This is a genomic window from Pseudomonas sp. Irchel 3E19, assembly GCF_900187585.1.
GTDB classification, from domain to species: Bacteria; Pseudomonadota; Gammaproteobacteria; order Pseudomonadales; family Pseudomonadaceae; genus Aquipseudomonas; species Aquipseudomonas baetica.
The window spans coordinates 1-101,256 of sequence record NZ_FYDT01000021.1; the positions used below are offsets into that span (position 1 = coordinate 1).

Here is a 101,256-nt window from a genome sequence, read left to right on the forward strand (position 1 = left end):
AGATGCATTCTTTATCGGCGCTTGGGTGAAAGGAGGAGGGGCGAAATCTCCCACGGTCTGTGCTGCGTCAACAGTCAGAATCGAGCCTTGTCCCTCCTCCTCCCTTCAAGTCCTACCATACAAGCGAGCCTGCTCGCGAAGAGTGTGTGTCAGCCACCATTAATGTTGGCTGACACAGCGCTTTCGCGAGCAGGCTCGCTCCCTCAGGGTTTTGTGTCGGCTCAGCTTTCCGGGGTTTGCTCGGCCAGGGCCACAGCGCGGAACATCGCGCGGCGCTTGTTCAGGGTTTCTTCCCATTCCAGCGCCGGCACCGAGTCGGCAACGATGCCGCCGCCGGCCTGCACGTGCAGTTCGCCGTTCTTGATCACTGCGGTACGAATGGCAATCGCGGTGTCCATGTTGCCGTTCCACGCGAAGTAACCGACCGCCCCGCCATACACGCCACGCTTGACCGGTTCCAGCTCATCGATGATTTCCATCGCACGAATCTTCGGCGCGCCGGACAAGGTGCCCGCCGGCAGAATCGCCCGCAGGGCGTCCATTGCTGTCAGCCCGGCTTTCAACTGGCCGGTGACGTTGGACACGATGTGCATCACGTTGGAATAGCGCTCGATAACCATTTTCTCGGTGAGTTTCACTGAACCGATTTCCGAGACGCGACCGGTATCGTTGCGACCGAGGTCAATCAGCATCAGGTGCTCGGCGATCTCTTTGTCGTCCGACAGCAGGTCTTCTTCCAGCGCCAGATCCGCCTCTTCGGTCGCACCCCGCGCACGCGTACCGGCAATCGGGCGCACGGTGATCAGGTTGTCTTCGACCCGCACCAGCACTTCCGGCGAACTGCCGACGACATGGAAGTCGCCGAAGTTGAAGAAGTACATGTACGGCGTCGGGTTGAAGCAACGCAATGCGCGGTACAAATCGATCGGCGCCGCCTTGAAGTCGATCGACATGCGCTGCGACGGCACGACCTGCATGCAGTCACCGGCAAGGATGTACTCCTTGATGGTGTCGACGGCTTTTTCGTAATCGTCCTGGGTGAAACTGGAGCGGAACACCGGATCGGCAGACTGCTGCTTGCTGAAGTCCAGCCCACGACGCGGGGTGATCGGCTGGCGCAGTTGCTCGAGCAAACCCTGTAAACGCGCCTGACCTTGCTCGAAGGCATCGGCCTGCGCAGGGTCGGCCAGCACGATCGCGTGCATCTTGCCGGCGAGGTTGTCGAACACCACAACGGCGTCGGAGACCATCAGCAGAATGTCCGGCACGCCCAACGGATCCGGGTTCGGGCATTTGCCCAGACGCTTTTCCACATAACGCACGCAGTCGTAACCGAAGTAACCGACCAGGCCTCCGTTGAAACGCGGCAGACCGGCGATGGTCGGCACGTTGTAGCGGGCCTTGAAGGTTTCGACGAAGGCCAACGGGTCTTCAACATCGTGACTTTCAGTCTCGACGCCATCGACGGTGATGCTGACGTGATGGTCGTGAACCCGCAGCACGGTGCGGCACGGCAGACCGATAATCGAGTAACGGCCCCATTTCTCGCCGCCCTGCACCGATTCGAGCAGGTAGGAGTTGGGCTGGTCAGCCAGTTTCAGGTAGATCGACAGCGGCGTGTCGAAGTCGGCCAGGGTTTCGCAGGCCAACGGGATGCGGTTGTAGCCATCAGCGGCCAAGCGCAGGAATTCTTCGCGGATCATGAGGTGCCTCGTGGTGTGAGGTGCTAATCAGTCAGGTAGGCAAACGTGCCGGCAGGCCGGCCAGGAACAAGTCAGGCGCGCCAACGCCAGCGGGCCAGGGCCTTGATGACTTTCATCCAGAGTTTGCGAGTGACCACCACGATGGCGTTTCCAGCAGGGGGTTGAACAGCGTCGGGCAACGTTATCCCACCGGCCAGATCCAGGCAACCGGGAATTAGCTTGCGCAGATCGTCGATCACCAGCGCCGGGGATTCTTCGGCAATCGGTCGGCCATGGTTATAGCCGTAACTCAGGGCAACACATTTGACCCCCGCTGCTTTCGCCGCCAGCACATCGCTGCGCGAGTCGCCGACGAACAGCGATTGCGAGGCCGGGATGCTAGCCATTTTCATCACGAAGAACAGCGCAGCCGGATCAGGTTTCTGCTGCGGCAGGGTATCGCCGCCGATGATCCACTTGAAGTAGCGGCCGATCTTCATCTGATCCAGCAACGGCGCGACGAAGCGCTCCGGCTTGTTGGTGATCAGCGCCATGGCCACGCCCTGCTTGTGCAGCCATTTCAGGGTGTCGCGCACACCGGGATAGACCACGGTCAGCTCATGGCTGGCACTGTAGGCTTGCATGAACACTTCCAGCGCCTGTTCGGCCTCGACGTCATCCACCGCCGAATGATCAATGCCACCGGCCAAAGCACGGCGCACCAGCACTGGCGCGCCGTTGCCCACCCACTCGCGCACCGCTTCGATGCCCGCAGGCTGGCGGCCGAGGGAGAGCAGCATGGTGTCCACCGCCGCTGCCAGGTCTGGAACCGAGTCGATCAGCGTGCCATCCAGATCGAACATCACCAGCCGTGGCAGTTTTCCCGGGAACAGCTGCTCAAAACCGCTCATGGGCGCGCCAGTGCCAGTTCGGAACGCATCTTGTCGATGACTTCCTGGTAGTTCGGCGCATTGAAGATCGCCGAGCCAGCAACAAAAGTGTCAGCGCCAGCCGCCGCGATTTCACGGATGTTGTTGACGTTGACGCCGCCGTCGATTTCCAGACGGATGTCACGGCCCGAGGCATCAATGATCGCCCGCGCTTCACGCAGTTTGTCGAGGGTGCCGGGAATGAACTTCTGCCCGCCGAAGCCTGGGTTGACGCTCATCAGCAAGACCATGTCGACCTTGTCGATCACATACTTGAGCACGTCCAGCGGGGTCGCCGGGTTGAACACCATACCGGATTTACAGCCGCCTTCGCGGATCAGTTGCAGCGAACGGTCGACGTGCAGCGTGGCTTCCGGGTGGAAGGTGATGTAGGTGGCGCCGGCCTCGATGAAGTCGCCAACGATGCGATCCACCGGGCTGACCATCAAGTGCGCGTCGATTGGCGCGGTAACGCCATACTTGCGCAGTGCCGCGCACACCATCGGGCCGATGGTCAGGTTCGGCACGTAGTGGTTGTCCATGACATCGAAGTGGACGAAGTCGGCACCAGCGGCGAGGACGTTGTCCACTTCTTCGCCGAGGCGGGCGAAGTCGGCGGAGAGAATCGACGGAGCAATTACGAAGGGCTGCATGACGCACCTTTTCTGAGCTAAATCACGATGGCGCGCATTGTATACCTCAAGTTTCCAAGCGCGCACCGTGACCGCGATGATTGGGTTGTGCCATGACGGATGACCGGCGCTGACTCAATACGCCGCGCGATAGATCTTCTCGATGTCCACAGCGCTGAGTTTGCGCGGGTTGTTGCGCATCAGCCGTTCAATGCCTGCGGCCTCCACGGCCATCGCCGGGATCGCCTCTTCCGGCACGCCGAAACTGCGCAGCCCGGCAGGAATTTCCACGGCCGCGCACAAATCGGTCATCGCCTGAACGGCCTTGTCCGCCGCCTCGGCGGCACTCAGATGAGCGGTCTTCACCCCCATGGCTTCGGCAATATCCTGCATGCGCTCGACACAGGCCATCTTGTTCCAGGTCATGACATACGGCAGCAGCAAGGCATTGCTGACGCCATGGGCGATGTTGAATCGCCCGCCCAGTGGATACGCCAGCGCATGCACCGCGCCGACCCCGGCATTACCAAACGCCATGCCGGCCATCAGGCTGGCGGTGGCCATGTCTTCGCGGGCTTGCAGGTTGGCGCCGTTGGCGTAGGCCTTGGGCAAGGCCTTGGCGATCAGCTTGATGGCGCCGATGGCGAGGGAATCGGTAATCGGCGAAGCGTTGACCGACAGATAGGATTCGATGGCATGCACCAGCGCATCGACGCCACTGGCAGCAGTGACACTGCGCGGGCAGGTGAGGGTCATTTGCGGGCTGACCAGCGCCACGTCCGGTAACAGATAGTCGCTGACGATGCCCTTCTTCAGTTGCGCGACCTTGTCGGAGAGAATCGCAACATTAGTCACTTCCGAGCCGGTGCCGGCGGTGGTCGGGATGGCGATCAGCGGCGGGCCTTTGCGGGGCACCTGTTCGACACCGAACAGATCCTCCAGCGCGCCGTGATAACCGGCATACGCGGCAACGCTTTTGGCGATGTCGATGGCACTGCCGCCGCCGAGACCAATCAAGCCGTCATGCCCGCCTTCGCGGTACGCACGCATGCAGTCTTCAACAATGGCGATTTCCGGATCAGGCAGTACGCGGTCGAAAATCTCGTATTCGCGCCCGCCCAGTTGGCACAGCGCCAGCTCCACGGTGCCAGACTTGACCAGCGCGGCGTCGGTGACGATCAGTGGGTTGTCGATGTCGAGACGGGTGAGTTCGGCCGCCAGTTGCTCGATGGCCCCGGCGCCGGTGATCAATTTGTGAGCGATTTTGAACTGGGAAAGACTCATCGTGCGCAGCCTCTTATAGATGTGGGAGCTGGGCACAAGATTAGCTGGGGATTTGGGGTTGTCTGCTATTCAGGTGGTGAATGACCCAAGACTTCGCACCCAACACAAATCCCTTGTGGGAGGGGGCTTGCTCCCGAAAGCGGTGGATCAGTTGAAATAGATGTCGACTGACCCACCGCTTTCGGGAGCAAGCCCCCTCCCACAGTTTTCACCGAGCTGGGCTTTAGATTTGGGCGGTGCGCAGTTTTTCGCTGCGGCCGCGTAACCATTCCAGGGTCAGCAACAGGATGACGGAGAACGCGATGAGCAACGTAGCGGCGGCTGCGATAGTCGGGCTGAGGTTCTCACGAATCCCGCTGAACATCTGCCGAGGCAAAGTCGCTTGCTCAGGCCCCGCCAGAAACAACGTCACCACCACCTCATCAAACGACGTCGCAAAGGCAAACAACGCCCCGGAGATGACTCCCGGCGCAATCAGCGGCAAGGTCACCCGACGGAACGCGGTCAATGGCGATGCACCGAGACTCGCCGCAGCGCGCACCAGATTGTGGTTGAACCCCTGCAACGTTGCCGACACGGTGATGATCACAAACGGCACACCCAGCACCGCATGCACCACGATCAACGAGAAGAAGCTGTTGCCCAGGCCCAACGGTGCGAAGAACAGATAGCTCGCCACACCGATGATCACCACCGGCACCACCATCGGCGAAATCACCAGCGCCATCACCAGTGCTTTGCCGGGGAAGTCGCCGCGAGTCAGGCCGATCGCCGCCAGCGTGCCGAAGATCATCGCCAGCACGGTCGCGGCCGGGGCGACGATGATGCTGTTCTTCAGCGCGCGCATCCACTCGGCCGAAGCGAAGAAGTCCTGATACCACTGTAGCGAGAAGCCCTGCAGCGGGTACACGAGGAAACTGCCCGAGTTGAACGACAGCGGCACGATCACCAGCACCGGCAGAATCAGAAACAGCAGGATCAAGCCGCAGAGGATCCGCAAGCTGTAGAACCACACCCGTTCGATGGGCGACATGTAAGGACTCAGCATTTCAAATTTCCCCTTAGCTCAGGCGCAGGCGACTGGCGCCCACCAGCCAGCTGTAAATCAGATAAAGCACCACGGTCGCCAGCAGCAACAGCCCGCCCAGCGCGGTGGCCATGCCCCAGTTGATGCTGGTGTTGGTGTAGAACGCGACGAAGTAGCTGACCATCTGATCGTTCGGGCTGCCGAGCAGCGCCGGGGTGATGTAGTAGCCGATGGCGAGGATGAACACCAACAGACAACCGGCACCGACACCGGCATAGGTCTGCGGGAAATACACGCGCCAGAAACTGGCGAACGGATGACAGCCCAGCGATATCGCGGCGCGCATGTAGGTCGGCGAGATGCCTTTCATCACGCTGTAGATCGGCAGGATCATGAACGGCAACAGGATGTGCACCATCGAGATGTACACGCCGGTGCGGTTGAACACCAGTTCCAGCGGCTTATCGATGATGCCCACGGCCAGCAGCACACTGTTGATCAGCCCGCCCGATTGCAGCAGCACGATCCACGCCGCCACCCGCACCAGGATCGAGGTCCAGAACGGCAACAGCACCAGAATCATCAGCAGGTTGCTTTGGCGCGATGGCAGATTCGCCAGCAGGTACGCCAGTGGATAGGCGAGCAGCAGGCAGATCACCGTGATGACCAGGCCCATCCAGAACGTGCGGGCGAAGATGTCGAGGTAGATCGCCTGATCCGGGGTGGCCGGGGCGACCTCGCCGAGGTCGTCGATGCGGTGATCGACCGCTGCCAGCAAGTAATACGGGGTGATGCTGCTGGTGTTGCGTTTTACCGCTTGCCAGTAGGCCGGGTCGCCCCAACGTTCGTCGAGTGCTTCCAGTGCTTCTTTATAAGAGGCCGGTTCGCTGGCAAAGGGCAGCGCCCGGGCGGTTTTGGTCAGCAGGCTGCGATAGCCGGCCAACTCCATGTTCAAGCGCTTGGACAGATCACCCAGCGTCTGGTTTTTGCGCGCTTCGGCGAGGTCTTCGCCGGCCGCTTTGTACACCGGTTCAGCGGGCAGGCCACGGCCGTCCCAACTGGCGATGGCCGCCACGGTACGCGGCATGCCGCCGACCACTTCCGGGTTGCCGACGCTTTTGTAGAGCAGCGCCACGATCGGCACCAGGAACACCAGCAACAGAAACAACACCAACGGCGCAATCAGCGCCTGGGCTTTCCAGCGGTTGACCCGCTCGGCGCGCTTGAGCTTCTGCTTCAAGGTGGGGCTGGCGCCCTCGTTCAGGGGAACGGCGATGGCCATGACGTACTCCGCAAATCTTTGATCGTTACAGAGGTGGCGAACCACCTCTGTTGTGTTGGAACACAGCTACCTGTGGGAGCGAGCCTGCTCGCGAAGAGGCCAGCACATTCCACATCTATGCTGGCTGATCTACTGCTTTCGCGAGCAGGCTCGCTCCCACAGGGGTGGGCAAGCCCACCCTCACCAGGTTCTGCTTATTTCGCAGCCCAGGAGTTGAAACGCTGCTCAAGCTGCTCGCCGTTGTCAGCCCAGAAGCTGACGTCGATCTGCACCTGGTTGGCGATGTTTTCCGGAGTGGTCGGCATGTCTTTCAGGACGTCCTTGGCCAGCAGCGGCACGGCTTGAGTGTTGGCCGGGCCGTAGGCGATGTTTTCCGAGTAGGTCTTCTGCTGTTGCGGTTGTACCGAGAAGGCGATGAATTTCTTCGCCGCTTCCGCACGCTTGGCGTCCAGACCTTTCGGGATAGCCCATGCGTCGAAGTCGTAGATACCGCCGTTCCACACCACTTTCAGGTTGGATTCTTTCTGCACCGCCGCGATGCGGCCGTTGTAGGCCGAGCTCATCACCACGTCACCGGAAGCGAGGTACTGCGGCGGTTGCGCGCCGGCTTCCCACCACTGAATGCTTGGTTTCAGCTCGTCGAGTTTCTTGAACGCGCGATCCTGACCACCCTTGCTCGCCAGTTCCTTGTAGACGTCTTTCGGCGCCACACCATCGGCCATCAGAGCGAATTCGAGGGTGTACTTGGCACCTTTGCGCAGGCCACGTTTGCCCGGGAATTTCTTGGTATCCCAGAAATCGGCCCAGCTGGTTGGCGCGGTTTTCAGCTTGTCGGCGTTGTACGCGAGCACGGTCGACCAGACGAAGAAGCCCACGCCGCACGGCTGAATCGCGCCTTTGACGTAGTCTGCGGATTTGCCGAACAGTGCCGGGTCGAGTTGCTCGAACATGTCTTCGTCGCAGCCACGGGACAGTTCTGGCGACTCAACTTCCACCAGATCCCACGACACGCTCTTGGTGTCGACCATGGCTTTGACCTTGGCCATCTCGCCGTTGTACTCACCGGCAACGATCTTGCCGTTGCCCGCCGCTTCCCACGGTGCATAGAAGGCTTTGACTTGCGCCGCCTTGTTCGCCCCGCCAAACGACACCACGGTCAAATCCGGGCCAGCGGCCATTGCGCTGGCCGCACCCATCAGGCCCAGGGTCAGGGCGGTGAACTTCAGGGATCTCAACATTTATTGTTCTCTCCACGTGCAGGGTTGGTGTTGGTATTGCCGGGGCGATTAATGCGCCTCTAGAAGTGGGTCGAGCGCGCGAACGTGCTCGACCTGCCAGCCAAGCGGAACCACGTCACCGACAGCGAGCGCAGGATCAAGCTCGGCAATCGGCTGTTTCACAAAGAAGTCGGTCTTGCCGCAGACTTCCAGGCGTACGCGGACGTGGTCGCCCAGATAGATGAATTCCGCCACCCTCCCTGAGAAGCGGTTGACGCATTGATCGCTGGAACCGTTGAGGCTGACGCGCTCCGGGCGAATCGACAGGGTCACCGGCTCGCCGGTCTGGCCGACGTTGACCGCCAGCGCCTCGACCTTCTCGCCACGGCCCAACTCGACCACGCAGCGCTCACCGTTCTGGCTGAACAGGCGGCCGTTGAGACGGTTGTTCTCGCCGATGAAGTTGGCGACGAAGGTGTTCTTCGGCTCTTCGTAGAGAGAGCGCGGCGGGGCGATCTGCTGGATCTCGCCTTGGTGGAACACCGCGACCCGATCTGACATGGTCAGTGCTTCGCCCTGATCGTGAGTCACGTAGACCACGGTGACGCCGAGGCGCTGGTGCAGGTGTTTGATCTCCATCTGCATATGTTCACGCAGTTGTTTGTCGAGGGCGCCGAGGGGTTCATCCATCAGCACCAGTTGCGGTTCGAACACCAGCGCACGGGCCAGGGCCACACGTTGTTGCTGACCGCCAGACAATTGCGCCGGGTAGCGCGAAGCGAACGCGTCGAGCTGAACCATGCTCAGGACTTTCTTGACCTTGTCGCTGACGTCGCTCTTGTTCAGGCCGCGCACGGTCAGCGGGAACGCGAGGTTTTCCGCGACGGTCATGTGTGGAAACAGTGCGTAGTTCTGGAACACCATGCCGATGTCGCGTTTGTGCGGCGGCACGTTGTTGATCGCGCGCCCGGCCAAGAGGATTTCGCCAGCGGTCGGCGTCTCGAAACCGGCGAGCATCATCAGGCTGGTGGTCTTGCCGGAACCGGACGGGCCGAGCAGGGTGAGGAATTCGCCTTTGCGAATGTCCAGGTTGAGGTCTTTGACGATCAGGTTCTCGCCGTCGTAGCTCTTCTGCACTCCACGAAAGCTGACCAGCACGTCACTGGCCCCTGCGTTTGTATCGACCTGGCTCATACCCACACCTTTGTTGTTGATGACTGCTTGTGTACCAAGCCTAGTGGCTGGCGGCAGGCACGCAAATCGGGGTGCAGGAGAGAATCGCCTCAGCGGGATGGAAGGTTGGGGGTAGGGATTGCCCTACAAGGATGGCGCTAATGGATAAGGCAGTGGCGAGGGTTGAGCTGCAAGCCACAAGCAAGGGCAAAAGCACTTGTCGCTAATGGATATGCCCAAGATGCCAGCCTCAAAGCACATCCCTTGTGGGAGCGGGCTTGCTCGCGAATGCGGTGGGTCATTCAACTCATTCGGCGACTGATACGCCGCCTTCGGGAGCAAGCCCCCTCCCACAGTTTTTGATGGCGGTGATCTTTAGAGAAGTTTGTGTTCCATCGCGTACTTCACCAGTTCCGCGAGCGAGGTGATGTTGAGCTTCTGCATCAACCGCGCCTTGTGGGTGCTGATAGTCTTGCTGCTCAGGGCCAGTTGCTGGGCGATGTCGTTGACGTTGGCGCCTTGGGCCAGGCGTTCAAACACCGAAAACTCGCGCTCGGACAACAACGAGTGCAACGGCCGCGTGTCGGTGAGGCCGACCTCGAAGACCATGCGGTCGGCCAGATCCGGATCGATGTAGCGCCCACCCGCCGCGACTTTGCGGATCGCCGTCAGCAACAGGGCCGGATCGCTGTCCTTGGTCGCATAACCCGCGGCGCCAACCTTCAAGGCACGCGCGGCCATTTGCGCCTCGTCGTGCATCGACAACACCAGAATCGCCGGTGGATTGTTCAGGGCGCGGATTCGCGGAATCGCTTCCAGACCGTTGACCCCAGGCATGGAAATATCGAGCAGCACCACTTCGCACGGCACATGGCGCAAGGTTTCAAGCAGTTGTTCACCATTGCTCGCCTCACCCACGACTTGCAGGTCCTTGGCCAGGCCAATCAATTGCTTGATGCCTTCACGGACAATGGTGTGGTCTTCGGCTACCAGTACACGGATCACGTTCTTCTCCATTGTTCTTATTCAGCGCCAGGGTCATTCGCGAGCAGGCTCGCTCCCACAAGGAAATGCATTCCAATGTGGGCGCGAGCCTGCTCGCGAAAGCGTCAACTCAAACAACACATAACCATCAGACCTCACTCACCGGCACCCAGACATTCAGACTGGTGCCCTCCCCCGGCTCACTCTCAAGCTCCAGCCGCCCGCCCATGATCAGCACCCGCTCACGCATGCCGACCAGACCAAACGAGGTTGGCCGACCGGCAGTGGTGACGAATCCTACGCCATCGTCACTCACCGTCAGACACAATTCATCGCCTTCCAGCGCCAGCGTCAGTTCCACAGTATGCGCCTGGGCATGGCGCATGACGTTGGTCAGCGCCTCCTGAAGAATGCGAAACAGACCAATCGCCTTGGCGTCGCTGAGCGGCGGCAGATTGTCCGGCACCTGCACCAGACACGGAATCTGCGTGCGCGCCTCGAACCGCCGCGCCTGCCATTCAATTGCCGAGGCAATCCCGGCATCGAGAATCGGCGGGCGCAACGCGGTCGCCACATCACGCACCAACTGGAACAACTGGGCGATCAGGCGCTTCATGCTGTTCAACCTGTCGTGCAGACCGGGGTCGAGCTGTGCGTAGGCCAATTCGCACATCGACGTCTCCAGTTTCAGCACCGTCAGCATCTGCCCCAGCTCATCGTGAACCTCGCGGGCGATCCGCGCCTTCTCTTCCTCGCGCACGCTCTCAAGGTGCGCCGACAACTCACGCAACTGCTCGCGCGACGCCGCCAGCTCCAGCTCGATACGCTTGCTCTCGGTAATGTCCCAGACGATGCCGTCCCAGACATAAGTGCCATCTTCAAGCTGCCGGGTGATGGCCTTGATCTCGGCCCAACGCTGCTCGCCCTGACGCGTGAGGATTCGCCCCTGCCACGACCAGTCGCTGTCGGTGTCCAGCGCCTGATCCTGGGTGCGGTGATAACTGGCCTTGTCGTCCGGATGCACCAGACTGCGCAGGCCCATGTCGCGGTGGGCAATAGCGGCCGGCGCGTAGCCGACCAGGCTTTCGCTGCCCTCAGAGATGTAGGCAAAGTCGATCTGTCCGGTCACCGGCGCCCGCTCCAAGCGAAACACCAGCCCCGGCACGTTGGCGGCGATGCCTTGCAGTCGCGCCTCGCTTTCCTGCAAAGCCGCGAGTGCGCGGCGGCGGTCGGTGACGTCAGTGAGATAGACCACCAGATATTCACTGTCGCGAAAACGCAGAAAGCTCAGCGACACATCCGCCGGCAAAATACTGCCATCGGCGCGCACACAACTGGTTTCGAAACTCAGCGGCCCTTCTTCACTGGCCCGCGCGCGTTTCCACAGGTTGAGCCAGCGATCCATATGCAGCCCCGGTTCGAAGTCGATCAGCGGTCGCTCGATCAACCCACCCGACGGATAACCGAGCATGTTTTCCGCCGCCCGATTGGCGTAGCGCACATGGCTGTCCCAGTTGACCCAAAGAATGCCGACGGTGCTTTGATCGATGGAAAACTGCGTCAGCCGCAGCGCTTCTTCGCTGGCGGCGCGCAGGGCGATGTCTTCGCGTGCGGCGAGCAGGCGCTGTTCGAGGCTGAGCTGTTGGCGGCGCTGCCAGAATACGATCGCCACACAACTGAGCAGCATTACCGCGAACAACAGGCTGAGGTTCTGCCAGAACCCCGGCGATTCCGACAACCGTGGATATTTGGGTTGCAGCCATTGACTGTGCAGGCGCTCCAGATCCTTGGCGGGGATCGCACGCAGCGCGCTCTGGACGATGCCGGCCAGCTCAGGCCAGTCCCGGCGCGAAGCGACTCGCAACAATTGCGGCAGGCCGATATCGCCGACCACTACCAGTTCAGCGAACTCCGGCTCGGCCGACAGCCGTCCGAGTTGCGCCTCATCGACCACCGCATAAGACGCCTGCTGACTCAACAGCAATTGCAATGCCTGACGCTCCAGCGGCACGCCTTGCAGATTCAGGTGTGGATAATTGCCGCGCAGATAGTCAGCGGTGGTGCTCGGCATGCGCACGGCGACACGGGTCTGGCTGTCGAGTTTTTCCAGATCCACCCCACCGCTGGCCTTCTGGTCGCTGACCACCAGTTGCGGCACGCGCATGTAGGGGTCGGAAAACTGCCACAGGCGCAGCGCGCTCGGTGTCTGGGTCAGACCGGGAGCAATATCGATCTCCCCTTCCCGCGCAGCCGCTTCCAATTGCGCCAGATCCTGAAAGTTGCGCCAGCTCAGCTCGACATTGAGCGCCTTGGCCAACAACTTCATCAGCTCAACGTTGGCCCCGGACAACCGTTGCAAACGCCGATCGTATTGCGCATACGGCGTCTGCAACACCAATCCGACGCGCAACTCGTTGTGCTGCGCCAACCATCGCTGCTCACTCACGGACAACTGCGCAACGTGCGCCGGTGGCGCAGGCGCCGTCCAGCCCATCAAGGGAAGCCACAAACAGCCGATAACCCACAGGCAGCAAAATCGCTTCATTGAAGTCTCATACACTGACAAATTCTGACCAACCCATTAGGCTGGCGGAATACTATCTGGCCTGGAATAACCGATGCCTTCTGTTTACCGCCTGGCAATGCCAGCATTGTGCCTGTCGCTGATCCTGCCCTGTGCGTTTTCCGTCAACGCGGCTGATTCAGCACCTGCTGGCGCTGCGGAAAAATCCGCTGAAGAAAAACCGGCCGAACGCCAGCCACTGCTTGAGCGTAGTCAGGAAGAGGCTGCGGCACTGGAACGTAAAATCCCTGCGCAAGAACAGCAACAGTTACAGGCTGGCAGCGAAACGTTCCTCGCCCTGTGGAAACCGGCCAACACCGCCGAGCCCAAAGGCGCGGTGATCATCGTCCCGGGCGCCGGTGAAACGGCTGACTGGCCTCAGGCGATCGGCCCGTTGCGGCGCAAATTGCCGGACGCCGAATGGAGCAGCCTGAGTATCACCCTGCCCGATCTGCAGAGCGACACCATCGCACCGCGCGTGGTCGCAGCCGAGGCTGCGCCGAAAGCGCCCGAAAGTGGCAGCAAGGATTCCACGACCGCACAGCCGATCGAACAAGCCGCTGGCGGTGAAGCCGAAGTCGCCGATCAGGTGGTTGCCGAAACGACCGAGGAACAATCCAACGCCGATGCCGAGCGCATCTTCGCGCGGATCGATGCGGCTATTGCCTACGCCGAACAGCAAAGTGCGCGGCGCATCGTTGTGCTCGGTCACGGCACCGGCGCTTATTGGGCTGCGCGTTTTTTGAGCGAGCGACAAACGGCGCAGGTGGAGAAATTTGTCATGGTCGACGCGCAGGCTCCGGCCAAGGCCAAACCGCCACTGGCGGAGCTGACTCCGACGCTGAAGCTGCCGACGGCTGATATTTTCTACATGGACAAACCGCTGGACCGCAATGCAGCGCTGGAGCGTATGCAGGCGAGCAAGCGTTTGAAGACCTCGGCATTCAGCCAGGTGGCGCTCAATGCGTTGCCAGATAACAAGGCCGAGCAGGAACAACTGCTCCGTCGCGTGCGTGGCTGGTTGAATCCACAGAACACCGACTGATCGTCAGACCGATTCGCCCCCTTTCGCGAGCAAGCCCGCTTCCACAGTTGACCGCGTTCCTTCAGATGGAATGCGATCGAATGTGGGAGCGGGCTTGCTCGCGAAGAGGCCAGTGTCGACGACACAGAACTAAAAGCTAGCGAAAATCCCGCCGCTCCCGAATCAACGTGTAGGCATTGTGCAACTCACGGGTTTTATCCGTCGCCTCTCGCACCTGCGCCGGGGTCGCCCCACTGCCGGCAATCTTGTCCGGATGATGACGGCTGAGCAGACGTCGGTAAGCCCGTTTGATCTGCGCCGGCTCGCTGCTCGCCGACACGCCGAGCAGGCACATCGCCTCCTGATAACTGACCGCCGCACTGACGATAGGCCGTTTTCCGGGCTCATAATCACTGGCCAGTGCCTGCACCTGCTGCGTCGTCCAGCCCAGCCATTTACCCCACTGCGCCAACAACTCCCGCTCGCTGACCCCGGCCCGGCCATCGGCCCAGACCATCCGCCAACAGGCTCGCAAAACGCCTTCGGCCGCATGCGGCTGCGCACTCAGACGGCGCAGATACCCGCGCAGATTATCGCCACCGGACTTGCCGCGATTGAACGCGGCAATCGCCCGGCGCGTCGCCGGTTCGCTCATTTCCAGCGCGCGCATTTCGTTACGCGCCTGCTGGATATGCCCATCGGTCACACGTCCGTCACTCTTGGCCAGACGCCCGAGCAACACGAACAACAATTCATCGTTGCGCAGCATCGGTCGACCACCGAGTTTCTCGCGCAGATGTCCAAAGCTTTGCAAATGCAGGCGCCGATCCAGCGCCTGCCCCAACAAAGCCCCAAGCATGGCCCCCGGAATGCTAGCAATCGCAAAACCCGCTCCGGCTCCAATCAGAGTCCCTGGCCACAACATGTCAGCGACTCGCTTCTATCAAGGTCTCAGCTTCGGCCAGACGCTCATGCGTACCGACATCCACCCAATGGCCTTTCAGACGCTCGCCCGTCACCTGCCTGTCCGCCATGGCTTTGCGCAGCAGCGGTGCCAGCTTGAAGGCACCGTCCGCGCAGCCGTCGAACAGTTGCGGATGGATCACGGCGATACCGCTGTAGGTCAGGGTCGCGGCAGTCGGCTGGCCGTCGATGACCTGACCGTCGACCAAAGAAAAATCCCCTGTCGGGTGATGCGCCGGATTATCCGCCAGCACCAGATGCGCCAGACCGTTGATCGGTTGATGCAACACGCTGAAGTCGTAGTCGGTCCAGATGTCGCCGTTCACCACCAGGAAAGCATCGTCGCCAAGCAACGGCAACGCACGGAAAATCCCGCCGCCGGTTTCCAGCGGCTCGCCTTCCGGCGAGTACTGAATGCTCAGGCCAAACTGCGATCCGTCACCCAGGTAATCCTCGATCTGCTGACCGAGCCAGGCGTGGTTGATCACGATTTCATTGAAACCCGCCGCCGCGAGGGCGCGCAGGTGGTATTCGATTAACGGCACACCGCCGGCACGCACCAGCGGTTTGGGCGTAGTCAGGGTCAGCGGGCGCATGCGCTCGCCTTTGCCTGCCGCCAGAATCATTGCTTTCATGCCGTCGCTCCAGCACGCAGGCTGGTGAACAGCGCTTGCAGTTCGGCCAGTTCAGGACGACGGGCGATCACTGCTTCTATATAGGAGAAGAAGCGCGGCACGTCGGCCAGATATCGCGGCTTGCCGTCGCGATGGCAGATGCGCGCGAAAATGCCGATGACTTTCAGGTGGCGCTGCACGCCCATCAGGTCGCTGGCACGCAGGAAATCTTCGAAGTCCGGCTGCACCGGAATATTCAGTGCCGAGGCTTGCTGCCAGTAATTTTCCAGCCAGCCGCGTACGCGTTCTTCAGGCCAGCTGAGGAAGGCGTCCTTGAACAGGCAGGTCACGTCGTAGGTCACCGGGCCGTAGACCGCGTCCTGAAAATCCAGCACGCCAGGGTTCGGCTCGCTGTGCATCAGGTTGCGCGGCATGTAGTCGCGGTGCACCAGCACTTTCGGCTGGGCCAAGGCGCTGTCGATCAACAGCTCGCTGATCCGCTGCCACTGTTGTTGCTGAGTCGAATCGAACTCGACGCCGAGTTCATGTTTCACGTACCACTCAGGAAACAGTTCCAGCTCACGACGCAGCAGGGCCACGTCGTAACTTGGCAGCGGCGCCACCATCGGCAATTGCTGAAAAGCCAGCAGCGCTTGCAGGGCATCGCTGAACAATGCGTCGGCATTTCCGCCATCGATCACGTCGAGATAGGTCTTGTTGCCCAGGTCATTGAGCAAAAGAAAGCCGCGTTCGAGGTCTTCGGCGTAAATTTTCGGCACATTTATTCCGGATTTCGCCAGCAAAAACGCGATATCCACGAACGGTTTGCAGTTTTCCTGGGGCGGTGGTGCGTCCATTACGACGAAGCTGCGACCGGCGCCTTCCCAACGGAAGTAGCGGCGGAAACTCGCGTCGCTGCTGGCCGCAGTCAACGTGGCCGGGGGCACGGCGCCCCAGCCTTGATCTGCAAACAGGATTGCCAACTGCTCATCGAGCCAAACTTTCAGGTGTTGCAAGCGTACATCTTGGTCAGGCATTGCAAGGGTCTCCGACGGCGCTAGCCGTCAAGCGGGTCATGCTTTATTATCCAGCATCTTTTTCAGACCATCGAGAGGCGTGCGGCCCACACCGCGGGCAGATGGCACGCAGGAAGCCCGGACTAATAAGATGGCATTGAAATCCCCCGCGTTTCGTAAAAAATTTCCGTTGTTGGTAACCGGCAGTCTGCTGGCTATGCAACCTCTGGCCAGTCAATTCGTTGTCGCCGCCGAGCAGTATGACTGCTCCGTCTCGGCTACGGGTGGTTGGGCCTGTGCGCCCAAGTCAACCGCTGCAGCCTTGCCGCCACGCCCAGTGCATGACGGCAGTGCCGTCAGCGCCGCTGGCGAAGCGGCGAGCGAGGACGGTTCGGTTGCCGACACAGGCCCTAAAACGGTCCTGGTCACCGAAGCCAAGGGCCGTGGCCTGAAATCCCGTAGCGAAGACTTCAGTCACCTCGACTGGGTTCCGCGCGAGAAGCTCACCGCCGCCCAACTGGCCGAGACCGGTCCGTATTGCTCGGGTGCCTACATCGAGCCAACTCGTCCTGGCATGAACGACAAGACGAATAAAAGCGATGCTCCGACCTTTATCGGCGCAAAAGCCTCGCGCTATAACACCGATGATCAAGTCGGTACGCTGGCCGGTGATGTCGTCCTGCGTCAGGGCAGCATGCAGGTTGAATCGGACGAGGCGAGCCTGTATCAGGCCGAGAGCCGCGCCGAACTCAATGGCGACGTGCGCATCCGTGACAACGGCGCGCTGATCGTCGGCGACCACGCCGATGTGCAGCTCGACACTGGTGAAGCCAAAGTCGACAACGCCGAATACGTGATGCACAAATCGCGCATCCGCGGTAACGCGCTGTACGCCAAGCGCGCCGAAAACGCGATCATCCGCTTGAAGGACGGCACGTACACCACGTGCGAACCGAACAGCAACGCCTGGCAGCTCAAGGGCAACAACATCACCTTGAACCCGGCCACCGGCTTCGGTACCGCGACCAACGTGACGCTGCGCGTTAAAGACATTCCGATCCTTTACACGCCGTACATCTACTTCCCGATCGACGACCGTCGCCAGTCGGGCTTCCTGCCGCCGACCATCGGCACCGGCAGCGACACCGGCTTCATGCTGGTCACCCCTTACTACTTCAACCTGGCGCCGAACTACGATGCCACGTTGTACCCGCGCTACATGAGCAAGCACGGCATGTTGGTGGAAGGTGAGTTCCGCTACCTGACCAAGTCGAGTGAAGGTCAGTTCGGCGCGGCGTATCTGAACGACGAAGACACCGATCGCAGCAAACAGACCGATTACGAAAAAAATCGCTACATGTACAACTGGCAGCACAAGGGCGGTCTGGATTCCCGCGTGTTTACCCAGGTCGATTACACCAAGATCAGCGATCCGTACTACTTCCAGGATTTGACCACCGATCAGATTGGCGTGAAGAGCTCGGACTACGTGAACCAGCAGGGTTCGGTAACCTATCGCGGCGACAGCTACACGGCACGCTTGAATGCTCAGGCGTATCAACTGGCTACCGTTTCGAACCTGACTCCGTATGACCGCCTGCCGCAGATCTCCTTCTACGGACAGTTGCCGTACCATCCGCAGGGCCTGGATTTCGACTATGAAAGCGAGATCGTTCGCTTCGACCGTGACCTTCAGAACGGCAACTTCGTAAACGAAGACGGTACAGTCGAGTCTCGCCTGGATAACAACATTCAGGGCTTGGCGCGTGCAAACGGCGATCGCTTGAACCTGAAACCTGCCGTCAGCCTGCCGTTGAACTGGACCTATGGTTTCCTAAAACCATCGCTCAAGTATCAGTACACTCAGTACCAGCTTGATCTGGACGGTACCGGCAAATCGCAGATCGTGGCCCAGCAAAACGCGGCGGCCGCTGCAGGCACTGACTACGTTGGTGGCAAGTTCGGCAGCAACCAGAATCGTGGCGTGCCGATCGCAAGCATCGACAGCGGCCTCTATTTCGATCGCAACACCAATTGGTTCGGCAAAGACTACCGCCAGACTCTGGAACCTCGCCTGTTCTATCTCTACGTTCCAAAGACGAACCAGGAAGATATTCCGGTATTTGACACCAGCGAATATACCTTCAGCTACGCATCGCTGTTCCGTGACAATCGCTTCTCTGGCTCCGACCGTGTCGGCGACGAGAACAAACTGTCGCTGGGCGTCACCAACCGCTGGATCGAAGATGACGGCTTTGAACGTCAACGAATCAGCGTAGGGCAAGCCGTTTACTTCAAGGATCGCGAAGTCCAACTGCCAGGTATCGATGGAAAAACCCGTGACGATGCGCAGGCCAATGTCTCGCCTTACGCACTGGAATACGAATACCGCTGGAACCGCGATTGGCGCACCACGGCCGACTACAACTGGGACCCGGACAGCCGCAGCCCACGTTCCGGCAGTGCGATGTTCCACTACCAGCCTGAAGACAACCCGAACAAGGTGGTCAACCTCGGCTACCGCTATCGCAACGACCAGATTCGTTACGACCAGAACACCGGTAAATGGTCGGTGGGCGGTGGTGACTACGGCACCCCGGGCCAGCCTGGCTACGTGAAGGACTACTACAAGATCCAGCAGCATGATTTCTCGGTCATCTGGCCGATCGTTCCACAGTGGAGCGCTATCAGCCGCTGGCAGTACGACTACAACCGCAACCGTACGCTGGAAGCCTTCGGTGGTTTCGAATACGACAACTGCTGCTGGAAATTGCGCCTGATCAACCGTTACTGGGTCAGCTATGACGAAAACAGTCAGAACGCCCCGGAAAACGAAAAAGGCGACCACGGCGTCTTCCTCCAAATTGTTCTGAAGGGACTCGGCGGCCTGACTGGCGCCAAGGTAGAGAGCTTCCTCGACAAAGGCATCCAAGGTTATCGTGAACGTGAAGACCAAGCTTTCTGATTGTCTGCGCCCGCTGATGCTGGGCGCGCTGTTCCTGGGTACGGCGGCCAACGCCGCCGTGCAGTCCATCGATAAAGTGGTTGCCATCGTCGACAACGACGTGGTCATGCAGAGCCAGCTGGATCAACGTGTCCACGAAGTTCAGCAGACCATCGCCAAGCGCGGAGGCGGTCTGCCGCCCCCGGGCGTGCTGGACCAACAGGTGCTTGAGCGCCTGATCGTCGAAAACCTGCAACTGCAGATCGGCGAACGTTCTGGTATCCGCATCACCGATGAAGAGCTGAACCAGGCGGTTGGCACCATCGCCCAGCGCAACAACATGAGCGTGGATCAGTTCCGCGCTGCTCTGGCTCGCGACGGCCTGTCTTATGACGACGCCCGCGACCAGATCCGCCGCGAGATGGTCATCAGCCGTGTTCGTCAGCGCCGAGTGGCCGAACGCATTCAGGTGTCCGAGCAGGAAGTGAAGAACTTCCTCGCTTCCGACCTGGGCAAGATGCAATTGTCAGAAGAGCTGCACCTGGCCAACATCCTGATCCCGACCCCGGAAAGCGCCAACTCTGAAGCGATTCAGAACGCCGCGCGTCAGGCCATGGAGGTTTACCAGCAGCTTAAGCAAGGCGCTGACTTCGGTCAGTTGGCCGTGGCCAAATCCGCCAGCGACAACGCACTGGAAGGCGGCGACATGGGCTGGCGTAAAGCCGCTCAATTGCCACCGCCGTTCGATCGCGAGCTGAGCAGCATGGCCGTTGGCGACGTGACTCAACCGGCACGCACTCCAGGCGGTTTCATCATCCTGAAGCTGTTGGCCAAGCGCGGCGGCGAAGCCCAGACCCGTGATGAAGTGCATGTGCGCCACATCCTGGTCAAGCCGAGCCCGATCCGCGACGAAGCCAAGACCAAAGCCTTGGTTCAGTCGTTGTATGAGCGCATCGTGGCGGGTGAAGATTTCGCCACTTTGGCAAAAAGTTACTCCGAAGACCCGGGCTCCGCGCTTAACGGCGGCGACCTGAACTGGATCGACCCGAACGTACTGGTGCCGGAGTTCCGCGAAGTGATGGCCAAGACCCCACAAGGTCAGCTGTCCAAGCCGTTCCAGACTCAATACGGCTGGCACGTTCTCGAAGTCCTTGGCCGTCGTGCCACTGACAGCACCGAACAAGCCCGCGAGCAGCAAGCCATGACCGTACTGCGTAACCGCAAATACGATGAAGAGCTGCAAACCTGGCTGCGTCAGATCCGTGACGAAGCGTATGTAGAGATCAAACTCCCTGGTGCAGACCAGGCAGCGCAGTGAAATCCCAGCGTTTCGCGCTGACACCCGGCGAACCAGCCGGCATCGGTCCCGACCTGTGCCTGCTGCTCGCCTCGCAAGCCCAGCCACATCCCCTGATCGCCATCACCAGCCGCGACCTGCTCCTTGAGCGGGCCGCGCAACTGGGGCTGGCCGTCAACCTGCTGGAGGTCGGGCCGGATCACTGGCCGGACGCTCCGGCGCCGGTAAACAGCCTTTACGTCTGGGATACACCGCTCAGCGCCCCCGTAGTCGCCGGGCAACTGGACAAGGTCAATGCCGCTTTCGTCCTCGAAACCCTGACCCGCGCCGGCAACGGCTGCCTGAACGGCGATTTCGCCGGGATGATCACCGCGCCAGTACACAAAGGCGTGATCAATGAGTCGGGCATCGCGTTCTCCGGACATACGGAATTTCTCGCCGACCTGACCCACACCGCACAAGTGGTGATGATGCTTGCCACACGCGGTTTGCGCGTGGCACTGGTCACCACTCACCTGCCCCTGCGCGAGATTGCCGATGCAATCACACCGGAGCGGCTGGAGCGGGTCACGCGGATTCTGCACGCCGACCTGCAAGAAAAATTCGGCATCGCCCAGCCACGCATACTTGTGTGCGGACTCAACCCGCACGCCGGTGAAGGCGGACACCTGGGCCATGAAGAAATCGACATCATCGAACCAACATTAGAGCGCCTGCGCGGTGAGGGCATGGACCTTCGTGGCCCGCTGCCTGCCGACACTCTGTTTACCCCCAAATATCTGGAGCACTGCGACGCAGTGCTGGCGATGTACCACGACCAGGGCCTGCCCGTGCTGAAATACAAAGGCTTCGGCGCCGCCGTCAACGTGACCCTCGGCCTGCCGATCATCCGCACCTCGGTCGATCACGGCACCGCCCTGGATCTGGCCGGCAGCGGCAAAATCGACACCGGCAGCCTGCAAGTCGCCCTGGAAACCGCCTACCAGATGGCCGAGACCCGTTTATGACCGAGCAATACCAACACAAGGCGCGCAAGCGCTTTGGCCAGAACTTCCTGCACGATGCCGGCGTCATCGACCGCATCCTGCGCTCCATCAGTGCCAAATCCGAAGACCGCTTGCTGGAAATCGGCCCGGGTCAGGGTGCGCTGACCGCCGGCCTGCTCAACTCCGGCGCGCAACTCGACGTAGTGGAACTGGACAAGGACCTGATCCCGATCCTCAACCAGCAGTTTGCCGGCAAGAGCAACTTCAACCTGCATCAGGGTGATGCACTGAAGTTCGACTTCAATACGCTCAACGCTGCGCCAAACAGCCTGCGCGTCGTCGGCAACCTGCCGTACAACATCTCGACGCCACTGATCTTCCACCTGCTGAACAACGCCGGCATCATTCGCGACATGCACTTCATGCTGCAGAAAGAAGTGGTCGAGCGTCTGGCCGCAGGCCCGGGTGGCGGTGACTGGGGTCGCCTGTCGATCATGGTTCAGTACCACTGCCGTGTAGAGCACCTGTTCAACGTTGGCCCGGGCGCGTTCAATCCTCCGCCGAAAGTCGACTCGGCGATCGTCCGTCTGGTGCCTCACGCCGTACTGCCGCACCCGGCCAAGGATCACAAACTGCTGGAGCGCGTGGTGCGCGAAGCCTTCAACCAGCGCCGCAAAACCTTGCGCAACACACTCAAGCAATTGCTCAGCAATGCCGAGATCGAAGCGGCCGGAGTTGATGGCAGCTTGCGTCCGGAGCAACTGGATCTGGCCGCCTTCGTGCGCCTGGCCGACCAGCTCGCTGTACAAGTCCCGGCCTCCCCCGCCGTCGACTGACCGGCGATGAACGCTTTCGGGCAGGACGCCACTCTGGTTTACTGCCCGATACTTGCCTAGACTGATTCCCCATCAGCTACGCCCCGCGTTCCGCTTCGTTTAAGGCCTCTTGCATGTCCGATTCCCGTTACCAGGTCGATGTCAGCGTCGTAACCCACTATCTGGCAGACCAATCGCAACCCGAGCACGACCGCTTCGCCTTCGCCTATACCATCACCGTAGAGAACAATGGCCAGATGCCCGCCCGACTGATGTCGCGACACTGGGTGATCACCGACGGTGACGGGCATAAAGAAGAAGTTCGCGGCGCAGGCGTGGTCGGCCAGCAACCGTTGATCGAGGTGGGCAAAAGCCACACCTACAGCAGCGGCACGGTGATGACCACCAAGGTCGGCACCATGCAGGGCACCTACGAAATGGTCGCCGACGACGGCAAGCATTTCGACGCCATCATTAAGCCCTTCCGCCTTGCCGTCCCCGGAGCCTTGCACTGATGGCGACGTATGCTGTCGGCGACTTGCAAGGCTGCCTCGAGCCGCTCAAGTGCCTGCTCAAGCAGGTCGCTTTCGACCCGAAGCTCGATCAGCTCTGGCTGGTTGGCGATCTGGTTAACCGCGGCCCGCAGTCACTGGAGACCCTGCGCTTCCTTTATGGCATGCGTGAATCGCTGGTCTGCGTGCTCGGCAATCACGACTTGCACTTGCTGGCTGTCAGCAAACACATCGAACGTTTGAAGAAGTCCGACACGCTGCGCGAGATCATTGAGGCGCCGGATGCTCCTGAACTGTTGGAATGGCTGCGTCAGCAGAAGCTGATGCACTACGACGAGCAGCGCGATGTCGCCATGGCGCATGCGGGTATTCCACCGCAATGGTCGCTGCGTCGTGCCCTGAAGTGCGCCGCCGAAGTTGAAACCGCGCTGCGTGATGACCATCTGTATCCAGCCTTCCTTGATGGCATGTATGGCAATGAGCCGTCGAAATGGGACAACGATCTCAAGGGTGTAAGCCGCCTGCGCGTCATCACCAACTATTTCACGCGCATGCGCTTCTGCACCGCCGAAGGCAAGCTCGACCTCAAGAGCAAGGAAGGCCTCGATACCGCGCCGCCCGGTTACAAACCGTGGTTCCAGCACAAGGAGCGCAAGACCCGCGGCCTGCGAATTATCTTCGGCCACTGGGCGGCACTGGAAGGCAATATCCAGGAGCCTGGCATCTCGGCGCTGGACACCGGTTGTGTCTGGGGCGGCAGCCTGACCCTGATGAACGTCGACAGCGGCGAGCGCGTGTCGTGCAAATGCGACGAACACGGCGAGCTTGCCTCATCAGTCGCACCACTTATCCCCGAAACCGCCCCAGTCAGCGCCCCGCGTTAAACTGGGCGTTCAGCCGAGCAACAGGAACCCGCCATGAGCGAATTCAAACGAATCCCCCCGGAACAGGCCCAGGCCCTGCGTGAGCAAGGTGCAGTGGTGGTCGACGTCCGCGACCCTGCGACTTTTGCCGCCCTGCACATCAGTGGCTCGAAGCACCTGGACAACCATTCGCTGCACGCTTTCATTCAAGGCGCCGACCTCGATGCGCCGACGGTGGTCGTCTGCTATCACGGCAACTCCAGCCAGGGCGCCGCAGCCTACCTGATAAGCCAAGGCTTTTCTGACGTCTACAGCATGGACGGCGGCTTCGAGCTGTGGCGTACGACTTATCCTGCGGAAACTGCGCAAGGCACCGCCGAATAATTTTTTTGTCATGCGCAGGCCCCGGCTCCCGTGGGCCTGCGCGCGGCAGACGAACGGTCTGCCACACATAATTACGTATCTCGCCTTTACCTCGCGAATTCCCAACTATCCTTAAGCCCAGGCCATCCAAAACAGGGGAGAGCCGGTACACCGGCGCACGGGTCATCGGGAGTGACTTTCACGATTGTCGGTCGTGAAAGTGTTCTGGGGGGTAAACAAACAGCTGCCACCGCAGTTGTTTACCAGCAGCGACTGAGTGATCCGGCGTCGGCTCCACGTATCGAGCGAGGTGACGTCATGAGTATCTTTAGCCACTTCCAACAACGCTTCGAGTCCACACGCCAGGAAGAACTCTCGCTGCAAGAGTACCTGGAGCTGTGCAAGAAAGACCGTAGCGCTTACGTTTCCGCCGCCGAGCGTCTACTGCTGGCCATCGGTGAGCCAGAGTTGCTCGACACCTCGACCAACTCGAGGCTGTCGCGCATCTTCTCCAACAAGGTGATTCGTCGCTACCCGGCCTTTGAAGACTTCCACGGGATGGAAGAATGCATCGACCAGATCGTGTCGTATTTCCGCCATGCTGCCCAAGGCCTGGAAGAGAAGAAACAGATCCTCTACCTGCTTGGCCCGGTCGGCGGCGGTAAGTCGTCCCTGGCCGAGAAGCTCAAACAGCTGATCGAGAAAGTGCCGTTCTATGCGATCAAGGGCTCGCCGGTGTTCGAGTCCCCGCTGGGTCTGTTCAACGCCACCGAAGATGGCGCGATCCTTGAGGAAGACTTTGGCATCCCGCGGCGCTACCTGAACACCATCATGTCGCCATGGGCGACCAAACGCCTGGCCGAATTCGGCGGCGACATCAGTCAGTTCCGCGTGGTCAAACTGTACCCGTCGATCCTCAACCAGATCGCCGTGGCCAAGACCGAACCTGGCGACGAGAACAACCAGGACATCTCCGCTCTGGTCGGCAAGGTCGACATCCGCAAACTCGAGGAATACCCACAGAACGACGCCGACGCCTACAGCTACTCCGGTGCGCTGTGCCGCGCCAACCAGGGTCTGATGGAATTCGTCGAAATGTTCAAGGCACCGATCAAGGTGCTGCACCCACTGCTGACCGCCACTCAGGAAGGCAACTACAACAGTACCGAAGGCCTCGGCGCGATTCCGTTCACCGGGATTCTGCTGGCCCACTCCAACGAATCGGAGTGGCACACCTTCCGCAACAACAAGAACAACGAAGCCTTCATCGACCGGATCTACATCGTCAAGGTGCCGTATTGCCTGCGCGTGAGCGATGAGGTGAAGATCTACGACAAACTGCTGTTCAACAGCTCCCTGGCCAAGGCCCATTGCGCGCCGGACACCTTGAAGATGCTGGCGCAGTTCACCGTACTGTCACGCCTCAAAGAGCCGGAAAACTCGAACATCTATTCGAAGATGCGCGTGTACGACGGCGAAAATCTCAAGGACACCGATCCGAAAGCCAAATCAATCCAGGAATACCGCGACTCGGCCGGTGTCGACGAAGGCATGAACGGTCTTTCGACCCGCTTTGCGTTCAAGATCCTGTCCAAGGTGTTCAACTTCGATCCGCACGAAATCGCCGCCAACCCGGTGCATCTGCTGTATGTGCTGGAACAACAGATCGAACAGGAACAGTTCCAGGCCGAAACCCGTGAACGTTATCTGCGCTATCTGAAGGAATACCTGGCCCCGCGTTATATCGAATTCATCGGCAAGGAAATCCAGACCGCGTATCTCGAGTCTTACAGCGAGTACGGCCAGAACATCTTCGACCGCTACGTGCTGTACGCGGACTTCTGGATTCAGGATCAGGAATACCGCGATCCGGAAACCGGCGAGATCCTCAACCGCGTCGCCCTGAACGAAGAACTGGAGAAAATCGAAAAACCGGCGGGCATCAGCAATCCGAAGGATTTCCGCAACGAAATCGTCAACTTCGTACTGCGCGCACGGGCCAACAACAACGGCAAAAACCCGACCTGGCTCAGCTACGAAAAACTGCGGGTGGTCATCGAGAAGAAAATGTTCTCGAACACCGAAGATCTGCTGCCAGTCATCAGCTTCAATGCCAAGGCCAGCAAAGAGGATCAACAGAAGCACAACGACTTCGTCACTCGAATGGTCGAACGCGGCTACACCGACAAACAGGTACGTCTGCTGTCCGAATGGTACCTACGGGTCCGGAAATCGCAGTAAAACAGCTACAAGCTTCAAGCTGCGAGCGGCAAGAACAAAACGCGTGAACCTTGAAAGCAGGGTCGCTGTTTGTTCTTGCAGCGCGCAGCTCACAACTTGAAGCTGCCCGGAGGGCCACGTATGAGCTATGTGATCGACCGACGTCTCAATGGCAAGAACAAGAGCACGGTGAACCGCCAGCGTTTCCTGCGGCGTTACCGTGATCACATCAAGAAGGCTGTCGAAGAGGCAGTCAGCCGGCGCTCCATCACTGATATGGAACACGGCGAACAGATCAGCATTCCCGGTCGCGACATCGACGAACCGGTGCTTCACCACGGCCGTGGCGGCAAGCAGACCGTGGTGCATCCGGGTAACAAGGAATTCACCGCCGGCGAACACATCGCCCGCCCGCCGGGAGGCGGTGGCGGACGCGGCCCGGGCAAGGCCGGCAACTCCGGCGAGGGCATGGACGAATTCGTCTTCCAGATCACTCAGGAAGAATTCCTCGAATTCATGTTCGAAGACCTCGAACTGCCAAACCTGGTCAAACGCAATCTGAGCGGCACCGACACCTTCAAAACCGTGCGGGCCGGGATCAGCAACGAAGGCAACCCGTCGCGGATCAACATCATCCGCACCCTTCGCTCGGCCCATGCAAGGCGCATTGCCTTGTCGGGCAGCAGCCGGGCAAAACTGCGTGAAGCCAAAGCGGAACTTGAGCGCCTGAGACGCGAAGAACCGGACAACTTCGGCGATATTCAGGAACTCGAGGCGGAAATCGAGAAACTCAGTGCACGTATTCATCGCGTGCCGTTCCTCGACACTTTCGACCTCAAATACAACCTGCTGATCAAGCAGCCGAAGCCCAGTTCGAAAGCCGTGATGTTTTGCCTGATGGACGTCTCCGGCTCGATGACCCAGGCGACCAAGGACATCGCCAAACGCTTTTTCATCCTGTTGTACCTGTTTCTGAAACGGAACTACGACAAGATCGACGTCGTGTTCATCCGCCATCACACCAGCGCTCGGGAAGTCGACGAAGAGGAGTTTTTCTACTCACGGGAAACCGGCGGCACCATCGTTTCCAGCGCCCTGAAACTGATGCAGGAGATCATGGCCGAGCGTTACCCGAGCAACGAGTGGAACATTTACGCGGCGCAGGCTTCCGACGGTGACAACTGGAACGACGACTCGCCGATCTGCCGCGACATCCTGATCAACCAGATCATGCCGTTTGTGCAGTACTACACTTACGTGGAGATCACCCCGCGCGAACATCAGGCCTTGTGGTACGAATACGAACGCATCGCCGAAGCCTTTTCCGACACGTTTGCCCAGCAGCAGCTGGTCTCGGCCGGGGATATCTATCCGGTCTTCCGTGAACTCTTCCAGCGCAGGTTAGTGACATGACCGCCAAAGAGCAGAAGCGCCAACCCATTTCCACCGGCTCCGAATGGACATTCGAGCTGATCCAGACCTACGACCGCGAAATCGCCCGTATCGCGGCCGGCTATGCGCTGGACACCTATCCCAACCAGATCGAAGTGATCACCGCCGAGCAGATGATGGACGCGTATGCCTCGGTGGGCATGCCGCTGGGTTACCACCACTGGTCCTACGGTAAGCACTTCCTCAGCACGGAAAAATCCTACAGTCGCGGGCAAATGGGCCTGGCCTACGAGATCGTGATCAACTCCGATCCGTGCATCGCCTATCTGATGGAAGAAAACACCATCTGCATGCAGGCGCTGGTAGTGGCTCACGCCTGCTACGGTCACAACAGCTTCTTCAAGGGCAATTACCTGTTCCGCACCTGGACCGACGCCAGCTCGATCATTGATTACCTGGTGTTCGCCAAGCAGTACATCATGCAATGCGAGGAGCGCCACGGCATCGATGCGGTGGAAGACTTGCTGGACTCCTGTCATGCGCTGATGAACTACGGCGTTGACCGCTACAAACGTCCGTACCCGATTTCCGCCGAGGAGGAACGGCGGCGGCAGAAGGATCGTGAAGAACACCTGCAAAAGCAGATCAACGATCTATGGCGCACCATCCCCAAAGGCGCGGACAAGTACAGCGACAAGGACAACGCGCGCTTCCCGGCCGAGCCGCAGGAAAACATTCTGTACTTCATCGAGAAGCACGCACCACTGCTAGAGCCTTGGCAGCGCGAGATCGTGCGGATCGTGCGCAAGATCGCGCAGTACTTTTATCCACAACGTCAGACTCAAGTGATGAACGAAGGCTGGGCGACATTCTGGCACTACACGCTGATGAATGACCTGTACGACGAAGGCCTGGTCACCGACGGTTTCATGATGGAGTTCCTGACGTCGCACACCAGCGTGGTGTTCCAGCCCGGTTTCGACAGCCCCTACTACAGCGGCATCAACCCCTATGCGCTGGGCTTTGCCATGTACCGTGACATCCGGCGCATGTGCGAAGAACCCACTGAGGAAGACCGTCACTGGTTTCCGGATATTGCCGGGACCGATTGGCTGTCGAGCATCAAGTTCGCCATGAGCAGCTTCAAGGACGAGAGTTTTATCCTGCAGTATCTGTCACCGAAAGTGATCCGCGATCTGAAGCTGTTCAGCATCCTCGATGATGACCAGAAGGACGATCTGCTGGTACCGGCGATCCATGACGAAACCGGTTATCGAATCATCCGCGAAACCCTGGCCGCGCAATACAACCTCGGCAATCGAGAGCCAAACGTGCAGATATACAGCATCGATCGTCGCGGTGACCGCTCACTGACCTTGCGCCACCAGCAACACGATCGCAAGCCTCTGGGCGACTCCACCGAAGAGGTGCTCAAACACCTGCATCGCTTGTGGGGCTTCGACATTCATCTGGAAACCCTGCAAGGCGACCAGATCATGAAAACCCATCACGTACCGCCACGCAGTGAGCACAGCGAAGGCGATTACGGTCGGCTCGACTTGGCCGTCATTCATCTTTGATCCCGTTTCGGCCTCCGAAAGCGCGACGCAAGGGTTATCCTGTCGGGCTAACGGAGGTTTTTTATGCAGATTTATAAGGTCGGCGGCGCGGTACGCGATCGTTTGCTGGGCAAACCGGTCACCGATATTGATCGGGTAGTGGTCGGCACGACGGCAGAAAAGATGCTCGGTCTGGGTTACCGCGCGATCGGTGCAGACTTCCCGGTATTTCTTCACCCAAAAACCGGTGAGGAATATGCCCTCGCCCGCACCGAGCGCAAGAGCGGGCGCGGTTACGGCGGGTTTACTTTTCACGCCAGCCCTGAGGTCACGCTTGAAGAAGACCTGATCCGCCGCGATCTGACCATTAACGCCATGGCCGTCGCCGAAGATGATGAAAATTACCAGCATCTGATCGACCCGTATAACGGTCAGCGCGATCTCGAAGATCGAATTCTGCGCCACGTATCCCCGGCATTCGCCGAAGATCCTCTGCGTGTATTACGCGTGGCCCGCTTTGCTGCCCGCTATGCCGGGCTTGGATTTACAGTTGCCTGCGAAACCCTGGAGTTGATGCGACAGCTCAGCGAATCCGGCGAGCTGCAAGCGCTGACGGCAGAACGCAGCTGGAAAGAAATATCCAAGGCGTTGATGGAAGATCACCCGCAGGTATTCATTCAGGTGCTGCGCGATTGCGGCGCTTTGAAAGAGTTGATGCCCGAAGTCGATGTGCTGTTCGGCGTGCCGCAGCCAGAAATACACCACCCGGAAATCGACAGCGGCATCCACACTCTCAGCGTGCTGGAGCAAGCAGCGCTGCACAAACAGCCGCTGACCGTGCGCTGGGCTTGTCTGCTGCACGACCTCGGCAAGGGCCTGACCCCGGAAGCAGAATGGCCGCGACATATCGCCCACGAGCACAAAGGGTTAAAGCCGATCAAAGCGGTCAATGAGCGCTTCAAGGTACCGAAGGACTGTCAGGAGTTGGCATTGCTGGTCGGTCAGTACCACACCCATGGACATCGCGCCCTGGAGCTGAAAGCTTCGACTTTGCTGGAGCTGCTGCAGAGCTTCGATGTGTATCGCCGACCGCAGCGCTTTGAGGAGTTCGTTGCCGCATGCGAGATGGACGCAAGGGGGCGCAAAGGGCTTGAGCAGAGAAGTTACCCACAGGCGGATTACCTGCGTGGCGCGGCCAATGTGGCCCGCGGCGTGGCGGCGCAACCGTTGCTGGAGAAGGGGTTCAAGGGCCCGGAGCTAGGCGAAGCGCTCAAGCGTGAACGACTGAAGGCGTTGAAGGCTTACAAAGACGCGGCGTCTGCGTGAAAAGCTTCGCGAGCAAGCCCGCTCCCACATTTTGGAATGCATTCCCCTGTGAGAGCGGGCTTGCTCGCGAAGGCGCCAGTCAATTCAACGCAAATCCGAAGACGTGAGCTGCTCGCCCCGCCACTCAAACCCCACCGGCGCCAACACCTGATCAATCTTCGCCTCAGCCCACAGCGTGGCGAAGCTTTTTCCCACACCCGGATGCACGCGATCCGGCGCAATCAGCGACAGCGGCCACAACACAAAGGCATTTTTCAGGATTTCTGCCCGCGGCAGAACCAATCCGTCGAAATTGCCCACCAGATCGCCGTACAGCAGCACGTCGATATCCAGCGGCAAGCCCTTGCGATCCGGTGCATAGCGACCGTTATCCGCCTCGATGAGCTTCAAGCGACGATCCAGCTCCATCAACGGCAGATCGGTATAGGCCGACACCACAAAGTTGAAGAAAAGCCCGCTCTTGATTCCCACTGGCTGACTCTCGAAAACCGCCGAACAGCGGATATCCACCAGAAACGTCGCCAATGCTTCAAGACCGGCGCGCAAATGGGTTTCGCGCTCGATATTGCTACCAAACCCGAGATACACCTGAGTCAGCGACATCCGCGCTCGATCTCCACGCCCACACCGCCCTTGGCGGCCGGTACTGCGCCGGGCTTGGTCAGCTTCAGGCGCACCCAAGTGATCTTGAATTCGCTCATCAGCACCTCGACCAGGCGCTCGGCGAAGGTCTCGACCAACTGATACTGAGATTGCTCGGCAAAGGCCTGGATGCGCGTGGAAACGCTGGCGTAATCGAGCGCCAGGGTCAGGTCGTCACCGGCGGCGGCCGGGCGATTGTCCCAGGCGAAGCTCAGATCAAGTCGCAGACACTGTCGGATGCCGCGCTCCCAGTCGTAGGCACCGATCACGGTGTCAACTTCCAGGCCCTCGATAAACACTCTGTCCAAGCACTTTTCTCCGCTGCACGACAAGGGCGCAATGCGCCGTTAGAATCAGGGCGTCCTCGCCCGGAATAGTTAGCATGTTTTGGTTACTGGCGACTCTCGCCTACCTGCTCGGCTCGCTGTCCTTCGCCATTTTGCTCAGCCGCCTGACCGGAAATCCGGATCCGCGAATGAGTGGCTCGGGCAATGCCGGCGCCACCAACATGCTGCGCCTGGCCGGCCGCAAACTTGCGATCCTGACCCTGCTGGGTGATCTGTGCAAAGGCCTGCTGCCGGTACTGATCGCATCGGCTGTCGGTCTATCGCTGCAGGATCAGGCGTGGATCGGCGTGTGTGCCGTGATCGGTCACCTGTTCCCGGTGTACTTCCGCTTTCGCGGCGGCAAAGGTGTCGCCACCGCAGCCGGCATGTTGCTGGGCCTGTATCCACCTGCTGCGCTGCTGGCGGTGTGCGCCTGGCTGCTGACGTTCTACCTGACCCGTACCAGCTCGCTGGCAGCGCTGATTGCCACGCCGCTGACCCTGCCGTTACTTGCGTGGCAGGAGCCAGAGGCGCTGTTGCCGATGAGCGCGCTGACGCTGCTGATCGTCTGGCGCCATCGCGGCAATCTACGCGACCTGTTTGCCGGGCGCGAACGGCATTTTTAAATACCGCTCGTGAGCGCCGTTCATCACAGGGCCGACAACTGCTCCATCGGCCAGCGCGCCTGCACGCTGATCGCCAGACTTTCCTGCTGACCGGCCTGCAAACGCTGGCAACCGGCAAACGCAATCATCGCACCGTTGTCGGTGCAGAACTCGGGACGGGCGTAAAACACATCGCCCTGCATGTCGCTGAGCATTTTCTCCAGCGAAACACGCAAAGCCTTGTTGGCGCTGACGCCGCCTGCGATGACCAGACGCTTCATGCCCGCCTGTTTCAGGGCCCGCTTGCACTTGATGGTCAAAGTCTCCACCACGGCCTGCTGGAACGCCAGCGCGATGTCGCAACGGGCTTGCTCGTTGTCGTCCCCGGCGCTGATGCGCTGCTGCCAGGTGTTGAGCGCCGAGGTCTTCAGACCGCTGAAGCTGAATTCCAGCCCCGGGCGATCACACATCGGACGCGGAAAAGTGAAACGTCCTGCGACGCCCTTCTCCGCGAGTTTGGCGATTTCCGGCCCGCCGGGGTAATTGAGGCCCATCATCTTCGCAGTCTTGTCGAAAGCTTCACCGGCCGCGTCGTCGAGGGTCTCGCCGAGCAGCGTGTATTGGCCGATGCCATCAACCTGAACCAGCTGCGTATGACCGCCGGAGACCAACAAAGCGACGAACGGGAATTGTGGCGGTGTTGGCTCCAGCATCGGCGCCAGCAAATGGCCTTCCATGTGATGTACGCCGAGCGCCGGAATGCCCCAGGCAAATGCCAGCGCCTGAGCGCAGGAAGCACCGACCAACAGCGCGCCCACCAGGCCAGGACCCGCGGTGTAGGCGATCGCGTCGATCTCGGTCGGCACACAGTCGGCTTCGGCCAACACCTGACGAATCAAGGGCAGCATACGTTTGACGTGGTCACGCGAGGCCAGCTCCGGCACCACACCGCCATACACACGATGCAGGTCGATCTGACTGAACAGCGCGTCGGCAAGCAGACCGCGCTCACTGTCATATAATGCGACGCCGGTCTCGTCGCAGGAGGTTTCTAATCCCAGTACTAGCATGGGTTTGCGCCTTGTTTAGGCTGAATTCGAAGGCGCGCATAATAGTCCCCGCGTGATCCCCCGACCAGCGGTTTTCGATCAGAGGCTTTGCATTCCGAGCGATGAGGGGTTAACATCCGCAACCCTTAAAAACCGACGTCTTCAAGTGCTCTTTTGCCGCGAGGATGTTGACCCCGGTAATGAATGAAGGTAGCTCTGGATGCCAGCCGTCAAAGTTAAAGAGAACGAACCCTTCGACGTAGCTCTGCGTCGTTTCAAGCGCTCCTGCGAAAAAGCCGGTGTACTGGCTGAAGTTCGTAGCCGCGAATTTTACGAGAAGCCAACTTCTGAGCGTAAGCGCAAAGCAGCAGCCGCTGTTAAGCGTCACGCCAAGAAAGTTCAGCGCGAACAGCGCCGCGCCGTTCGTCTGTACTAATACACAGACGTTCGTAGCAAGCTTCTTGCCTAAGCCCGGCTCTCAGCCGGGCTAATGGCATTTGCGTAAAACGCTTGATGCTTCACCGTCGAAGCCGCAGATGCGACCAAGACAAATCTGCTTCACGCGTCAGACCTGGCTCTTTTGCCAGCGGTGCACGTCTTTTCTGACGAGTCTTTCAAGGCTACTGACGAGCACACCCACTGATTCCTCTCACGACGATCAGCCCAAGGCACCTGCATGCGTGCCCGCTTTATTGAGCTATCCGAGGCCATTAACCGGCCGTCAGCGGATTCAGCGCAACACTTTCAAATAGTCGAAGACTGATTGGTACTAACGTCAGTGGATTTTCGGCAGATACACTTCCCGACAGCGATTACGCAGACGACACCGGTCGAGCCGCAAATTTTGCGTGCTTCAAACAACGACCCGCGTCCGGCAGCCCTTCGCATCGGACTCATTACAGCGCAGACGACGAGAACGCGATGGCCGGGCTGATTCCCCAGAGCTTTATTGACGACCTCCTGAACCGCACCGACATCGTCGACGTGGTCAGCTCGCGTGTGCAATTGAAAAAAGCCGGTAAGAACTACACGGCCTGCTGCCCGTTTCACAAAGAAAAAACCCCATCCTTCAGTGTCAGTCCCGACAAGCAGTTCTATTACTGCTTCGGCTGCGGCGCCGGCGGCAATGCCCTCGGCTTCCTCATGGATCACGACAACCTGGATTTCCCCCAGGCAGTCGAAGATCTGGCGAAAGCCGCCGGCATGGAAATCCCTCGCGAAGAAAGCGGCCGCTCGCACAAACCGCGGCAGCCGACCGATTCGCCGCTATATCCGCTGCTCACCGCCGCTGCCGACTTTTATCGGCAGGCGCTCAAGAGCCACCCATCGCGCAAAGCCGCGGTGGACTACCTCAAGGGCCGCGGCCTGACCGGCGAGATCGCCCGGGATTTCGGCCTCGGCTTTGCCCCACCCGGCTGGGACAACCTGTTCAAGCATTTGAGCAGCGATACATTGCAACAGAAGGCCATGATCGACGCCGGCCTGCTGATCGAGAACGCCGAAACCGGCAAACGCTATGACCGCTTCCGCGATCGCGTGATGTTCCCGATCCGCGACACGCGCGGGCGCATCATCGCTTTCGGTGGCCGAGTACTCGGCGACGACAAGCCGAAGTACCTGAACTCGCCGGAAACTCCGGTTTTCCATAAAGGCCAGGAACTCTACGGCCTTTATGAAGCGCGCAAGAACAACCGCAACCTCGACGAAATCATCGTCGTCGAGGGCTATATGGACGTCATCGCCCTTGCCCAGCAAGGATTGCGTAATGCCGTCGCGACGCTGGGCACCGCGACCAGCGAAGAACACTTGAAACGCCTGTTCCGGGTCGTACCGAACGTTTTGTTCTGCTTCGACGGCGACCAGGCCGGACGCAACGCCGCCTGGCGCGCGCTGGAGGCAACACTTCCATGCCTGCAAGACGGGCGCCGTGCGCGATTCCTGTTCCTGCCCGAGGGCGAAGACCCGGACACCTTGGTCCGCGCCGAAGGCACCGACGCTTTCAAGGCCCGCATCAATCAGCATGCGCAGCCGCTGGCGGATTATTTCTTCCAGCAACTGACCGAGGAAGCCGATCCGCGCTCGCTCGAAGGCAAGGCCCACATGGCCACCCTCGCCGCACCGCTGATCGACAAAGTGCCGGGCGCCAACCTGCGCATCCTGATGCGTCAGCGCCTGACCGAAATCACTGGCCTGAGCAGCGAAACCGTCAGTCAGCTCGCACAAAGCGCGCCGCAGGAAGCGCCACCCGCCTATGATCCGGGCATCGATTACGACGCAATGCCGGACTACAGCGACTACCATCAGCCGCAGGCACAGGACATGTATGTGCCGCAGCAGGAATGGACGCCGAAGAAACCCGGCGCCGGCGGCAAGAAATGGGACAAGAAGCCCTGGGACAAGAACGGCAAGCGTGGCGGCGATCGCGATCAGCAACGCCCGCGAACGCCGATTGGCGTCGAGTCGCCAACCCTGACCGCCCTGCGCACACTGCTTCATCACCCGCAGTTGGCCGAACGCGTCGAGGACGCCGGGCACATTGCGGACGAAAATCAGACCAATGCCCAGTTGCTTGTGGCGCTGCTCGAAGCCGTACAGAAGAATCCCAAGCTAAACTCATTTCAGTTGATCGCGCGATGGCACGGCACTGAACAGGGTCGATTGCTCAAGGCACTGGCAGAAAAGGAATGGCTGATTGACGGAGATAACCTTGAACAACAGTTTTTCGACACCATTACTAGCTTGTCAGCCCGCCAACGCGAGCGAAATCTGGAACAGTTGCTCAGGAAAGCGCGTCAAAGCGAATTGAGCATCGAAGAGAAAAATCAACTGCGCGACCTACTAAGTCGCAATGTTTCCGCATCAAACCCGACCTCAACTGGCGCGTGAGGTCATAGCTCAGGTATAATCCTCGGCTTGTTTTTTGCCCGCCAAGACCTTCAGTGGATAGGGTGTTATGTCCGGAAAAGCGCAACAGCAGTCTCGTATTATTGAGTTGATCAAACTGGGCCGTGAGCAGAAGTATCTGACTTACGCCGAGGTCAACGACCACCTGCCCGAGGATATTTCAGATCCTGAGCAGGTGGAAGACATCATCCGCATGATTAACGACATGGGGATCCCCGTACACGAGAGTGCTCCGGATGCGGACGCCCTTATGTTGGCCGACGCCGATACCGATGAGGCCGCTGCGGAAGAAGCAGCCGCCGCGTTGGCAGCGGTGGAGACCGATATCGGTCGCACCACTGACCCTGTGCGCATGTACATGCGTGAAATGGGTACAGTCGAGCTTCTGACTCGTGAAGGCGAAATTGAAATCGCCAAGCGTATCGAAGAGGGCATCCGTGAAGTGATGAGCGCAATCGCGCACTTCCCTGGCACGGTTGACCACATTCTCTCCGAGTACACTCGCGTCACCACCGAAGGTGGTCGCCTGTCCGACGTCCTGAGCGGTTATATCGACCCGGACGACGGCATTGCGCCACCTGCGGCAGAAGTGCCGCCGCCGGTCGATCCGAAAGCCGCCAAGGCTGACGACGCCGAGGACGACGACGAAGCCGAATCTTCCGATGACGAAGAAGAAGCGGAAAGCGGTCCGGATCCGGTTATCGCTGCCCAGCGCTTTGGCGCTGTGTCCGATCAGATGGAAATCACCCGCAAGGCGCTGAAAAAGCACGGTCGCAACAACAAGGCAGCGATTGCCGAGTTGTTGGCACTGGCCGAGCTGTTCATGCCGATCAAACTGGTACCGAAGCAATTCGAAGGCCTGGTCGAGCGTGTTCGCAGTGCCCTGGATCGTCTGCGTCAGCAAGAGCGCGCGATCATGCAGCTGTGTGTACGTGATGCACGTATGCCACGCGCCGACTTCCTGCGCCAGTTCCCGGGCAACGAAGTCGACGAAAGCTGGTCCGACGCCCTGGCCAAAGGCAAGAGCAAATATGCCGAAGCCATCGGCCGTGTTCAGCCGGATATCATCCGTTGCCAGCAGAAGCTGACGGCGCTGGAAACCGAAACCGGTTTGACCATTGCTGAAATCAAGGACATCAACCGTCGCATGTCGATCGGTGAGGCCAAGGCCCGCCGCGCGAAGAAAGAGATGGTTGAAGCGAACTTGCGTCTGGTGATCTCGATCGCCAAGAAGTACACCAACCGCGGCCTGCAATTCCTCGATCTGATCCAGGAAGGCAACATCGGTCTGATGAAAGCGGTCGACAAGTTCGAATACCGTCGTGGTTACAAGTTCTCGACTTATGCCACCTGGTGGATCCGTCAGGCGATCACTCGCTCGATCGCCGACCAGGCCCGCACCATCCGTATTCCGGTGCACATGATCGAGACGATCAACAAGCTCAACCGTATTTCCCGGCAGATGTTGCAGGAAATGGGTCGCGAACCGACCCCGGAAGAGCTGGGCGAACGCATGGAAATGCCTGAGGACAAGATCCGCAAGGTATTGAAGATCGCTAAAGAGCCGATCTCCATGGAAACCCCGATCGGTGATGACGAAGACTCCCATCTGGGTGACTTCATCGAAGACTCGACCATGCAGTCGCCAATCGATGTCGCCACTGTTGAGAGCCTGAAAGAAGCGACTCGCGAAGTGCTGTCCGGCCTCACTGCCCGTGAAGCCAAAGTACTGCGCATGCGTTTCGGTATCGACATGAACACCGACCATACGCTCGAAGAAGTAGGCAAACAGTTTGACGTAACGCGTGAGCGGATCCGTCAGATCGAAGCCAAGGCGCTGCGCAAGCTGCGCCACCCGACGCGAAGCGAGCATTTGCGCTCCTTCCTCGACGAGTGATACCAGAACCCCCGGCCCAGGCCGGGGGTTTTGTTTTTAGGGCAGATTAAATCCCCCGCACCGCCCCTCCCCCGCATACCCCGTCTACACTCGAAACAATTGCCCCCGAGCCATAACGAGAGCGTTATGCACAGATTGGCGTCCGTGCTTTTTTTGCTGTCACTGATAATCTGGACCGCAACGGCTGACGCGCTGACTCTGACCGATGAAGAACGTAGCTGGCTGGCGGCTCACCCGGACCTGAAACTGGGTGTAGATGCGTCGTGGCCGCCCTTTGAGTTTCGTGACGACCAGGCCCGCTATCAGGGCCTGGCGGCTGACTATATCGATGTCATTCGCCAGCGCCTGGCGATCAAACTGACGCCCATCGAGCCGGTGAGCTGGACCGTCGTGCTGGAACAGGTGAAACAGGGCAAGATCGACCTGCTGCCAGGGATCATGTCCACGCCGGAGCGCCAGACCTACCTGTCCTTCACCCGCCCTTATCTCGACTTCCCGATCGTCATCCTCGCCCATGTCGGCGGCGCACAACCGCGCAAACTCGAGGATCTGTATGGCCTGAAGATCGCCGTGGTGGAAAACTACGCGCCTCACGAACTATTGCGTACCCACCATCCAGATCTGAACCTGGTAGCCATGCCTAACGTCAGTTCAGCGCTACAGGCGCTGGCGACGGACGAAGTGGACGCCGTGGTCGGTGACCTCGCGTCCAGCGTCTGGAGCCTGCGCCAGCTGAAGCTCGACGGTTTGTACGTCAGCGGCGAAACCCCGTATCGCTATCAACTGGCGATGGCCGTACCCCGCGATAACAAGATACTGGTGGGCATTCTGGACAAAGTCCTGGCCGACATGACCCCGGCGCAAATCAGCAGTATTCAAGAGCATTGGGTCGGCAACGTCCTCGATCACCGAACATTCTGGTCTGATCTGCTGGTTTACGGACTGCCCGGCCTGTTGTTGCTGATGATCATCCTGGCAGTGGTGATCCGTATCAACCGACGCCTGAGTTCCGAGATCGCCCGCCGCATCGACCTCGAACAAGAGCTGCGCAGCAGCGAATACCACTATCGAGGTCTGGTCGAAAGCCTGTCGGCCATCGCCTGGGAAGCGCGGATGAGCGACTTCACTTACAGCTATGTGTCGCCACACGCTGAAGATCTGCTCGGCTACCCACTGTCGCACTGGCTGATACCGGGCTTCTGGCGCAACATCATCCACCCGGCGGATCTGACCCGCGCCCAGAGTTTCTGCGATCACGAAGTGCTGGCCGGGCGCGATCACAGCCTCGATTACCGGGTGATCACCGCTGACGGCCGCTGCCTGTGGGTACGCGACATCGTCAGCCTCATTGAACACGGCCATGAACCGGTGATGCGCGGGCTGATGATCGACATCAGCGAAACCAAGCGCACCGAGGAAGCCTTGCGCCTGTCGGAGCAGAAATTCGCCTCGGTATTCCAGCAATGCCCGGACATTCTGGTGATCGCACGACTGTCCGACGGCTGCCTGCTGGAGGTCAACGAAGCCTTTGAGGAACAAATCGGGCTGAAAGCCGAGGACATCATCGGCCTGACCGCTACCGACCTGAATATCTGGGGCATTCCCGGTGTCGGGCCGGGGCTGTTACAGCGCTTGCAGGCTGGCAGCATTCGTAACCTGGAGATGCCCTTTCGACGTAACAATGGCCAGGTGTTCACCGGCCTGATTTCCGCCGAACCGTTCGACCTCGACACCACGCCCGCTCTGGTGGTGGTAGTGCGCGACATCACCCAACTCAAGGAAACCCAACAGCAACTGCAAACCTCGGAAGAGAAGTTCGCCAAGGCGTTTCATGCTTCGCCGGACGGCTTGCTGCTGTCACGCCAGAGCGACGGTTTGCTGCTGGAGGTCAACGAAGGTTTCAGCCGTATCACCGGGTTCAACAGCGCCATGTCGGTGGACCGCTCGGCGCTGGATCTGGGGATCTGGGTCAACCTCAACGAACGTAAACAGATGCTCGACCTGCTGCACCGCGACGGTTTCGTCCGTGATTTCAGCTGCCATATCCGCCGTAGCGACGGGCAGATCCGCCTCTGCGAGGTGTCCGCCCGTCCGCTGCCGATCGGCGATGAAGACTGCATGCTGACCATCGCCCGGGACATTACCGAACGCCATCTGATGCAGGAAAAACTGCAACAGGCTGCCACCGTATTCGAGAGCACCGCCGAAGGCGTATTGATCACTGACACCCAGCAGCACATCAGTGCGGTTAACCGTGCCTTCACCGAGATCACCGGCTACAGCGAGAGCGAAGCGCTGGGCCATACCCCGCGCCTGCTCGCCTCAGGTCTGCACGACAGCGCTTTTTATGCAGCGATGTGGCACCAGTTGACCGACGAAGGTCATTGGCAAGGCGAGATTTCCAACCGGCGCAAGAACGGCGAGCTGTACCCGAGCTGGCTGACCATCAGCGCCGTGCGCAACCGCGACAAGTTCATCACCCACTTTGTCGCGGTGTTTGCCGACATTTCCAGCCTCAAGCACGCGCAGGCCAAACTCGATTATCAGGCCCACCATGACCCGCTCACCGGCCTGCCGAACCGCACGCTATTCGAAAGCCGCCTGCTGATGGCGTTGAACGGCCAGCAGGAAAACGGCGGTCAGGGCGCGGTGCTGTTTCTCGACCTTGATCGGTTCAAACACATCAACGACAGTCTCGGCCATCCGGTCGGCGACCTGCTGCTCAAGGGCATCGCCGTACGCTTGAAAGAACAGTTGCGCGACATCGACACCGTCGCGCGCCTGGGCGGTGATGAATTCATCATCCTGCTGCCCGGCCTGCAACAAGCCAGCGATGCCGACAACATCGCCACCAAACTGCTCAACTGCTTCGGCGCGCCGTTCCAGGCCGGCGAACACGAGTTCTTCATCAGCGCCAGCATCGGCACCAGCCTCTATCCGCGCGACGGTTGCGACGTGGCCACCCTGGTGAAAAACGCCGACGCCGCGATGTACCGCTCCAAAGCCAAGGGCCGCAACCGCGTCGAGAGCTACACCCGTGACCTCACCGCACAGGCCAGCGAGCGCGTGGCCCTTGAGCACGAACTGCGGCGGGCCATCGAGCGTGATGAACTGCACCTCTACTACCAACCGAAGATCAGTCTCGACGACCACAGTCTGGTCGGCGCCGAAGCGCTGATCCGCTGGCGACACCCGACCTTTGGCGACGTGCCGCCGGAGCACTTCATTCCACTGGCCGAAGAAAACGGGATGATCCTGCAGATCGGCGATTGGGTGCTGGAGACCGCTTGCCGGCAGATGTTCGAGTGGAACCAGATCTACGAAAGCCTCGGGCCGCTGTCGGTCAACCTCGCCGGTGCCCAACTGCGCCAGCCGAATCTGCTCGGGCGCATCGAACTACTGCTCAAGGACAACCGCCTCAGGCCGGATTTACTGCAACTGGAAATTACCGAGAATTTCATCATGAGTCAGGCCGAAGAGGCCCTGGCGGTGTTGCACCAGCTCAAACACCTCGGTGTGCAACTGGCGATCGACGACTTCGGCACTGGCTATTCCTCTCTCAGCTACCTCAAACGCCTGCCGCTGGACATCCTCAAAATCGACCAGTCCTTCGTCCGCGGACTGCCCGACGACCCCCACGACGCGGCAATTGTCCGCGCCATCATCGCCTTGGGCCGGAGCATGCAATTCACCGTCATCGCCGAAGGCGTGGAAACCCAGGCGCAGCAGCAATTCCTCACAGCCGAAGGCTGCGAACAGATCCAGGGCTACATCGTCAGCCTGCCCCTGCCACCCGAAGAATTCGCCGCAACGTTTCTGCGTATTGCCGTATCGGATTTTTCGGATAGCACAGCCGAGAAACCGTCGCTATAATCCGCGGCCTACTGAGGGCCTATAGCTCAGTTGGTTAGAGCAGAGGACTCATAATCCTTTGGTCCACGGTTCAAGTCCGTGTGGGCCCACCACTTTGAAAGCCACGTATTACGTGGCTTTCGTCGTTTCTGGCATCTGAAAAAGTCGGTCAGATGGATTGCACAAAATGCGTTCCGTCCAAAATTCGTCCAATTTCAGTTTTGGACGGACGTTTACGCCACCTCAACGACTTCCGATTTCGTCTCCAAGAGGCTGGCCAACGGATTCAGATTGACGACCTCGGCCAAGTGTCCAGGGCTGAAGTGAGCGTACTTTTGAGTCATGGCCAACGTCGCATGCCCAAGCACCTTTTGAAGCGTCAGGATATCCCCGCCGTTCATCATGTAATGGGATAAGGTGTGTCGCAGGACGTGCGTCATCTGCCCATCGGGTAGCTCTAATCCGATCGCCTCAACACTACGCCGAAAGGTGATGGCGCAAGGTCTGAACGGCAGCGCGGCTTTCAATCGTTCCTCAAGCCGTTTCGAGATTGGCACAGACCGGTTCTTGCTGGATTTCGTGCGGCTGTAATGCACCATCTGATTTCGCACCTGGCGCGGTTGAAGCGCTTCCGCTTCGCCCCATCTGGCACCGGTGGCCAGACACACCTCAGCGATCAGCCCGGCGTTTGAATCCCGTGTAGCCAGGTCACTCAACAGCAGCTTAATTTGATCCGCCACTAGGTAGGCCATCTCTGTTTCGTCAAACTTGAGTTTGCGCACCTTGCCCAACGGGTTATCGGCGTCCCACTCCCCCAGCCTGGCCAGCTCGTTGAACACAGCACGTAGGTACGTCAGCTCATGATTCAGCATATTCGCGCTGACGGGTTTAGGATCTGCATCGCCCTTTGAATAGCCAGCGCCTGGTGTAGTCCTGGAGTGCTTACCTTCTGCGCGCTCGGCGCGGTACTGCGCAAAGTGAGCAGATGTGAACTTGTGCGCCTTCGGGTTCCCCATTCGATTGACCATGCTGATCAACAGCGCCGAAAGGTGATCAGGTGTGGCAACACAGCGCTGCCGCCCAACAGCGTGTCGACGCCGACGGCAACTGGCTACGCCAGACCGATGGCAAGATCCGTGACCAGGCGATCGAGCGCGAGGTTGAAGCCCTGGACAACCGCGAACAGTTCCAGAGTCATACCCAGACGATCGATGACCACTCGACCGAGACAGTGGGGGGGGTGAAAACGATCGAAGCGCTGGGCGCACTCAAGCTGATGTCGGGCGGCACCGCTAGCCTGGCCGCAGTGGATGATCTGCACCAGGCGACCGGTCGCGACATTAATATGGTCGTTGGGCAGAACTATAAAGCGACAATCGGTAACGACATGGAAGAGCGCATCCTCGGAATGCGCAAGAGCGTGGCTGCGGTACATCAGCACCTGCAGGCACCTAAGACTTGGTTGGGATCCCAAGGAGTGAACGTGCTGCAGGTGCTGTGTGATCTGCTCGATCTTGTACAGCAGATGAATATTCAGATTGCAGCACATGTGCATGGCTCGGGGCCAGTTCCGACTACAGCTGGAGCTTTCAACGCTGACTCTGCTACCGCCAAACAAATGGCCGACAAGGTCAAATCGCTAACCGCTTAGCTATGCGGAAATCGAACGGTTTTTTTGGGTCAAGCTTTTGCGGTGCATTTTCGGTATCGCTATGGTTGCTGTGTTCGGTGAACCATTCGGCGTTGGTCATTTTTGATTGCCTATAGTCTCACCGTAGTGCTATAGTTTTTATCGTAAATTTTAGATACCACCCTAAAGGGGGTAATTCAAATGACACTTCAATTCTTCGATAGCCCGTTTCACGTAACTCACGATGCCGAAACGGCAAGCAAGATGGCTGTAAAAATGGATCTCTCCATTTTCATCACCGATTGCATCAAAAAAATGGGCCTCAAACAAAGTGAGGCCGCTGAAAAGCTAAACATCGCTCAATCCCGTGTTTCCGAACTGGCTACGGGAAAAATAGAGAAATTCACAATCGATGCCATGATGGACATGCTCGATAAGCTAGGCTTTCGCATCAATTTCACCCTACCCAGTGAAGTCGCTGGTGAGAAAGCCCAGATTGTGATTTCTCAAACGTCCTAGCAGTTGACCCCTTGCTTACGGAGCTCAATTTTCAGATCCGTAAGCCGCTGCTCTGCTACTTTCATCGCCTTTTGGTCTGTACCGTTCGTGGTCTTCACAAACGAGTGGAGCACGATAACGGCATTCTGGTACTTCACGATGTAGACGCATCGGAAGGCTGGACTGCCGTTGATAATCAACTCCACTACTCCAGAACCAACAGATTCAGTTAAGTGCTTGATAGCCAGTTCTGGCTCGCCGCCGTACTGTATGCGTCTCAGATCTTTGCCGAATTCGTCTTGCACCCACTCGGGCAGATCCTTGTATTCACGCGTTGCAGCTTCGTTCACAAAAGCAAATCTTTTCAATAGAACAGTCCCTCCCTTTGGCTAATGGATCCCTCCGCGTAACCTCCGCAGAGGGTGATGCCATTCTGCCACGAAATCCTCGGTCGGGTTCGCTCATCTAACCTAGCCGTCTGCGTGCTTGCTTCTGCATGCGCTTTTAGCTTCCTAGGTATGGCAATGCACTCTTAAGGTGCCCAAATTCCCTCTCTATCAGCCGATCAGAGGACTGGCTTTGGAATGGAGATGAAAATCTCTGGCGTACAAAAAAATGACCGAAAAAGCACTTATCCCCCTCCCGCCGACGGGTCCTGTGTGTATGTTTTGTGCAACGCGAGCGGTAGTGAAAACTTTGCTCCCATCCTTGCCTGCATTGGGGCTGGTCAGGTGGTTGGTGGTTTCACCATTTGCAAAGTTTTGATGAAAAATGCAGCGAAGCTGCAACTAGCGCTCTGTGACTGGCCCAAAGGCGATGGGGCCAAGGGCCTTGGTTTTGTTGGATGGCAGATTGAAAAGTATCCATTCCACAGCGTTTTCGAAAATCAACCACATCTTTCTGGCCGTCAAAACTGATGCCACGCGTACAGGAGCAAAACTCGCTGCGCGCCTTGTCAGCAAAGGGATAGGGCACAATCTGCCTATTTCAAAATTGACCAGCGCCAGAGATCATCTGGAAGGTACTATCGAAATGACCTGAAATCGAGATGTCTATGACATCCAAGCAGAATCCGAGTAGGGGCGCGTGTCAGCGTCCCAAAAGAAAAGGTTTTACAATCACGCCCATGGGAAGAGCCCTACGGCACCGTCGTTAGCGTCAGCAACCCAGTCAGCGTGTCAGTACGGTTAGACGGTGAATGCGCAACGATCATTACAGTTGCTCGCGATGAACTAGATGATGAGTAACGTCCACCCACAAAATTGCGAAGTGATGTCATTTTCCAGTATTGAATCAGACTACTAGGAACGGGTCATAGCCATGAAGACAGAACAGAATAAAACGCAACCATCGTTAAAAACTTGCCAACTTTGCGGCGAAGAAGAAACCGGAGAAATCAGTCATATTATTCCACGCCTTATATCTAAGGCTCTCGCTAAAGAAAGCGGATATCGGCTTAGAAACACAGAGGACCCCAACAGAGTAGTGCAAGACACTTTGAAGTTACCATTTCTAGGAAAGCTGTGCGAAGACCTTTTTGAGAAATATGAGACTACGTTCGCAAAGAAATTTCAGTCTTACTTAAGAAATCCTGACGCGCCCCTAGAAATAGATGAGCAATCATTTCGACTCTTGGTTTCAGTTTGTTGGCGGGTCGCGAAATACTTAATCCATGCCAATCGAAATTCGCCTGAAAATATTGTTCACCTAATCAAACCAGAACGCGCCTGGCGGCGCTTCCTACTAGACGAAACAGATTCTATCGAACCCTTCCATATCTATCTGTTTTTAGACAGAGACTTCAACGAAATGGAAATTAAAGAATCGAGCTCTTTGACCGTAACTCACCTCCGGTATGAGATGGGAATTGGTGTAAATGGCTATTATGCCGAAAAATTCACTCGACAGGCCGTACAAGCAAAACTCGGCCCTTTTATCATCTGCGGTCATATGCGCGACTTATTAACCGACAGTTCAACAGAAGCAGAACAATGGAAAGCGTTCATAGTCAAACCGGATATGAAAATCCCTCAATATCCGAGAAAGATTCCCGCGAGCGTCGTGAAAGCAGTTGATCAAAACAGTAATTTCTCGACAACAAGATTGAGCACCATGAGTGAGGAACAAAAAGAAAAGCAAAGAGAATTTGCTGACAAAAATCTAAAGGGTTCTATCGCGAACAAATATGTTCAACGAGACATCGACTTATTTGAGTCTAAAAATTAAAATCCAGCTGCATTGCAATGCTAAGTTGACCACGCGGCACTGGGCCAGGGCCGCACCTCGGCCGTATGGTCTAGATATTTTTCCGTCCAACGACCGACCAATTCACCAAAATTTCATTGCGGCACATATGCACCGAGACGTTCTCGGCGCAAAATTTTGCGTCGCTGCTTATTTCAAAGCGTCCAAAAAAAGCCCAAGCTCAGCCCCTGGACGAAGGCTATGGCTTTTCGTCTGCTCCAATTTTGGCCTTTAGTTGCAGGATGTCTCCAATCACCAAGTAGGTGTAGATAACATATCTATCAGCCTCATCCTGAGACGTGATCACATCGTGAGAGCCTTTCTGTGCTGCTTGAAAAATTGAATCTAGCCGCTCCCCTAAATAGCTCATGTGTGAACCTACTATCTCATTAAACCTCTTAGACTCTGAATTCTCCTCCACATAAGCTATTAACCTATTAATGTAATTATCATTTCCAAGCTTAATCACCCTCTCTTTCTTGCCGTTTAAAACCGTTTTATCGGCCCTAGCTGGATACAACGCATCGGCCGTATCTTGTAAAATCCTCCTACAGCTATGTACAGCATTTGACCAATCCTCGTCATTCTCTGATAAAAGATTTTCATACACTGCCGAAAAACGCTTCACAGCATCCGGGATGACTTCCAATATCTTACTATCAACCTTTAGCCTAGTACGATCAAACATATCGCTAGCCACTTGTGAAAACTTTAGCTCGTAATAAACAGACGATATAAAGTCATACACACAGGCACGCCTAGAGGCTATGAATTTAGTTTTTTCTTTAATTAATTCAGCACTCTCAGTTCTTTCCCTAGGATATGCATTAGGAGAAAGATTCATTGCGACTTTAATCTCAGCCTCTGCCTGTTCAATAGGCTCCAGCCTCGCATATTCCTTGCTCTCACCCTGAATCTTTTTGGAATAAACTCGTCCCGCAATTTTAGCAAGACGCCAAGTTTCAGCGCTAACACCTTTAGGGCTACTCGGATATCCACTCGCTTCGTACTGCATTATCTGCTGCTGATCAAACTGCCCCACCAACCTAGCCACTCTGCCTGCCTTTAAAGCGACATTAGATAATGTAGATGTACTCATCTCGATCTCTGTAAGCAATGCCTCGCTCAGCTCTAGCGCCTCCCTCAGTGCTCCCTGCTTAGCCATGTCTCGCTCTCTTCAAATACTTAATGGGCAAATTTTGATATCTCTACGTCGTAGTCAACGTGCCACGCCGCTACGCATTCTGCAACGCCATCCTAAAGACTGAACGAATCGGCTCAGTAGCGCCAACGTGTAGAAGCCGTCCAACGTCCGTCCAATTCAGGAGGATTTTATTGCTGCACATATGCCCAGCAACGCGATCACCTCATTGAATTTACTAGGCTTCCCTAATGGATAGGCTCATTTAAATTGGGCTCATAATCCTTTGGTCCACGGTTCAAGTCCGTGTGGGCCCACCACTTTGAAAGCCACGTATTACGTGGCTTTTGCGTATCTGAAGCGAAAAAATGCGAATCCTCACATCGCGGAATAGCTTGTTCCGTCCATAATCTGTCCACTCTTGGACACTGCTGCTGCGACAGACACCTCATCCCTGCCTGGGTGAGTCATCTTTCGAACACCATCCACTAAGGCCATCGACCAGGGTATTTGATAAAGGGCGAAGGTTTCTGCTTACATGACGGCGGCCTTTAACCAACGCGCAGCACCGGTAGTTGCTTCGCGACACCTGAGACTGGCTCACCAGCGGCACCCGGACTTGAGGCCTGCCGAGCTTTGCGCCGCAATCGCCCTTTTGCAAGGATTCGCAAAATGAGTGGTAAACCTGCTGCACGCGTTACAGATCCGACCGCCTGCCCTTTGCCTGGGCATGCAACCAACCCAATCGTTGCGGGTTCCCCGGACGTGATGTTCGAAGGCCTGCAGGCCGCACGACTGAACGACGCCACCGCTTGCGGAGGCCACATTGCTTCAGGGGTCTGCTCCACCGTTTTGATCAACGGCCAACCCGCCGCTGTGCTTGGCAGCGTCACCGACCACGGTGCACCGGTCATTCAAGGCGCGAGTACGATCATCATCGGCAACACGCATACTCCCGCACCCTTCATCCCGATCCCGTCGCTACCCGCGCCATTCTCCGGGCGCTTTCAATTGATCAACCAGGAAACCGGCAAGCCCATGGCTGGCCGCAAGGTCAAGGTCTGGTCCTCCTCCGGCACCAGCTTCTTCGACACCACGGATGCCGAGGGCATGACCCGTTGGATCAAGGACAAATCGCCGCAAACCCTTCATATCGATTTCGTACAGGATGAAATCAATGACTGAACCGTCCGTATCCCAAGGAGGCATGAAACCAGAGGGTCAGATGAACCCTGTCAGCGTCCTGGAACCCAAACTCGACCCGCAGGATCGCGAAGTACTTTGCTCGGCGATGTGTTACTGCAGCACTACACCGAACATCAGCAAGGACGGCAAGAGCCTCAAGCAGTCCTGCGTAGCGCAACGTTTGGGCGAGTTGGACGAACTTCTGCAAGGAAGGAGTCCGTACAAACCGGAAATCAGTTACGACATGACCAAAGAACCTCCGCAGCCGATTCTGGATAGTCAGACAGGCACTAACCCGCATGGCTGGATTCCGGGCTGGATCGAGAAGTACTGGGATGCAGATCCTGAGCATCCGCCGTTCGTGAAAAACAGCGGCATGATTCGACGACCCGATGTGCTCGTCCTGAATAACCCGAGGGGAGCCCCCACCCAAGACAATATCAAAGTGCTGGTGGAGATGAAGTTCCCCCCGGACCCGGAAGATCCCGAGCAAGCTCAAGCTTATGAAAGGATCGCAGGCAGTGGAAAGAAGGTCGTGATAATGAGCCCTGAAGACTGTGACTGCAGTCAAAAAAAACAGACATCCAAAATCCCGGTCGAGCAACTGGGATGGGCAGCAGCGATCGCCAGTGCCATCTTGTATGTGGTGAGCCGCGGACGCAGCCCTAGACCCATGCTGCCTGCGTATTAAGTTGATGGAGCACACAATGGAACAACCATTCGACATGGCTGCAGAATTGATCAAGCAGCCTCATGTACTGGAAGTACCGGGCAGTCTGCTGATGAAAGGCGGGCCCGGGGACTATATCGGCGCTGTTCTCTGTTTACGCGCAACGTTGTATATCAAGGATGCCCATACTCCCTTGGTTCGCGAGGCGCTGTGCAAATGCTTCGACGAGTTCCAGGCATTGGCTGCGGATCATTTGACCTGGGTGGTACGTGACAGCCCACCTCAGGGAGAACGAGTAACGCCATACGATCAGGCGCGTACGCTGCGAAAAATGATGGAACCTATGGGAGAGAACGACTTCCTGAGCTTCCATTACACCAGCGGCAAACAGTCCAAAGATGCGAGCGCATGGCTTTTCAGCATTCTGGGACCTCGTGCCTGGCAAGCCAACATGGGGAACAATATCGGTGTACTGGAGTTTTCGGTACCGCTGTTGTTCCAGGAACAAAATCCGCTGAGCTTCTTGAAGCTGTTCCATGGATTCGCACGACGACTGAACCCACAACAAGGCTACGCAGGCCATGCGTTCAATCTGTCGATCGGCAATCAGGATGACAATCAGCCCACTGAGGCTTTCATGGCCGCGCGTATGCCGGGTCTGGATGTGGGCTCCGCATTCTTGCTGTCGGGTCGTAAAACCTTCAAGCAAGCCAAGATTAAAACGGTCAGTTGGCTCACACTTTTAGATAATGAACGCCTTGAGTCGGCCGGCGGCCTGGAAGCTTTGCGAGCACAGCTACCCGCTAGCCATTTCGCGTTTTATACCTACGACGAAGGTGTGATCATCCAGTCGGGCGCTCACCCGTACATAGCCGGCGACGGCGAGGATCTGAGACCAGCGCCATATGTACTGATAAACCATCTGCTCAAACCTGTTCGCTACGAGTCTGTCGAGTCGCTGCATGGCAACAGTCACGCGGGGGAGTTGAGATTGGTCGGATGGTCAGCCGATCAGTGGCTTAAACGCCTGGATGTTGACAACAGTTCGATTACAGACTGGCGCCTCAAGTTGCTGCGCGACGAACCGCCTCTGGACTCTACAAATTCGCTGGCAGAACGCTTGTAGCTATCAGCGCGTAGAAAAAACCGACGTACGCTGCACATGCTGAACCGCCCGTGACGGGCGGTTTTTTGCGTATGTTTTTCCGCTCATGAGATCGCCTGCCCGCCGCAGAAAAGTCGTCGCTCACGAAATGCCACTGAATGCCGGACATGAGCACGACCTTGCGCAGCGTCCCCACGATTGAGTCTGTAACATGCACAAACCACTGATCTGCACCAATGGAGCCGCCCTTGCCAGACATCCGCCCGCCCGTGCTTGACGAAATCGACCGTCAGTTGATCGCCGCCCTGCAAATCAACGCTCGCGAAAGCGTGGCCATGCTCGCCCGGCAGTTGGGCATTGCGCGCACCACCGTGACTTCACGCCTGGCGCGGTTGGAAAAGGCCAAAGTGATTACCGGTTATGGCGTGCGCCTGGGTCAGCGCGTGGTTGATGGTGGGTTGCAGGCGTACGTCGGGATCAAGGTTCAGCCGCGTTCCGGTAAAGAGGTGTTGCGCCGTTTGAGTGCTATGGCGCAGGTGCAGCAGTTGTGTGCGGTGAGTGGCGAGTTTGATTATGTGGCGTGGTTGCGCACCGATTCGCCGGAGCAACTGGATCAGTTGCTGGATCAGATCGGCAGTGTGGATGGGGTTGAGAAGACCACGACTTCAATCATTTTGAGCAGCAAGATTGATCGGGGGCAGCCGGTTTAAGATTTTGATCGGGCTTCTCGGGTGGATTTCAGTGCCTCTTCGAGAGCAGGCTCGCCCCCACTTTTTGGTCGGTGTGCAGTCACTGCTCGTCATACTGATCGCTAATCTGGCAAAACGACGACACTTTGCGTCTTTTTAACGTGTTCCAGGCTCCCTAGAATGGCTGGCATCTTTTCCTATACTCAGACGCGCATCCAGCGTCGGGTCGCCAGCAAGGTCAGCCATGAACAAGAACAATCGCCATCCTGCAGACGGTAAAAAGCCAATCACCATTTTTGGCCCGGACTTCCCGTTCGGCTTCGACGACTGGATCGAACACCCGGCCGGTCTCGGCAGCATTCCCGAGCACAATCACGGCGCTGAAGTGGCGATTGTTGGCGCCGGTATCGCAGGGCTGGTGGCTGCTTATGAGCTGATGAAGCTTGGCCTGAAGCCGGTGGTTTATGAGGCGTCCAAACTCGGTGGTCGTCTGCGTTCGCAAGCGTTCAATGGCACCGACGGCATCGTTGCCGAACTGGGCGGCATGCGCTTTCCGGTGTCGTCCACCGCGTTCTATCACTACGTCGACAAGCTCGGCCTGGAAACCAAACCTTTCCCGAACCCGCTGACGCCGGCCTCCGGCAGCACCGTGATCGACCTGGAAGGCAAAACCCATTACGCGCAAAGCCTGAAGGATCTTCCTGCGCTGTTCCAGGAAGTGGCTGACGCCTGGGCGGATGCGCTGGAAGCCGGCTCGCAGTTCGCCGATATCCAGCAAGCGATCCGCGACCGCGACGTGCCACGCCTCAAAGAGCTGTGGAACACCTTGGTGCCGCTGTGGGATGACCGTACTTTCTACGATTTCGTCGCCACCTCCGAAGCCTTTGCCAAGCTGTCGTTCCATCACCGCGAAGTGTTCGGCCAGGTGGGTTTCGGCACCGGTGGCTGGGACTCGGACTTCCCCAACTCGATGCTGGAAATCTTCCGCGTGGTCATGACCAACTGCGACGATCATCAGCATCTGGTGGTCGGCGGTGTTGAGCAGGTTCCGCAAGGCATCTGGCGCCATGTGCCGGAGCGCTGCGTCCACTGGCCTGAGGGCACCAGCCTGAAATCCCTGCACCGCGGCGCGCCGCGCTCCGGGGTGAAGAAAATCGCCCACGCGCCCGATGGCCGTTTCGCCGTCACTGACAACAACGGTGACACCCGCGAATACGCCGCGGTACTGACCACTTGCCAGAGCTGGCTGCTGACCACACAGATCGAATGCGACGAAAGCCTGTTCTCGCAAAAAATGTGGATGGCCCTCGACCGTACTCGCTACATGCAATCGTCGAAAACTTTCGTGATGGTCGACCGACCGTTCTGGAAGGACAAGGATCCGGAAACGGGCCGCGACCTGATGAGCATGACGCTCACCGATCGCCTGACCCGCGGCACCTATCTGTTCGATAACGGCGACGACAAGCCGGGCGTGATCTGCCTGTCGTACTCGTGGATGAGCGATGCTTTGAAGATGCTGCCGCACCCGGTGGAAAAACGCGTGGAACTGGCGTTGAACGCGTTGAAGAAGATCTACCCGAAGGTCGACATCGCAGCGCGCATCATTGGCGATCCGATCACCGTGTCGTGGGAAGCCGATCCGCACTTCCTCGGCGCGTTCAAGGGCGCCCTGCCCGGCCACTATCGCTACAACCAGCGCATGTATGCACACTTCATGCAGGACGAGATGCCGGCCGAGCAGCGCGGGATTTTCATTGCCGGAGACGACGTGTCGTGGACGCCGGCGTGGGTTGAGGGCGCGGTGCAGACGTCGCTCAACGCGGTGTGGGGGATCATGAAACATTTCGGCGGCTCGACACATAAAGAGAACCCGGGCCCGGGTGATGTGTTCAAAGACATCGGCCCTATCGCCCTGCCCGAGTAAGAGGAAGCCCTGATGCGTGTAGCCCTTTATCAATGTCCGCCGCTGCCACTGGACCCCGCCGCCAACCTGCAACGCCTGCATCAACTGGCGATGGAGGCCAAGGGCGCCGACCTGCTGGTGCTGCCGGAGATGTTCATGACCGGCTACAACATCGGCGCCGAGGCGGTCAGTACCTTGGCCGAGGTTTACAACGGTGAATGGGCGCAGCAGATCGGCCGGATCGCCAAGGCTGCCGGGCTGGCGATTGTCTACGGTTACCCCGAGCGCACCGCTGACGGGCAGATCTACAACGCTGTGCAGTTGATCGATGCGCACGGTGAACGCTTGTGCAATTACCGCAAGACGCACCTGTTCGGCGATCTCGATCGGTCGATGTTCAGCCCCGGCGGCGACGCGTTTCCCGTGATTGAACTCAACGGCTGGAAGATCGGTTTCCTGATCTGCTACGACCTGGAATTCCCGGAAAACGCCCGGCGCCTGGCCCTTGCAGGCGCGGAGCTGATTCTGGTGCCGACGGCTAATATGATCCCGTTCGATTTCGTCGCCGACGTTACCGTTCGCTCCCGCGCCTTCGAAAACCAATGCTATGTGGCCTACGCCAACTACTGCGGCCACGAAGGCGATATTCACTATTGCGGGCAGAGCAGCATCGCCGCGCCGGATGGCAGCCGTATTGCTCAGGCCGGTCTGGATGAAGCGTTGATCATCGGCGAGCTCGATCGGCAGTTGCTGGTCGACTCCCGCGCAGCCAATCGCTACCTCAGCGACCGTCGCCCCGAGCTTTACGGCGCGCTGAACCAGCGCTAATCCGCTAGCATTGGCACTTCACTGTTCTGGAAGTGCCCATGCCTGCGCCGACTCACCCCCGCCCCCACACTGAAACCCTGGCCAACGGCTTGCGCGTGACCCTGCGTCATGTGCCCGAGCTCAAGCGCAGCGCCGCCGCATTGCGGGTGGCCGCGGGCAGCCATGACGTGCCGTTGGCGTGGCCGGGGCTGGCGCATTTCCTTGAACATCTGCTGTTTCTCGGTACTGAGCGTTTTCCTGCCAGCGAAGGGCTGATGGCCTACGTGCAACGTCATGGCGGTCAGGTCAATGCCAGCACTCGGGAGCGCACTACTGACTTTTTCTTTGAGTTGCCGACGCCGTCATTCGCTGCCGGGCTGGAACGCCTGTCAGACATGCTCGCCCAACCGCGTATGAATCCGGACGATCAGTTGCGGGAACGGGAAGTGTTGCAGGCGGAGTTTGTCGCTTGGTCGCAAGATCCGACGGCTCAGCAGCAGTTTGCGTTGTACGAAGGTTTGCCGGCGGATCACCCGTTGCGCGGCTTTCATGCGGGGAACCGCGACACGCTGCAAGTTGAGCAGCCGGCGTTTCAGCAGGCACTGAGAGATTTCCATCAGCAGTTCTACCGCACCGGGCAAATGACCCTGAGTCTGGTTGGGCCGCAGAGTCTGGAACAATTGCAGACTTTGGCTGAGCACTTCGCGGCGGTTTTGCCGGCTGGGGATAACGTTGCCCAAGACACCCTGCCGTTTGGGGTGAAAAGTTATCAACAGGTCGGCGAGCATCGGTGCAATCTGCTGTTTGCTTTTGACGCGCTACCCGACACGTCAGCTGAAGCGTTGGCGTTTCTTTGCCACTGGCTCAACAGTGCCAAACCCGGCGGCCTGCTCGCGCATTTGCAGCAGCAGGGCCTGACTGACGACTTGAAGGCCACGCCGCTGTATCACTTTGCCAGCCAAGCGTTGCTACAGTTGGAGTTCACGGCCTCAGCGGATTCGCTCAGCGCCAACGGCGAACAGGTGCTGGATTGGCTGAGCTTCTTCGCGCAACAGGATTGGGCGCCGCTGCGCGAGGAATATGCGGCAATGGTTCAACGTCAGCATCAAGTCAGCAGTGCTTTAGAACTGGCGCGGCTCGACAGCAAGCAACTGGACAGTGGCCTGAGCGAATCCGGTGTTGCGGCCCTCAAGCACATCCTTCGTGAAATCGGCACTGTGGATAACTTCAGCAGTCACTGGCAACTGCCGGCCGCCAACCCTTTCTTGCGTTCCAGTGAACCACTGGCCAACGCCGGACTGATCCGCGGACAGACCAGCGCCCACCGTGGCCTGCGCACGTTCGCTCAGGATCGCTCGCGCGGCCGTCGCGAACGCTCGCCCATGCTATTCAGCCAGGCCTTGCCGGATAACGGTGCTGAAGGGGCGATTTATCTGCGCTGGCAGCTAGAGGCAGCGGCCGACGCGGATCTGCAAGCGCAACTGCAACGCAGCCTTCGGCAAACTCAGGAAGACGCCCGAGAGGCCGGGGTCGAGTTGTCGCTGAACACGACCGGCAATCAATGGCTGCTGAAACTCACCGGCCTGCAAGAGCCGATGCCAACCGTCCTGGAGCACGCGCTGAAATCTCTGACGCAGGCTGACGCCGAATCTGCGCGCGTTGAACCGCAAACGCCGTTGATGCCTATCCGCCAATTACTCAAGGCGCTTGCGGAGCACTGTCCGGTAACAACGACAACATCCGGCGACGCCACGCACCTGTGGACAACTTCTCACTGGGACGGCCTGGCGGTCGGGCTCAGTCCACAGACCCAATCGGCCATGGGTCTGGCCCTGAGCCGCATTCCCGGCATACCCGACAATCAAATCCCGGCACAACCGGCACGCCACGCTCAACATCTGTGGAGCCATATCGACACCGCATCCAACGAACACGCGTTACTGTTGTTTTGCCCGACTGCCGCTGGCGGTATCGCCCAAGAAGCCGCGTGGCGCCTGCTCGCGCACCTGTGCCATACCCCGTTTTATCAGCGCCTGCGGGTCGACTTGCAGTTAGGCTACGCCGTGTTCAGCGCATTGCGGCAGATAAACGGCCAGAGCGGATGGCTGTTCGGCGTGCAATCGCCAACCGTCGCACCTGTGCAATTGCTCGAGCACATTCAACAGTTTCTGGCAGACGTCCCAGCGCTGATTGAACAATTCGATGAAGCCAGTTTCATTGAGCAACGCCAGATACTGGCGGCGCATCTGAACGCCAGCGCCCTGTCCGGCAAGGATGCCGCCGAACTGCTCTGGCAGGCCAAACTCGCTGGCCACTCGTCGGATTATCTGCCCCAACTGGTCGCCGCGACCGGCCAACTGGATCGCCCGGCATTGCTGGCAGCCGCGCAACGCTTGAATCGCGCCGAAGGCGGCTGGCTCTGCCTCGCCAGCGAATCGATGCCGGGCGCACCCTGGCAAGCAGCAAAATGATCGTTACCAACGCTGCAAGGAGCTTTCTCGAATATTCACGGGCAATCCCGGTGAAATTTTGAGTAACATAGCCGCCTAACTATTTGGAACATCCCTGCGCTGCCGTGGACTATAACTATGGACAGCGCTATCCCACCCACCAGAAGGAGACACCTTATGTCCTGGACAAAACCGGCTTACACCGACCTGCGTATCGGCTTCGAAGTCACCATGTACTTCGCCAGCCGCTGAGTCCTGCTCACGCAGACTTGCAGTGCAACGCCTCGGCTCGCCGGGGCGTTTTATTTTCAGCGTTGAAATGATGGAGCGTTCATGTTCGTCCAGATTCTGGGTTCGGCCGCCGGTGGCGGTTTTCCGCAGTGGAATTGCAACTGCGTCAATTGCGCCGGTTTTCGCGACGGCAGCCTGAATGCCAAGGCCCGCACCCAATCGTCCATCGCCATTTCCGATGACGGCGTGAACTGGGTGTTGTGCAACGCCTCGCCGGACATCCGCGCGCAACTGCAGAGCTTCGCTCCGATGCAACCGGGCCGTGCCCTGCGTGACACCGGCATCAGCGCGATCATCCTGATGGACAGCCAGATCGACCACACCACCGGCCTGCTCAGCCTGCGCGAAGGTTGCCCGCATCAGGTCTGGTGTACGGACATGGTTCACGAAGACCTCAGCACGGGTTTCCCGCTGTTCACCATGCTCAAGCACTGGAACGGTGGACTGGACTGGAACCGTATCGAACTCGACCAGAGCTTCACCGTTGCCGCGTGCCCGAACCTGCGCTTCACCCCGCTGCCGTTGCGCAGCGCCGCCCCACCGTACTCGCCGCACCGCTTCCATCCGCACCCGGGCGACAACATCGGCCTGATCATCGAAGACCTGAGTACCGGCGGCAAGCTGTTCTATGCGCCGGGTCTGGGCAAGGTGGACGCGCCACTGCTGGAAATCATGGCCGGCAGCGATTGCGTGCTGCTGGACGGCACAATGTGGGACGACGATGAAATGCAGCGCCGCGGTGTCGGCACTCGCACCGGTCGCGAGATGGGCCATCTGGCGCAAAACGGCCCGGGCGGCATGCTCGAAGTGCTGGAACAGCTTCCCGAGCAACGCAAGGTGCTTATCCACATCAACAACACCAACCCGATCCTCGATGAGGATTCGCCGGAGCGCGCAGAACTGGCGCGGCGTGATGTTGAAGTGGCGTATGACGGCATGAGTATTGTGCTGTAAGCCTTTGAGACCCCCTTCGCGAGCAGGCTCGCTCCCACATTGGAATGCGATCAACCTGTGGGAGCGAGCCTGCTCGCGAAGAGGCCAGTGCAAACAAAAGAGATTTCTAGGGTTGTTCCCCGGAGAACCGCAATGACCGACACCCCGCTGTCCCCCGCCGAATTCGAAGCGGCCCTGCGCGCCAAAGGCGCCTACTACCACATCCATCACCCGTATCACGTAGCGATGTACCAGGGCCGCGCCACCCGCGAGCAGATTCAGGGCTGGGTTGCCAACCGCTTCTACTATCAGGTGAACATCCCCCTGAAAGACGCGGCGATTCTCGCCAACTGCCCGGATCGCGAGATTCGTCGCGAGTGGATTCAGCGCCTGCTCGACCACGACGGCGCTCCCGGCGAAGACGGCGGTATCGAAGCCTGGCTGCGCCTTGGTCAAGCGGTCGGCCTCGACCCGGATCAACTGCGTTCCCAGGAGCTGGTTCTGCCCGGCGTGCGTTTTGCCGTCGATGCCTACGTCAACTTCGCCCGCCGTGCCAGTTGGCAAGAAGCCGCCAGCAGCTCGTTGACCGAACTGTTCGCGCCGCAAATCCACCAATCGCGCCTCGACAGTTGGCCGCAGCATTACCCATGGATCGACCCGGCCGGTTACGAGTATTTCCGCACCCGCCTCGGTCAAGCGCGGCGCGACGTCGAGCATGGCTTGGCGATTACGCTGGAGCACTACAAGACGCGCAAAGGCCAGGAGCGCATGCTGGAAATTCTCCAGTTCAAACTGGACATACTTTGGAGCATGCTCGACGCCATGAGCATGGCCTACGAACTGAACCGCCCGCCGTATCACAGCGTTACTGAGCAACGCGTCTGGCACAAAGGAATCACCCTATGAGTTTCGACCGCAGCAAGACCCCGACCTGGCGTCCCGGCTACCGTTTCCAGTACGAACCGGCGCAAAAAGGCCACGTGCTGCTGTACCCCGAAGGCATGATCAAACTCAACGACAGCGCCGCGCTGATCGGCGGTTTGATCGACGGTGAGCGGGATGTTGCGACGATCATTGCCGAACTCGACAAGCAATTCCCCGGCGTGCCTGAACTCGGTGACGACATCGAGCAATTCATGGAGGTTGCCCGTGCGCAGCACTGGATCGAACTTGCCTGAGTCTTCAGTGCAAGTGCCGCCACAACCGGAAATCGGCCTGCCGCTGTGGCTGCTCGCCGAGCTCACCTACCGCTGCCCGCTGCAATGCCCGTACTGCTCCAATCCGCTGGATTTCGCCGAGCAGGGCAAAGAGCTGAGCACCGAACAGTGGATCAAGGTCTTTCGTGAAGCGCGGGAGATGGGCGCGGCGCAACTGGGTTTCTCCGGGGGTGAGCCACTGGTGCGCCAGGATCTGGCCGAGTTGATTGCTGAAGCGCGAAAACTGGGCTTCTACACCAACCTGATCACCTCCGGCATCGGCCTCACCGAACAGAAAATCAGCGATTTCAAGAAGGCCGGGCTCGATCACATTCAGATCAGCTTCCAGGCCAGCGACGAGCAGGTGAACAACCTGCTCGCCGGCTCGAAAAAGGCTTTCGCGCAGAAGCTGGAAATGGCCCGTGCGGTGAAAGCCCACGGCTACCCGATGGTGCTGAACTTCGTTACCCATCGGCACAACATCGACAAGATCGACCGCATCATCGAGCTGTGCATCGCGCTCGAAGCGGACTTCGTCGAACTCGCCACCTGCCAGTTCTACGGCTGGGCACAGCTCAATCGTGTTGGCCTGCTGCCGACCAAGGAGCAACTGGTGCGCGCCGAACGCATCACCAACGAATACCGCGCCAAGCTGGAGGCCGAAGGGCATCCGTGCAAGCTGATATTCGTCACCCCGGACTACTACGAAGAACGCCCGAAAGCCTGCATGAACGGCTGGGGCAGCATCTTTTTGACAGTCACCCCGGACGGCACTGCCCTGCCCTGCCATGGCGCCCGACAGCTGCCGGTGCAATTTCCCAACGTGCGTGACCACAGCATGCAGCACATCTGGTACGACTCGTTCGGCTTCAACCGCTTTCGCGGTTACGACTGGATGCCCGAGCCGTGCCGCTCCTGCGACGAGAAAGAAAAGGACTTCGGTGGCTGCCGCTGCCAGGCGTTCATGCTCACCGGCGATGCGAGTAACGCCGACCCGGTGTGCAGCAAATCCGAACAGCACGGCGTGATTCTCAAGGCCCGCGAGGAAGCCGAACACGCTACTCAAACCATCGAACAACTGGCCTTCCGTAATGAACGAAACTCACGCCTCATCGCTAAAGGCTGAGCCTTTCAGCGCCGCTCAAGCCGTCGCCGCCGGGATGGACTTCGCCGAACTACAACTCGGCGCCAACGGTTTGTTCTGGAATGAATACCGCCCGGAAGATGCCGCGTGCCGGATCTGGCATTGGCGCGACGGCACGGCGAAATGTCTGACGCCGGCCGGTTTCAGCGTGCGTAGCCGGGTGTACGAATATGGCGGCGGCGCGTTTTGCCTGACGCCTGACGGAGTGGTTTTCGTCGGCGAGGCGGATCAGCAGTTGTATCGGCAGGCGCTGGATGGCGAACCTGAGGCACTGACATCGGGCGAATGTCGTTATGGCGATCTGCATTTTGCCGATGGGCAGGTGTTGGCGGTTGAAGAGCAGCACGACACGCATCGGCTGGTGGCGATTGATCTGGCGGATGGCAAACGTCATCTGCTGGCCGAAGGCGCGGACTTTTACGCTGCGCCGACGGTAAGTCCGGATGGCGAGCGGCTGGCGTGGATCGAGTGGAGTCGCCCGCATCAGCCGTGGACGTCGACCCGCTTGATGGTGGCCGACGGTGATTTTTCGACGCCCCGTTGCGTAGCGGGCGAACAGCTTGAGGAATCCATTCAACAGCCGCGTTTCGATGCTGAAGGTCGTTTGTATTGCCTGACCGATCGCGGCGGATTCTGGCAGCCGTGGGCTGAAACCGCCGAGGGCCTGCAGCCTTTGCCCAGCGCTGAGGCCGACCATGCACCTGCGCCGTGGCAGTTGGGCGGTTGCACCTGGTTGCCCGTTGGCGAATCTTATCTGGCCAGTTGGAGCGAGGGCGGTTTCGGCCGCCTCGCGCTGAACGGCAAAGACTTCGCCGGCGACTACAGCCGCTTCCGACATCTCGCGCTGGATGAGCAATTCATCTATTGCATCGCCGCCTCGCCGATCCGTCCTTCGGCGGTGATTGCCATCGATCGGGGGTCCCGTGAAGTGAAAGTGCTGGCTGGCGGTGTTGCACCGTTGCCCGCTGAACGCATCAGCCGCCCGCAGACCCTGCGCTACCCAAGCGGTTCGGGCGAGGCTCACGGATTCTTTTATCCGGCCATGAGCGGTGAGGCGAAACCGCCGCTGGTGGTGTTCATCCACGGCGGCCCGACGTCGGCCTGTTACCCGATGCTCGACCCGCGCATCCAGTACTGGACGCAACGCGGCTTCGCCGTCGCTGACCTCAATTATCGCGGCAGCAGCGGTTATGGCCGGGAGTACCGGCAGGCGTTGCATCTGAGCTGGGGTGAGGTGGATGTCGAGGACGCCTGCGCAGTAGTGGCGTATCTGGCCGAACGCGAAATGATCGACGGTGATAACGCGTTCATTCGGGGCGGCAGCGCAGGCGGTTACACGACGTTGTGTGCCTTGGCGTTTCATCAAGTATTTCGTGCCGGCGCCAGCCTTTATGGCGTCAGCGATCCGCTGGCCCTTACCCGGGCGACACACAAGTTCGAAGGCGACTATCTGGACTGGCTGATCGGCGATCCCGAGCAAGACGCCGAACGCTACGCCGCCCGCACGCCGTTACTGCATGCGAGCAATATCCGCGTGCCGGTGATTTTCTTTCAGGGTGAGCTGGATGCTGTTGTTGTGCCGCAACAGACGCGGGACATGGTTACGGCGCTGGAGCAGAACAACATCCCGGTCGAGGCGCATTACTATGCCGATGAACGCCACGGCTTCCGCCGCGCGGTGAATCAGGCGCACGCGCTGGAACAGGAGTGGATGTTCTATCGACGGGTGATGGGGCTAACCTTCACGCAGAATTAGCGGTGTCCCGTTCGCGAGCAGGCTCGCTCCCACGGGGGATTTGTGAACGACACAGATCCAGTGTGGGAGCGAGCCTGCTCGCGAAGGCAATCTATCTGGCGCCGCAGAACTCAGCGCTTGGCGATGATGTACACCGCATGCACGATCCCCGGAATGTACCCGCACAGCGTCAGCAGAATGTTCAACCAGAACGCCCCGCCAAACCCGACTTGCAGAAACACACCCAGTGGCGGCAACAGAATGGCAATGATGATTCGAATGAAGTCCATGGGTCAGCTCCTGATTGGGGGTTGGCTCACTTGAGCCATACAAGCTAATCGACATTTGCCGTTCGTCAGGGTTCAGTGCTTTCGCCATTTGTTCGCCACTATCCAGCGCAAAAAAAACGCCCCACGCCAAAAGAATCAGGCGTGGGGCGTGCGTTATACCGCGAGACGGTTCTTCAAATACGGTGGGAAACTTCAGCTCAAACGGCAATCCCTTTGCGGCATTGCAACTGTGCAGTGCGCACACGGGAGAAGGCGCGAGCCAGACGCAGGAGCATTTCGTCGATGTTGGCTTTGCTGACCGTGAGTGCCGGGGTGAAACGCAGGCAGTTGGCTTGCGGGGCATTGAGCAGCAGGCCTTCGTGCAGTGCGGCATGGATGACGGCATCGGCAGAATCGTCCGACAGGCTCAGCCCGCAGAACAGGCCTTGACCGCGCAATTCACCATGGCCGTAGCGGTGGGCTAATCGCGCCAGACCTTCGCGCAAGTGCTGGCCGTTCTCTCTGGCCTGCTCGAGAAATGTCCGGTCCTGCACGCTGTCGAGCACCACCAGGCCGGCCGCTGTCATCAGCGCATTGCCGTGATGCGTACCGCCCAACTCACCCGCGTCAAAACAGCATGCCTTGCCCCGCGCCAGCAATGCCGCCAGTGGCACGCCACCGCCGAGACCTTTGCCGAGTACGACAATATCGGCGCGCACGCCATAGGACTCTTCCGCGAGCAAGGTGCCGCAGCGGCCGATGCCGGTCTGCACTTCGTCAAGGATCAGCAGGATGCCCAGATCACGACACAGACGCTCGACGCCTTTGAGATAGTGCTCGGAGGCTGGAATGATGCCGGCGTCGCTCTGAATCGGTTCAAGCATGATCGCGACGGTTTGCGCATCCACCGCCGCATGCAGTGCCGGCAAATCGTTGAACGGCACCAGATCGAAACCGGGCAACAACGGCGCGAATCGGTTGGACAAATTGGAACTGTCCGACGCCGAGATCGTCGCCAGACTACGGCCGTGGCACCCCTGTTTCGCAACGATGATCCGCGAGGCGCCGCCACGGTGCAGTTGCCCCCACTTGCGCGCCAGTTTGATCGCCGCTTCACAGGCTTCGCTGCCGCTGTTGAGCAGATAGGCCTGATCGCTGGAAGTGCTGGCGCACAGGCGTTGGGCGAGGCTGAGCATGCCGCGATTGTGCAGATTGAAACCGGGATTGATCAGCGCCTGGGCTTGACTGGCGATGGCTTTGACCAGCGCTGAAGGGCTGTGGCCGAGGCTGTTGGCGCCGCCGGCCTGGGAGAAGTCCAGATAAGCGCGGTCGTTGCTGTCCCACAACCAGGAACCCTGGCCACGCACGAAGACCTGTTGCGGCCGCTCGACGCTGGGCATCAGCCGCTCGGCGTTCAGACGGTCACCAGCCGAAGGTTGAGCGGCCTCGAAAGCGAGGTCATCCAGACTCGGCGCCGGGCGGCGCAAACTGAACAGATTCATTGGAAAAAACCTCGTTTGAGGTTTTTTGAACTGCCTATGCAAACACTGTCGAAGCAAACGCTATTCATCGCGCTCTCTGGCCCTGTAAGCCTTGTGATTGCGGTTAGACTAGGCGCACTGACGGCTCCGGGCCATTTCGATTTCCCAGCATTTTCGATAAGCATTACTTATGGATTTCAAACAACTGCGTTATTTCGTCGCGGTCTACGAAGAAGGTCATGTCGGACGGGCGGCTGAACGCCTGTCGATCTCGCAACCGGCTCTCTCCCAACAGATTCGCCAGCTCGAACAAAACCTCGATGTCACCCTGTTCGAACGCAGCAGCAAACGCCTGCTGCCGACCCTCGCCGCCCACACGCTGTACAACCACGCGCTGCCATTGCTCGATGGGTTGCAGCGGGCGCGGGAGGCGTTGGGCAACTTCAAGGGCCAGGCACTGCGCACGTTGGCAATCGGTGTACTGCAAACGGTGCACACCAGCCTCGTACCGCAAATGCTTGAGCGGGTGCGCAAGGCCCAGCCGCATCTGGTTGTGCAGATCTATGAATTGACGGGGCTGGAGATCGAGCGGCGCTTGCTCAATGGCTCTTTGGACATCGGCATCAGTTACTTGCCGCCACGCCAGCCCGGGCTGCACGGCGTGATGCTCTACGAAGATGAGCTGACGCTGGTCATCCCGGCGGATCATCCGCTGCGTGAGTTCAAGAAAGTCTCGATTCGTCAGGCCGCCGAATTGCCGATGTTGCTATTGGGAGAAGAATTTCAGATCCGTCAGATCTGGCAGGCGCAACTGACCAGCCTCGGACGTCGCCCACAGGTGCAGGCCGAACTGAACAACATGCTGGGGATTCTCGACAGCCTGCCGCACACCAAACTGGCGACGGTGCTGCCGGGGCGTTCGCAAAAGGAGTACGACGAGGACGATCTGCTTTGGAAACCGCTGAGCGAACCACGGGTGCCGCTGAAAGTGGGGCTGGTGTGCCGCGATGTGCAACGTCAACAGGCTTCGCTGGCCTTGCTGCGGACATTGCTGGAAGAAGTGATTGAGCGCGAGGACAAACCGTTGAAAACCACTCAACCATTGGATCCTCTGGCTTGAGCACTTTTCTGCAGGCAAAAGAAAACCCCGCCGAAGCGGGGCTTTGCAGACTGTTTCCCTGACATCCTTTTCACTCCGCCACCCTGGCAGAATCCTACGTGTCCGTGTTGTTGCTTTGCGCTTCCTGCGCGACGTCCATGAAATATAGATTAGCCGTGGATCCAATCTACGCATATGGGAGAACAGCAGCACGTCATGTAAGCGAATGCTTACATGACGTTACATCATCAGAATTGCGCCGCCTCTAGCAGGAACAGCGATTCGCTGCCAGCCTTCACCGACGCGCTCAACGAGTGAATACGCGGCAGCAGGCGGGCGAAGTAGAAGCGCGCAGTGCCGAGCTTGCTGGCGTAGAAATCTTCCTGCGATTCCTTGCCCAGCGCGGCTTTGGCCATCAGTGCCCACATGTAGGCATAGGCGGTGTAACCAAACGCTTGCAAATATTCGACCGAGGCCGCGCCGATTTCATTCGGATTGTTTTTCGCCCGATCCAGCAGCCACGAGGTCAGTTCGTCGAGGGTGTCAACGGCGTCGTTCAGCGGTTTGGTGAATTCGCCCAGATCCGCACTGGCGGTGGCGGTGAAGTGACGGATCTCGTCGGCGAACAATTTGTAGAACGCGCCACCGCTGCCGACGATCTTGCGTCCCACCAGATCCAGCGCCTGAATGCCGTTGGTGCCTTCGTAGATCTGGGTGATGCGCACGTCACGCACCAATTGCTCCTGACCCCATTCGCGAATGTAGCCGTGGCCGCCGAAAATCTGCTGGCCGTGAACGGTAGTTTCCAGACCGAGGTCGGTGAGGAATGCCTTGGCCACCGGCGTCAACAATGCCACCAGATCTTCAGCACGCTTTCGGGTGGTCGCGTCTTCGCTGAACTTGGCAGTGTCGAGTTGCATCGCCACGTAAGTGGAGAAGGCACGGCCACCTTCGTTCGAGGCTTTCATGGTCAGCAACATGCGACGCACGTCCGGGTGGACGATGATCGGGTCGGCGACTTTATCCTTGTTTTGCGCGCCGGTCGGCGAACGGCTTTGCAGACGGTCACGGGCATACTCGACAGCATTCTGATACGAGCGCTCGCCGGTAGCCAGACCTTGAATACCAACGCCCAGACGCTCGTAGTTCATCATGGTGAACATCGCGGCCAGGCCTTTGTTTGGCTCGCCGACCAGATAACCCACGGCTTCGTCGAAGTTCATCACGCAGGTAGCGGAGGCCTGGATACCCATCTTGTGTTCGATCGAACCGCAGTTGGCCGGGTTGCGCGCGCCCAGACTGCCGTCGGCGTTGACCATGAACTTCGGCACCAGGAACAGCGAAATGCCTTTCGGGCCTGCCGGTGCGTCCGGCAGTTTGGCCAGTACCAGGTGGATGATGTTTTCGGTGAGATCGTGCTCGCCACCGGTGATAAAGATCTTGGTGCCGCTGACCTTGTACGAACCGTCGGCCTGAGGGTCGGCCTTGGTGCGGATGATGCCCAGATCCGTGCCGGCGTGCGGCTCGGTCAGGCACATGGAACCGGCCCAGACGCCGGCGTACATGTTCGGCAGGTACGCGGCCTTCAGCTCTTCGCTGGCGTGGGCATTGATCGACAGGCAGGCGCCGGCGGTCAGCATCGGGTACAGACCGAAGGACAGGCTGGCGGAGTTGACCATTTCTTCGACCTGGGCCGACACGGCTTTGGGCATACCCATGCCGCCGTATTGCGGATCACCGCCCACGCCGACCCACCCACCTTCGGCATAAGTCTGATAAGCCTGTGGGAAACCGGCCGGCGTGGTGACGGCTCCATCCGCCCAATGGCAACCTTCTTCGTCAGCAGCACGGCTTAGCGGGGCAATGCTTTTGCTGGTGACCTTGCCAGCCTCTTCGAGAATCGCTTCAACGGTCTCGGCGTCGACGGTCTCGGCCAGTGCCGGCAGTTCGGCCCAGAGTTTGGCGACTTCGAACACTTCATTGAGGACGAAGCGCATATCGCGCAGCGGCGCTTTGTAGTCAGCCATGGCAAACCTCGCAAGATCTAAACAGGTATTCGTGGAAGGGTGTTTTCATTGGGGCCGAGTGTACCCCAACAACTTTTGCGACACATAGGGTCAACCGGTGACCGATTTGTTATTTTTGGTCACCAGAAAAAGATCGCAGCCTTCGTCAACACCTACAGGTAAACGCGATCCCGTGTAGGCGCTGCCGAAGGCTCGGGCCGCGATCGGACGATCTTTTGATCTACCTTAAAGCGCAAACATCTCCGCCGGCAGCTTCATCAAACAATCACTGCCCGCCTCGATCGCCGCACGATGCGCCGCCGTCCGCGGCAACAACCGCTTGAAGTAAAACTCGCACGTCGCCAGTTTGCCCCGACAGAAATCCCCATCACCCTCGCCCGCATCCAGTTGCCCCTGCGCCACCAGCGCCATGCGCAACCACAGATAGCCGAGGATGATGTAGCCGCTGTACATCAAGTAATCCACCGACGCAGCACCGACTTCGTCGGGATTCTTCATCGCCGCCATGCCGACCTTCATGGTCAGGTCGCCCCACTGCTGGTTGAGCTCGTTGAGCTGCGCAACAAAACTGCCCAGTTGCGCATGCCCGGCATTCGCCGCGCAGAACTTGTGGACGATTTTGGTAAAGCCACGCAGCAACTTGCCCTGACTGCCGAGCACTTTGCGCCCAAGCAAATCCAGCGCCTGAATGCCGTTGGTACCCTCATAGATCGGCGCAATCCGGCAGTCACGCACCAACTGCTCCATGCCCCACTCACGAATGAACCCATGGCCACCGAACACCTGCATGCCGTGGTTGGTCACTTCCAGCCCGGTGTCGGTCATGAAGGCCTTGCAGATCGGCGTGAGGAACGCCAACAGATCTTCGGCCTCCTGACGCGCTTCGGCTTCGCTGCTCAGGTGCGCAGCATCAAGCAGTTGCGCGGTGAAGTAAGTCAGCGCGCGATTGCCTTCGTTGAAGGCTTTCATGGTCAGCAGCATGCGCCGTACGTCGGGGTGAACGATGATCGGGTCGGCGGGTTTGTCCGGGGCTTTGGCGCCGGTCAGCGAGCGCATCTGCAAGCGGTCGTTGGCGTATTTGATCGCGCCTTGGAAGCTTGCCTCGCCCAGACATAAACCCTGCATGCCGGTGCCGAGCCGAGCATGGTTCATCATGGTGAACATGCAGTTCAGGCCCTTGTTCGGCTCACCAATCAGAAAGCCTTTGGCAGCGTCGAAGTTCAGCACGCACGTGGCTGACGCCTTGATGCCCATTTTGTGTTCGATCGAACCGCAGGAAACGCCGTTGCGCTCACCCGCCTCTGCGCCTGCATCGGGGAGGAACTTAGGCACGATAAACAGCGAAATGCCCTTGGTTCCGGCAGGCGCGTCCGGCAGTTTGGCCAACACCAGATGAATGATGTTGTCGCTCATGTCGTGCTCGCCGGCGGAGATGAAAATCTTGCTGCCGGTGACCGCATAACTGCCGTCGGCCTGCGGCACGGCACGGGTCTTGATGATGCCCAGATCGGTACCGCAATGGGCTTCGGTCAGGCACATGGTGCCGGTCCACTGGCCGGCGGTGAGTTTGCTCAGATAAGTCTGTTTCTGATCTTCGGTGCCATGGGCGTGAATCGCCGACATTGCGCCGTGGGTCAGGCCCGGGTACATGCCCCAGGAGGTGTTGCTGGAGCCGACCATTTCGCTGATCACCAGCCCCAACGAACTCGGCAGGCCCTGGCCGCCATAGGCCGGATCCGCCGCCAGACCATGCCAGCCGCCCTCGACGTATTGTGCGAAGGCTTGCTTGAAGCCTGTAGGCGTTGTCACCACACCGTTGTCGAAATGGCAGCCCTCTTCGTCGCCGCTGCGATTGAGCGGTGCCAGAACGTTCTCACAGAACTTCGCGCCTTCTTCGAGGATCGCGTTGATCATGTCAGGGCTGGCATCGTGGGCGCCGAGGGCGGCGTAGTTGCTGTGAAAGTCGAAGACGTGGTCGATCAGAAAGCGCATGTCGCGCAGGGGAGCTTTGTAGTCGGGCATGGTGGCTTCTCCGTCAGCAGATTTCCCCAACCTACTGCTGGCCACCACGCCCCACAATCACTGTCCAGACGCTGAATGCGCCGTCATCACTCAACCTGCGGCGGTGTCCATGCGCACAGCGCCACGGCGATTTTGTCCGAACGCCACCACACAGTTACGCCCCGCGCCCTTGGCGCTGTAGAGCGCCTCGTCGGCGGACTTGAGGACTTGTTCGGGGTTGCGCTGCTCGACCCGCTCAGCGACACCGATACTCACCGTCACCGACACACTGGAGGCACCAGAGCCCGCGCGACGCTGGCGACCTTGCTGGTCGTCCTGAGGGCGGTTTTCCTGATTGCGCAACTGAATGCTGTAGGACGCAATCGACTCGCGGATTACTTCCAGGTGCGGCATGCATTCCTCAAGGGTTTTGCCTGCGAACACCAGGGCAAATTCCTCACCGCCATAGCGATACGCCCTACCGCCACCGCTGATTTTCGAGAGTTTGCTGGCGACTAATCGCAGCACTTGGTCACCAACATCATGGCCGTGGGTGTCGTTGAATTTCTTGAAGTGGTCGACGTCGCTCATCGCCAGTACGTAGTTGCGGCCCAGGCGTTGCATGCGTTCATTGAGTGCACGACGTCCCGGCAGACCGGTGAGCTCGTCGCGGAAGGCCATTTGATACGCCTCGTGTGCAACGGCGGCGGCAATCATCAACATCACCTGGCTGCACATGATGTTCAGGGTGAACGGCAGGATGAAAGTTTTCGGCAGCATCCAGAACACCCCGAGCAACCCGACCAGTTGCGCGGCGTGTAGCGGGCGCGGGTTGCGCCAGTATTGCCAGGCCAACAACAGAAACGCCGAGATGAATACCGGATAAGACAACTGGATCAGGCTCATCCACGCGCCGTGGAGCGCAGGCCAACGGATCTCCGAGAGCCACATCAGCAGAGCCTGCGGGTAACTTTGCTCAAGCCCGAGCGCCACGCTGCCGAACGCCAGCAGCACGGCAAACCGCGCGACCATGTCCTGAAACAGGTGGGTGCGCTCCTGCCACGCGGCGAACAGGCCGAACAATAACGGTAGCAACAGGCAGACCAGATGAAACACCACCGCAGCATCTTCGCGCACCTTGCCGTTGTCACGGTAATAGTCGGTCTGGGTGTCGAGCAAAAAGTAGGCGATGTACACCGTGAGCATCAGAAACAGTTCACGCTGACGTCGGTAAACCGCGCAATAAGCGCCGCCCAACAGCAGCACCAACGTTGGCAACACGTTGAACAGGGACGTGAAGAACACGTTGAGGTCTTTGACGTACGCAGCCGCCAACCCCGCGAGCAACAACAGCAGTGAAGGTAGGAAATGGCTGAAACATACAGCGGAAGAACGCGGCAAGGGGTAAAACTCCGACCCGGCAAAAGATGGCATTGTGCCTGCATTTTGAACAGTTAAGCACATGCGGTGTGACGCGCGTCACATCGAAGCCTCTTTAACGGCAGGTAAACCGCTTTTCTTAGCGTTTTAGTGGGAAATTTTCACCGGTTAAACAATTTTTCATCAGGCATGAAAAAGCCGCTGCCCCCAAGGGGAACAGCGGCTGTGAAAACCGCCCTATGACTTAGTAGCCCAGCGCGAAGTCTTCTTCTTTCATGTCCATCAGGTTGTTGGCACCCGACAACATGGTGGCCACGTGCGTACGGGTACGCGGCAGGATGCGCTGGAAGTAGAAGCGCGCGGTTTGCAGCTTGGCGGTGTAGAACGCTGCGTCGCCGGTGCCTTCTGCCAGCTTCTCGGCTGCCAGACGCGCCATGTCAGCCCAGAAGTAGGCCAGGCAGGCATAACCGGAGTACATCAGGTAGTCCACGGAGGCCGCGCCGACTTCTTCGCGATCTTTCATGGCAGCCATACCGACCTTCATGGTCAGCTCGCCCCATTCCTTGTTCAGTGCAGCCAGCGGAGTAACGAATTCCTGGACGGCTTCGTTGCCTTCGTTGGTCTGGCAGAACTTGTGGACGATCTTGGTGAAGCCTTTCAGAGCCTCGCCTTGCGTCATCAGCACTTTACGGCCCAGCAGGTCGAGCGCCTGGATACCGGTGGTGCCTTCGTACAGCATCGAAATGCGGCTGTCGCGAACGTTCTGCTCCATGCCCCACTCGGCGATGAAGCCGTGGCCGCCGTAGATCTGCACGCCGTGGTTGGCGGCTTCGAAACCGACTTCGGTCATGAACGCCTTGGCGATCGGCGTCATGAAGGCCAGCAGTGCGTCGGCTTTCTTCTTCTCTTCTTCATCGACGCCGTATTTGACGATGTCGACCTGTTTGGCGGTGAAGTACACCATCGCACGGTTGCCTTCGGCGAACGCCTTCATGGTCAACAACATGCGGCGTACATCAGGATGCACGATGATCGGGTCAGCGGCTTTGTCCGGCGCTTTCGGGCCAGTCAGGGAGCGCATTTGCAGGCGATCGCGAGCGTATTTCAGGCCGCCCTGGAAACCGATTTCGGCGTGGGCCAGACCTTGCAGCGCGGTACCCAGACGTGCGGTGTTCATAAAGGTGAACATGCAGTTCAGACCTTTGTTCGCCGGGCCGATCAGGAAACCGGTCGCGCCGTCAAAGTTCATCACGCAAGTCGCGTTGCCGTGGATGCCCATCTTGTGTTCCAGCGAGCCGCAGGTCACAGCGTTGCGTGCACCAACGGTGCCGTCAGCATTCGGCATGAACTTTGGAACGATGAACAGCGAGATGCCTTTGGTGCCAGCCGGTGCGTCAGGCAGGCGGGCCAGTACGATGTGGACGATGTTGTCGGCCATGTCGTGTTCACCGGCCGAGATGAAGATCTTGGTGCCGGAGACTTTGTAGGAACCGTCGGCCTGAGGTTCGGCCTTGGTGCGCAGCATGCCCAGGTCGGTGCCGCAGTGCGGTTCGGTCAGGCACATGGTGCCGGTCCATTCGCCGGAAACCAGTTTGGTCAGGTAGGCGTCTTGCTGTTCAGGGGTGCCGTGCTCGGAGATGGTGTTCATCGCGCCGTGCGACAGGCCCGGGTACATGCCCCACGACCAGTTGGCTTCGCCAACCATTTCACTGACCGCCAGACCCAGCGACTCAGGCAGGCCCTGACCGCCGTGCTCGACGTCATGGGCCAGGCTTGGCCAGCCGCCTTCGACGAATTGCTTGTAAGCCTCTTTGAAGCCCGTCGGGGTTTTCACACCGGACTCGCTCCAGGTACAACCTTCGATGTCGCCCACGCGGTTCAGCGGCGCCAGTACCTGCTCACAAAACTTGGCGCCTTCTTCGAGAATGGCGTCAACCATGTCCGGAGTCGCGTCTGCGCAAGCCGGAAGGCTCTGATAGTGCGCTTCGTAGCCGAGCAGTTCGTCACGAACGAAGCGAATATCACGCAAGGGGGCCTTGTAGTCAGGCATAGCGATAAACCTCTGCTGATGTAACCGGGAATGAACGACCGTGTTGATTTGTTGTGACGGTCAAACAGTTGTTTGAAACATACGTTTACGCCGAAATCTTGTCAAGCGTCGATCTTTTGCCGTTCGTCATCGCATCTTTCAAACGCCGGACACAGCAAACCGCCATGTGCTCGAACGAGCCACGGGCGCTGAAAAAAGATTAGTTGAGGGAGAAGGACTTACAACGAAAAACGCCGCGACAGGTAGCGGCGTTCAGCGTGCAGACGACAGAAAAGTCAGGCGAACGTATCGATGATCGTACCGAGCACTTCATCGGAAGCCTTGGCGACCTTCACGCCCAGCTCCGCCTGGATCTTGCCCTGAGACATCTCGACCATATTGCTGGCCAGATCTGATTGCTGGGCACGATCAACACCACGCAGACGATCAATCTGCACTTCAGACGACTGGCTGGTCACCGAACGTTCGATAGTATTGTTGGCGATTTGGCTGGCAGCCTGATCGATGCGGTTCTGCCCGCTCTGAATCGAGCTCAGACCTGCGTAAAAAGCTGTGTTACCGGAGATTTCCATAACGGTTCTCATCCTTGGGAAGGATCAATGACTGCCATTGAAGCAGAGGCGCCAGAAAAACACCCGTCAAAAACACTAATGGCACAGTGCCTGCTCATAGGCAAAACCTTAGTCGAGCAAATCCAGTTGCAAATGCTCTGCCACCGCCTCAGCACTCAAAGCCTTCAGTTTCGGCACTCGCCCCAGGCACGGTGCGGGAATACGTTCGGCCAGTGTTGCCAGATTTTCCTCCAGCCGCGAAGTCTTCGGATCGATGATATTGGCCACCCAACCCGCCAATTGCAGGCCATCGCGCGCAATCGCCTCAGCCGTCAGCAACGCATGACTGATGCACCCCAATCGCACCCCCACCACCAGAATCACCGGTAGCTTCAGCGCGATAGCCAAATCCGACAGATTGTCCTGATCCGCCAACGGCACCCGCCAGCCCCCCGCGCCTTCGATCAAAGTGAAATCGGCATTCATCGCCAAAATTTCGCGCATCGGCGCCAGCAACGATTGCACCGTCAGCGCGACACCGGCCTCGCGAGCCGCCAGATGCGGGGCAATCGCCGGTTCGAAAGCCAGCGGATTGACCTGTTGATAACTCAGCGGCAACGAACACTCGGCCAGCAGCGCCAGCGCATCGGCATTGCGCAAACCCTTGGCCGTCACCTCGCACCCGGAAGCGACCGGTTTACCCGCCGCCGTGCTCAGCCCCGCCGAACACGCTGCGTACAGCAGTCCTGCGGCAACGGTGGTCTTGCCGACGTCGGTGTCCGTTCCAGTGATGAAATAGGCTGCGCTCATACGGGTTTCTCCAACACGGCGTAAACCACTTGATAAGTCGCCGGCAGTCCCTGTGCCTGACGGAATTGCTCATAAGCCTCGACCAGCCCCAGAATCCGCGCCCGTCCGGTCAACCCACCCGGCCGCCCGGGGTTCAGATTGTGCGCACCCAACGCCTTCAATTCATGGGTCAGACTGCGCACATCCGGGTAATGCAGCACATGCGCCTGCCTCTCAAGCTTCACGGCGCGCAAACCACTGGCCGCGCACAACTGCTCATATCGGCCGAACTCGCGGAAGCGGTTGACGTGCACCAGGCCATCGACCTGGCGCCAGCTATCACGCAACTCGTACAACGTCCCGACACAAAGACTAGCAAACGCGAAAACTCCACCTGGTTTCAGCACGCGAAAGGCTTCACTGAGCACCGCATCAAAATTCGCACACCACTGCACCGCGAGGCTGGAGAAGATCAGATCGCAGGTCGAATCCTGCAGCGGCAGACGCTCCGCATCACCGGCGATGAAGTGTTCGGCGCCGCCCAACGGACGCGCGTGATCGAGCATGCCCTCGGCGATATCCAGCGCCAGCCCCTGCCCCTGGGCAAATTGCGAAGCCAACGCGCGGGTGAAATAGCCGGTGCCACACCCCAGATCCAGCCAGCGCGACGGCACAAAATCCGTCGGCATGCGCTGCAGCAACTGTGTACCGACATCACGTTGCAACTCGGCGACACTGTCGTAGCTGGCCGCCGCGCGAGAAAAAGACGCCGCGACCTGACGCTTGTCAGGCAAGCCGCCAGGCAGCACTAGAGACAAATCAGTCATCACCGCACTCATGTAAAAAAGCCTGGATCGCACCCGCCAGTCCGTGGGGATCTTCCTGCAGAAACGCATGACTGGCCTGTTCGATCAGACCAATTTCGATATCCGGCAAGAGGGCAAACAATTCGCCGGCCGCCTCGGCGGGCACCAATCCATCCTGGCCGGCGAACAGATGCAACTGCGGGCCGCGAAACGCCTGCAAGGCTTCGCGCGTGTCCAGTTGCGCGAGCAATTCCAGCCCGGCCATCAACGTTGCCGGCGCAGCACTGGGAGCAGCGCCAAGCAACAGCCGTGACAATCCGCGCGGGTCTTGCGCGCCTTGGGCACACAGCAAAGAAAATCGCTTGAGGGTCAGTCGCGGATCGGCATGGCAACCGGCAAGAAACGCATCGAAAGTCTCGCCGGGCATCGCGCTCGGCCACTGCTCATGGGCTACGAAAGAAGGATTACTCGCCAGCGTCAGCAAACCGCAGCAGCGCTCCCCCCGGCGCGCCGCCAGTTCCGAGGCGAGCATGCCGCCCAGCGACCAGCCGCCCAGCCACACGTCTTGAGCAATGCGCTCGTCGAGCTCATCGAGCCAGTCTTGCAGATCGCTGGAATCGAGTTCCGGCAATGGCTCGATCTCGACATGCAGATGCTCATCAAGTCCTTGCAATGCAGCGGCCAAGGGTTCCATCGGCGAAACACCGAGGCCCCAACCGGGCAGCAGAATCAGGCGATCACGCATGGCTAGGCTCCGACGACAGTTGCGCAAAGCAATCGGCCAGTCCCTCTAACAATAGCTGCACCTGCGCTTCGCTGTGGGCGGCGGTCAGGGTTACGCGCAGGCGGGCGCTGCCGGCGGGCACGGTCGGCGGACGGATCGCGGTGACCATCAGCCCACGCTCACGCAACATTTGCGACAGACGCACCGCGCGACCGGCATCGCCGATCATGATCGGCTGGATCGGCGTGAAGCTGTCCATCAGCTCCAGGCCGATCTGTTCGGCGCCGTGGCGGAACTGGCGGATCAACGTCTGCAAATGCTCGCGACGCCAGTGTTCGCTGCGCAGCAACTCAAGACTTTTCAGCGTTGCGCAGGCCAGCGCTGGCGGCTGGCTGGTGGTGTAGATGTAGGGTCGAGCGAACTGGATCAGGCTTTCGATCAGCTCTTCACTGCCGGCGACAAACGCGCCGGCCGTGCCGAAGGCTTTGCCGAGGGTACCGACCAGCACCGGCACATCGTCCTGACTCAGCCCGAAATGTTCGACGATGCCCGCGCCATTTGCACCCAGCGGTCCGAAACCGTGCGCATCGTCGACCATCAGCCACGCACCTTTGGCTCTGGCTTCCCGGGCCAGCGCGGGCAGATCGGCGAGGTCGCCGTCCATGCTGAACACGCCGTCGGTGACCACCAGCGTATTGCCGGTGGCTTTCTCCAGACGTTTGGCCAGACTGACGGCGTCGTTGTGCAGATAACGATTGAAACGCGCGCCGGACAACAAGCCTGCATCCAGCAACGAGGCGTGATTGAGCCGGTCTTCCAGCACCGTATCGCCCTGCCCGACCAGCGCCGTGACGGCGCCGAGGTTGGCCATGTAGCCGGTGGTGAACAACAGCGCACGCGGCCGGCCGGTAAGATCGGCCAGCGCTTCTTCCAAGGCGTGATGCGGGCCGCTGTGGCCGATCACCAGATGCGAGGCACCACCGCCCACGCCCCAGCGCTCGGCACCGGCACGCCAGGCTTCGATGACTTGCGGATGATTGGCCAGGCCCAGGTAATCGTTATTGCAGAACGCCAGCAACGGCTGACCGTCGACCACCACTTCGGGCCCTTGCGGGGATTGGAGCAGCGGTCGCTGGCGGTAGAGATTTTCGGCACGGCGGGCAGCAAGGCGTGCGGCGAGATCGAAAGACATGCAGGCCTCGACTTTCAAGTGACACAGATTCCCTGTGGGAGCGGGCTTGCTCGCGAAGGCGGTCTGACATTCAACGGTGATGTTGACTGGACTGACGCTTTCGCGAGCAAGCCCGCTCCCACAGGGGTTTTGCATTCCTTCAGAGGTTTTAGACGGCAGCGTTGTAGAACTGCTCGCTGCTCTTCTGTTCCACCAGCGCCTGCTCAATGGCCGCCTGGTGAACCTCGTCGGCATGCTCCTCACGCGCTTCCGGCTGGATGCCCAGACGCGCGAACAACTGCATGTCCTTGTCCGCCTGCGGGTTGGCGGTGGTCAGCAACTTGTCGCCGTAGAAAATCGAGTTGGCGCCGGCGAAGAACGCCAGGGCCTGCATCTGCTCGTTCATCGCTTCGCGGCCGGCGGACAGGCGCACATGGGATTGCGGCATCAGAATGCGCGCCACGGCGAGCATGCGGATGAAGTCGAACGGGTCGATGTCTTCGGCGTTTTCCAGCGGCGTGCCAGCGACTTTCACCAGCATGTTGATCGGCACCGACTCCGGATGCTCCGGCAGGTTGGCCAGTTGAATCAGCAGATTGGCGCGGTCATCCAGCGACTCGCCCATGCCCAGGATGCCGCCGGAGCAGATCTTCATCCCCGATTCACGTACGTAGGCCAGGGTTTGCAGACGCTCGCTGTAAGTGCGGGTGGTGATGATACTGCCGTAGAACTCAGGCGAGGTGTCGAGGTTGTGGTTGTAGTAATCGAGGCCGGCCTTGGCCAACGCTTCGGTCTGGTCCTGATCGAGACGACCGAGGGTCATGCAGGTTTCCAGGCCCATGGCTTTCACACCTTCGACCATCTTCAGCACGTACGGCATGTCTTTGGCCGACGGATGCTTCCACGCCGCCCCCATGCAGAAACGCGTCGAGCCGATGGCTTTGGCGCGGGCAGCCTCTTCGAGGACTTTCTGCACTTCCATCAGCTTTTCTTTTTCCAGGCCGGTGTTGTAGTGACCGGACTGCGGGCAGTACTTGCAGTCTTCCGGGCAGGCGCCGGTCTTGATCGACAGCAGTGTGGAAACCTGAACGCGGTTGGCGTTGAAATGTGCGCGATGCACCGTTTGCGCCTGGAACAGCAAGTCGTTGAATGGCTGTACGAAGAGTGCTTTGACTTCGGCCAATGACCAGTCGTGACGCAGGGTGGCGGTGGTGCTCGCGCTCATGGGTAGTTCCTTGGTTATGCTTGGCTGGCGCCGGGGAAACGGAATATCCACAGGCGCCACACGGATGTTCGGCATATTTAAGGAAGAGTCATGCGCTGTCAACCACGATACGAATGGCAGGTTTACATCTGTTTAAAAAACGTACAGACCTGTTTGCTGTGCGATGAGCCGGCAGACGCAGAACTGCCAATCTGTGTCCCCTGCGAAACCGAACTGCCCTGGCTTGGCGAACACTGTCAGACCTGCGCCCTGCCACTTGCCGCAGCGGGACTGACTTGTAGTGAGTGCCTGCTAGAGCCGCCAGCGTTCGAACAGGTCGCCGCACCTTGGCTCTACGGCTTCCCGGTGGACAGCCTGATTACACGCTTTAAACACAACGCGAAATGGCCGTTTGGCCACCTGCTCGCCGACGTTCTCGGACAATACCTGCTACATCGCTTCGACGAAGACTTGCCGCGACCGGATGCGTTGTTGCCGGTGCCGCTCGCCAGCAGACGTCTGCGTCAACGCGGCTTCAATCAGGCGGCGATGCTCGCGCGCTGGTTGAGCAGGCAACTGGATCTGCCGTGCGAGGAAAACGTATTGCAACGAATCAAAGACACCAACGCCCAGCAGGAACTCGATGCCAAGGCGCGTAAGAAAAATCTGCGCAGTGCCTTCGACCTGTCGCCCGACGCAGACGTAAAAGGTCGGCACTTGGCGTTGGTTGATGATGTGCTGACCACTGGAGCGACCGCCCAGGCTCTCGCACGAATTCTGATGGATGCGGGCGCGGCAAGGGTCGACGTGTATTGCCTGGCACGCACTCCAAAACCGGGTGATGCCTCCTGACTTAAGAACACTGCAACACCCTGTGGGAGCGAGCCTGCTCGCGAAGAGGTCAGCACATTCACCATTGATGTTGACTGACACTCCGTTTCGCGAGCAGGCTCGCTCCCACAGGGGGACGGCGTATGACTTGACTCCGGCGCCGCAAGCGACCAACTTCACTGTCCACCGCCACAGCAAAAAAGCGCCCATTCATGTCCCTGCCCACCCTTTTGTCCCAGCACATCGTCCGTCGTCCGCAGCGCATTGCCCTGCTGCAACACATCGCCGAACAGGGCTCGATCACCCGCGCCGCGAAAAGCGCAGGGCTGAGCTACAAAGCGGCGTGGGACGCTATCGATGAGTTGAACAACCTGGCGCAGAAACCGCTGGTCGAACGTGCGGTCGGCGGCAAGGGCGGCGGTGGCGCCAGACTGTCCAGCGAAGGCGAACGGGTGTTGCGCCTCTATCAAAAGCTGCAGGCCTTGCAGGCCCAAGTACTGGAAGCGGCTGAAGATGCCAGTGACCTCGATCTGCTCGGCCGTTTGATGCTGCGCACCAGCGCGCGCAACCAGTTGCACGGCAAAGTCGTGGCGATCGAAAGCCAGGGCCGTAATGATCTGATCCGTCTGGAGCTGGCCGAAGGTCTGTGCCTCGACTCGCAGATCACCCACGACAGCACCGTGCATCTGGAACTGCAAACCGGCACCGACGTGGTGGCGCTGATCAAGGCCGGCTGGCTCGAATTGCTCGCCAGCGATCAACCGGCAACGTGCGGACACAATCTTCTCAAAGGCACCATCGAAGCGATTCTCGACGCCGAAGACGGCCCCAGCGAAGTGCGTATTTCCCTGGCCAACGGCCACACCCTCTGCGCGCTGGCCGAAGCGCTGGATCTGCGCACTCGCGGGCTGACCGTTGAACAACCGGTTCAGGTGCAGTTTTCGCCGTCCAACGTGCTGCTCGGCACACCGCTTTAATCAAGGCCTGCAACGAAAGCGTCATCGACGAACATTAAGGTAGCTGCCAAAACCTAGCAGGGAGCCTGATGTGAGCCTATTAGAAGAAAACCAATCCACTGATCTGGAAAAAATCGTCGGCCTCAGCCGTCGCGGTTTCATCAGCGCCGGCGCGCTGTGCGGCGCGGCGATGTTTCTCGGTGGCAACCTGCTGACCCGCAGCGCACTGGCTGCCGGTGTCAGCGCCGGCAACAGCCGTTTGCTCGGCTTCGAGAGCATTGCGGCGGCGACCACCGACGTCATCAGCCTGCCCAAGGGCTACAAATCCTCGGTGCTGATCAGTTGGGGCCAGCCGCTGCAAAAGAACGGCCCGGCCTTCGATCCAAGCGGCAATGGCACCGCTGCCGCACAGGAAGTGCAGTTCGGTGACAACAACGACGGCATGAGCCTGTTTGAATTCCCCGATGACAGAAACCGCGCGTTGATGGCCATCAACAACGAATACACCAACTACCGCTACCTCTACCCGCACGGCGGCATGCCGCAATCGGCCGAAGACGTGCGCAAGGCGTTGGCCTGCGAAGGCGTATCGGTGATTGAAGTGCAGCGCAGAAACGGTCAATGGCAGTTCGTCCAGGGCTCGCGCTACAACCGCCGCATCCACGGCAACTCGCCGCTGCGCATCGGTGGCCCGGCCGCTGGCCATGACTTGATGAAAACCAGCGCCGACAAACACGGCAAGAAAGTCCTCGGCACCTTCCAGAACTGCGCCAACGGCAAAACCCCGTGGGGCACCTATCTGACCTGTGAAGAGAACTTCACCGACTGCTTCGGCAGCAGCAACGCCCAGCAGCAGTTCGACCCGGCGCAGAAACGCTACGGCGTCTCGGCCGCCAGCCGCGAGATCAACTGGCACCCGTTTGACCCGCGCTTCGACATGGCGAAGAACCCCAACGAACTCAACCGTCACGGCTGGGTGGTCGAGATCGACCCGTTCGATCCGCAATCGACCCCGGTCAAACGCACCGCGCTGGGCCGCTTCAAACATGAAAACGCCGCCCTGGCCGAAACCGACGATGGCCGCGCCGTGGTGTACATGGGCGACGATGAGCGTGGCGAGTTCATCTACAAATTCGTCAGCCGCGACCGCATCAACCACCGCAATGCCAAAGCCAACCGCGACATCCTTGATCACGGCACGCTGTACGTGGCGAAGTTCCATAACGGCGACAGCAACCCCGATCACCCGAAAGGCCAGGGCCAGTGGATCGAACTGACCCACGGCAAAAACGGCATTGACGCCAGCAGCGGCTTTGCCGATCAGGCCGAAGTGCTGATCCACGCGCGCCTCGCCGCCAGTGTGGTGGGCGCCACGCGCATGGACCGCCCGGAGTGGATCGTGGTCAGCCCGAAGGACGGCCAGGTTTATTGCACCCTGACCAACAACGCCAAACGTGGCGAGGACGGCCAACCGGTGGGCGGGCCGAACCCGCGCGCGAAGAACGTCTACGGGCAAATTCTGCGCTGGCGCACTGACCGCGACGATCATGCGTCGAAGACCTTCTCATGGGACTTGTTCGTGGTCGCCGGCAACCCCGGCGTGCATGCCGGCACGCCGAAAGCTGGTTCGTCGAATATCACCCCGCAGAACATGTTCAACAGCCCCGATGGCCTGGGTTTCGACAAGGCCGGTCGCCTGTGGATTCTCACTGACGGCGATTCAAGCAATGCCGGGGATTTTGCCGAGATGGGTAACAACCAGATGCTTTGCGCCGATCCAAAGACCGGGGAGATTCGCCGGTTCATGGTCGGGCCGATTGGTTGTGAAGTGACCGGGATCAGCTTCTCGCCGGATCAGAAGACCTTGTTTGTCGGGATTCAGCATCCGGGTGAGAACGGCGGCTCGACCTTCCCCGAGCATCTGCCGAATGGCAAGCCGCGCTCTTCGGTGATGGCGATTACCCGTGAGGATGGCGGAATAGTCGGCGCCTGATAAATCGCTTTCGCGAGCAAGCCCGCCCCACATTGGATCTGTGCCGCATTGAAGATTGCAGGTACACAGAAAATCCACTGTGGGAGCGGGCTTGCTCCCGAAGGGGCCCTTACAGGCAGCCCACCACTCAAGGCAAAACCCTCAACCCCCACAGTCTGCGCTACCATGCTGGGCCGGACGCGGCAGCCTGCTGCGCGCAGGAGTCAGCATGGCCCACCCGTTTGAAACCCTCACACCCGACCTCGTTCTTGATGCCGTTGAAAGCATCGGGTTTCTCAGCGATGCGCGCATTCTGGCGCTCAACAGCTACGAAAACCGCGTCTATCAGGTCGGTATCGAAGACTCCGAACCGCTGATCGCCAAGTTCTACCGTCCGCAGCGCTGGACCAACGCAGCCATCCTCGAAGAACACAAGTTCACCTTCGAACTGGCCGACGTCGAGATCCCGGTAGTGGCGCCGCTGATCCACAACGGCGAAACCCTGCACGAACACGCCGGTTTCCGCTTCACCCTGTTTCCCCGTCGTGGCGGCCGCGCGCCGGAGCCGGGCAATCTTGATCAGCTCTATCGACTCGGCCAGTTGCTGGGGCGCATTCATGCGGTCGGCGCGACCAAGCCTTTCGAACACCGCGAAGCGCTGGGCGTGCAGAACTTCGGCCATGCCTCGCTGGCCACCCTGCTCGAAGGCAATTTCATTCCGAAAAGCCTGCTTCCCGCCTACGAGTCCGTTGCCCGCGATCTGCTCAAGCGCGTGGAAGACGTTTACGCCGCCACGCCGCACCAGAACATCCGTATGCACGGCGACTGCCACCCCGGCAATATGATGTGCCGCGACGAGATGTTCCACATCGTCGACCTCGACGACTGCCGCATGGGCCCGGCGGTGCAGGACATCTGGATGATGCTCGCCGGTGACCGGCAGGAATGCATGGGGCAGTTGTCGGAACTGATGGACGGCTACAACGAGTTCCACGATTTTGATCCGCGCGAACTGGCGCTGATCGAACCCCTGCGCGCCCTGCGGCTGATGCACTACAGCGCCTGGCTGGCACGGCGCTGGGATGATCCGGCGTTCCCGCACAGCTTTCCGTGGTTCGGCACGGAGCGCTATTGGGGCGATCAGGTGCTGGCGTTGCGTGAGCAGCTTTCGGCACTCAATGAAGAACCGCTGAAACTCTTCTGATTCACCACAAACACTGTGGGAGGGGGCTTGCTCCCGAAGACGGTCTGACATTCAACATTAATGTTTGCTGACACACCGCCTTCGGGAGCAAGCCCCCTCCCACAATTTGTTCTGTGCTCACAATTTCAGAACTCATTGACCGACAAATCTCCTTACAATCCCTTCCTTTGATTAGCTGCCTAAGCAAGGATTCTGCATGCAAGCCGCCAACCCGCGTCGCGGGTACATTCTGGGCCTGAGTGCCTACATCATCTGGGGCCTGTTCCCGATCTACTTCAAAGCCATCGCCGAAGTGCCGGCGGTCGAGATCATCATCCATCGGGTGCTGTGGTCGGCGCTGTTCGGCGCCCTGCTGCTGATGGTGTGGAAACACCCGGGCTGGTTACGCGAATTGCTGGATAACCCCAAGCGCCTGGCGATTCTGGCGTTGAGCGGCACGCTGATCGCGGCCAACTGGCTGACTTACGTCTGGTCGGTGAACAACGGGCGCATGCTCGAAGCCAGCCTCGGTTACTACATCAACCCGCTGGTGAACGTGCTGCTGGGGATGCTGATTCTTGGCGAGCGCCTGCGTCGTATGCAGTGGCTTGCGGTGGGTCTGGCGGCAGTTGGTGTGGCGCAGCAGGTGTGGCAGGTCGGCAGTTTGCCGTGGGTGTCGCTGGTGCTGGCGCTGACCTTCGGTTTCTATGGCTTGATCCGCAAGCAGGCGCCGGTCAAGGCGTTGCCGGGGCTGGTGGTGGAAACCTGGATGCTGGTACCCATCGCCATCGCCTGGCTGCTGTTCAATCAGACCGCAACCAGCGCGCAACCCGAGTTCTGGACAACGTCGCAAGCCTGGTGGCTGGTGGCGGCTGGTCCGGTGACGTTGATCCCATTGGTGTGCTTCAACGCCGCCACCCGGCACCTGCCCTACACCACCATTGGCTTCCTGCAATACATCGCGCCGACATTGGTGTTGTTGCAAGCGGTGCTGCTGTTCGGCGAGCACTTGTCGTCGAGCACGCTGATGGCGTTCATGTTTATCTGGGCCGGTCTGGCCGTTTACAGCGTCGATGCGTGGATAAGTTTGCGTCGCCGCACCTGATCAAAAAACGCACACCCCCTCGCAGGCCACGGTGCTCGTGGCCTGCATCGTTCCTTCCCAAGGTTATCCACAACGTGATCCCCGCCGTTTGTGCGCAACGTGTTGAATACTGTCGATTTTTTGATCAGTTCCGGCAAAGCCACGGCGGACGTGGCGTTGCAGGCAGTCTCTACAGGTTATCCACAGGCAGGTGCACGTTTAAACTGGATAACCCGATCAATCCTAAACGTCTGTGCGTAACACCAGTTCCACCATCAAATCATCGGCCAGCGTTTCCAAACGCGATTGCAGCACATCCAGCGACAGGGTCAGCGGCACCGCGAGAATCGCTTCGGCGTGGAACAACGGCTCGCTGCTCATCGGCGCCGGGCGCACGTCGGTCACCAGCCGTTCAAGGTTGACGCCCTGCTCGCTCAGCAGCCGAGTAATGTCACGAACGATACCCGGACGATCATTGCCCACCAGTTCCATGGCGATCGGTTTCCAGGTGCACGATTGCTCGATGCCGCTCTCGGCGATCAACACGCGAATACCATGAGCCGATAGCGCTTGTAGGGAATCGACTAATTCGTCGTAAGCCTCCGCCGGTACCCCCACTCGAAGAATCCCGGCGAATTGCCCGGCCATCCGCGACATGCGGCTTTCCAGCCAGTTACCGCCATGCTCGGCGATGCATTGGGCGATGCGCTCGACCTGTCCGGGCTTGTCCGCAGCGAAAACGGTGAGTACGAGATGGTCCATGGCGCAGCCCTCTTGTCATGACTTTTGTTATAGAAGAGCAAGTATAGGCAAGGGATAGCCAGTCGCCGCAGGCGCTGAAAACAACAAATCGTGTACAAGTTTTTATATTTAACTGGAACAATCCAATGGTTTTTTGAGAACATCCCGTTCCGCGCTGTGACCGCAATGCGTCATGTGGTCGCAGAACGACGTAATTAGTCTGATTTTCACAAGCGCAACTCATCATGTAGTATGCCCCGGCACGCACTACATAACGCTGGATCGATGTCTGCCCAAGGCATGTTCGCAACCCTGAAAGCCCCGTCATCAAGGCCTCAAGCCGTTGATTGGTCCCAGCCCAGCCGCCAGCAATGGCATGTACTGGTCGGAAGGTTTGTGGTTTAAATGGCCAGAGGCTTCATTGTCAAATTGAAGAGCTGAAAAGCGAAATAGCTGAGCAGAGTGAGGCAAGCAATGACTGAACACGTTCAAGTCGGTGGCCTGCAGGTCGCCAAAGTCCTGTTCGACTTCGTGAACAACGAAGCCATTCCCGGTACCGGCCTCACCGCCGACAAATTCTGGGAAGGTGCCGACAAGGTCATTCACGACCTGGCACCGAAGAACAAAGCCCTACTCGCCAAACGCGATGACTTCCAGGCCCATGTCGACGGCTGGCACCAATCCCGTGCCGGTCAGCCACACGACGCCGCGGCCTACAAAGCCTTCCTGCAAGAGATCGGTTATCTGCTGCCAGAAGCGGCTGATTTCCAGGCAACGACGCAAAACGTCGATGACGAAATCGCCCGTACTGCCGGCCCGCAACTGGTTGTGCCGGTGATGAATGCTCGCTTTGCCCTCAACGCCTCGAACGCCCGCTGGGGTTCGCTGTACGACGCCCTCTACGGCACCGACGCGATCAGCGAAGAAGGTGGCGCGGAAAAAGGCAAAGGCTACAACAAGGTGCGCGGCGACAAAGTCATCGCCTTCGCCCGGGCTTTCCTCGACGAAGCTGCGCCACTGGCTGCCGGCTCCCACGTCGACTCCACCGGCTACAAAATCGCTGACGGCAAACTGTTGGTCACCCTCAAGGGCGGCAGCAACAGCGGTCTGCGTGACGACGCTCAACTGATCGGTTTCCAGGGCGATGCCAACGCGCCGATCGCGATCTTGCTGAAACACAACGGTCTGCATTTCGAAATCCAGATCGACGCCAGCACCCCGGTCGGCCAGACCGACGCCGCCGGCGTCAAAGACGTGCTGATGGAAGCGGCGCTGACCACCATCATGGACTGCGAAGACTCCGTGGCCGCCGTCGATGCCGACGACAAAGTGGTGATCTACCGCAACTGGCTCGGCCTGATGAAGGGCGATCTGTCGGAAGAAGTCGCCAAGGGCGGCCAGACCTTCACCCGCACCATGAACCCGGATCGCAGCTACACCACGGTCGATGGCGGCGAAGTGACCTTGCATGGTCGTTCGCTGTTGTTCGTGCGCAACGTCGGTCACCTGATGACCATCGACGCGATCCTCGACAAAGACGGCAACGAAGTGCCGGAAGGCATCCTCGACGGTCTGGTGACGTGCCTGGCGGCCATGCACAACCTCAACGGCAACACCTCACGCAAGAACACTCGCACCGGCTCGGTCTACATCGTTAAACCGAAGATGCACGGCCCGGAAGAAGCGGCGTTCACCAACGAGCTGTTCGGCCGCATCGAAGACGTGCTCGGTCTGAAACGCAACACGCTGAAAGTCGGGATCATGGACGAGGAGCGCCGCACCACGGTCAACCTCAAGGCTTGCATCAAGGCTGCCAGCGAGCGCGTGGTGTTCATCAACACCGGTTTCCTCGACCGCACCGGCGATGAAATCCACACCTCCATGGAAGCCGGCCCGGTTGTACGCAAGGCTGACATGAAGGCCGAGAAGTGGATCGGCGCCTACGAAAACTGGAACGTCGATATCGGTCTGAGCACCGGCCTGCAAGGTCGTGCGCAAATCGGTAAAGGCATGTGGGCGATGCCCGACCTGATGGCGGCGATGCTCGAACAGAAAATCGCTCACCCGCTCGCCGGTGCCAACACTGCATGGGTGCCATCGCCGACCGCCGCTGCGTTGCACGCGCTGCACTACCACAAGGTCGACGTGTTCGCGCGTCAGGCCGAACTGGCCAAACGTGCCCGTGCTTCGGTGGACGACATTCTGACCATCCCGCTGGCGGTCAACCCGAACTGGACGCCGGAGCAGATCAAGAACGAACTGGACAACAACGCCCAGGGCATTCTCGGTTACGTGGTGCGCTGGATCGACCAGGGCGTGGGTTGCTCGAAAGTGCCGGACATCAACGACGTCGGCCTGATGGAAGACCGTGCCACGCTGCGTATCTCCAGCCAGCACATCGCCAACTGGCTGCGCCACGGTGTGGTCACCGAAGCGCAAGTGATGGAAAGCCTCAAGCGCATGGCGCCGGTTGTAGATCGTCAGAACGCCAATGACGCGCTGTACCGTCCGCTGGCTCCGAACTTCGACAGCAACATCGCCTTCCAGGCGGCGGTCGAACTGGTGATCGAAGGCACCAAACAGCCGAACGGTTACACCGAGCCGGTGCTGCACCGTCGTCGTCGTGAGTTCAAGAAGGCCAACGGCCTGTAACTTGCGCTGAATGCCGGACATGAAAAAGCCCTGATCGAGAGATCAGGGCTTTTTATTTGTGCGGTGTAGGGGGATCTTGATCGTTCCCACGCTCCGCGTGGGAATGCAGCCCGGGACGCTCCGCGTCCCAACAGCGGACGCAGAGCGTCCATTGAGGCATTACCACGCAGAGCGTGGGAATGATCGGCAGATGCTAAAGCTCTATGCCCAGCTCATGTTTGACCAACCCGAGCAACTTGCCCGTATCAATCGGCTTGAGCAGAAAATCCACCACACTCAAATGCATCGCCGCAATGGCGTCTTTCACATCCGCATCACCGGAAACGATGATGATCGGCAGCGCCGCCCGAACCGACTCGCGCACCTGGCGAATCAGATCCAGCCCGCCGACATTGCCCATCCGCAGATCAGTGATCACCAACCCGATCGAAGGTTTCTCCGCCAACATCTTCAGCGCGGTTTCGCCACTGGCAGCGGTCAGGCAACGAATGCCGTCCAGCGCCAGAATCTCCGACAGCAACTCCCGGGCGTCTTTGTCGTCATCGACGATCAGGACACGCTGCGGCGGCAGATCGGGTTCGAGCATCACAGCGCTGAGTGCTTCGCGCTCGGCGTCGCTCAAAATATCGTGGTCGGACATGGCGTTCTCTAAATATTCAAATCAATCACCTGGCACAGTCGTCAGACATCGCTAAGCAGAGCTTCAATGTGCACTTCGTCGGATTTTTTTCCAAGAGGCCGGACAAGAGAATTTCCGACTGTTTTTGTAGGGCACTTCCCAAATATGCCCAACGGCATCGCCAACCTAGACTTACGTCCAATGGGCACCCCGCCCGCAGGGGTCGACCATGGCTGCAACGATCCGACAACAACAATTCAAAAAAGACTGCGGTAATGGTTATGAGTAAAGCGGACGCCTTCACCCAGGCAGGGAAAACCGCCGTGTTGCAGAACATTCAGGGCACCCTGCAATTCCTCCAGCGCTTCCCGCCCTTCAATCAGATGGAACACGCCCACCTCGCGTATCTGGTGGAGCAATGCCAACTGCGTTTTTATGGCCAGGGTGAAAGCATCATCAAACCTGCCGACGGCCCGGTCGAACACTTCTATGTCGTCAAACAGGGGCGGGTGGTCGGCGAGCGCCAGCACATCACCAGGCCCGGCACCGAAACCACGTTTGAAATCACCACCGGCGAATGTTTTCCCCTCGCCGCGTTGCTGGGTGAGCGGGCAACGCGCACCGAGCATCTGGCCGGTGAAGACACCTTTTGCCTGCAACTGAACAAACCGGCGTTCATCAAGCTGTTCGCCCTCTCCAACGCCTTCCGCGACTTCGCCTTGCGCGGGGTCAGCAGCCTGCTCGATCAAGTCAACCAGCAAGTCCAGCAAAAAGCCGTGGAAACCCTCGGCACCCAGTATTCGCTGAACACCCGCCTCGGCGAGTTGGCCATGCGTCATCCGGTGACGTGCAGCCCTGACACGCCATTGCGTGAAGCGGTGAAGTTGATGCACGAACAGCAGGTCGGCAGCATCGTGGTGGTAGACGAACACAAGGCGCCGCTGGGGATTTTCACCCTGCGCGATCTGCGCCATGTAGTGGCCGAAGGGGTTGGCGATTTCAGCGAAGCCATCGAGCGCCACATGACCCGTGCGCCCTTCTATCTTTCGCCGGATCACAGCGCATTCGATGCAGCGATTGCCATGACCGAACGGCACATCGCCCACGTCTGTCTGGTCAAGGATCAGCGCCTGTGCGGCGTGGTGTCCGAGCGTGATCTGTTTTCCTTGCAGCGCGTTGATCTGGTGCATCTGGCCCGCACGATTCGCAGCGCTCAGCGCGTCGAACAATTGGTGACCCTGCGCGGTGAGATCGGCCAACTGGTCGAACGCATGCTCGCCCACGGCGCATCTTCGACGCAGATCACCCACATCATTACCCTGCTCAACGATCACACCGTGTGCCGGGTGATCGAGCTGACCCTCGCCGAAAGAGGCGACCCCGGGGTGCCGTTCAGTTGGCTGTGTTTCGGCAGCGAAGGCCGCCGCGAGCAGACGCTGCACACCGATCAGGACAACGGCATTCTGTTCGACGCCCGCGATGACGCGCACGCGGCGCAGATTCGCGGCAAGCTGTTGCCACTGGCCCAGCAGATCAACCAGAGCCTGGCGCTGTGTGGCTTCACCTTGTGCAAGGGCAACATCATGGCCGGCAACCCGGAGCTGTGTTTATCCCGGGCGGAATGGGCGCGGCGTTTTGCGGCGTTCATTCGCGAGGCGACGCCGGAGAACCTTTTGGGGTCGAGCATCTATTTCGATCTGCGGGTGGTCTGGGGCGATGAGAGCGGCTGCGCACAACTGCGCCGAGGGATTCTCGATCAGGTCGGCGACAACCGATTGTTCCAGCGCATGATGGCCGACAACGCCCTGCGCAATCGCCCGCCGGTCGGGCGTTTCCGCGAGTTTGTGCTGGCGCGCAAGAACGGTGAAAAAGCCACGCTGGATCTGAAGGTCCAGGGCCTGACACCGTTCGTGGATGGCGCCCGATTACTTGCGCTGGCCAACGGCATCGACGCCAACAACACCCTCGAACGCTTCCGCCAACTGGTGGAAAAAGAAGTCATCGAGCGACTGGATGGTGCCGCGTATGAAGAGGCTTATCACTTCATCCAGCAAACGCGCATGCAGCAGCATCAGCTCCAGACCCGGGAGAATCAGCCGTATTCCAATCGGGTCGATCCCGACAGTCTCAATCATCTGGATCGACGCATCCTGCGCGAATCCCTGCGCCAGGCTCAGCGCCTGCAAAGTAGCCTGACCTTGCGGTATCAGCTATGAGCCTGTTCTCTTGGTTGCGTCCGGCAAGCCCGGTGGTACCGGTGGATCTGCAGCAGCGTCTGGCCGAGCTGCCGCCCATCAGCGAATTGAGCGAATGCAGCCTGCGCGAACAGCGCTGGGTGGTACTGGATCTGGAAACCACCGGGCTGAACCTGAACAAGGATCGGGTGCTGTCGATTGGCGCGGTGGTGATCGAGGACGGCGCGATCGATTTCAGCCAGCAGTTTGAACGCACGCTGCAATGTCGGGAATTGAAGCTCAGCCCCAGCGTGTTGATTCATGGACTGGGGCCGAATGCGATCGCCGCTGGCAGCGACCCGGGCGAGGCGTTGGTGGAATTCATGGAGTTTGTCGGTGACAGCCCGGTGCTGGCGTTTCATGCACCGTTCGATCAGCACATGCTTGGGCGGGCGTTGAAAGAACATCTGGGGCACAAGTTGCAGCACGTGTTTCTGGATGTCGCCGAGATTGCACCGTTGGTTTGCCCGCAGGCGAACATCCGCGAGGCCGGGCTGGATGAGTGGATCGAGTGGTTCAAGCTTGAGGTGTTCGAGCGGCACAACGCGAGTGCCGATGCGCTGGCCACGGCGGAGCTGGCGTTGATTCTGTTCAGCCGGGCGCGGGGACAGCAGATTCATAGCCCGCTGAATTTGCAGCAACGGTTGAGTCAGTGGAAGCGCAGGCAGCAGGCGCCCTCCTTTTAGATTCTCAGCGCCTGCTCTGGCCTCTTCGCGAGCAAGCTCGCTCCCACAGGGTTTCGCCTTCCAATGTGGGAGCGGGCTTGCTCGCGAAGAACGATGATGCGGTTTTACTGATGCCACCCGACCAGTGGCCAATTGCTAACCATTCCTACCTCTGCCAGAATCGCGAACAATTCTCGTTGGTTAACATTTCCCAATCGGTGCGTCTGGTGTCGTCAGTCCCAAGCCCTCACAGTGAACTCGTCGGTGCGATGTATCGCGACCATCGCGGTTGGCTGTTGGCGTGGCTGCGGCGCAATGTGGCGTGCCCGCAGCGAGCCGAAGACCTCAGTCAGGACACTTTCGTGCGTCTGCTCGGTCGCGACGAACTGCTATCGCCGCGCGAGCCCCGGGCCTTTCTGGTGGCGATCGCCAAGGGCCTGCTGTTCGATTACTTCCGCCGCGCTGCGCTGGAACAGGCCTACCTCACCGAATTGATGCTGATCCCCGAAGGCGAACAACCGTCGGTGGAAGAACAGCAACTGATCCTCGAAGACCTCAAAGCCATCGACCGTCTGCTCGGCAAACTGTCGACCAAGGCCCGCGCCGCGTTCCTTTATAACCGCCTCGACGGCCTCGGCCATGCCGAGATCGCCGAGAAGCTCGGCGTATCCGTGCCGCGTGTGCGCCAATATCTGGCCCAGGGGATTCGTCAGTGCTACATCGCGTTGTACGGTGAGCCGACATGAGCCCGGCCAGTTCCAGACCCGTGCCGGCGCATGTGCTCGACGCGGCGATTGCCTGGCAGTTGACGCTCGATTCGAGCAGCCCGCTGGAGCGCGAAGAGTTCGCCAAATGGCACGCGGCCCATGAAGAACATGCCCGGGCGTGGCGTCAGTTGGGCATGCTCGATCAGCGTTTCAGCGTGGCCAAGGGCCCGGCGCGCAGTGCGTTGCTGCAATCGCGCGAAGGCATTCGCCGCCGCGTGCGCAAACTGGGTAGCGGGTTGGCCAGCGTGGTGGCGCTGGTCGGTCTGGCGCTGTTTGCCGGTGACCGTTATCTACCGCTGGATTACTGGCTGGCGGATCAGCGCACCGCCACCGGCGAACAGCGCACCGTGCGCCTGGCCGACGGCACCGTACTCAACCTCAACACCCACAGCGCCGTGGATGTGCGTTTCGATGAGAAGCGCCGACTGATTGTTTTGCAGGAAGGCGAAATCCTCGTCGAGACCGGTCACGGTGATGCCCGACCCTTTATTGTCGAAACCCGCGAAGGCAGCATGCGCGCGTTGGGCACACGGTTCCTGGTCAAGCGCGAAGAACAAGGCACACGCCTGAGCGTATTGCAGTCGGCAGTCGCCGCGCGTGCGCAAGCCAATCCCGAAGAACAGATTCTGCGTGAAGGCCAGCAAGTGCTGCTGCGCCATGACGGACTGGATTCGATCGTCGCGCTCAACCCCGGGGCCGACGCGTGGACGCGCGGAATGCTGGTGGTCGATAACGCGCGGCTGGGGGATCTGGTGCATGAACTGGGACGTTATCGTCGCGGGCATTTGGGGGTGGCACCGGAAGTGGCTGACTTGCGGATTACCGGCAGTTTCCCGTTGCATGACACCGATAAAGCCTTGAGCGCCCTGCTGCCGACCCTGCCGGTGCAGATCGAGCAGCACACGCCGTATTGGGTCACCGTGGCGAAGGCTGATTCCAAACCTGATTAATGTGGTGCCTGAGCTTTAGCTTTCGCGAGTAGGCTCGCCCCCACATTGGGATGCGTTACCCCTGTGGGAGCGAGCCTGCTCGCGAAGACGTCATCTGCCACAACCCGATTTTCAGTTAATCGAAATTATTTTCATCCAGCCCTATCACTTTTTGATTTTCATCCGGCACACAGGCAATTGAGAAATATTTCCATTCAGGAGCCGCCGTATGTCCCGTTCGCTAGACACCTTGTTGCGCCCCAGTATGCTGGCCGTCGCCATCGCCCTGAGCGCTCCGCTGATCAGCAGCCCGCTGCTCGCCGCTGAACAAGCGTCCAGCGTGCGCGCCTACAACCTGCCGGCCGCTCCGTTGTCCACCACGCTGAACCAGATCGCCAGCCAGGGCGGCCTGGCGCTGTCGTTGAATCCGTCGCTGGCGGCAGGCAAGACCTCAGCGCCGGTCAACGGCCAGTACGACGCCACTGGCGCGTTGCGTGCAGCGTTGCAAGGCACGGGTCTGCAACTGGAACAAAGCAGCACCGGCACTTACACCCTGGTCGCTGTGCCTGAGGGCGTGATGGCGCTGCCGGAAACATCGGTGATCGGTGTGGAAAATCTGGAAACCGCCTGGAGCCCTGTCGAAGGCTACACCGCCACGCGCACCGCCGCCGGCACCAAGACCGATACTGCGCTGGTCGAAGCGCCGCGTTCGATCTCCGTCGCCACCCGCCAGCAAATGGAAGACCGTGGCGTGCATAGCCTCGATGACGCCGTGCGCTACATGCCGGGCATCACCGCCAGCAGCTACGGCAGCGACACCCGTGCCGACTGGCTTCGCGTGCGCGGTTTCGAACCGACCCAGTTCCTCGACGGTTTGCCACTGCCCAAAGGCGTGTACGCCAACCCGAAACAGGAAACCTGGAACCTCGACCGCCTCGCCCTGCTGCGTGGCCCGGCTTCGTCGGTATACGGCCAGACCCCGCCGGGCGGTCTGCTCGACATGGTCAGCCGCCGTCCCAGTGACATCGCCAGCAGCGAAATCCAGCTGCAATACGGCAGCGACAACCATCGTCAGATCAACTTCGCCAGCACCGGCAAGATCGACGAGGCGGGTCAGTTTCTCTATGGCATCAGCGGCGTGATCCGTGATGGCGGAACACAGATCGACCACATCGACGACAAGCGCTACAACATCGCGCCGAGCCTGACCTGGAACATCGACGACGACACCAAACTGACCCTGCTGTCGCAATTCACCCGCGACGATACCGGCGTCACCAGTCAGTTCTATCCGATCCAGGGCACCAAGATCGGCATGCCGTTCGGCAAGATTTCCCACCACAAGAACCTCGGCGATCCAGACTACGACTACTACGACCGCACCTACTACGCGCTTGGCTATGCCTTTGAGCATCGCTTCAATGACGTGTGGCAGTTCAAACAGAACCTGCGCTACACCAAGTCGGATCTGTCGTTCCAGACCATGACCGTCAACAGCTATAACCCGTCTTTCGCCGGCTACACCGTTGATGATCAGGGTAATGTCGGGCGCGGCACCACCAACGTCGATGAGGACATCAGCCAGTTCGCCGTGGACAACAACTTCCAGGCCGACTTCGCCACCGGCGACATTCGCCACACCTTGCTGCTGGGTCTCGATCACCAGCGCAGCAACACCAACTACACCTCGATCTTCGGCTCCGCGCCAAGCATCAACGTCAACAACCCGGTCTACGGCCAGCCGATCGTGCGTCCGGCGCGCTCCACAGCGTTTTACGACTACAACCAGAAGACCTACCAGACCGGCCTGTACGTGCAGGATCAAATGGCCCTCGACCAGTGGCGCCTGACCTTGGGCGGCCGTGAAGACTGGGTGCACACCGGCACCCAATTCATCAACAAGGCCGACGCCACCAACACCCAGCGCGACAAGAAATTCAGCGGCAACGCGGCGCTCAGCTATGTGTTCGACTCAGGCTTCGTGCCTTACCTGTCGTACGCCGAATCCTTCCAGCCAACCACCGGCGCCGACGCCACCTCCAGCGGTTCGCTCAAGCCAACCGAAGGCAAGCAATGGGAACTGGGCATCAAGTACCAGCCACCGGGCAGCAAGACGTTGCTGAGCGCGGCCGTGTATGACCTCACGCAGAAAAATGTTGCGGTCAACACCTTCGTCGACGGCGTGTCGGTCACCAGCCAGACCGGCGAAGTGAAAGTCAAAGGCCTGGAGCTGGAAGCGGTCTCGGACGTTACCGACAACCTGAAAGTCATCGCCGCCTACACCCTGGCCAAGTCCGAAGTGCAGAAAGGTGTCGACAAGGGCAACCGCCTGCAACTGATGCCGAACCAACAGGCTTCGTTGTGGACCGACTACACCTGGCACACCGGCGTGCTCGACGGTTTCGGTGTTGGCGCCGGCGTGCGTTACACCGGCAACACCTACGGCGACAAGGCCAACACCTGGCTGGGCAAGGCTGACGCCTACACCGTGTTCGACGCTTCGGTGCATTACGACCTCGGCCGTCTGGACAACAGCCTCAAGGGCGCGTCGCTGGCACTGAACGCGACCAACCTGTTCGACAAGGATTACATCTCCACCTGCGACAGCTTCTACTGCTACTACGGCGACCAGCGCAGTGTCGTCGCCAGTGCCACTTACAAGTGGTAAGCGACTGAGCTGAAACAGGTCATGTCACCCGGCCGTCCCTCGTGGACGGCTTTGGTGTTTTTGAAGGTCATGAAATGAAAAGTAAATCAATCCGCCGCTGGTCGTTCATCCACACCTGGACCAGCCTGGTCTGCACCGTGTTTTTGCTGATGCTGGCCTTGACCGGCCTGCCGTTGATTTTCAGCCATGAAATCGACCACCTGCTCGGCGATGCTCCCGTTGTGCGCGAGATGCCGGCCGACACGCCGCGCCTGAATCTGGCGCAACTGGTCGAGGCAGCGGAAAAACATCGCCCGGATGACGTCGTGCAGTACTTCGGCTTCGACGACGATGAGCCGAATGCCGTGCTGACGATCATGGCGAAAACCGCCGGCACCGAGCCCAACTCCTCGCACACATTCATGCTCGACGCGCGCACCGGCGAAGCGCTGGAAACCCCCTCGGCCAACGGCGGTTTGATGCTGTTCATCCTGCGCCTGCACGTCGACATGTTCGCCGGGTTGCCGGGCAAATTGCTGCTGGCGTTCATGGGCCTGCTGTTTGTCGTGGCGATTGTGTCCGGAACGGTGCTGTACCTGCCGTTCATGCGCCGCTTGAAGTTCGGCACCGTGCGCCAGGACAAATCCACCCGCCTGCGCTGGCTCGACCTGCATAACCTGATCGGCGTCGTCACGCTGACCTGGGCGCTGGTTGTCGGCGTGACCGGGGTGATCAGCGCCTGCGCCGACCTGCTGATCGCTGCGTGGCGCAACGATTCGCTCAATACGTTGATCGCGCCTTATCGCGATGCGCCGCCGCTGACCCATCTGGCGCCCGCCACCCGTTTGCTCGACATTGCCGACGAAGTCGCGCCGGACATGAAACCGGACTTCATTGCCTTCCCCGGCACGCGGTTTTCCAGCGAGCATCATTACTCGGTGTTCATGAAGGGCGGCACGCACCTGACCTCGCACTTGCTGACGCCGGTGCTGATCGACGCCACGACGCTGCAAGTCACCGCCGTGGCGGAACGACCGTGGTACATGGACGCCATGGGCATGTCGCAGCCGCTGCACTTCGGTGATTACGGCGGCATGCCGATGAAGATCCTCTGGGCGACGCTGGATGTGCTGACGATCATCGTGCTCGGCAGCGGCGTGTATCTGTGGGTGGTGCGGCGTAAAGCGGCCCGGCCCGCGCTGGAAACAACGGAAGCCTCGGCATGAAGCCGCGTCAGTCGAGTTTCTGGAAGGTGTTCAGCACACCGCTGGTGATTGCGCTGCTCAGTGCCGCGGGGTTGTTTGCGGCGTTATTGGGGGATGGCATCTGGGATGCATTGAGCTGGTTTGGGCTGGGTATTCCGGCGTATCTGGCCATAAGAGGTTTGGTGGTGCGAAGCTGAAGAACCCTGTGGGAGCGAGCCTGCTCGCGATAGCGTACGAACATTCAACATCGATGTTGACTGACACACCGTCATCGCGAGCAGGCTCGCTCCCACATTTGGTTCGGTGAAAGCCTTGAGCTCGTGCCCTGACAGGCTATGCTGCCCGCTCACTGTCCTGATCGAGACCCTGCCAATGTCCGCCCCCAGCATGACCCTGTTCCACAACACGCTCTCCCCGTTCGTGCGCAAAGTGATGGTGTTGCTGTATGAAACCGGCCAGCAGGATCGCGTTGCCTTGCAAGACTGCGTGCTCAGCCCGGTCAGCCCGAGCGCTGAACTCAATGTCGACAACCCGCTGGGCAAGATTCCCGCCCTGCGCCTGGCTGATGGCAACGTCATCCATGACAGCCGGGTGATCCTCGAATACCTCGACCAACAACACGTCGGCAATCCGCTGATCCCGCGCGAAGGCGCGGCCCGCTGGCGCCGGCTGACCCTGGCCTCGATGGCTGACGGGATCATGGACGCGTCGGTGATGGTGCGTTATGAACTGGTTTTGCGTGCACCGGAAAAACATTGGGATGAATGGCTCGAAGCCCAGCGCGACAAGATCCGCCGCGCCCTCGCCGTGCTGGAGCGCGACGCGATTGCCGAGCTGACCAGCCACTTTGATGTGGCGGCGATCAGCGTGGCGTGTGCGCTGGGTTACCTTGACCTGCGCTTCCCCGATCTGGGCTGGCGGGATGCCAATCCGCAACTGGCCAATTGGTATTTCGAAGTCAGTCAGCGACCGTCCATGATCGCGACCATGCCCAAGCCTTAGTTTTTCAGCGCCTGTTCCGGCCTCTTCGCGAGCAGGCTCGCTCCCACCCCGAATTGGGGCCTGACAGAGAAATTCGCGCTGACATCAGTCCTGTGGGAGCGAGCCTGCTCGCGAAGGCCCCACCTCGGTTCCACAGGCAGAAATCCAATAATCCGCGTCACCAACTCATCCTTCCAGCACTGATCCTCACGCAACCCCAGCGACCGGCTCATTGCATCGCCCCCACATCGAACTCCAGCGGCTTGACCGGCTTCTGCCCGATCCCATACCAGTCCAGTTTGCGCGTCAGCACCATGAACACACCGAGCAAGCCGAACAGCAGCAGCGAGCCCATCAGCAGCGCGTAATCCTCGGCGCTCAACAAACCGTAGAGCAGGCCATACAACGCCGCCAACCCCGCCGAAAAGCTCAAACCGTGACGCACGCTGCGCAGCACATGGCAGACATAGAACCCGATCAACAACACACAACCACTGGCCGACAGCAGATACGCCAGCGCAAACCCGATGTGTTCCGACAGCGACAACAGCAACAGGTAGAAGAACGCCAGCGCCACGCCAACCAACGCGTACTGCACCGGGTGCACCGCCAGGCTCTTGAGGACTTCGAACAAGAAGAAACCGGCAAACGTCAGGACGATGAACAGCAATGCGTACTTGATCGCCCGGTCGCTCTTCAGATACTGATCCACCGGATCGATGAAGCTCACGCCGAAACTGCGGGCATTGAACCCATCGCAATCATTGCTGCTGACGCAGCGGCTCATGGCGTCTTGCAGGTTGGTGGAGAAGAACGTGGTCTGCCAGTCGGCGCTGAAACCGGCATCGTTGATTTCCCGTTTGGCCGGCAGGAAGTTGCCGATGAAGCTTGGGTGCGGCCAGTTCGCAGTCAGGCTCACACTGCTGGTTTTGCCCACCGGCAGCACCTGCAACGAACCGGTGCCTTGCAGACGCAGGTCGAAACCGAACGCCAGTTCCGTGGTTTTGCTGGTATCGAGCACCGGCAGCGTCACTCGTACGCCTTCGCCGAGCCAGCCGACTTGAGTGCCGGGCACGAAGTCCAGGCGCTGGCCGTCGAGTTCCAGTTTCAAAGCGTTTTCGATGCCGCGAATGTCGCTGATGCCGACCGCGAGAAACGGCGCATCGAACTGGTAATCGACGAAGTCTTCCTTGATGCCCAATTGCGCCGGCAGCGAAAAGTGACCGTTGATGCGATTATCGGCGTGAAACAGCCGCGCCTCATAAATGCCCCGGGCGCGCAGTTCGGTCTGTACCTGGCCATCGAGCTCGAAACGCTCAGGCAAAAAGTACAAACGCCCGCGCTCTTCGCTCGGCTCGTCATAGCGCTGGTTGGTTTTGTCGTTGAGCTTCCAGTTGTGAATCACTTTGCGATACGGCACCACCATCACCGGCCCGCTGACTTGCTGGCTGTAGCTGGAGCTGCGCGCGATGTCTTCCAGCACGCCGTCGCGCAGCTGCTGGCGATCATCGATGACCCCGTCGATCATCAGCAACGGTATCAGCAACAGCAGGATCAGCGTGGCAATGGCGCCGAGCTTTATGGTCAGATTCTTGTTCATGGGACTCTCCCTGTTTTGATGGGCAGAGTCTGGTTGGGGTGTATGGGGGTTTTGTGGGGGGAATGTGGAGATTGTGTGGAGACTTCACCGGCCCCTTCGCGAGCAGGCTCGCTCCCACATTGGAATGCGCCACCTGTGGGAGCGAGCCTGCTCGCGAAGGCAGCGACTCGGTTTCAAGGCAAGCGCAGGGTCACTTCAACGCCATTTTCAACATTGCGAATTTGCATCGACCCACCATGCAACTTGACCACTTCCTCAACGAAGTTAAGCCCTAAACCCGTACTCTTGCGTCCACTATCGGGGCGCGGCAATGAGTAGAAGCGTTCGGTCAAACGCGGCAAAGCGTAGTCAGGAATCGCCGCCGTCTCATTGAACAAACGAAATTCGATTTGCTCGCCAACCCGCTCGGCACTGAACCGCAGCAACCCCTCTACCGGGGTGAAATCCAGCGCATTCTCCAGCACATTCCCCAGCGCCTGACGCAGCAAAAATGGCTCGCCGATCAGCAGCAGACTCGCCGAGATCGCCTGTTCAATGCGCAGCTGCTTGCCTTCGATTCGCGCGATCTGAGCCTGCAACAACTCATCGACCAACACCGCCAACGGCACCCCTACCCGTTCCTCCAGTCCTTGACGCTGCTCAACCTGCGCCAGATTCAGCAAGCGCTCGATCAGTTGCTGCATCCGCGCACTTTCGCTGTCGATGTTGCCGACAAATCGCAATCGTTGAGCCGGCAGCATTTCACCTTGCAGCAACTCCGCCGCGCCGCGAATGGCCGCCAACGGGCTTTTCAGTTCATGGGTCAGCGTGTGCACGTAACGCTCGACGTAAGCCTTGCCTTCCAGTTGCGTGCGCATCTGCTCGACCGCCGTGGCCAGTTGTTCCAGCTCGCCGCCGCGATAGTGCGGAACTTCCACGCGCCGACCTTCGCTCACCGCTTGCGCATAACCGGTCAAGCGGTGCAGCGCGCGGCTCAGCCACCATGACAGCAAGGCGCCGAACAACAAACCGAGACCGATCAGGCCAGCACCGTAAAACAGCAAGCGCCGTTCGGTACGGTCGACATAAGGCTGCAATGAGCTGTTGGGTTTAGCCACGGTCACCACACCGATAATCTGGCCGTTGTCGCGGATCGGCGCACCGACGTGCATCACCGAGGAACTGGCGTCATCCGGATCACTGCGGCTGGAGCGCGCACCGTATTCGCCGCGCAAGGTCAGGTAGACGTCGTTCCAGCGCGAATAATCCTGGCCCACCGCCACACCGCTGGAATCCAGCACCACCCGGCCCTTGGCGTCGGTGACGTAGATGCGGTGGTTGACCTGATTCTTCGGCAAGCCCCAGATCGTCGCTTGCGGCTGACGTTCGCCGTAAGCGCGCAGTAACTGCGGCCAGCGATTCTCGCTGAGGGTGCCGGCCTTGAAATCGTCCCGCAGGATCTCCGCCATCAGGTTGGCGGTGTCGACCAGGGTTTCTTCGGTGGACTGACGTACACCGGGGCGGATTTCTTCCATCACCGTGTTGAGCACGAAATAACCGGTCAGGCCGACAAACAGCACATACACCAGGAAAATCCGCAGGCCCAACGACATTAGCTGTGCCCCGGGCTGTAGCTGTAACCGAGGCCGCGATGGGTCTGGATCGGCTCGGCTTGCGCGCGTACCAGACGCAGCTTGGCGCGCACGCTTTTGATGTGGCTGTCGATGCTGCGCTCGTAGCCGGCATCGGCGGCCACACCCAGTGCGTCGAGCAATTGCTCGCGACTGAACACCCGCTCTGGTTGTTCAAGCAAGCATTGCAGCAGGCGGAATTCATGGCGGGTCAGGCTCAGTGTCTGGCCGCGATAAACAATTTGAACGCGTTCTGGATCGATGCGAAACAGCGCAGACGACGCCTCGATCACTGGACGCGGCGCCATGCGTTTGAGAATCGCCCGGACCCGCGCCGCCACTTCCCGTGGACTGAAGGGCTTGACCACGTAGTCGTCGGCACCGATTTCAAGCCCCACGACGCGGTCGATCTCGGCATCCCGGGCACTGAGAAACAGCACCGGCACGTCACTGAAGCGGCGCAGCTGTTTGCAGGTTTCGAAACCGCTGATGTCCGGCAGGCCGATGTCGAGAATGATCAGATCGGCCGGGGTCTGACGCTGATGTTCCAGCGCCGCTGCGCCGAGGTTCACCCAGGTGGTGGTGAACCCCTCGCCCTGCAAGGCAAAAATCAGCGTGTCGGCAATCGCCGCTTCGTCTTCGACTATCAGAATATGAGGCATGGCGTCCGAGCCCGTGGGTTAAGTGGGCGAACGGTGCCCCAAGCCTGACGTTACGTCAATGAAACCACTTGGCTTAACAGTCTGGTTTGTCCGCAGTGAAGCGCCGCGCCGGGTTTACGGCTGCACCGAATTCCCGCAAGGCCTTGGCACCGATCAGCAGCGGATAATTGAAGTTGCTGCGGTCGGTCAGGTTGACCTCCACGGTACGCTTGACGTTGCCCAGGCACAGCTCCAGATCGACCACCGGACGTTTGGCGACTTCGGTGCTGTCGCCCTCGTCTTCTTCATCCGAACGGCTCTTGATCTTGCTGATCCGCGCGACCTTGTGTTCGTAGACCTTGTTGCTGGCGTCCTTGGTGCCGAGGCGGAAGCGCACCCATTCGTCACCATCACGGGTGAAGGTCTCGATGTCCTTGGCCGACAGCGACGCGGTCAGCGCACCGGTATCCATTTTGGCCTTGAGCACTTCACCGCCGATTTCCGGCAGCGCGATGTATTCGTAACGCCCGTACAGGGTCGGCTCGGCGGCCATGACCGGCAGGGCGACGAGGGCAAACAGTGCAAGGAGGGATTTCACGTAAGGGGCTTCCTTGAAAAATGAGGGCGGCAGACGCGAGATTTTAGACAGCCTGCAGGCAATTGGTTCGCCTCAAGCCCGCCTTCGCGAGCAGGCTCGCTTGTATGGTAGGACTTGAAGGGAGGAGGAGGGACAAGGCTCGATTCTGACTGTTGACGCAGCACAGACCGTGGGAGATTTCGCCCCTCCTCCTTTCACCCAAGCGCCGATAAAGAATGCATCT

The 101,256-nt window shown here is 59.4% G+C and carries 85 protein-coding genes, 1 tRNA gene and 1 pseudogene; 50 read left to right on the plus strand and 37 right to left on the minus strand.

The window, feature by feature from the left end; genetic code table 11:
* Window positions 1-221: 221 nt before the first annotated feature.
* The 10 genes from trpE to CKW18_RS14950 all read right to left on the minus strand — a co-directional run bounded on the left by trpE (window position 222) and on the right by CKW18_RS14950 (window position 12,755).
* Entirely contained in the window at window positions 222-1,703 is a 1,482-nt protein-coding gene (trpE, locus tag CKW18_RS14905) for an anthranilate synthase component I (RefSeq protein WP_095189488.1), read from the minus strand.
* 71 nt (window positions 1,704-1,774) lie between these two features.
* Window positions 1,775-2,593 (minus strand): phosphoglycolate phosphatase, encoded by an 819-nt coding sequence (locus CKW18_RS14910; RefSeq protein ID WP_095189489.1) that lies wholly within the window; start codon window positions 2,591-2,593, stop codon window positions 1,775-1,777.
* Complete coding sequence (gene rpe, locus CKW18_RS14915) at window positions 2,590-3,264, minus strand: ribulose-phosphate 3-epimerase (protein ID WP_095189490.1); 675 nt, start codon at window positions 3,262-3,264, stop codon at window positions 2,590-2,592. Before rpe ends, CKW18_RS14910 begins: the two co-directional genes overlap by 4 nt.
* Before the next feature lie 114 nt (window positions 3,265-3,378).
* Window positions 3,379-4,527: an iron-containing alcohol dehydrogenase gene (locus CKW18_RS14920; RefSeq protein WP_095189491.1), complete on the minus strand. Its 1,149-nt coding sequence runs from the start codon at window positions 4,525-4,527 to the stop codon at window positions 3,379-3,381.
* 223 nt (window positions 4,528-4,750) lie between these two features.
* Window positions 4,751-5,575: an ABC transporter permease gene (locus tag CKW18_RS14925; protein ID WP_095189492.1), complete on the minus strand. Its 825-nt coding sequence runs from the start codon at window positions 5,573-5,575 to the stop codon at window positions 4,751-4,753.
* Between the two features lie 13 nt (window positions 5,576-5,588).
* Entirely contained in the window at window positions 5,589-6,836 is a 1,248-nt protein-coding gene (locus tag CKW18_RS14930; RefSeq protein ID WP_095189493.1) for an ABC transporter permease, read from the minus strand.
* 194 nt (window positions 6,837-7,030) lie between these two features.
* Complete coding sequence (locus CKW18_RS14935) at window positions 7,031-8,074, minus strand: ABC transporter substrate-binding protein (RefSeq protein ID WP_095189494.1); 1,044 nt, start codon at window positions 8,072-8,074, stop codon at window positions 7,031-7,033.
* Between the two features lie 48 nt (window positions 8,075-8,122).
* Window positions 8,123-9,247, minus strand: coding sequence for an ABC transporter ATP-binding protein (locus CKW18_RS14940; RefSeq protein ID WP_095189495.1), 1,125 nt, complete (start codon window positions 9,245-9,247; stop codon window positions 8,123-8,125).
* Between the two features lie 354 nt (window positions 9,248-9,601).
* Window positions 9,602-10,243, minus strand: a complete 642-nt coding sequence (locus tag CKW18_RS14945; protein WP_170947259.1) for a response regulator transcription factor — start codon at window positions 10,241-10,243, stop codon at window positions 9,602-9,604.
* Between the two features lie 115 nt (window positions 10,244-10,358).
* Window positions 10,359-12,755: a PAS domain S-box protein gene (locus tag CKW18_RS14950; protein ID WP_095189496.1), complete on the minus strand. Its 2,397-nt coding sequence runs from the start codon at window positions 12,753-12,755 to the stop codon at window positions 10,359-10,361.
* 73 nt (window positions 12,756-12,828) lie between these two features.
* On the opposite strand from CKW18_RS14950, the gene CKW18_RS14955 reads away from it, so the two are divergent.
* Window positions 12,829-13,818, plus strand: coding sequence for an alpha/beta hydrolase family protein (locus CKW18_RS14955; protein WP_095189497.1), 990 nt, complete (start codon window positions 12,829-12,831; stop codon window positions 13,816-13,818).
* 136 nt (window positions 13,819-13,954) lie between these two features.
* Here CKW18_RS14955 and CKW18_RS14960 read toward each other — a convergent pair whose 3' ends face one another.
* From CKW18_RS14960 to CKW18_RS14970, 3 genes are read right to left on the minus strand one after another with little or no spacing between them, the layout of a single operon-like run.
* Complete coding sequence (locus tag CKW18_RS14960; protein ID WP_095189498.1) at window positions 13,955-14,722, minus strand: TerB family tellurite resistance protein; 768 nt, start codon at window positions 14,720-14,722, stop codon at window positions 13,955-13,957.
* Window position 14,723: 1 nt separating this feature from the next.
* Window positions 14,724-15,395 (minus strand): N-acetylmuramate alpha-1-phosphate uridylyltransferase MurU, encoded by a 672-nt coding sequence (murU, locus tag CKW18_RS14965; RefSeq protein WP_095189499.1) that lies wholly within the window; start codon window positions 15,393-15,395, stop codon window positions 14,724-14,726.
* On the minus strand, window positions 15,392-16,411 hold the full coding sequence (locus CKW18_RS14970) for an aminoglycoside phosphotransferase family protein (protein WP_095189500.1): 1,020 nt from the start codon (window positions 16,409-16,411) through the stop codon (window positions 15,392-15,394). The genes murU and CKW18_RS14970 overlap by 4 nt, the downstream gene beginning before the upstream one ends.
* A 130-nt stretch (window positions 16,412-16,541) precedes the next feature.
* Between CKW18_RS14970 and CKW18_RS14975 the strand changes: the two genes are divergently transcribed.
* The 11 genes from CKW18_RS14975 (at window position 16,542) to CKW18_RS15025 (ending at window position 30,667) form a co-directional block, all read left to right on the plus strand.
* Window positions 16,542-19,355: an LPS-assembly protein LptD gene (locus tag CKW18_RS14975; RefSeq protein WP_095189501.1), complete on the plus strand. Its 2,814-nt coding sequence runs from the start codon at window positions 16,542-16,544 to the stop codon at window positions 19,353-19,355.
* Entirely contained in the window at window positions 19,336-20,652 is a 1,317-nt protein-coding gene (surA, locus tag CKW18_RS14980) for a peptidylprolyl isomerase SurA (RefSeq protein WP_141233109.1), read from the plus strand. Before CKW18_RS14975 ends, surA begins: the two co-directional genes overlap by 20 nt.
* Window positions 20,649-21,638: a 4-hydroxythreonine-4-phosphate dehydrogenase PdxA gene (gene pdxA, locus CKW18_RS14985; RefSeq protein WP_095189502.1), complete on the plus strand. Its 990-nt coding sequence runs from the start codon at window positions 20,649-20,651 to the stop codon at window positions 21,636-21,638. The genes surA and pdxA overlap by 4 nt, the downstream gene beginning before the upstream one ends.
* On the plus strand, window positions 21,635-22,453 hold the full coding sequence (rsmA, locus tag CKW18_RS14990) for a 16S rRNA (adenine(1518)-N(6)/adenine(1519)-N(6))-dimethyltransferase RsmA (RefSeq protein WP_095189503.1): 819 nt from the start codon (window positions 21,635-21,637) through the stop codon (window positions 22,451-22,453). Before pdxA ends, rsmA begins: the two co-directional genes overlap by 4 nt.
* Before the next feature lie 113 nt (window positions 22,454-22,566).
* Window positions 22,567-22,947: a Co2+/Mg2+ efflux protein ApaG gene (apaG, locus tag CKW18_RS14995; protein ID WP_095189504.1), complete on the plus strand. Its 381-nt coding sequence runs from the start codon at window positions 22,567-22,569 to the stop codon at window positions 22,945-22,947.
* Window positions 22,947-23,828 (plus strand): symmetrical bis(5'-nucleosyl)-tetraphosphatase, encoded by an 882-nt coding sequence (locus CKW18_RS15000; RefSeq protein WP_095189505.1) that lies wholly within the window; start codon window positions 22,947-22,949, stop codon window positions 23,826-23,828. Before apaG ends, CKW18_RS15000 begins: the two co-directional genes overlap by 1 nt.
* A 33-nt stretch (window positions 23,829-23,861) precedes the next feature.
* Window positions 23,862-24,191: a thiosulfate sulfurtransferase GlpE gene (glpE, locus tag CKW18_RS15005; RefSeq protein WP_016983139.1), complete on the plus strand. Its 330-nt coding sequence runs from the start codon at window positions 23,862-23,864 to the stop codon at window positions 24,189-24,191.
* A gap of 297 nt (window positions 24,192-24,488) precedes the next feature.
* Window positions 24,489-26,411, plus strand: coding sequence for a PrkA family serine protein kinase (locus CKW18_RS15010; RefSeq protein WP_007910115.1), 1,923 nt, complete (start codon window positions 24,489-24,491; stop codon window positions 26,409-26,411).
* Between the two features lie 120 nt (window positions 26,412-26,531).
* Window positions 26,532-27,803 carry a YeaH/YhbH family protein gene (locus CKW18_RS15015; RefSeq protein ID WP_095189506.1) on the plus strand — a complete coding sequence of 424 codons (1,272 nt, stop codon included), beginning with the start codon at window positions 26,532-26,534 and terminating at the stop codon, window positions 27,801-27,803.
* Complete coding sequence (locus CKW18_RS15020) at window positions 27,800-29,362, plus strand: SpoVR family protein (protein WP_095189507.1); 1,563 nt, start codon at window positions 27,800-27,802, stop codon at window positions 29,360-29,362. The genes CKW18_RS15015 and CKW18_RS15020 overlap by 4 nt, the downstream gene beginning before the upstream one ends.
* Window positions 29,363-29,425: 63 nt before the next feature.
* Window positions 29,426-30,667, plus strand: a complete 1,242-nt coding sequence (locus CKW18_RS15025; RefSeq protein ID WP_095189508.1) for a multifunctional CCA addition/repair protein — start codon at window positions 29,426-29,428, stop codon at window positions 30,665-30,667.
* A gap of 84 nt (window positions 30,668-30,751) precedes the next feature.
* On the opposite strand, the gene folK is transcribed toward CKW18_RS15025, so the two are convergent.
* Complete coding sequence (gene folK / locus CKW18_RS15030; protein ID WP_095189509.1) at window positions 30,752-31,270, minus strand: 2-amino-4-hydroxy-6-hydroxymethyldihydropteridine diphosphokinase; 519 nt, start codon at window positions 31,268-31,270, stop codon at window positions 30,752-30,754.
* Window positions 31,261-31,617, minus strand: coding sequence for a dihydroneopterin aldolase (folB, locus tag CKW18_RS15035; protein WP_064599849.1), 357 nt, complete (start codon window positions 31,615-31,617; stop codon window positions 31,261-31,263). Before folB ends, folK begins: the two co-directional genes overlap by 10 nt.
* Window positions 31,618-31,691: 74 nt before the next feature.
* Here folB and plsY point away from each other — a divergent pair, with 74 nt between their 5' ends.
* Window positions 31,692-32,261, plus strand: coding sequence for a glycerol-3-phosphate 1-O-acyltransferase PlsY (gene plsY, locus CKW18_RS15040; RefSeq protein WP_095189510.1), 570 nt, complete (start codon window positions 31,692-31,694; stop codon window positions 32,259-32,261).
* A gap of 23 nt (window positions 32,262-32,284) precedes the next feature.
* Here the strand turns inward: plsY and tsaD are convergent, their stop codons facing one another.
* Window positions 32,285-33,310: a tRNA (adenosine(37)-N6)-threonylcarbamoyltransferase complex transferase subunit TsaD gene (gene tsaD, locus CKW18_RS15045; protein WP_095189511.1), complete on the minus strand. Its 1,026-nt coding sequence runs from the start codon at window positions 33,308-33,310 to the stop codon at window positions 32,285-32,287.
* 199 nt (window positions 33,311-33,509) lie between these two features.
* Between tsaD and rpsU the strand changes: the two genes are divergently transcribed.
* From rpsU to CKW18_RS15075, 5 genes are all read left to right on the plus strand, one after another.
* Window positions 33,510-33,725: a 30S ribosomal protein S21 gene (gene rpsU, locus CKW18_RS15050; RefSeq protein WP_002551877.1), complete on the plus strand. Its 216-nt coding sequence runs from the start codon at window positions 33,510-33,512 to the stop codon at window positions 33,723-33,725.
* A gap of 485 nt (window positions 33,726-34,210) precedes the next feature.
* Window positions 34,211-36,175 carry a DNA primase gene (gene dnaG, locus CKW18_RS15055; protein WP_095189512.1) on the plus strand — a complete coding sequence of 655 codons (1,965 nt, stop codon included), beginning with the start codon at window positions 34,211-34,213 and terminating at the stop codon, window positions 36,173-36,175.
* A 67-nt stretch (window positions 36,176-36,242) separates the two neighbouring features.
* The gene (gene rpoD / locus CKW18_RS15065) at window positions 36,243-38,090 is read left to right on the plus strand and encodes an RNA polymerase sigma factor RpoD (RefSeq protein ID WP_095189514.1); all 1,848 of its coding nucleotides are present in this window, start codon (window positions 36,243-36,245) and stop codon (window positions 38,088-38,090) included.
* Window positions 38,091-38,216: 126 nt separating this feature from the next.
* Entirely contained in the window at window positions 38,217-41,963 is a 3,747-nt protein-coding gene (locus tag CKW18_RS15070) for a bifunctional diguanylate cyclase/phosphodiesterase (RefSeq protein WP_095189515.1), read from the plus strand.
* Window positions 41,964-41,978: 15 nt separating this feature from the next.
* A tRNA-Ile gene (locus CKW18_RS15075) sits at window positions 41,979-42,055 on the plus strand.
* Between the two features lie 120 nt (window positions 42,056-42,175).
* On the opposite strand, the gene CKW18_RS15080 is transcribed toward CKW18_RS15075, so the two are convergent.
* On the minus strand, window positions 42,176-42,958 hold the full coding sequence (locus CKW18_RS15080; protein ID WP_095189516.1) for a tyrosine-type recombinase/integrase: 783 nt from the start codon (window positions 42,956-42,958) through the stop codon (window positions 42,176-42,178).
* A 26-nt stretch (window positions 42,959-42,984) separates the two neighbouring features.
* On the opposite strand from CKW18_RS15080, the pseudogene CKW18_RS15085 reads away from it, so the two are divergent.
* Together CKW18_RS15085 and CKW18_RS15090 are read left to right on the plus strand one after the other, a co-directional pair.
* Window positions 42,985-43,593: pseudogene (locus CKW18_RS15085) on the plus strand (hypothetical protein); the annotation flags it as partial.
* Between the two features lie 180 nt (window positions 43,594-43,773).
* Window positions 43,774-44,091 (plus strand): helix-turn-helix domain-containing protein, encoded by a 318-nt coding sequence (locus CKW18_RS15090; protein WP_095189517.1) that lies wholly within the window; start codon window positions 43,774-43,776, stop codon window positions 44,089-44,091.
* Here the strand turns inward: CKW18_RS15090 and CKW18_RS15095 are convergent.
* A complete protein-coding gene (locus CKW18_RS15095; RefSeq protein WP_256586974.1) occupies window positions 44,088-44,420 on the minus strand; it encodes a type II toxin-antitoxin system RelE/ParE family toxin in 333 nt (110 codons plus the stop codon). The genes CKW18_RS15090 and CKW18_RS15095 overlap by 4 nt on opposite strands.
* Window positions 44,421-44,654: 234 nt before the next feature.
* Here CKW18_RS15095 and CKW18_RS15100 point away from each other — a divergent pair, with 234 nt between their 5' ends.
* The gene (locus CKW18_RS15100; protein WP_095189519.1) at window positions 44,655-44,987 is read left to right on the plus strand and encodes a hypothetical protein; all 333 of its coding nucleotides are present in this window, start codon (window positions 44,655-44,657) and stop codon (window positions 44,985-44,987) included.
* A 403-nt stretch (window positions 44,988-45,390) separates the two neighbouring features.
* Window positions 45,391-46,296, plus strand: coding sequence for a hypothetical protein (locus tag CKW18_RS15105; protein WP_095189520.1), 906 nt, complete (start codon window positions 45,391-45,393; stop codon window positions 46,294-46,296).
* Window positions 46,297-46,513: 217 nt separating this feature from the next.
* Here the strand turns inward: CKW18_RS15105 and CKW18_RS30585 are convergent, their stop codons facing one another.
* Complete coding sequence (locus tag CKW18_RS30585; protein WP_170947261.1) at window positions 46,514-47,479, minus strand: hypothetical protein; 966 nt, start codon at window positions 47,477-47,479, stop codon at window positions 46,514-46,516.
* Window positions 47,480-48,127: 648 nt separating this feature from the next.
* Here CKW18_RS30585 and CKW18_RS15115 point away from each other — a divergent pair.
* The 13 genes from CKW18_RS15115 to CKW18_RS15175 all read left to right on the plus strand — a co-directional run bounded on the left by CKW18_RS15115 (window position 48,128) and on the right by CKW18_RS15175 (window position 61,587).
* Window positions 48,128-48,640 carry a PAAR domain-containing protein gene (locus CKW18_RS15115; RefSeq protein WP_095189521.1) on the plus strand — a complete coding sequence of 171 codons (513 nt, stop codon included), beginning with the start codon at window positions 48,128-48,130 and terminating at the stop codon, window positions 48,638-48,640.
* Window positions 48,633-49,331: a VRR-NUC domain-containing protein gene (locus CKW18_RS15120; protein ID WP_038363300.1), complete on the plus strand. Its 699-nt coding sequence runs from the start codon at window positions 48,633-48,635 to the stop codon at window positions 49,329-49,331. The genes CKW18_RS15115 and CKW18_RS15120 overlap by 8 nt, the downstream gene beginning before the upstream one ends.
* Window positions 49,332-49,347: 16 nt before the next feature.
* Complete coding sequence (locus CKW18_RS15125; RefSeq protein ID WP_095189522.1) at window positions 49,348-50,436, plus strand: DUF3396 domain-containing protein; 1,089 nt, start codon at window positions 49,348-49,350, stop codon at window positions 50,434-50,436.
* 227 nt (window positions 50,437-50,663) lie between these two features.
* Window positions 50,664-51,125: an Lrp/AsnC family transcriptional regulator gene (locus CKW18_RS15130; protein WP_007910086.1), complete on the plus strand. Its 462-nt coding sequence runs from the start codon at window positions 50,664-50,666 to the stop codon at window positions 51,123-51,125.
* Between the two features lie 223 nt (window positions 51,126-51,348).
* Entirely contained in the window at window positions 51,349-53,031 is a 1,683-nt protein-coding gene (locus CKW18_RS15135) for an NAD(P)/FAD-dependent oxidoreductase (RefSeq protein ID WP_095189523.1), read from the plus strand.
* A gap of 12 nt (window positions 53,032-53,043) precedes the next feature.
* Window positions 53,044-53,838, plus strand: coding sequence for a carbon-nitrogen hydrolase family protein (locus CKW18_RS15140; RefSeq protein ID WP_095189524.1), 795 nt, complete (start codon window positions 53,044-53,046; stop codon window positions 53,836-53,838).
* A gap of 38 nt (window positions 53,839-53,876) precedes the next feature.
* Window positions 53,877-56,288: a pyrroloquinoline quinone biosynthesis protein PqqF gene (gene pqqF / locus CKW18_RS15145; RefSeq protein WP_095189525.1), complete on the plus strand. Its 2,412-nt coding sequence runs from the start codon at window positions 53,877-53,879 to the stop codon at window positions 56,286-56,288.
* Between the two features lie 156 nt (window positions 56,289-56,444).
* A complete protein-coding gene (gene pqqA, locus CKW18_RS15150; protein ID WP_003422658.1) occupies window positions 56,445-56,519 on the plus strand; it encodes a pyrroloquinoline quinone precursor peptide PqqA in 75 nt (24 codons plus the stop codon).
* An 81-nt stretch (window positions 56,520-56,600) separates the two neighbouring features.
* Window positions 56,601-57,512 carry a pyrroloquinoline quinone biosynthesis protein PqqB gene (gene pqqB, locus CKW18_RS15155; protein WP_095189526.1) on the plus strand — a complete coding sequence of 304 codons (912 nt, stop codon included), beginning with the start codon at window positions 56,601-56,603 and terminating at the stop codon, window positions 57,510-57,512.
* A 132-nt stretch (window positions 57,513-57,644) separates the two neighbouring features.
* Window positions 57,645-58,397 carry a pyrroloquinoline-quinone synthase PqqC gene (pqqC, locus tag CKW18_RS15160; RefSeq protein WP_095189527.1) on the plus strand — a complete coding sequence of 251 codons (753 nt, stop codon included), beginning with the start codon at window positions 57,645-57,647 and terminating at the stop codon, window positions 58,395-58,397.
* On the plus strand, window positions 58,394-58,669 hold the full coding sequence (gene pqqD / locus CKW18_RS15165; protein ID WP_095189528.1) for a pyrroloquinoline quinone biosynthesis peptide chaperone PqqD: 276 nt from the start codon (window positions 58,394-58,396) through the stop codon (window positions 58,667-58,669). The genes pqqC and pqqD overlap by 4 nt, the downstream gene beginning before the upstream one ends.
* 7 nt (window positions 58,670-58,676) lie before the next feature.
* On the plus strand, window positions 58,677-59,813 hold the full coding sequence (pqqE, locus tag CKW18_RS15170) for a pyrroloquinoline quinone biosynthesis protein PqqE (RefSeq protein ID WP_371857633.1): 1,137 nt from the start codon (window positions 58,677-58,679) through the stop codon (window positions 59,811-59,813).
* Window positions 59,779-61,587, plus strand: a complete 1,809-nt coding sequence (locus CKW18_RS15175) for a S9 family peptidase (protein ID WP_095189530.1) — start codon at window positions 59,779-59,781, stop codon at window positions 61,585-61,587. Before pqqE ends, CKW18_RS15175 begins: the two co-directional genes overlap by 35 nt.
* A gap of 110 nt (window positions 61,588-61,697) precedes the next feature.
* Here CKW18_RS15175 and CKW18_RS15180 read toward each other — a convergent pair whose 3' ends face one another.
* Window positions 61,698-61,856: a YqaE/Pmp3 family membrane protein gene (locus tag CKW18_RS15180; protein ID WP_003228885.1), complete on the minus strand. Its 159-nt coding sequence runs from the start codon at window positions 61,854-61,856 to the stop codon at window positions 61,698-61,700.
* 197 nt (window positions 61,857-62,053) lie between these two features.
* A complete protein-coding gene (locus CKW18_RS15185; RefSeq protein WP_095189531.1) occupies window positions 62,054-63,337 on the minus strand; it encodes an aspartate aminotransferase family protein in 1,284 nt (427 codons plus the stop codon).
* A 169-nt stretch (window positions 63,338-63,506) separates the two neighbouring features.
* On the opposite strand from CKW18_RS15185, the gene CKW18_RS15190 reads away from it, so the two are divergent.
* Window positions 63,507-64,436 (plus strand): LysR family transcriptional regulator, encoded by a 930-nt coding sequence (locus tag CKW18_RS15190; RefSeq protein WP_095189532.1) that lies wholly within the window; start codon window positions 63,507-63,509, stop codon window positions 64,434-64,436.
* A 227-nt stretch (window positions 64,437-64,663) separates the two neighbouring features.
* Here the strand turns inward: CKW18_RS15190 and CKW18_RS15195 are convergent, their stop codons facing one another.
* The 10 genes from CKW18_RS15195 to bioB form a co-directional block, all read right to left on the minus strand.
* The gene (locus CKW18_RS15195) at window positions 64,664-66,442 is read right to left on the minus strand and encodes an acyl-CoA dehydrogenase C-terminal domain-containing protein (protein WP_095189533.1); all 1,779 of its coding nucleotides are present in this window, start codon (window positions 66,440-66,442) and stop codon (window positions 64,664-64,666) included.
* Window positions 66,443-66,667: 225 nt separating this feature from the next.
* Entirely contained in the window at window positions 66,668-68,464 is a 1,797-nt protein-coding gene (locus CKW18_RS15200) for an acyl-CoA dehydrogenase C-terminal domain-containing protein (RefSeq protein ID WP_095189534.1), read from the minus strand.
* 90 nt (window positions 68,465-68,554) lie between these two features.
* Window positions 68,555-69,844: a GGDEF domain-containing protein gene (locus CKW18_RS15205; RefSeq protein ID WP_095189563.1), complete on the minus strand. Its 1,290-nt coding sequence runs from the start codon at window positions 69,842-69,844 to the stop codon at window positions 68,555-68,557.
* A 223-nt stretch (window positions 69,845-70,067) separates the two neighbouring features.
* On the minus strand, window positions 70,068-71,873 hold the full coding sequence (locus CKW18_RS15210; protein WP_095189535.1) for a phenylacyl-CoA dehydrogenase: 1,806 nt from the start codon (window positions 71,871-71,873) through the stop codon (window positions 70,068-70,070).
* 275 nt (window positions 71,874-72,148) lie between these two features.
* Window positions 72,149-72,445 (minus strand): pyrroloquinoline quinone biosynthesis protein PqqE, encoded by a 297-nt coding sequence (locus CKW18_RS15215; RefSeq protein ID WP_095189536.1) that lies wholly within the window; start codon window positions 72,443-72,445, stop codon window positions 72,149-72,151.
* 108 nt (window positions 72,446-72,553) lie between these two features.
* Complete coding sequence (bioD, locus tag CKW18_RS15220; RefSeq protein WP_095189537.1) at window positions 72,554-73,234, minus strand: dethiobiotin synthase; 681 nt, start codon at window positions 73,232-73,234, stop codon at window positions 72,554-72,556.
* Window positions 73,231-74,040: a malonyl-ACP O-methyltransferase BioC gene (gene bioC, locus CKW18_RS15225; RefSeq protein ID WP_095189538.1), complete on the minus strand. Its 810-nt coding sequence runs from the start codon at window positions 74,038-74,040 to the stop codon at window positions 73,231-73,233. Before bioC ends, bioD begins: the two co-directional genes overlap by 4 nt.
* Window positions 74,033-74,764: an alpha/beta fold hydrolase gene (locus CKW18_RS15230; RefSeq protein WP_095189539.1), complete on the minus strand. Its 732-nt coding sequence runs from the start codon at window positions 74,762-74,764 to the stop codon at window positions 74,033-74,035. Before CKW18_RS15230 ends, bioC begins: the two co-directional genes overlap by 8 nt.
* Window positions 74,757-75,935, minus strand: a complete 1,179-nt coding sequence (bioF, locus tag CKW18_RS15235) for an 8-amino-7-oxononanoate synthase (protein ID WP_095189564.1) — start codon at window positions 75,933-75,935, stop codon at window positions 74,757-74,759. The genes CKW18_RS15230 and bioF overlap by 8 nt, the downstream gene beginning before the upstream one ends.
* Window positions 75,936-76,083: 148 nt before the next feature.
* The gene (bioB, locus tag CKW18_RS15240; RefSeq protein WP_064388191.1) at window positions 76,084-77,139 is read right to left on the minus strand and encodes a biotin synthase BioB; all 1,056 of its coding nucleotides are present in this window, start codon (window positions 77,137-77,139) and stop codon (window positions 76,084-76,086) included.
* A 90-nt stretch (window positions 77,140-77,229) separates the two neighbouring features.
* On the opposite strand from bioB, the gene CKW18_RS15245 reads away from it, so the two are divergent.
* The 5 genes from CKW18_RS15245 to rarD all read left to right on the plus strand — a co-directional run bounded on the left by CKW18_RS15245 (window position 77,230) and on the right by rarD (window position 83,165).
* Window positions 77,230-77,970 (plus strand): ComF family protein, encoded by a 741-nt coding sequence (locus tag CKW18_RS15245; protein WP_095189540.1) that lies wholly within the window; start codon window positions 77,230-77,232, stop codon window positions 77,968-77,970.
* 191 nt (window positions 77,971-78,161) lie between these two features.
* On the plus strand, window positions 78,162-78,926 hold the full coding sequence (locus CKW18_RS15250; RefSeq protein ID WP_095189541.1) for a TOBE domain-containing protein: 765 nt from the start codon (window positions 78,162-78,164) through the stop codon (window positions 78,924-78,926).
* Between the two features lie 70 nt (window positions 78,927-78,996).
* Window positions 78,997-80,898 carry a PhoX family phosphatase gene (locus tag CKW18_RS15255; protein WP_095189542.1) on the plus strand — a complete coding sequence of 634 codons (1,902 nt, stop codon included), beginning with the start codon at window positions 78,997-78,999 and terminating at the stop codon, window positions 80,896-80,898.
* 208 nt (window positions 80,899-81,106) lie between these two features.
* A complete protein-coding gene (locus CKW18_RS15260) occupies window positions 81,107-82,081 on the plus strand; it encodes a serine/threonine protein kinase (protein WP_095189543.1) in 975 nt (324 codons plus the stop codon).
* A 196-nt stretch (window positions 82,082-82,277) separates the two neighbouring features.
* Window positions 82,278-83,165 (plus strand): EamA family transporter RarD, encoded by an 888-nt coding sequence (rarD, locus tag CKW18_RS15265; RefSeq protein ID WP_095189544.1) that lies wholly within the window; start codon window positions 82,278-82,280, stop codon window positions 83,163-83,165.
* Between the two features lie 222 nt (window positions 83,166-83,387).
* Here the strand turns inward: rarD and CKW18_RS15270 are convergent, their stop codons facing one another.
* The gene (locus CKW18_RS15270) at window positions 83,388-83,906 is read right to left on the minus strand and encodes a glycine cleavage system protein R (protein ID WP_095189545.1); all 519 of its coding nucleotides are present in this window, start codon (window positions 83,904-83,906) and stop codon (window positions 83,388-83,390) included.
* A gap of 453 nt (window positions 83,907-84,359) precedes the next feature.
* Between CKW18_RS15270 and CKW18_RS15275 the strand changes: the two genes are divergently transcribed.
* Window positions 84,360-86,537 carry a malate synthase G gene (locus CKW18_RS15275; protein ID WP_095189546.1) on the plus strand — a complete coding sequence of 726 codons (2,178 nt, stop codon included), beginning with the start codon at window positions 84,360-84,362 and terminating at the stop codon, window positions 86,535-86,537.
* Between the two features lie 193 nt (window positions 86,538-86,730).
* Here the strand turns inward: CKW18_RS15275 and CKW18_RS15280 are convergent, their stop codons facing one another.
* Window positions 86,731-87,177 (minus strand): response regulator, encoded by a 447-nt coding sequence (locus tag CKW18_RS15280; RefSeq protein ID WP_095189547.1) that lies wholly within the window; start codon window positions 87,175-87,177, stop codon window positions 86,731-86,733.
* 260 nt (window positions 87,178-87,437) lie between these two features.
* On the opposite strand from CKW18_RS15280, the gene CKW18_RS15285 reads away from it, so the two are divergent.
* The 8 genes from CKW18_RS15285 (at window position 87,438) to CKW18_RS15320 (ending at window position 96,605) form a co-directional block, all read left to right on the plus strand.
* Window positions 87,438-89,372 (plus strand): putative nucleotidyltransferase substrate binding domain-containing protein, encoded by a 1,935-nt coding sequence (locus CKW18_RS15285; protein ID WP_305887162.1) that lies wholly within the window; start codon window positions 87,438-87,440, stop codon window positions 89,370-89,372.
* On the plus strand, window positions 89,369-90,076 hold the full coding sequence (locus CKW18_RS15290; protein WP_095189549.1) for a PolC-type DNA polymerase III: 708 nt from the start codon (window positions 89,369-89,371) through the stop codon (window positions 90,074-90,076). The genes CKW18_RS15285 and CKW18_RS15290 overlap by 4 nt, the downstream gene beginning before the upstream one ends.
* A gap of 248 nt (window positions 90,077-90,324) precedes the next feature.
* The gene (locus CKW18_RS15295; RefSeq protein WP_238156319.1) at window positions 90,325-90,801 is read left to right on the plus strand and encodes an RNA polymerase sigma factor; all 477 of its coding nucleotides are present in this window, start codon (window positions 90,325-90,327) and stop codon (window positions 90,799-90,801) included.
* Window positions 90,798-91,772, plus strand: a complete 975-nt coding sequence (locus CKW18_RS15300) for a FecR domain-containing protein (protein ID WP_095189550.1) — start codon at window positions 90,798-90,800, stop codon at window positions 91,770-91,772. Before CKW18_RS15295 ends, CKW18_RS15300 begins: the two co-directional genes overlap by 4 nt.
* A 208-nt stretch (window positions 91,773-91,980) precedes the next feature.
* Window positions 91,981-94,419 carry a TonB-dependent siderophore receptor gene (locus CKW18_RS15305; protein WP_095189551.1) on the plus strand — a complete coding sequence of 813 codons (2,439 nt, stop codon included), beginning with the start codon at window positions 91,981-91,983 and terminating at the stop codon, window positions 94,417-94,419.
* Between the two features lie 74 nt (window positions 94,420-94,493).
* On the plus strand, window positions 94,494-95,624 hold the full coding sequence (locus tag CKW18_RS15310; protein ID WP_095189552.1) for a PepSY domain-containing protein: 1,131 nt from the start codon (window positions 94,494-94,496) through the stop codon (window positions 95,622-95,624).
* Window positions 95,621-95,800: a hypothetical protein gene (locus CKW18_RS15315; RefSeq protein ID WP_095189553.1), complete on the plus strand. Its 180-nt coding sequence runs from the start codon at window positions 95,621-95,623 to the stop codon at window positions 95,798-95,800. Before CKW18_RS15310 ends, CKW18_RS15315 begins: the two co-directional genes overlap by 4 nt.
* A gap of 175 nt (window positions 95,801-95,975) precedes the next feature.
* On the plus strand, window positions 95,976-96,605 hold the full coding sequence (locus CKW18_RS15320; RefSeq protein WP_095189554.1) for a glutathione S-transferase family protein: 630 nt from the start codon (window positions 95,976-95,978) through the stop codon (window positions 96,603-96,605).
* Window positions 96,606-96,813: 208 nt separating this feature from the next.
* Here the strand turns inward: CKW18_RS15320 and creD are convergent, their stop codons facing one another.
* From creD to CKW18_RS15345, 4 genes are all read right to left on the minus strand, one after another.
* Entirely contained in the window at window positions 96,814-98,184 is a 1,371-nt protein-coding gene (gene creD / locus CKW18_RS15330) for a cell envelope integrity protein CreD (protein WP_095189556.1), read from the minus strand.
* 173 nt (window positions 98,185-98,357) lie between these two features.
* The gene (gene creC / locus CKW18_RS15335) at window positions 98,358-99,776 is read right to left on the minus strand and encodes a two-component system sensor histidine kinase CreC (RefSeq protein ID WP_095189557.1); all 1,419 of its coding nucleotides are present in this window, start codon (window positions 99,774-99,776) and stop codon (window positions 98,358-98,360) included.
* A complete protein-coding gene (creB, locus tag CKW18_RS15340; protein WP_095189558.1) occupies window positions 99,776-100,456 on the minus strand; it encodes a two-component system response regulator CreB in 681 nt (226 codons plus the stop codon). The genes creC and creB overlap by 1 nt, the downstream gene beginning before the upstream one ends.
* A 73-nt stretch (window positions 100,457-100,529) precedes the next feature.
* Window positions 100,530-101,033: an ATP-dependent zinc protease gene (locus CKW18_RS15345; protein WP_095189559.1), complete on the minus strand. Its 504-nt coding sequence runs from the start codon at window positions 101,031-101,033 to the stop codon at window positions 100,530-100,532.
* Window positions 101,034-101,256 lie beyond the last annotated feature (223 nt).

Excerpts from the sequence above, each read along its gene's own strand:
- CKW18_RS15185 (WP_095189531.1), bottom strand. The coding sequence starts at position 63,337 with ATGAATCTGTTCAGTTTGCGCCGCCCGGCGCCGAGTCTGGATGACCTC.
- CKW18_RS15230 (WP_095189539.1), bottom strand. The coding sequence starts at position 74,764 with ATGCGTGATCGCCTGATTCTGCTGCCCGGTTGGGGCCTCGGTGTTTCG.
- rpe (WP_095189490.1), bottom strand. The coding sequence starts at position 3,264 with ATGCAGCCCTTCGTAATTGCTCCGTCGATTCTCTCCGCCGACTTCGCC.
- glpE (WP_016983139.1), top strand. The coding sequence starts at position 23,862 with ATGAGCGAATTCAAACGAATCCCCCCGGAACAGGCCCAGGCCCTGCGT.
- rsmA (WP_095189503.1), top strand. The coding sequence starts at position 21,635 with ATGACCGAGCAATACCAACACAAGGCGCGCAAGCGCTTTGGCCAGAAC.
- CKW18_RS15290 (WP_095189549.1), top strand. The coding sequence starts at position 89,369 with ATGAGCCTGTTCTCTTGGTTGCGTCCGGCAAGCCCGGTGGTACCGGTG.
- creC (WP_095189557.1), bottom strand. The coding sequence starts at position 99,776 with ATGTCGTTGGGCCTGCGGATTTTCCTGGTGTATGTGCTGTTTGTCGGC.
- CKW18_RS15105 (WP_095189520.1), top strand. The coding sequence starts at position 45,391 with ATGAAGACAGAACAGAATAAAACGCAACCATCGTTAAAAACTTGCCAA.
- CKW18_RS15000 (WP_095189505.1), top strand. The coding sequence starts at position 22,947 with ATGGCGACGTATGCTGTCGGCGACTTGCAAGGCTGCCTCGAGCCGCTC.
- rpsU (WP_002551877.1), top strand. The coding sequence starts at position 33,510 with ATGCCAGCCGTCAAAGTTAAAGAGAACGAACCCTTCGACGTAGCTCTG.
- CKW18_RS15305 (WP_095189551.1), top strand. The coding sequence starts at position 91,981 with ATGTCCCGTTCGCTAGACACCTTGTTGCGCCCCAGTATGCTGGCCGTC.
- pqqF (WP_095189525.1), top strand. The coding sequence starts at position 53,877 with ATGCCTGCGCCGACTCACCCCCGCCCCCACACTGAAACCCTGGCCAAC.
- bioF (WP_095189564.1), bottom strand. The coding sequence starts at position 75,935 with ATGTCTTTCGATCTCGCCGCACGCCTTGCTGCCCGCCGTGCCGAAAAT.
- CKW18_RS15140 (WP_095189524.1), top strand. The coding sequence starts at position 53,044 with ATGCGTGTAGCCCTTTATCAATGTCCGCCGCTGCCACTGGACCCCGCC.
- CKW18_RS14940 (WP_095189495.1), bottom strand. The coding sequence starts at position 9,247 with ATGAGCCAGGTCGATACAAACGCAGGGGCCAGTGACGTGCTGGTCAGC.
- CKW18_RS15090 (WP_095189517.1), top strand. The coding sequence starts at position 43,774 with ATGACACTTCAATTCTTCGATAGCCCGTTTCACGTAACTCACGATGCC.
- CKW18_RS15270 (WP_095189545.1), bottom strand. The coding sequence starts at position 83,906 with ATGGACCATCTCGTACTCACCGTTTTCGCTGCGGACAAGCCCGGACAG.
- CKW18_RS15280 (WP_095189547.1), bottom strand. The coding sequence starts at position 87,177 with ATGTCCGACCACGATATTTTGAGCGACGCCGAGCGCGAAGCACTCAGC.
- CKW18_RS15195 (WP_095189533.1), bottom strand. The coding sequence starts at position 66,442 with ATGGCTGACTACAAAGCGCCGCTGCGCGATATGCGCTTCGTCCTCAAT.
- CKW18_RS14930 (WP_095189493.1), bottom strand. The coding sequence starts at position 6,836 with ATGGCCATCGCCGTTCCCCTGAACGAGGGCGCCAGCCCCACCTTGAAG.
- folK (WP_095189509.1), bottom strand. The coding sequence starts at position 31,270 with ATGTCGCTGACTCAGGTGTATCTCGGGTTTGGTAGCAATATCGAGCGC.
- CKW18_RS15125 (WP_095189522.1), top strand. The coding sequence starts at position 49,348 with ATGGAACAACCATTCGACATGGCTGCAGAATTGATCAAGCAGCCTCAT.
- rarD (WP_095189544.1), top strand. The coding sequence starts at position 82,278 with ATGCAAGCCGCCAACCCGCGTCGCGGGTACATTCTGGGCCTGAGTGCC.
- creB (WP_095189558.1), bottom strand. The coding sequence starts at position 100,456 with ATGCCTCATATTCTGATAGTCGAAGACGAAGCGGCGATTGCCGACACG.
- CKW18_RS14955 (WP_095189497.1), top strand. The coding sequence starts at position 12,829 with ATGCCTTCTGTTTACCGCCTGGCAATGCCAGCATTGTGCCTGTCGCTG.
- pqqC (WP_095189527.1), top strand. The coding sequence starts at position 57,645 with ATGACCGACACCCCGCTGTCCCCCGCCGAATTCGAAGCGGCCCTGCGC.
- CKW18_RS30585 (WP_170947261.1), bottom strand. The coding sequence starts at position 47,479 with ATGGCTAAGCAGGGAGCACTGAGGGAGGCGCTAGAGCTGAGCGAGGCA.
- CKW18_RS15200 (WP_095189534.1), bottom strand. The coding sequence starts at position 68,464 with ATGCCCGACTACAAAGCTCCCCTGCGCGACATGCGCTTTCTGATCGAC.
- CKW18_RS15320 (WP_095189554.1), top strand. The coding sequence starts at position 95,976 with ATGTCCGCCCCCAGCATGACCCTGTTCCACAACACGCTCTCCCCGTTC.
- CKW18_RS15310 (WP_095189552.1), top strand. The coding sequence starts at position 94,494 with ATGAAAAGTAAATCAATCCGCCGCTGGTCGTTCATCCACACCTGGACC.
- CKW18_RS15020 (WP_095189507.1), top strand. The coding sequence starts at position 27,800 with ATGACCGCCAAAGAGCAGAAGCGCCAACCCATTTCCACCGGCTCCGAA.
- CKW18_RS15300 (WP_095189550.1), top strand. The coding sequence starts at position 90,798 with ATGAGCCCGGCCAGTTCCAGACCCGTGCCGGCGCATGTGCTCGACGCG.
- CKW18_RS14935 (WP_095189494.1), bottom strand. The coding sequence starts at position 8,074 with ATGTTGAGATCCCTGAAGTTCACCGCCCTGACCCTGGGCCTGATGGGT.
- CKW18_RS14950 (WP_095189496.1), bottom strand. The coding sequence starts at position 12,755 with ATGAAGCGATTTTGCTGCCTGTGGGTTATCGGCTGTTTGTGGCTTCCC.
- creD (WP_095189556.1), bottom strand. The coding sequence starts at position 98,184 with ATGAACAAGAATCTGACCATAAAGCTCGGCGCCATTGCCACGCTGATC.
- CKW18_RS15025 (WP_095189508.1), top strand. The coding sequence starts at position 29,426 with ATGCAGATTTATAAGGTCGGCGGCGCGGTACGCGATCGTTTGCTGGGC.
- pqqB (WP_095189526.1), top strand. The coding sequence starts at position 56,601 with ATGTTCGTCCAGATTCTGGGTTCGGCCGCCGGTGGCGGTTTTCCGCAG.
- CKW18_RS15215 (WP_095189536.1), bottom strand. The coding sequence starts at position 72,445 with ATGGAAATCTCCGGTAACACAGCTTTTTACGCAGGTCTGAGCTCGATT.
- CKW18_RS15250 (WP_095189541.1), top strand. The coding sequence starts at position 78,162 with ATGTCCCTGCCCACCCTTTTGTCCCAGCACATCGTCCGTCGTCCGCAG.
- apaG (WP_095189504.1), top strand. The coding sequence starts at position 22,567 with ATGTCCGATTCCCGTTACCAGGTCGATGTCAGCGTCGTAACCCACTAT.
- CKW18_RS15275 (WP_095189546.1), top strand. The coding sequence starts at position 84,360 with ATGACTGAACACGTTCAAGTCGGTGGCCTGCAGGTCGCCAAAGTCCTG.
- CKW18_RS15080 (WP_095189516.1), bottom strand. The coding sequence starts at position 42,958 with ATGGGGAACCCGAAGGCGCACAAGTTCACATCTGCTCACTTTGCGCAG.
- CKW18_RS15285 (WP_305887162.1), top strand. The coding sequence starts at position 87,438 with ATGAGTAAAGCGGACGCCTTCACCCAGGCAGGGAAAACCGCCGTGTTG.
- CKW18_RS14975 (WP_095189501.1), top strand. The coding sequence starts at position 16,542 with ATGGCATTGAAATCCCCCGCGTTTCGTAAAAAATTTCCGTTGTTGGTA.
- bioD (WP_095189537.1), bottom strand. The coding sequence starts at position 73,234 with ATGAGCGCAGCCTATTTCATCACTGGAACGGACACCGACGTCGGCAAG.
- CKW18_RS15180 (WP_003228885.1), bottom strand. The coding sequence starts at position 61,856 with ATGGACTTCATTCGAATCATCATTGCCATTCTGTTGCCGCCACTGGGT.
- bioB (WP_064388191.1), bottom strand. The coding sequence starts at position 77,139 with ATGAGCGCGAGCACCACCGCCACCCTGCGTCACGACTGGTCATTGGCC.
- CKW18_RS14925 (WP_095189492.1), bottom strand. The coding sequence starts at position 5,575 with ATGCTGAGTCCTTACATGTCGCCCATCGAACGGGTGTGGTTCTACAGC.
- tsaD (WP_095189511.1), bottom strand. The coding sequence starts at position 33,310 with ATGCTAGTACTGGGATTAGAAACCTCCTGCGACGAGACCGGCGTCGCA.
- CKW18_RS15175 (WP_095189530.1), top strand. The coding sequence starts at position 59,779 with ATGAACGAAACTCACGCCTCATCGCTAAAGGCTGAGCCTTTCAGCGCC.
- CKW18_RS15260 (WP_095189543.1), top strand. The coding sequence starts at position 81,107 with ATGGCCCACCCGTTTGAAACCCTCACACCCGACCTCGTTCTTGATGCC.
- CKW18_RS15295 (WP_238156319.1), top strand. The coding sequence starts at position 90,325 with ATGTATCGCGACCATCGCGGTTGGCTGTTGGCGTGGCTGCGGCGCAAT.
- CKW18_RS14920 (WP_095189491.1), bottom strand. The coding sequence starts at position 4,527 with ATGAGTCTTTCCCAGTTCAAAATCGCTCACAAATTGATCACCGGCGCC.
- CKW18_RS15135 (WP_095189523.1), top strand. The coding sequence starts at position 51,349 with ATGAACAAGAACAATCGCCATCCTGCAGACGGTAAAAAGCCAATCACC.
- CKW18_RS15190 (WP_095189532.1), top strand. The coding sequence starts at position 63,507 with ATGGATTTCAAACAACTGCGTTATTTCGTCGCGGTCTACGAAGAAGGT.
- CKW18_RS14970 (WP_095189500.1), bottom strand. The coding sequence starts at position 16,411 with ATGCCTGACCAAGATGTACGCTTGCAACACCTGAAAGTTTGGCTCGAT.
- bioC (WP_095189538.1), bottom strand. The coding sequence starts at position 74,040 with ATGACTGATTTGTCTCTAGTGCTGCCTGGCGGCTTGCCTGACAAGCGT.
- CKW18_RS14910 (WP_095189489.1), bottom strand. The coding sequence starts at position 2,593 with ATGAGCGGTTTTGAGCAGCTGTTCCCGGGAAAACTGCCACGGCTGGTG.
- CKW18_RS15015 (WP_095189506.1), top strand. The coding sequence starts at position 26,532 with ATGAGCTATGTGATCGACCGACGTCTCAATGGCAAGAACAAGAGCACG.
- CKW18_RS15120 (WP_038363300.1), top strand. The coding sequence starts at position 48,633 with ATGACTGAACCGTCCGTATCCCAAGGAGGCATGAAACCAGAGGGTCAG.
- rpoD (WP_095189514.1), top strand. The coding sequence starts at position 36,243 with ATGTCCGGAAAAGCGCAACAGCAGTCTCGTATTATTGAGTTGATCAAA.
- dnaG (WP_095189512.1), top strand. The coding sequence starts at position 34,211 with ATGGCCGGGCTGATTCCCCAGAGCTTTATTGACGACCTCCTGAACCGC.
- pqqD (WP_095189528.1), top strand. The coding sequence starts at position 58,394 with ATGAGTTTCGACCGCAGCAAGACCCCGACCTGGCGTCCCGGCTACCGT.
- murU (WP_095189499.1), bottom strand. The coding sequence starts at position 15,395 with ATGAAAGCAATGATTCTGGCGGCAGGCAAAGGCGAGCGCATGCGCCCG.
- CKW18_RS14945 (WP_170947259.1), bottom strand. The coding sequence starts at position 10,243 with ATGGAGAAGAACGTGATCCGTGTACTGGTAGCCGAAGACCACACCATT.
- CKW18_RS15100 (WP_095189519.1), top strand. The coding sequence starts at position 44,655 with ATGGAGATGAAAATCTCTGGCGTACAAAAAAATGACCGAAAAAGCACT.
- CKW18_RS15210 (WP_095189535.1), bottom strand. The coding sequence starts at position 71,873 with ATGCCTGACTACAAGGCCCCCTTGCGTGATATTCGCTTCGTTCGTGAC.
- trpE (WP_095189488.1), bottom strand. The coding sequence starts at position 1,703 with ATGATCCGCGAAGAATTCCTGCGCTTGGCCGCTGATGGCTACAACCGC.
- CKW18_RS15315 (WP_095189553.1), top strand. The coding sequence starts at position 95,621 with ATGAAGCCGCGTCAGTCGAGTTTCTGGAAGGTGTTCAGCACACCGCTG.
- plsY (WP_095189510.1), top strand. The coding sequence starts at position 31,692 with ATGTTTTGGTTACTGGCGACTCTCGCCTACCTGCTCGGCTCGCTGTCC.
- CKW18_RS15115 (WP_095189521.1), top strand. The coding sequence starts at position 48,128 with ATGAGTGGTAAACCTGCTGCACGCGTTACAGATCCGACCGCCTGCCCT.
- CKW18_RS15245 (WP_095189540.1), top strand. The coding sequence starts at position 77,230 with ATGCGCTGTCAACCACGATACGAATGGCAGGTTTACATCTGTTTAAAA.
- CKW18_RS14960 (WP_095189498.1), bottom strand. The coding sequence starts at position 14,722 with ATGTTGTGGCCAGGGACTCTGATTGGAGCCGGAGCGGGTTTTGCGATT.
- CKW18_RS15070 (WP_095189515.1), top strand. The coding sequence starts at position 38,217 with ATGCACAGATTGGCGTCCGTGCTTTTTTTGCTGTCACTGATAATCTGG.
- CKW18_RS15010 (WP_007910115.1), top strand. The coding sequence starts at position 24,489 with ATGAGTATCTTTAGCCACTTCCAACAACGCTTCGAGTCCACACGCCAG.